Origin of the sequence: Paraburkholderia sp. Ac-20340, assembly GCF_017104965.1 — a bacterium.
Lineage (GTDB): Bacteria > Pseudomonadota > Gammaproteobacteria > Burkholderiales > Burkholderiaceae > Paraburkholderia.
Window position 1 is genome coordinate 1 of the sequence record NZ_JAAGPR010000035.1, and the last position, 90,584, is coordinate 90,584.

The 90,584-nt window shown below is 63.6% G+C and carries 77 protein-coding genes, 2 tRNA genes and 2 pseudogenes; 36 read left to right on the forward strand and 45 right to left on the reverse strand.

Annotation, left to right across the window (positions count from 1 at the left end; all coding sequences use genetic code 11):
- On the reverse strand, positions 1 to 192 hold a 192-nt coding region (locus G3N59_RS37160), incomplete at its 3' end, for a hypothetical protein (protein ID WP_241024466.1).
- Here G3N59_RS37160 and G3N59_RS30255 point away from each other — a divergent pair.
- On the forward strand, positions 179 to 832 hold the full coding sequence (locus G3N59_RS30255) for a hypothetical protein (RefSeq protein ID WP_346777965.1): 654 nt from the start codon (positions 179 to 181) through the stop codon (positions 830 to 832). The two genes, G3N59_RS37160 and G3N59_RS30255, sit on opposite strands and share 14 nt — an antisense overlap.
- Positions 829 to 2,091 (forward strand): MFS transporter, encoded by a 1,263-nt coding sequence (locus G3N59_RS30260; protein WP_205986514.1) that lies wholly within the window; start codon positions 829 to 831, stop codon positions 2,089 to 2,091. Before G3N59_RS30255 ends, G3N59_RS30260 begins: the two co-directional genes overlap by 4 nt.
- A 417-nt stretch (positions 2,092 to 2,508) precedes the next feature.
- Here G3N59_RS30260 and G3N59_RS30265 read toward each other — a convergent pair whose 3' ends face one another.
- Positions 2,509 to 2,982 (reverse strand): DUF3331 domain-containing protein, encoded by a 474-nt coding sequence (locus G3N59_RS30265; RefSeq protein ID WP_205986515.1) that lies wholly within the window; start codon positions 2,980 to 2,982, stop codon positions 2,509 to 2,511.
- Between the two features lie 804 nt (positions 2,983 to 3,786).
- Complete coding sequence (locus tag G3N59_RS30270; RefSeq protein WP_205986516.1) at positions 3,787 to 4,695, reverse strand: LysR family transcriptional regulator ArgP; 909 nt, start codon at positions 4,693 to 4,695, stop codon at positions 3,787 to 3,789.
- An 89-nt stretch (positions 4,696 to 4,784) separates the two neighbouring features.
- Between G3N59_RS30270 and G3N59_RS30275 the strand changes: the two genes are divergently transcribed.
- Positions 4,785 to 5,411, forward strand: coding sequence for a LysE/ArgO family amino acid transporter (locus G3N59_RS30275; RefSeq protein ID WP_205986517.1), 627 nt, complete (start codon positions 4,785 to 4,787; stop codon positions 5,409 to 5,411).
- 7 nt (positions 5,412 to 5,418) lie between these two features.
- On the opposite strand, the gene G3N59_RS30280 is transcribed toward G3N59_RS30275, so the two are convergent.
- From G3N59_RS30280 to G3N59_RS30295, 4 genes are all read right to left on the reverse strand, one after another.
- Positions 5,419 to 6,231, reverse strand: coding sequence for a hypothetical protein (locus G3N59_RS30280; RefSeq protein WP_241024457.1), 813 nt, complete (start codon positions 6,229 to 6,231; stop codon positions 5,419 to 5,421).
- 131 nt (positions 6,232 to 6,362) lie between these two features.
- Positions 6,363 to 7,568, reverse strand: coding sequence for a UDP-N-acetylglucosamine 2-epimerase (non-hydrolyzing) (gene wecB / locus G3N59_RS30285; RefSeq protein WP_205986578.1), 1,206 nt, complete (start codon positions 7,566 to 7,568; stop codon positions 6,363 to 6,365).
- 101 nt (positions 7,569 to 7,669) lie between these two features.
- Complete coding sequence (locus G3N59_RS30290) at positions 7,670 to 9,061, reverse strand: MFS transporter (RefSeq protein WP_205986518.1); 1,392 nt, start codon at positions 9,059 to 9,061, stop codon at positions 7,670 to 7,672.
- A gap of 53 nt (positions 9,062 to 9,114) precedes the next feature.
- Positions 9,115 to 11,457, reverse strand: a complete 2,343-nt coding sequence (locus G3N59_RS30295; RefSeq protein WP_205986519.1) for a cytochrome P450/oxidoreductase — start codon at positions 11,455 to 11,457, stop codon at positions 9,115 to 9,117.
- A gap of 124 nt (positions 11,458 to 11,581) precedes the next feature.
- On the opposite strand from G3N59_RS30295, the gene G3N59_RS30300 reads away from it, so the two are divergent.
- Positions 11,582 to 12,418, forward strand: a complete 837-nt coding sequence (locus tag G3N59_RS30300; RefSeq protein ID WP_205986520.1) for an IclR family transcriptional regulator — start codon at positions 11,582 to 11,584, stop codon at positions 12,416 to 12,418.
- Here G3N59_RS30300 and G3N59_RS30305 read toward each other — a convergent pair whose 3' ends face one another.
- Together G3N59_RS30305 and G3N59_RS30310 are read right to left on the reverse strand one after the other, a co-directional pair.
- A complete protein-coding gene (locus tag G3N59_RS30305) occupies positions 12,419 to 13,780 on the reverse strand; it encodes a cytochrome c peroxidase (RefSeq protein ID WP_205986521.1) in 1,362 nt (453 codons plus the stop codon). It abuts the gene before it with no gap.
- A 14-nt stretch (positions 13,781 to 13,794) separates the two neighbouring features.
- Positions 13,795 to 15,090, reverse strand: a complete 1,296-nt coding sequence (locus tag G3N59_RS30310; RefSeq protein ID WP_205986522.1) for an alkaline phosphatase family protein — start codon at positions 15,088 to 15,090, stop codon at positions 13,795 to 13,797.
- A 329-nt stretch (positions 15,091 to 15,419) separates the two neighbouring features.
- Here G3N59_RS30310 and G3N59_RS30315 point away from each other — a divergent pair, with 329 nt between their 5' ends.
- Positions 15,420 to 16,925 carry an NYN domain-containing protein gene (locus G3N59_RS30315; protein ID WP_205986523.1) on the forward strand — a complete coding sequence of 502 codons (1,506 nt, stop codon included), beginning with the start codon at positions 15,420 to 15,422 and terminating at the stop codon, positions 16,923 to 16,925.
- Between the two features lie 269 nt (positions 16,926 to 17,194).
- On the opposite strand, the pseudogene G3N59_RS30320 reads toward G3N59_RS30315, so the two are convergent.
- The 9 genes and pseudogenes from G3N59_RS30320 to G3N59_RS30360 form a co-directional block, all read right to left on the reverse strand.
- A pseudogene (locus G3N59_RS30320) lies at positions 17,195 to 17,434 on the reverse strand (hypothetical protein); the annotation flags it as partial.
- Positions 17,435 to 17,491: 57 nt separating this feature from the next.
- Positions 17,492 to 18,331, reverse strand: a complete 840-nt coding sequence (locus G3N59_RS30325; protein WP_205986524.1) for a hypothetical protein — start codon at positions 18,329 to 18,331, stop codon at positions 17,492 to 17,494.
- The gene (locus G3N59_RS30330) at positions 18,328 to 20,679 is read right to left on the reverse strand and encodes a cation:proton antiporter (RefSeq protein ID WP_346777966.1); all 2,352 of its coding nucleotides are present in this window, start codon (positions 20,677 to 20,679) and stop codon (positions 18,328 to 18,330) included. Before G3N59_RS30330 ends, G3N59_RS30325 begins: the two co-directional genes overlap by 4 nt.
- Positions 20,661 to 21,248 carry an LUD domain-containing protein gene (locus G3N59_RS30335; protein WP_205986525.1) on the reverse strand — a complete coding sequence of 196 codons (588 nt, stop codon included), beginning with the start codon at positions 21,246 to 21,248 and terminating at the stop codon, positions 20,661 to 20,663. The genes G3N59_RS30330 and G3N59_RS30335 overlap by 19 nt, the downstream gene beginning before the upstream one ends.
- Entirely contained in the window at positions 21,235 to 22,665 is a 1,431-nt protein-coding gene (locus G3N59_RS30340; protein WP_205986526.1) for a lactate utilization protein B, read from the reverse strand. Before G3N59_RS30340 ends, G3N59_RS30335 begins: the two co-directional genes overlap by 14 nt.
- Complete coding sequence (locus G3N59_RS30345; protein WP_205986527.1) at positions 22,662 to 23,405, reverse strand: (Fe-S)-binding protein; 744 nt, start codon at positions 23,403 to 23,405, stop codon at positions 22,662 to 22,664. The genes G3N59_RS30340 and G3N59_RS30345 overlap by 4 nt, the downstream gene beginning before the upstream one ends.
- Positions 23,406 to 23,525: 120 nt before the next feature.
- On the reverse strand, positions 23,526 to 24,746 hold the full coding sequence (locus G3N59_RS30350) for a porin (protein WP_205986528.1): 1,221 nt from the start codon (positions 24,744 to 24,746) through the stop codon (positions 23,526 to 23,528).
- 182 nt (positions 24,747 to 24,928) lie between these two features.
- The gene (locus G3N59_RS30355; RefSeq protein WP_205986529.1) at positions 24,929 to 26,386 is read right to left on the reverse strand and encodes an APC family permease; all 1,458 of its coding nucleotides are present in this window, start codon (positions 26,384 to 26,386) and stop codon (positions 24,929 to 24,931) included.
- A gap of 299 nt (positions 26,387 to 26,685) precedes the next feature.
- Positions 26,686 to 27,687 carry an AraC family transcriptional regulator gene (locus tag G3N59_RS30360; protein ID WP_205986530.1) on the reverse strand — a complete coding sequence of 334 codons (1,002 nt, stop codon included), beginning with the start codon at positions 27,685 to 27,687 and terminating at the stop codon, positions 26,686 to 26,688.
- Between the two features lie 261 nt (positions 27,688 to 27,948).
- Between G3N59_RS30360 and G3N59_RS30365 the strand changes: the two genes are divergently transcribed.
- The 5 genes from G3N59_RS30365 to crcB all read left to right on the forward strand — a co-directional run bounded on the left by G3N59_RS30365 (position 27,949) and on the right by crcB (position 33,806).
- Positions 27,949 to 29,928, forward strand: a complete 1,980-nt coding sequence (locus G3N59_RS30365) for a primary-amine oxidase (protein ID WP_205986531.1) — start codon at positions 27,949 to 27,951, stop codon at positions 29,926 to 29,928.
- A 25-nt stretch (positions 29,929 to 29,953) separates the two neighbouring features.
- A complete protein-coding gene (locus tag G3N59_RS30370) occupies positions 29,954 to 30,862 on the forward strand; it encodes a hypothetical protein (protein WP_205986532.1) in 909 nt (302 codons plus the stop codon).
- Between the two features lie 72 nt (positions 30,863 to 30,934).
- Positions 30,935 to 32,374, forward strand: coding sequence for a phenylacetaldehyde dehydrogenase StyD (gene styD / locus G3N59_RS30375; protein ID WP_277397951.1), 1,440 nt, complete (start codon positions 30,935 to 30,937; stop codon positions 32,372 to 32,374).
- Between the two features lie 155 nt (positions 32,375 to 32,529).
- A complete protein-coding gene (locus tag G3N59_RS30380) occupies positions 32,530 to 33,288 on the forward strand; it encodes an SDR family oxidoreductase (protein ID WP_205986534.1) in 759 nt (252 codons plus the stop codon).
- A 137-nt stretch (positions 33,289 to 33,425) separates the two neighbouring features.
- Entirely contained in the window at positions 33,426 to 33,806 is a 381-nt protein-coding gene (gene crcB, locus G3N59_RS30385; RefSeq protein WP_205986535.1) for a fluoride efflux transporter CrcB, read from the forward strand.
- 70 nt (positions 33,807 to 33,876) lie between these two features.
- Here crcB and cfa read toward each other — a convergent pair whose 3' ends face one another.
- A complete protein-coding gene (cfa, locus tag G3N59_RS30390) occupies positions 33,877 to 35,037 on the reverse strand; it encodes a cyclopropane fatty acyl phospholipid synthase (RefSeq protein WP_205986536.1) in 1,161 nt (386 codons plus the stop codon).
- Positions 35,038 to 35,271: 234 nt separating this feature from the next.
- On the opposite strand from cfa, the gene G3N59_RS30395 reads away from it, so the two are divergent.
- The 3 genes from G3N59_RS30395 to G3N59_RS30405 all read left to right on the forward strand — a co-directional run bounded on the left by G3N59_RS30395 (position 35,272) and on the right by G3N59_RS30405 (position 37,831).
- Positions 35,272 to 35,688 (forward strand): HIT family protein, encoded by a 417-nt coding sequence (locus tag G3N59_RS30395; protein WP_205986580.1) that lies wholly within the window; start codon positions 35,272 to 35,274, stop codon positions 35,686 to 35,688.
- 169 nt (positions 35,689 to 35,857) lie between these two features.
- Positions 35,858 to 35,948: transfer RNA gene (locus G3N59_RS30400), tRNA-Ser, on the forward strand.
- Between the two features lie 1,103 nt (positions 35,949 to 37,051).
- A complete protein-coding gene (locus G3N59_RS30405; RefSeq protein WP_205986537.1) occupies positions 37,052 to 37,831 on the forward strand; it encodes a hypothetical protein in 780 nt (259 codons plus the stop codon).
- A gap of 203 nt (positions 37,832 to 38,034) precedes the next feature.
- Here the strand turns inward: G3N59_RS30405 and G3N59_RS30410 are convergent, their stop codons facing one another.
- The 3 genes from G3N59_RS30410 to acs all read right to left on the reverse strand — a co-directional run bounded on the left by G3N59_RS30410 (position 38,035) and on the right by acs (position 42,510).
- Positions 38,035 to 40,053 carry a sodium:solute symporter family protein gene (locus G3N59_RS30410; protein WP_205986538.1) on the reverse strand — a complete coding sequence of 673 codons (2,019 nt, stop codon included), beginning with the start codon at positions 40,051 to 40,053 and terminating at the stop codon, positions 38,035 to 38,037.
- Complete coding sequence (locus tag G3N59_RS30415; RefSeq protein WP_205986539.1) at positions 40,050 to 40,415, reverse strand: DUF4212 domain-containing protein; 366 nt, start codon at positions 40,413 to 40,415, stop codon at positions 40,050 to 40,052. The genes G3N59_RS30410 and G3N59_RS30415 overlap by 4 nt, the downstream gene beginning before the upstream one ends.
- A 112-nt stretch (positions 40,416 to 40,527) precedes the next feature.
- On the reverse strand, positions 40,528 to 42,510 hold the full coding sequence (acs, locus tag G3N59_RS30420; protein WP_205986540.1) for an acetate--CoA ligase: 1,983 nt from the start codon (positions 42,508 to 42,510) through the stop codon (positions 40,528 to 40,530).
- A gap of 321 nt (positions 42,511 to 42,831) precedes the next feature.
- Between acs and G3N59_RS30425 the strand changes: the two genes are divergently transcribed.
- From G3N59_RS30425 to G3N59_RS30465, 9 genes are all read left to right on the forward strand, one after another.
- Entirely contained in the window at positions 42,832 to 43,725 is an 894-nt protein-coding gene (locus G3N59_RS30425) for a DMT family transporter (protein ID WP_205986541.1), read from the forward strand.
- Positions 43,726 to 43,945: 220 nt separating this feature from the next.
- On the forward strand, positions 43,946 to 44,569 hold the full coding sequence (locus tag G3N59_RS30430) for a TIGR00645 family protein (RefSeq protein WP_205986542.1): 624 nt from the start codon (positions 43,946 to 43,948) through the stop codon (positions 44,567 to 44,569).
- Between the two features lie 76 nt (positions 44,570 to 44,645).
- Positions 44,646 to 46,169, forward strand: coding sequence for a fumarate hydratase (locus G3N59_RS30435; protein WP_205986543.1), 1,524 nt, complete (start codon positions 44,646 to 44,648; stop codon positions 46,167 to 46,169).
- A gap of 245 nt (positions 46,170 to 46,414) precedes the next feature.
- Positions 46,415 to 46,894, forward strand: coding sequence for a bacterioferritin (gene bfr, locus G3N59_RS30440; protein WP_027817224.1), 480 nt, complete (start codon positions 46,415 to 46,417; stop codon positions 46,892 to 46,894).
- Positions 46,895 to 46,985: 91 nt separating this feature from the next.
- On the forward strand, positions 46,986 to 47,855 hold the full coding sequence (gene murI / locus G3N59_RS30445) for a glutamate racemase (RefSeq protein WP_346777967.1): 870 nt from the start codon (positions 46,986 to 46,988) through the stop codon (positions 47,853 to 47,855).
- A gap of 253 nt (positions 47,856 to 48,108) precedes the next feature.
- On the forward strand, positions 48,109 to 48,369 hold the full coding sequence (locus G3N59_RS30450) for a (2Fe-2S)-binding protein (protein ID WP_205986544.1): 261 nt from the start codon (positions 48,109 to 48,111) through the stop codon (positions 48,367 to 48,369).
- A gap of 261 nt (positions 48,370 to 48,630) precedes the next feature.
- Entirely contained in the window at positions 48,631 to 49,365 is a 735-nt protein-coding gene (locus tag G3N59_RS30455) for an energy transducer TonB (RefSeq protein WP_205986545.1), read from the forward strand.
- An 85-nt stretch (positions 49,366 to 49,450) separates the two neighbouring features.
- Complete coding sequence (locus G3N59_RS30460) at positions 49,451 to 50,191, forward strand: MotA/TolQ/ExbB proton channel family protein (protein ID WP_205986546.1); 741 nt, start codon at positions 49,451 to 49,453, stop codon at positions 50,189 to 50,191.
- Positions 50,192 to 50,209: 18 nt separating this feature from the next.
- On the forward strand, positions 50,210 to 50,629 hold the full coding sequence (locus G3N59_RS30465) for a biopolymer transporter ExbD (RefSeq protein WP_205986547.1): 420 nt from the start codon (positions 50,210 to 50,212) through the stop codon (positions 50,627 to 50,629).
- 448 nt (positions 50,630 to 51,077) lie between these two features.
- Here the strand turns inward: G3N59_RS30465 and G3N59_RS30470 are convergent, their stop codons facing one another.
- Positions 51,078 to 52,118 carry a LysR family transcriptional regulator gene (locus G3N59_RS30470; protein WP_241024451.1) on the reverse strand — a complete coding sequence of 347 codons (1,041 nt, stop codon included), beginning with the start codon at positions 52,116 to 52,118 and terminating at the stop codon, positions 51,078 to 51,080.
- A gap of 122 nt (positions 52,119 to 52,240) precedes the next feature.
- On the opposite strand from G3N59_RS30470, the gene G3N59_RS30475 reads away from it, so the two are divergent.
- From G3N59_RS30475 to G3N59_RS30490, 4 genes are all read left to right on the forward strand, one after another.
- Positions 52,241 to 53,122: a pirin family protein gene (locus G3N59_RS30475; protein WP_205986548.1), complete on the forward strand. Its 882-nt coding sequence runs from the start codon at positions 52,241 to 52,243 to the stop codon at positions 53,120 to 53,122.
- 163 nt (positions 53,123 to 53,285) lie between these two features.
- On the forward strand, positions 53,286 to 53,699 hold the full coding sequence (locus G3N59_RS30480; protein WP_205986549.1) for an OsmC family protein: 414 nt from the start codon (positions 53,286 to 53,288) through the stop codon (positions 53,697 to 53,699).
- A gap of 31 nt (positions 53,700 to 53,730) precedes the next feature.
- Positions 53,731 to 54,216: an SRPBCC family protein gene (locus G3N59_RS30485; RefSeq protein WP_205986550.1), complete on the forward strand. Its 486-nt coding sequence runs from the start codon at positions 53,731 to 53,733 to the stop codon at positions 54,214 to 54,216.
- Positions 54,217 to 54,409: 193 nt separating this feature from the next.
- Positions 54,410 to 54,664 (forward strand): hemin uptake protein HemP, encoded by a 255-nt coding sequence (locus G3N59_RS30490; protein ID WP_205986551.1) that lies wholly within the window; start codon positions 54,410 to 54,412, stop codon positions 54,662 to 54,664.
- A 394-nt stretch (positions 54,665 to 55,058) separates the two neighbouring features.
- Here G3N59_RS30490 and G3N59_RS30495 read toward each other — a convergent pair whose 3' ends face one another.
- The 6 genes from G3N59_RS30495 to uvrB form a co-directional block, all read right to left on the reverse strand.
- Positions 55,059 to 55,466, reverse strand: coding sequence for a heme-binding protein (locus G3N59_RS30495; RefSeq protein ID WP_205986552.1), 408 nt, complete (start codon positions 55,464 to 55,466; stop codon positions 55,059 to 55,061).
- A gap of 130 nt (positions 55,467 to 55,596) precedes the next feature.
- On the reverse strand, positions 55,597 to 56,991 hold the full coding sequence (locus G3N59_RS30500) for a 4Fe-4S binding protein (protein ID WP_205986582.1): 1,395 nt from the start codon (positions 56,989 to 56,991) through the stop codon (positions 55,597 to 55,599).
- 26 nt (positions 56,992 to 57,017) lie between these two features.
- Entirely contained in the window at positions 57,018 to 57,863 is an 846-nt protein-coding gene (locus G3N59_RS30505; RefSeq protein WP_205986553.1) for an FTR1 family protein, read from the reverse strand.
- A 104-nt stretch (positions 57,864 to 57,967) separates the two neighbouring features.
- A complete protein-coding gene (locus tag G3N59_RS30510) occupies positions 57,968 to 58,300 on the reverse strand; it encodes a cupredoxin domain-containing protein (protein WP_205986554.1) in 333 nt (110 codons plus the stop codon).
- 95 nt (positions 58,301 to 58,395) lie between these two features.
- A complete protein-coding gene (locus tag G3N59_RS30515) occupies positions 58,396 to 58,944 on the reverse strand; it encodes an iron transporter (protein ID WP_205986555.1) in 549 nt (182 codons plus the stop codon).
- A gap of 336 nt (positions 58,945 to 59,280) precedes the next feature.
- Positions 59,281 to 61,362, reverse strand: a complete 2,082-nt coding sequence (uvrB, locus tag G3N59_RS30520; protein ID WP_205986556.1) for an excinuclease ABC subunit UvrB — start codon at positions 61,360 to 61,362, stop codon at positions 59,281 to 59,283.
- Between the two features lie 374 nt (positions 61,363 to 61,736).
- On the opposite strand from uvrB, the gene G3N59_RS30525 reads away from it, so the two are divergent.
- Complete coding sequence (locus tag G3N59_RS30525) at positions 61,737 to 62,936, forward strand: amino acid aminotransferase (RefSeq protein WP_205986557.1); 1,200 nt, start codon at positions 61,737 to 61,739, stop codon at positions 62,934 to 62,936.
- A gap of 100 nt (positions 62,937 to 63,036) precedes the next feature.
- On the opposite strand, the gene G3N59_RS30530 is transcribed toward G3N59_RS30525, so the two are convergent.
- Positions 63,037 to 64,368: a patatin-like phospholipase family protein gene (locus G3N59_RS30530; protein WP_241024453.1), complete on the reverse strand. Its 1,332-nt coding sequence runs from the start codon at positions 64,366 to 64,368 to the stop codon at positions 63,037 to 63,039.
- Positions 64,369 to 64,382: 14 nt separating this feature from the next.
- Complete coding sequence (locus G3N59_RS30535; RefSeq protein ID WP_205986558.1) at positions 64,383 to 65,186, reverse strand: 3-hydroxybutyrate dehydrogenase; 804 nt, start codon at positions 65,184 to 65,186, stop codon at positions 64,383 to 64,385.
- Between the two features lie 276 nt (positions 65,187 to 65,462).
- Between G3N59_RS30535 and G3N59_RS30540 the strand changes: the two genes are divergently transcribed.
- Positions 65,463 to 66,434 (forward strand): aldo/keto reductase, encoded by a 972-nt coding sequence (locus G3N59_RS30540; RefSeq protein ID WP_205986559.1) that lies wholly within the window; start codon positions 65,463 to 65,465, stop codon positions 66,432 to 66,434.
- Between the two features lie 205 nt (positions 66,435 to 66,639).
- Complete coding sequence (rlmJ, locus tag G3N59_RS30545) at positions 66,640 to 67,485, forward strand: 23S rRNA (adenine(2030)-N(6))-methyltransferase RlmJ (protein ID WP_205986560.1); 846 nt, start codon at positions 66,640 to 66,642, stop codon at positions 67,483 to 67,485.
- Between the two features lie 94 nt (positions 67,486 to 67,579).
- Here rlmJ and G3N59_RS30550 read toward each other — a convergent pair whose 3' ends face one another.
- The 3 genes from G3N59_RS30550 to cueR all read right to left on the reverse strand — a co-directional run bounded on the left by G3N59_RS30550 (position 67,580) and on the right by cueR (position 69,036).
- Complete coding sequence (locus G3N59_RS30550; protein WP_205986561.1) at positions 67,580 to 67,888, reverse strand: hypothetical protein; 309 nt, start codon at positions 67,886 to 67,888, stop codon at positions 67,580 to 67,582.
- 261 nt (positions 67,889 to 68,149) lie between these two features.
- Entirely contained in the window at positions 68,150 to 68,296 is a 147-nt protein-coding gene (locus G3N59_RS30555) for a DUF3563 family protein (RefSeq protein ID WP_205986562.1), read from the reverse strand.
- Between the two features lie 323 nt (positions 68,297 to 68,619).
- Positions 68,620 to 69,036 carry a Cu(I)-responsive transcriptional regulator gene (gene cueR / locus G3N59_RS30560; protein ID WP_205986563.1) on the reverse strand — a complete coding sequence of 139 codons (417 nt, stop codon included), beginning with the start codon at positions 69,034 to 69,036 and terminating at the stop codon, positions 68,620 to 68,622.
- Positions 69,037 to 69,178: 142 nt separating this feature from the next.
- Between cueR and G3N59_RS30565 the strand changes: the two genes are divergently transcribed.
- A complete protein-coding gene (locus tag G3N59_RS30565) occupies positions 69,179 to 69,385 on the forward strand; it encodes a cation transporter (protein WP_205986564.1) in 207 nt (68 codons plus the stop codon).
- A 15-nt stretch (positions 69,386 to 69,400) separates the two neighbouring features.
- Positions 69,401 to 70,318, forward strand: coding sequence for an SDR family oxidoreductase (locus G3N59_RS30570; protein WP_205986565.1), 918 nt, complete (start codon positions 69,401 to 69,403; stop codon positions 70,316 to 70,318).
- Positions 70,319 to 70,364: 46 nt separating this feature from the next.
- On the opposite strand, the gene G3N59_RS30575 is transcribed toward G3N59_RS30570, so the two are convergent.
- From G3N59_RS30575 to imuA, 3 genes are all read right to left on the reverse strand, one after another.
- Entirely contained in the window at positions 70,365 to 73,787 is a 3,423-nt protein-coding gene (locus tag G3N59_RS30575; RefSeq protein ID WP_205986566.1) for an error-prone DNA polymerase, read from the reverse strand.
- A 65-nt stretch (positions 73,788 to 73,852) separates the two neighbouring features.
- On the reverse strand, positions 73,853 to 75,511 hold the full coding sequence (locus tag G3N59_RS30580) for a DNA polymerase Y family protein (protein WP_205986567.1): 1,659 nt from the start codon (positions 75,509 to 75,511) through the stop codon (positions 73,853 to 73,855).
- A complete protein-coding gene (gene imuA, locus G3N59_RS30585) occupies positions 75,405 to 76,256 on the reverse strand; it encodes a translesion DNA synthesis-associated protein ImuA (protein ID WP_205986568.1) in 852 nt (283 codons plus the stop codon). The genes G3N59_RS30580 and imuA overlap by 107 nt, the downstream gene beginning before the upstream one ends.
- A 315-nt stretch (positions 76,257 to 76,571) precedes the next feature.
- Here imuA and G3N59_RS30590 point away from each other — a divergent pair.
- The 4 genes from G3N59_RS30590 (at position 76,572) to G3N59_RS30605 (ending at position 80,194) form a co-directional block, all read left to right on the forward strand.
- Positions 76,572 to 76,648, forward strand: a tRNA-Pro gene (locus tag G3N59_RS30590).
- 242 nt (positions 76,649 to 76,890) lie between these two features.
- Positions 76,891 to 78,513 carry an NAD(P)/FAD-dependent oxidoreductase gene (locus G3N59_RS30595; RefSeq protein ID WP_205986569.1) on the forward strand — a complete coding sequence of 541 codons (1,623 nt, stop codon included), beginning with the start codon at positions 76,891 to 76,893 and terminating at the stop codon, positions 78,511 to 78,513.
- A gap of 115 nt (positions 78,514 to 78,628) precedes the next feature.
- Entirely contained in the window at positions 78,629 to 79,108 is a 480-nt protein-coding gene (sixA, locus tag G3N59_RS30600; RefSeq protein ID WP_205986570.1) for a phosphohistidine phosphatase SixA, read from the forward strand.
- Between the two features lie 282 nt (positions 79,109 to 79,390).
- Positions 79,391 to 80,194, forward strand: coding sequence for a GNAT family N-acyltransferase (locus tag G3N59_RS30605; RefSeq protein WP_205986571.1), 804 nt, complete (start codon positions 79,391 to 79,393; stop codon positions 80,192 to 80,194).
- Positions 80,195 to 80,314: 120 nt separating this feature from the next.
- Here G3N59_RS30605 and ppx read toward each other — a convergent pair whose 3' ends face one another.
- Positions 80,315 to 81,862, reverse strand: coding sequence for an exopolyphosphatase (gene ppx / locus G3N59_RS30610; RefSeq protein ID WP_241024455.1), 1,548 nt, complete (start codon positions 81,860 to 81,862; stop codon positions 80,315 to 80,317).
- Between the two features lie 280 nt (positions 81,863 to 82,142).
- On the opposite strand from ppx, the gene ppk1 reads away from it, so the two are divergent.
- Positions 82,143 to 84,206, forward strand: coding sequence for a polyphosphate kinase 1 (ppk1, locus tag G3N59_RS30615; protein WP_205986573.1), 2,064 nt, complete (start codon positions 82,143 to 82,145; stop codon positions 84,204 to 84,206).
- A gap of 110 nt (positions 84,207 to 84,316) precedes the next feature.
- On the opposite strand, the gene phoR is transcribed toward ppk1, so the two are convergent.
- From phoR to G3N59_RS30650, 7 genes and pseudogenes are all read right to left on the reverse strand, one after another.
- Complete coding sequence (phoR, locus tag G3N59_RS30620) at positions 84,317 to 85,630, reverse strand: phosphate regulon sensor histidine kinase PhoR (protein WP_205986574.1); 1,314 nt, start codon at positions 85,628 to 85,630, stop codon at positions 84,317 to 84,319.
- Between the two features lie 121 nt (positions 85,631 to 85,751).
- Positions 85,752 to 86,453: a phosphate regulon transcriptional regulator PhoB gene (gene phoB, locus G3N59_RS30625; RefSeq protein WP_027817258.1), complete on the reverse strand. Its 702-nt coding sequence runs from the start codon at positions 86,451 to 86,453 to the stop codon at positions 85,752 to 85,754.
- A 124-nt stretch (positions 86,454 to 86,577) separates the two neighbouring features.
- Entirely contained in the window at positions 86,578 to 87,282 is a 705-nt protein-coding gene (phoU, locus tag G3N59_RS30630) for a phosphate signaling complex protein PhoU (protein WP_027817259.1), read from the reverse strand.
- A gap of 41 nt (positions 87,283 to 87,323) precedes the next feature.
- Positions 87,324 to 88,160: a phosphate ABC transporter ATP-binding protein PstB gene (pstB, locus tag G3N59_RS30635; protein ID WP_027817260.1), complete on the reverse strand. Its 837-nt coding sequence runs from the start codon at positions 88,158 to 88,160 to the stop codon at positions 87,324 to 87,326.
- Positions 88,161 to 88,176: 16 nt separating this feature from the next.
- Entirely contained in the window at positions 88,177 to 89,073 is an 897-nt protein-coding gene (gene pstA, locus G3N59_RS30640; RefSeq protein ID WP_205986575.1) for a phosphate ABC transporter permease PstA, read from the reverse strand.
- On the reverse strand, positions 89,070 to 90,056 hold the full coding sequence (gene pstC, locus G3N59_RS30645; RefSeq protein WP_205986576.1) for a phosphate ABC transporter permease PstC: 987 nt from the start codon (positions 90,054 to 90,056) through the stop codon (positions 89,070 to 89,072). The genes pstA and pstC overlap by 4 nt, the downstream gene beginning before the upstream one ends.
- A 235-nt stretch (positions 90,057 to 90,291) precedes the next feature.
- Positions 90,292 to 90,584: pseudogene (locus tag G3N59_RS30650) on the reverse strand (phosphate ABC transporter substrate-binding protein PstS); the annotation flags it as partial.

Genomic DNA, 90,584 nt, shown 5'->3' on the forward strand with positions numbered 1-90,584 from the left:
CGATCCTCTGACCTGGAACGCGCGCGTATCGACGTGAATGGGCGCGGCATTGAGCGCCTGCACGAAAGCGCGGCAACGCGCGATGGCGTCGTCGATACTCGTGTTTTCCAGCACGCAGACGAATTCGCCGCCGCCCGCGCCGGCCAGCACGCCCGCCGCGCCGCCGCCCGCACCGCTGGTGCAGACCCGCACGATCGAGCGCGGCACTTTCCGCACGCTGCTCGACAGCGAAGTGCAAAAGCCCGACGGCAAGGTCGTGGGCCGCGCCGTCGATATGGTCGCGGGCCCCGGCGGCAAGCCGCAGGAAGTCGTGGTGAACCTGCAGGGTTTCATGGGCGTGGGCGACCGCAAGGCGAACTTCCCGTGGAGCGCCGTGCGCATCAACACGCAGGCGAAGACGCCGGCCGTCACGCTCGCGCTCACGCCACAGCAACTGCAGATACCCGACCGGCCCAAGGCCGGCGGCGCACAGGCGGGCGCACCCGAAGCCAGCCCGACGCGTCTGCCGATGCTCGACACCACCGTCGAGCGTCCGAACGGCGCCAAGGTCGGCCGCGTGGTCGACGTGCTGATCGACGGCAGCGCCTCGCCGCTCGCCGTGGTGCTCGATGTCAGCGATCTGCTGGAGAAGCGCCGCACCATCGCCGCCGACTGGTCGGCGCTGCACTTCGTCACGAAGAACAACGCGCTCGAAGCGCAGCTCGAAATGAGCGACCAGCAGGTGGATGCTTCGCCGCCCTACCTGAACGACCAGCCGGTGCGCGCCGTCAGCCCGGCAACCGCGGCGGCCACGCCGGCCGCGCCTGCAGCTTCCGCGCGCGGTGCCCAATGACGACAGGCACCACGACGCAACTCACCCCCAGCCTGCGAAGCGTGCGCGCGCTCGACTGGCTGAACTTCTTCGTGGCGAATGTGCAGACCGGCTTCGGTCCGTTCATCGCCTCGTATCTGGCTTCGCACAAATGGACCCAGGGCGAGATCGGCCTCGCGCTGTCGGTCGGCACGATCAGCGCCATGGTCAGCCAGGTGCCCGGCGGCGCGGCGGTCGACGCGCTCAAGAACAAGAAGGCCGCCGCTGCCTGGGCGATCATCGCGATCATTATTTCGGCGATGTTGCTGGCCGTCAGCCCGACCGTCGTGCCGGTGATGGCCGCCGAAGTGTTCCACGGCTTCGCCAGTTGCATGCTGGTGCCGGCGATGGCGGCGCTCGCGCTGGCGCTGGTCGGCCGCCAGAATCTGGGCGACCGGCTCGGGCGCAATGCGCGCTGGGCTTCGATCGGCAGCGCCGTCGCGGCGGGCCTGATGGGCCTGTGCGGCGAGTACGTCTCGCCGCGCGCCGTGTTCTGGCTGACCGCCGCACTCGCGCTGCCCGCGCTGGTGGCGCTCGCGATGATCGAATACGACAAGCACGCGAATGCGCCGAAGCCGCTCAAAGCCACGAAGGCGCCCGCTGCCGAAGCCGACGGCGAACGCGAAACCATCTTCGATCTGCTGCGCGACCGCCGCATGCTGACCTTCGCGGCCTGCGTGATCCTGTTCCACCTCTCGAACGCGGCGATGCTGAACCTCGCCGCCGGCGAAGTGACGGCGGGCATGGGCGACAACGTGCAGCTCGTGATTGCGGCGTGCATCATCGTGCCGCAGGCGATTGTCGCGATGATGTCGCCGTGGGTCGGGCGCACGGCCCAGCATTGGGGCCGCCGCCCGGTGCTGATCCTGGGCTTCAGCGCCCTGCCGCTGCGCGCGCTGCTGTTCGCGGCGGTCGGCAACCCGTACTTCCTCGTGCCGGTGCAGATGCTCGACGGCCTTTCGGCTGCCGTGTTCGGCGTGATGCTGCCGCTGATCGCCGCCGACGTGGCGGGCGGCAAAGGCCGCTACAACCTGTGTATCGGCCTGTTCGGGCTTTCGGCGGGGATTGGCGCGACGCTGTCGACCGCGCTCGCGGGCTTTATCGCCGATCACCTCGGCAATACGGTCAGCTTCCTCGCGCTGGCTTCCGCTGGCGCCGCTGCCGTGCTGATGGTGTGGCTCGTGATGCCCGAAACGCGCGACGCGATCGAAGAGGAAACCGCCAGCGACAAGACGGCGTAGCAACGCCTGCGCCTGCAGTTCGCACTGCACGAGACGCGCCCAACACGGGGCGCCACCGCCGCAACCCAACCGGGCGCGGCAGTGGCGCCCCGCTTCATTTGCGCAGCCGATTATTGCGCGCGACGTTTTATCGCCGATAAAGACGCAATAACGCACGCCCTTATTCAGCAGACAAAATAAACCGATAGATGTGCCAAGACGTGGCCTGCATGTGTGAGGCCAGAAGACGCGTCCTGAGGAACGCGAAAGACAATGCGAGGGCGGCTGCCCGCAGCGAAACCTGCGCCCGTCAGGCGATCGAACCGCCATGACGAACCGCTGATTTCACTACAGGAGAGGCCGGAAGCTACGGCTTTGCGACTGCAGATCCGCTTCGCGCGGACCGGACTTCACCAGCAGACCTACTCAAACTCAAGCTCAGGCAGCGAGCGCCTCGTCGAGACGCGCGGCCACCACGCCGCTGGGGAAGTTGTCGAGCTTGCTCGCGAGTATCATCGCGTCGGCATTGGCCGGACGATGACGGCGATTCGGGCTCGGACGGAACACGGCGTCGCCGCGGCGGATCTTCTCGCCGGTCAACGCACACACAGCGCTGCGACGCGCCGTGCAAACCCGCCACAACTGGTCGGAGTAGCGACCATACGTGGCGTCACTCCAGCAAACGGTGATGCTGTCCGGATCATGACGCCGGATCAAGGTAATGCCTTGCGCATCCCACGAACGCACGGTGGCGCGGCGCCGGTTGGCCGCCTCCGATGCGCTGCGCGTGATGGGTACCGGTTTGCAGCTCCTGATGATCTCGGGTTCGCCGTCCGGGCCAAGCGGCTCCGAGGCGGCGGTCAGAAGATCAATGGTTTGTTGCCATGCGCTGCCGGTATCTAATTTCGTCATAATGCACCTCGTGCACGTGGAAACGATTCAAATATGCCGGTCGAATAAGCACTCTGCCACGTCGGGATTATAGCGTGCGATTCTGGCACTCCACAGAAAAAACTGAACTTTCACACGATATATCCCGGCTACCGCCAAAAGACCAGACGCGAGGCTTTCAAGTCGCATTGCAGGATAGCAATGCTGGTTTCTTTACATTCGAACTTTTTTCCGATTTGTTGATGTTTAACATTGCATCCAGGAAAAAATAACCGGATAGGCCCTTCTTATGCAAGTGATACAAACGCATTAGCGAACCTATTGGCAGGCCTGAACATGGGCCGGACGCGCCGGCCCGACAATGCCGCAACGCCCCGTCTGGCTTGCCTGTGCGGGCGCAGCGCCCTGCCCTTCGTGGCGCACGCCCGGCACCGGCGACGCGTGCGGCATGTCGTCCGATCAATGAAACGCATTACAGGCTTATGTCAACGGCATCAGGAAAATAGGCATGGCCGGTCATGCTTTTTGGCGCGAAGAATTGTCGCACGGACTAGCGTCGCGCCGAACAGTGTCAATTGCGAGACACGACTCAATTTTCTGAAACATTAATCGAAATTGAATTGCGCATTAGCCATTTTGTCATGCGCGAATGCATCCAATCATCTCAAACGCCTTACTGTCAATACGCGGCAAAAGTCGCGACGATTCCCTGCACGGATAACAACAATTCAAATGGCGGCTAATGACTGCATGAATGGCAGGTGCCGGCAGGCATTCATCCGCAATCATGGGGCCGCCCAGGTGGAACCGCCGAGGCATGACGGCTCAGGCGCCGCGCCCCTGGTCGAGATAGTCCGCGGCGCGCTGCCGCAACATCGTGCCGAAATCGTCGAGCCAGCCGATCGACAGGCGCCAGCTCTGCCAATACAACTCGACGTCGAGCGCGCGACCCGGCGTGAGTTCGACCAGTTCGCCGCGCGCGAGATGCGGCGCGATCATGCGCTCCGGGCACATGCCCCAGCCCAGCCCGCTCGCGCAACAGCGCAGAAAACCCGCCACATGGGGAATCCAGTGCAGCGGCGCGTCCACCTGCGCACGCGTGATACGCCGCACGAAGCGCTTTTGCAGTTGGTCCTTCGGATTGAATTCGATGCACGGCGCGCGGCGCAGCGACTCGCGTCCCACTCCCGCGGAAAAATAGCGCTCGAAGAACTCAGGCGAACAGACCGCGAGATAGCGCATGCGTCCCAGACGCGTCGATCGGCACCCTTGCACGGGCTCGGCCTGCGTCGTCACCGCGCCCTGCACGCTGCCGTCGCGCATACGCTGCGCCGTGTGATCCTGATCGTCGATGACAAGGTCGAGCAGGATGCCGCGCTCGACGCAGAATGGCGCGACCGCATCGATAAACCAGGTGCCGACGCTGTCGTCGTTGACGGCCACGCGCAAGGTGGGCCGCGAGGCGTCGAGGCCGCCCGTCACCGTCGGCATGCCGCCGCCGAGTTCCGCTTCGAGCAATTGCACGCGCTCGGTATGACGGCACAGCAGCGCGCCCGCCGCCGTTGCCACGCACGGCTGGCTGCGTTTGACGAGCACCGTGCCCACGCGCTCCTCCAGCAGCTTCACGCGCTGCGAAACCGCAGACGGCGTGATATTGAGCGCGCCTGCCGCGCGGTCGAACGAGCCGTGGCGCACCACGGCGGCCAGCGCATCGAGCAGCGCATAGTCGAGCATTAGCGTTCCTTAATCCAGATTAAGAAAATCAGCTTTGCTTAAGCTGCTTCCGACGGCAGACTAGCGCCGTTCCCCCGCAATGTCCAATCATGAACTGGCTCGCTTTTTCCCATGGCGCCGCGCTGTGCGCCTCGCTCATCGTCACCATCGGCGCGCAGAACGCTTTCGTGCTGCGCCAGGGCATCCTGCGCTCGCATATCGGCAAGATCGTGCTGCTGTGCGCGCTGTCCGATTTCATCCTGATCGGCGCGGGCGTGGGCGGCGCGTCCGCCCTCGTCGAGCGTTATCCGACTTTCGTGCATCTGGTGCTGTATGCGGGCCTCGCGTGGCTCGTCTGGTTCGGCATCAATGCGCTGCGGCGCGCGGTCAAGCCCACGCACGATGTCATGGATGCCGCTTGCGCCGCCGATGCCAGAAACACGCCCGAGCAGCGCGCGTGGCCGATCATGCTGATGACGCTCGCGTTCACCTGGCTCAATCCGCATGTGTATCTCGATACTTTTCTGCTGATCGGCACGGCGGGCGCGCGCGAGCCGGAAGGTGCGCGACTGGCCTTCGCGATCGGGGCGATGGCGGTGAGCGCGGTGTGGTTCATCGGGCTGGGTTATGGCGCGCGCGCACTCGCGCCGCTCTTCAAGCGTGCGGGCGCCTGGCGTGTGCTCGATGGTGCGATCGGTTCGATGGTGCTGCTGATTGCGGTGACGCAGCTGCGCTGAACGACGCTCACTGCGCTTGCGTTTGCGCGTGACGGATCGCCAATAAACCATCGACGAGTTCGGGCGACAGATAATGCGGCCCGTCGAAAAGATAGACGCGATAGCCGCGATACGCGTCGAGTTGCGGCGCGAGTTCCGCTGGCGTGGCGGCGCGAAAGCCGCCGCCCTGCTTCGGCCGGAAGGCTTCGGCGATCACGCGCACGCGCCGTTTGCCCAGCTTCGCGGCGAGTGCATCCGCGTAACCGCGCGCGGCTGCCGGACCGCGCGCATAGACGCCGCCGCCGTCCTGCAGGAACACGCCTACGTCGCGCGGCAACCAGCTATCGAGCCACTGGGCCAGCGCCGCGCCACCGATATTGCGCGTGTCGTACACGCTGATCCACAGCGGCCGCGGCAAGCGTTCGAGCAAGGGCGCCATGCGCGCCGCGTCGGTCCAGCCAGGGTCGACTTCCACTGGAAAATACCAGCCGGCGATATGCACGGGCGGACGCGCATCGGCGAGCTTCAGCGAACGCTCGACGAGTTCTTCGAGATTCGCGCGCGCCTTCTTTTCATCGGCATAACCGGCCAGGCCGACGATCACATCGCGCGCCCACGGCTGCGCCGCGATGCGCGTCCAGTCGGGCACGCGCGGCGCGGGCAAACCGGCGCCCGGCACGAAGGCCACATCGTCGACGGCAATCCACTGGATCAGCAGATCGCGCACGCCAAGCCGTTGCCATTCGCCGCGCGGGTCAAGATGCGCGTTATCGGGCTGCCAGACGACGCCTTGTGCGAGCGCTGGGACAGAAGGCGCGTGGCGTTCGTCGGCAATAGCCAACGCGTGCTTGCCGGTCAGACCGTACGCTGCCGACGCACCGAAAGCCCCGAAAGCCCCGAAAGCCCCAAACGAAGCCAACGCGCGCAGCGTTCTGCGCTTTTGCAGGAAGCGGCTCACCGCGCGCTCCAGCGCTACGCCACGGCCCGCTGCGCAAGCGCCGGATGCCGATAACCCGGCAGCGCTTCGCTCGCGAACGGTGTCACGCGCCGCCCCATCAGCGCCGCGACGATGCGCGCCGATGCCTCGCCATCGCCATAAGGATTCACGCGGCGCGCGTAGGCTCGCCGCGCCGCTTCGCTATCGACTAGCTCCATCACCGCGCGCTCGATCGTCTCGCGATGCGTGCCGACCAGTTTGACCGTCCCGGCCGCGAGCGCTTCGGGCCGCTCGGTCACGTCGCGCATCACGAGCACCGGCTTGCCGAGTGCGGGCGCTTCCTCCTGCACGCCGCCCGAATCGGTCAGCACGATCGCGGCGCGCTGCATGAGGCGCACAAACGCCGGATAGTCGAGCGGATCGGTCAGATGGACATTGGGCGCGTCGCCGAGCGCGGCCAGCACCGGGCCACGCACATTCGGATTCAGATGGACCGGATAGACGATCTGCATCTTGCCGCTCGCAGCGAGCGCCGAGAGCGCCGCGCAGATGTGCTCGAAACCCGCGCCGAAACTCTCGCGCCGATGTCCCGTGACCAGCAGCAGCGGCCGCCCATTGCCTTCGGCTTCGGTCTCGAGAAAGGGAAAACGCGCGTCGATCTGCGCGCGCAGGTGTGCATCGCGATCGAGGCGCGCGCACATGAGGCGAAGCGCGTCGATCACGGTATTGCCAGTCACGATCACACGCCCGGTGAGCGCTTCCGCTTCGAGGTTCGCCTGCGCGCTCGCCGTTGGCGCGAACAGCAGATCGCTCACCGCATCGACCACGCGCCGGTTGGTTTCCTCGGGCCAGGGCTCGAACAGATTGCCGGTGCGCAGCCCCGCTTCCACGTGCCCCACCGGAATGCGCCGATGAAACGCGGCGAGCGCGCCCGCCATGCTGGTTGCCGTATCGCCATGGACAAGCACGCGATCCGGCTTCACATCGGCCAGCACCGCGTCGATGCCTGCGAAAAGCCGCGCGGCCAGGCCGTTGAGCGACTGGTTCGCGGTCATCGCGTCGAGCCGGTGCGCGGGCGCGATCTCGAACAGATCGAGCACCTGGTCGAGCATGCTCTGATACTGCCCGCTCACGCAGACGATGGACTCCACGCCGGGTTCGGCTTCCAGACACTTCACGAGCGGCGCCATCTTGATGGCTTCGGGCCGCGTTCCAAAAATCGACAGGATGCGCACAGGCAGGCTTCCGTTGAGAGTGACGGACCGTGCGCGTGCGCAATTCCCGTGCCTCTTTCTACCGCTTTCCTGATCGTCAATTAAATCGATGAACGCACGCCGACGCGTCAATGCGCCTGCGCGGCCGCCTCGCGTGCATCCCGCGAATCCGGGCCGCCTGCATTGGCATTCGCGCGATGAATCGCGACGATCCCCGCGAGCGAAACGCAGGCCGGCACCGCAGCGGCCGCAAAGAGCGATGCCGACGACCAGTGCAGATGCATCAGCGCGCCGCCCAGCACCGGCCCCACCACCGAGCCGATCCGCCCGACGCCAAGACTCCAGCCGATGCCCGTCGAGCGCAGCGCACTCGGATAGTAGGTGGCCGCCAGCGCATTGAGCGCGGGCTGTCCGCCGATAATCGAAAAGCCCGTGAGAAAGATCGCAAGGAACATCGCCGCCACCGACACCATCACCGCAGCATTGCCGAGCGCCGCCGTCGCCGCGATGGCGATCACGAACGTCGTGGCCAGCACGCGCGTGAAGCCCGCCATGTCGATCAGACGCCCGAGCAACAGCGTGCCGATCACCCCGCCGCCCCACAGCACCGTGCCGGCGAGCACGGCGGTCTGCGTGGAAAAACCCGCGTCGCGCACGACCGTCGGCAGCCAGTTCGAGAGGAAATACATATCGAGCAGATTCGCGAAGTTCACGATCCACAGCAGCAGCGTCACGCGCGCGCGGCCTTCCTTGAACAACTCGACAAAGGGCACGCCACGCGAGCGCGTTTCGCTGCTGGTGAACACCGCATCGGCGGGCAGCGGCACATTGGGCGCGACGCGCGCAAGCTGACGGCGCACGCGCTCGCTCGCGGCGCTTTCATGCTGCGTCGCCCGGCGGCGCAACAGCAGAAACTGGATCGATTCCGGCAGCGCGAGCCACATCAGCACGCCCATCGCCAGCGGAATCGCGCCGCCGACAAAGAACACCGCGCGCCAGCCGAAAGCCGGAATCAACGCGGCGGTGATAAGGCCGCCCACCACGCCGCCCAGCGTAAAACCGCAGGACACGATCATCATCAGCGTCACGCGGATGCGGCGCGGGCTGTATTCGCCCGCCAGCGCCATCGCGTTCGGCATGATGCAGCCCAGTCCCAGGCCCGCCACGAAGCGCCAGAACACCAGTTCGCCGATCGTGTTCGCAAAGCCCGTGGCGATCATGCACGCCGAGAAAAACAGCGTCGCGCCGACCAGCACCGGACGCCGGCCAATTCTGTCCGCCACCGTGCTGAACGTGAGCGAGCCCACCAGCATGCCGAACAGTCCCGCGCCGAACACCGGCGCGAGCGTCTCTTTCGCGATCCCCCATTCGCGGATCACGACCGGCGCGACATAGCCCATCGCCTGAACATCGAAGCCGTCCATCACGAGGCACAGCGCGCAGAGCACCACCACCAGCAACTGATACGGCCCGAAGCGGCTATCGTCGATGACGGCCGTCACTTCTACGTTTTTTTCCATGCCTCGCTCCAACCGATATGAAAATCGTCTTGATCGACGACCGGGCGTTTCCGCTACAGTTCCAGCACCAGACGCGCGCCTTTGGCACGCGAGCAGCAAGTCATCATGCGCGATTGCGTATCGCGTTCCGCGCGCGTGAGCACCACGTCGCGATGATCGATCTCGCCCGCCAGCACGCGCACTTCGCATGAGCCGCACAGACCCTCTTCGCAATCGCTTTGCACGTCGATATTGGCGCGCCGCAAGGCGTCCAGTACGGTCTGATCGGGCGCGACCTTGAGCACGAGGCCCGAATCCTTGAGCTCGACTTCGAAGGCGTGTTCATTGGCCGGATCGAGCTTGCCTTTGCTCGCAGCGAAATGCTCCACGCGCAGTGCGTCTTCGGGCCAAGCCTCGCTCGCCGCCTGCAACGCTTCGAGCATGCGTGCCGGGCCGCAGGCATAAACCCGCGTGTGTTCATCCACCTGCAGCGCGTTGAAATCGTTGCGCGTGCCTTCGTCGGAAATATGAAGCTGCAGGCGTTCGCCATGCCGTTGCGCGAGTTCGTCGATCAACGCCATCGTCGCACGCGAACGGCCGCTGTAATGCAGCACGTAGTCGATGCCGAGTTCGCGCGCGCGGCGCGCCATGGCGCTAACCGGCGTGATGCCGATGCCACCCGCGATAAAGATCGCGCGGCGCCCTGCTTCGTCGAGACGGAAATGATTGCGCGGCCCGCGAATCTTCACGCGCATGCCGGCACGCAGCGTGTCGTGCATCCACGCGGAGCCGCCACGGCCGGCCGCCTCGCGCAGCACGGCGATTTCGAACGCGCCGGTGTCGGCCGGGTCGCCGCATAGCGAGTATTGACGCGAGAGGCCCGTTTCGCCGCATTCGACATCGATATGCGCGCCCGGCGCCCAGCGCGGCAGCGTGCCGCCGGCAGGCGCCGCCAGGCGCAAACGCACGATATCCTGCGCCACCACGTCCACACGCTCGACCACCACCGGGCGGCTCAACGCATGCGAAGACGGCTCGCCAATCCTCACCGGCACCTGCACGTCACGCAGCGCCGGTTGTGCGCGCTCGGGGTTTTTCGCCGCATCCCATTCGACCCAGAGATGCTCTGGACCCCGAAACGATGTATTCGGCACATAACTGAAACGCTGCTCGGCAAGCCGCATATGCGGCAGACGACGCGTCAGCGCTTCGAGAAAAATCTGCATCTCCATGCGCGCGAGATTCTTGCCCATGCACTGATGCGAGCCGTAGCCGAAGGTCACGTGATCGCTGGCATTGTCGCGACGGATGTCGAATAGATCCGCATCGGCGAAATGACGTTCGTCGTGATTCGCGGACGACGTCACGATCAGCAGCTTTGCGCCCGCCGCAATCTCAATCCCGCCGATGCGCGTGTCTTGTGTCACGAGTCTGCGCCACGCCGCCACGGAACCGTTGTGGCGCAGGCATTCCTCCACTGCGTTCGGAATCAGGCTCGGATCTTCGCAAAGCGCCTGCCACGCCTGCGGATGCTGCAGGAGCAGCTTCAACGCATTCGCCGTGGCGTTGGCGGTGGTTTCGTGCGCAGCGACGATGCCGGCCATCATCATCGAATGCAGATAGGAATCGGTGACAACTTCAGGATGCTCTTTCTGCCGACGAATACCGTACTGCATCCAGCCAGGACCATCGGGATTCTGGCGCATCTTGTCGAGCACCTTGCCCGCGAACTGCCAGAAGTTGCCCACGGCATGCGCGACCGCCACTTGCTCGTCCGGGCGCGGACGTCCCCACGTATTGACCGTATGCGCGATCGAATACTGGCGCAGCAGATCCATATCCTCTTCGGGCACGCCGAGAAAATGCAGCGCCACCGTGAGCGGCACTTCCCAGAGCATTTGATCGACCAGATCGGCGCGGCCATCGTCGATAAAACGGTCGATGTATTCGCGCGTGAGGCGCCGCACCATCGGTTCGTGATGCTTGAGATGCTCGGGCGTGAACGGCTCCATCAGCACGCGGCGGCGCGGCATATGCGCGGGTTCGTCCTCGTTCACGAGCGTGCGGTTCATCGCATAGCCGTAGGACTCGAGCACCGCATTGGCTTCGGGGCCGGTGGGCGTGATCTTTTCGAGCGCGATAGACGGCGAGAACGTGAGGTTGTCGCGAAAGATGGCCTTGATGTCGTCATAACGCGTCACGACCCAGTAGCCCAGTTGCGGGCTGTAGAACACCGGTTCCTGCTCACGCGCCCAGCGCACGTATTCGGGCGGGTCCTGCTGATAGCCGTCGCTGAACGGGTCGAATGCTGCCGCGTTCGCGCTGACCGGACAAGCCGATGGCGATGCTGCCGGCGCGCCATGGGGAAAGGGACAACGCCCGGCCGCGACCGGCTGGGATGAGGTTTCTCGGGTCATGCCGTCTCCTGCATTACGTTTCGCTTTGCGTAACTCTAGTACGCATAGCGTAATTCCGAGATTGGGGTTAACCTCGAAACCTGCATGTATCCCGGTGGCGTGGCCGCCCTTCTACAATCGCCGTATGAAAAAAGAGATAACAGGGAGCGTTCCCGAAGCCGCAGCGCCGCGCGAGCGGCGTCAGCGTGTGCAGTCCGCGCAGACCGGCATGGCCGTCCTCAAGGGGCTGGCGCGGCTGGGCGGGCGCGCCAGCCTTTCCGGCCTCGCCGCGCATGTGGGCGAAAGCCCGGCCAAGGTGCATCGCTATCTGGTGAGCCTGATCGAGGAAGGACTGGTGGCGCAGGACAGCGCGACGCAGCAATACCGGCTCGGCACGGAAGCGATGATGATCGGCGTGGCCGCCATGCGTCAGGCCGATCCGGTGCGCGTGGCCGAACCGGCGCTGGCGCGTCTGCGCGAAACGCTGGAAGTGACGTCGTTTGTCGCGGTGATGGGCAACAAGGGGCCGACCATCGTGCGCTTCGAGGAATCGGGCCTGCCGGTGACCGTGAACGCGCGCGTGGGCTCGGTGATGTCGCTGCTGTGGTCGTCTACGGGACGCGTGTTTCTCGGCCTGCTCGACGACCGGCGCACGCTGGAGATGGCGCAGGAAGAGTTTGCGCACGCGGCGCCCGATCTGCGCGCGCTGCTGGAAGCCGTGGACATCGAGGACCCGGTTGGCGCATTGCGTCGCGAGGTTCACGCGCGCGGCTGCGCAAGTGTCAAGGATACCTATCTAAAAGGAATCAGCGCGGTCTCCGCGCCGCTGTTCGATCACAGCGGCAAGATTTGCGCGGTGCTCACGGCTCTCGGCGCGACGGGTGGATTCGATCCGTCGCCCGAGAGTGCCATCGGTCTGGCCGTGCGCAGCGAAGCGGCGGCTGCGAGCCGCCTGCTCGGTTACGTCGCGCCGGCAGTGTGATTACGGGCGCTTGAGCGGCGCGCTCACTTTCACGAGGGGCGCGCGTACCGGCGGATTGGGCTGCGGATGCGCCAGATAGCCGTCGTCGAGCGTCTTCAGGAACGCGATCACATCGTCGATATCGCGCGCATTCCAGGCGGGCTTGCCGCCCGCCTTGCGCGTGAGCGGTTCGTCCAGCACATCGACGTTATCGCGCACTGCGGCCGGCAGATCGTCGAACTTCACGACATGGCCGTGCGCGTCCTTCGAATACCACTTCTGCGGTGACGTATCGCGTTCGACGTAGAAGCGCAGCGCGTCGCGCAGCGTATGGAAGCGGCCGTTGTGGAAGAACACCTGGCGCGTGGCGACGTTGCGCAGCGTCGGGGTCTTGAAGAGGCCGCAATACGCTTTCATGCTCGACTTGTCGGTACGCACGGGACCGCACAGGCCTTCGTCGTAGTAGTTCGGATCACGGTTCGCACGCAGTTCCGCATTACGCGGCACGCCCAGCGCCTCGAACTGGAAATCCGTAAAGAGCGGATGCGCGCCGTTCGCGCCCACCTGATCGATATGGCAGGACGCGCAGTTGCCGCTGTTCGGGTCGTCGAAGAGCTTCTTGCCGCGCATTTCGCTGGCCGTGAGTTCGGTCTTGCCGTCGAGATACGCGTCGAACTTGCTGGTGTACGGATGGAACGACGGCTCTTCGAGTTCGAAACGCTCGACCGCCATCATCGCCTGACGCAGCGCGGCGTCTTTCGAATCGAAAATCGTCTCGCCGAAAAGCTGCTTGAAGCGCGCCGCGTACGGTGCGCGCGCGAGTTTCGCGGCCACATCGGCGGGATCGCGGTTGGCCATTTCGTTCGCGCTGAACAGCGGAAACAAGGCCTGATCGTGCAGGCTGTTGAAACGGCCGTCCCAGGCGAAGCCGCCTGCGGGCGGGCTATCGGCATCGGTCAGGCGCTCGAACACGCTTGCGGCCTGCACGTGGGTCCACACGGGCGTGCGATTGAGCACGTAACCGAGTGTGGGCACCGCGCGCGTGCCCTGCGTGCGCAATTCGGGGCCGCCCAGTTGCGCGGCCAGACCGTTCGGCGGCCCGTATGCGTGCGCGGGGCTATGGCAGGTCGCGCACGACATGCGGCCCGATGCGGACAGCGCAGGATCGTTGAAAATCAGCTTGCCGAGCGCGGCGGTATCGCTGAGCGGCGTGACCGCGGGTGTCGCTGCGGATGTCGCTGCGGACGTCGCTGCGGGGCCATGCGACTGCGCCTGCGCCGCACCGATACCCGGTACGACAAAAGCCGCCAGCGCGGTAGCGCCAGCGGCCAGCGCAGTCGTGACGGCGCGACGCGCCGCCAGACTTGCGTGGAAAACAGTCATCGGATTGGATCGGCTCAGAGATTCGTGAAGATGTCCTTGCCGAAGCCCGTGAGGCCAGCCTGCCCCGCGTAGCCCAGATGACCGAGGCCGAACATGTCCTCGACACTCTTGAGCATCGAGTAGTGGTTATAGGCCACCGTCGACACCGTACCCGGCTTGATGAACTTCGAGATCATCACTGCGCCGGTGCGGTCGCCGCCGTAGCTCGTCTTCGCCAGCACGAGGTTGATGTTGCCCGTCACGCCCGCCGGCACCGTCATGCCCAGCTTCGTCAGATACGCGGCCGGCACCGTGCCCATCGTCGCCGATTGCGGGAAGGTGCCCAGGTTCGGACCTTCCTGCTGGCTGCAGCAGGTGTCGCCCGAGAACGTGAAGTCCACTTCGCTCGTGCTCGGCATCGTCACCGATGCGTAGCTGCTTTCGTCGAAATTGATGATCAGCAGACCGTCCTGCTTGAACGCCGGCGATTCCGTGATGATGGGCACCCACTTCTGCAGGAAGGCGTCCGCCGATACGAGGCCGCCCGTCGCGCCGTTCGCGCACGGCGAATCGTGGCCGTCGTCGCAGGTGCTCGGCGTGATCAGGTTGAAGTTCGCCGTGGTCGCGACTTGCTGCAGGTCGGTCGTCAGGTTGTTCAGGTTGACCACGTTCGTTTCGCAATCCGGCGCATCGATGATCGAGTGGAAATACATGAACGGGTTGTGACGCGTGGCGTACGAATCGCCGAGCGGCGTGGTCGAGTTCGGCGCTTCCTGGGTGTTGGTCAGGTCGGTCGTGCCGAGCGTCGGGTGACCGCAGGTGGCGGCTTCGCGCGCCGGGTCGTTGCCCATGTCGCCTTCGTAGCCCTTCCACGTGAGATTGGCCGCCTTGAGCTGGTCGGCGATGGTCTTCACGCTGGCCGGATACACGCAGCCCGTGCCGATCGCCTGGCCGTCCGACGTCATGCCCGTGAGGCTGAAGTCCTCATAGGTCGTGCAGTCGTTGTCGGTTTGCACCGTTGGCGACTGGCCGCTGATCATCGAAATATAGTTGTCGAGGCTGACGTGCCCCGTGCCGTAATACTGCTGCACCAGCGCGCCCTGCGCGGTGAGCGTGTTGGCCAGATACGGCGCCTTGGTGGTCGAACTGAAGGTGGTGGTGTAGTTCTCGTTTTCGAGCGTGATGATGAAAACGTGCTTGATCTGCTGGGTCGTTCCCGCGGTCGTGGAGTTGACGCTGGAGCCGCACGCGCTGACGAAAAGCGCGCACAGAAGCGCAGCAAAGATCGCGGCGAACAACGCGCCGATCTTGCCGGTGAAGCGAACTGCCATGGGTGTGTCCTCTGTTGTGTCGAGTCGTTATAGGAATAATCCGGTTTAAACCGATATTTTTTTCGCCCACCCATGCACAATGATTTGCACCATGAATGGGCCGCGCAAGCTTAAGGAGCGTGTGTGACGGAACCGTGAAAACATGGGCTGCCATCGCCATATTTCCGGTATATGCGTTCAATTCCATTTGCTTGCGCACGCAACCAACCGGTCGGTATGGGATTACCCTGATAACGCTGGGCGCCGGCAGTTCATGGATGAAACGCGGACTCGCTGCGCGCAACCGGCTATCATGTGAATTCGTACCGTAGATGGAACAATCGAATCACATGGCCTCCCCTCAAGAAAACGTCAGCATGGCGGTGTTCTGCGACTTCGAGAACGTTGCGCTCGGCGTGCGCGACGCGAAGATCGACCGCTTCGATATCAAGCCCGTGCTCGAGCGCCTGCTGCTCAAGGGCAGCATCGTCGTGAAGAAAGCCTATTGCGACTGGGAGCGTTACAAGGGCTTCAAGGCGTCGATGCACGAAGCGAGTTTCGAACTCATCGAAATTCCGCACGTGCGCCAGTCCGGCAAGAATTCCGCCGATATTCGCCTTGTGGTGGACGCACTCGATCTCTGCTATACGAAGTCGCACGTCGACACCTTCGTGATCGTGAGCGGCGACTCGGACTTCTCCCCGCTCGTCTCCAAGCTGCGCGAAAACGCGAAGAAGGTGATTGGCGTGGGCGTGCGCCATTCCACGTCGGATCTGCTGGTCGCGAATTGCGACGAATTCATTTTTTACGACGATCTCGTGCGTGAGCTTTCGCGCGAGCAGCCGGCGCGCGGCAAGGGTCGCGGCGAAGCCGGCGCGCACGCCAAACGCAAGGATGGCGACGAACGCCAGCAAAAAGGCGAGAACGCCGAAGACCGCAGCGAAGAACGCAAGCTCAAGGCGATCACGCTGGTGGTCGAGACGCTCGACGCGCTCGGCTATGAGCGCGGCGATAGCGGCAAGATCTGGGCTTCGGTGCTCAAGAGCGCGATCAAGCGTCGCCGGCCGGATTTCAACGAGTCGCGTTATGGTTTCCGCGCGTTCGGCAATCTGCTGGACGAAGCGCAGGCGCGCGGGCTGCTCGAAGTGGGCCGCGACGACAAGTCAGGCACGTTTGTGACGCGCACGAGCCAGCCGGCGGCTGAGACGGTTGAGACGGCTGAAACCGTTGAAGCGGCGGTTGCCGTGGTGGAACCGGTTGCTGCTCCGGTGGCGGCTGAAGAAGCGCCCGCACCGCGCGCGGAGGAATCCCGTTCGCGCCGTAACAAGAACCGTCGCAATGGGCGCGATGGACGTGATGGTCGTGAAGGTCGTGAAGGTCGTGAAGGTCGCGAACCTCGCGGCGGCAACCGTCAGCGTCAGCCGCACGCGGGCAAATCGGAATCCGCCCAGACGGACGAGATTTTCGACATCGAAACCGTGCTTGCCGCCGAAGAAACCCCGGCGCAGCCGCATGGCGACCTCTTTGCCGAGCCGCGTTCGCACGAATCCGCCCTGCCGCTCTTCGAGCCTGCTGCACAGAAAACGGTCGAGCACGCGCCCGAAGCCGTAGAAGAAACCGAAGAAGCAGCCGCTGAAAAAGCGCCGCGCCGCGCGCGCAAGACCGCGGCACGCAAGACGACTGCGCGCAAGAAGGCGGCGAAGTCGGCCGCCGAAACCGCGGAAATTGCCGTCGATGTCGCTGTGCAAGCCGAACCGGCGCCTGAACCGGCCGCCGAGCCTGCGCCCGCGAAAAAAGCGGCGAAGAAAGCGCCGGCACGCGCACGCCGTCCGCGCAAGGCGGCTGAAGAAAGCTAAAAAGGCAATCAGTCGCCGAAAGGATTCGCCGGCCGTTTGCGCGGCGTTTCGCTTTCGGCGCTTTCTGCGCTTTCCGCGTTTTCGTTACGCTGAGCACCAAAAGGATCGCCCGCTTTTGCGGGCTTTTTTTCGCCGAATGGATTGGCTTGCGGCGCGCGCGACGTTTCGCCAAACGGGTTTTCATTCGCCTGACGATGCGTGCCGCCAAATGGGTCGAGTGGATCGACGCGCGCGGCAGTTGCGGTATCGGCTTCGTCCGCTTCATCGGCATCCACGGCGAGCTGGTATTCGGCCTGCACCTGCGCCAGCACGCCCGCGATGCTCGACTCGAAGCCCGCTGCGTTACCGAAATGACGCATCGTCCAGTTGCAGCCCGTGCGATCGGGTTCCTGCGCCTGCGGACGCGGCACGACGATCTTCACGCCGTCCTCCACCACGTCCTGCAAACGCTGCAGGCGACGCTTCACCTCTTCCTGCAGCCGCGACGCGTTGAGAGTCTTACGATGCATCGGGCACCTCCTTGTTCAAACTCGACACGATAACCAGCACGCGCGAGTCTAACGCACTCATTGCGGCGACGGCAGCGCAGGCAGAGGCGCACGCGGCTCGAGCGGCTGATTCATATGCACGAGCGCGTCGCGCATCGAATCGCTCGGCAACACGATCTGCCCGGTAAAAGGCGTATCGAGATCGACGACCACATAAACCGCCGACGATATCGACACCGCGCCCAGCGCAATCATCACCATCGCCAGTGCGTTATGCGGCGCGATCAGCCCGAAGCTCAGAAAAATCAGAATCAGCCAGAGCGTGAGCATCGCGAAAAATGGCTTCGAAATGGTGCCGTGCGCTTCTTCGATCAAACGCCAGCGCGTATCGCGCACGCGGCCGAATACTTCGTCCAGCCGCGCGGCCAGCGTCGTTTCATAACGGTCGCGCGGCGTGAAACGGTCGATCTCGCGTCCCACCGTATTGAGCATCGCGCCCAGCGGCACGCTTTCGAGCTGGCCGTCATGCGCGTCCGCCACGCGCGGATAATCGCCTTCAGGCGCGCGTTCCTGCGGCCAGGTGGAGGCAATCGCAGCCGCCGTATATCGACGCAGCGCGGCGCGTGCGGATTGCGCATTCGGGCCGTAATCGCGCAGCCGCGCATCCAGTTGAATCAGATCGGCCGAATACGCGCGCAAATCGTTGGTGGCGGTGTCGTAGCTGCTTTTCGCCGATGCGGTCAGCAGGCTCAATACCAGCGCCGCGAACGTGACCAGCATGCCCAACACCAGTTGCACGAGCTGCACGGTCTCGTGCTTGCGATGTTCCTCCGGCAGCAGCGGCCGCAACAACACGCCCAGCCCCGTGCCGCCGAGCAGCAGCACGAACACCAGCAGCGCCATGCCGATCTCCATCATGATCCGGCGCTCCCGGGCGGCTCGCCCGCTTCATCGGCGTGGACGGCTGTCTGCGGCTCCATCCTGGGCGGTCGAGGTGGCGGCAGATCCTGCATTTGCGCTTCTTCTTGCGGTCCCTCTTGCGGTCCCTCTCGTGCTTCCTCCTGCACTTTCGCCTTCGCCTTCCAGCCGCCCGTGAGCCGCACGGCCGGATGCGCACGCGGCACCGCGCGTTTCCACGCAACGTCCAGTTCCCTGCGGATCGAATCGTAGATCTCTTTCGAAATCGAGCGATCCTCGTACATCGCCACCACGCGCGCGCGCCCTTCGCGCAGCGCGTAAAGCAGCATCATGCGTTGCTCCAATACTTGCGCGCCCTGGCCGAAGCAACTGCGAACTTCGTCGAGCCCGCGCTCGGCTTTTTCGATCCGCAAACGCAGGATCGTGCCCAGCAGTTTTGCCAGCCGCTCGCCTAACAACGGCGTGAGGCTCGTATCGGCGAAAACGATCAACTCGTGCAGGACCACCCGCCGACACATCAGGAGTTCGAAACGATCGGCCAGCGCATCCGAATACGGTTGGCGGATATGCAGCCAGCGCGCCGCGAAGCGCGCCATGCGCAAACCCGGTGTATCGGCAAGAATCTTTGCCGCCGCGCGCTGATAGCCAATGCGCCCGCTCTCGCGCGCGGCTTCGATCATGGCGTCGGTGTTGCGCGTCATGGCGTCGAGATTGCGGATCGTGACAATGCCGCTGCCGTATTGCGGAATCAGATCGCGCTCTTTGCCCGCGAGCGTCACGAGGCCGATGGCCAGGCGTTCGCGCTCGGAAAGCGCCGCTTCGATATCGAAGGCCGTCGCGCTCAGGTCGATGCTGCGGCGAAACGTGGCGCAGGCTTCATTGGCAATCGCATCGGCAATGCGGAACGTGCGCGCCGCCGCATGCACCTGTTCCGATACGCTGATCGACGAAAGCCGCACGGCCTGCTGCTGGATCGCTTCTTCCTGCGGCGACAGCAGATCGAGTTTGAGCCTGCGAATCAGCAGCTTGAGCGACGTGCCGTTGACGATCAGACTCACCAGCACGAAGCCCGTTGCAAGGATCGCCACGAAGCGGCGCGTGCTTTCGGGCAGCGCCTCGTTCTGCGCGAGACCGAGTGCCAAAACGAGCGTCACCGCGCCACGCAGTCCGCCCCACGCAATCACGAGTTTGTAGGCGGCGCTCACGGGCTCGGTGAGCTTGAAGCGGCTCAGCAAGGGCAACATGCCGAACGCCACCACGAGCCGTGCGATCAGCGCCGTCACCACCACGACCGCGAGCGCAACCAGATCGAGGAGGTGCGCATCGCGCAGCGTGGCGGGAATCTGCATGGCGGCAAGCAGAAAGATCGCAGCACCGGCCATGGCCGCCACCTGCTCCCAGATCAGTTGCAGATGCAACCAGTTGACCGGCGACAGACGCGTTCTGCCCAGCCCGCTGATCACCAGTCCCGCGGCCACCACGGACACCACGCCCGACACATGCAGCACCTGATCGGCGAACAGATAAAGCGGATACGGCAAGGCGAAACTCAGCGAAATCTCGGCCTTGCCCTCGCCGCCCAATGCGGGCAGCAGATACGCGAAAATGCGGCCCGCGAGTGCGCCCACCGCGAGCCCGCCAATCAGTTCGACGCCGAGCGTGCGCAGCGCGGCGGTGCCGGTTGCCGCGGCGGCATCGCCGGTGATGGCCGCGATCAGCACGCTGGCGATGGCGATCGCCGCCGCGTCGTTGAGCAGGCTTTCACCTTCGACCAGGCGCACCAGTCGCGCGGGCGCGCCCACCTCGCGGAACACGGCGAGCACGGCGGAGGGATCGGTGGTGGCGATCATCGCGCCCAGCAGCAAGCCGTCGGTGAGCGGCCCGAGCCCGGTCAGGCGGATCGCGCCGCCGACCATTGCGGTCGCAACGAACACGGCCACCACGGCGAGCAGCAAAATGGGCGCGGCATCGCCGAGCATTTCGCGTACGTTCACGCTCAGCGCGGCCTGGAACAGCAGCAACGGCAGAAAGATCCAGAGATAGGCTTCGGGCGGCAACCGCGGCTCGAGCGCAGGCGTCACCACACTTGCCGCGAGTTGAGGCCAGGCCTCCCCGCTCACCAGATAAATGCCACCGAGCGCAAAACCCCACGCAGCCAGCAACACCGATTCGGACAGCGCGAAGCGCAGGCTCACGGCCTGGACCAAAGCAATACTTGCCAGCAGAAAGCCGCTCAAGAGAAGAATGTGGATGACCATCGTTTCCCGCGCGATGTAGCGTGTTGCGTCGTTGATGAACTGCGTGCCCGCGACGCCGCTCGCTGACGCGCTCAGCGCGCCGGCAGCCACGCCACGGTCAGCGATTTCACGCCCTGCGCGCCCTGAATCAGCACGCCTTCGATATCGGCCGTCGCCGATGGCCCCGTGACCAGCACCGCATAACGCGCAGCACGAAAATCATCGCGACGATAGGCATCCTGCAAACCCGCGACGAGCGCGCCGGCATCGAGCAATACATAAAGATGCTGCACCAGATAGCCGAGCGCATTGACGATATATTCGCGCTCGCTCAGCCACACCGAACCGGTTTCCGCCACGCCGAAGCGCGCGCGCACAACGCCCACTTCGACGTTTTCGAGCGACGCGGGCGGCGTACCCGCAGCAAGAACGCGCGTACCCGGCACTTCGGGCGCGGCCGACGCGATCGAGACATCGGGCCCGAAGCGCTCGCGGATCGCGGCCAGTACGGTTTCGCCCGATGCGGCTTCGATTTCCTTGCCGCCCATCAGCGCGAGCGCAGACGCAAAGCGTGCGCGCAAATCGCCAGGCGGAGCATCGAATAGCGGCACCTCGGGACGCTCCTGCGGCGCAGGTTGCGCCGCACGCACGCGCGCGAGAAAGGCCTCACGACTCGCCATCGCCGCCTCCTGCGGGTTTGTCGCCTTTACGGTTCTTGCGATACCACGCATGAAACGTCATGCCCGGCGCTTGCGGCAGCGTGCGCTGTTTGCCCCAGATATTGAGCGGGTTGTAGAGCACGAAATTGGGCAAGCGCCGCAACGCGCCATCGAGCGATGAAACCGCACCGCGATAAAGCTTCGGACTGGCAAGCAATCGCCCCGCCATCTTGAGCACTTCCTGCTTGACGAACGGCACCGCATTACGCGCGGCGATCACCTCGCGCCATTGATAAATCTGCTCGTGAATATTGATCTTCACGGGGCACACATTCGTGCAGCTACCGTTCAGCGTGGACGCAAAAGGCAAAGCGCTGAAACGCTTGAGATCGAAAGTCGGATTGATGATTGCGCCAATCGGCCCCGCATAGGTACTGCCATACGAAAGCCCGCCGCTGCGCCGATAAACCGGACACGTATTCATGCACGCCCCGCAGCGTATGCATTTGAGCGAATACCAGAAGTCCGGCATCGCCAGGCGCGCGCTGCGCCCGTTGTCCACCAGCACGAAATGCAGTTCCGCGCCTTCGCGTGGCGCACGAAAATGCGAGGTGTACTGCGTGATCGGCGAGCCGAGCGCGCTGCGCGAAAGCATGCGGATAAACACGCCCAGATCGGACAGGCGCGGAATCAGTTTTTCGATTCCCATCGACACGATATGCACGGGCGGCACGTTGGCGGAAAGATCGGCATTGCCTTCGTTGGTGCACACCACCACCGTGCCCGTTTCCGCCACCGCGAAATTGCAGCCCGTCATGCCGCCGGTCTTTTCGCGCACGAACCACGGGCGCGTATTCAAGCGCTGGCTTTGCGCGAGATAGTGAATGTCGTTATTGGCAGGGTCGGTGCCGATCGTGCGGCCGAACACTTCGGCCACGTCGTCGCGCAGTTTGTGCACGGCCGGCACGACGATATGGCTGGGCGGTTGATCGTCGAGTTGCTGGATGCGCTCGCCCAGATCGGTTTCCATCACGGCGATGCCGCGCTGCTCCAGATACGGGCGCAATTCGCATTCGTCGGTGAGCATCGACTTGCTTTTCACCAGCGCCGTCATGCCGCGCTCGTTGAGAATACGAAACACGGTTTCGTTGTGCTCGCCCGCCGAATCGGCCCAATGCACCTTGACGCCATTCGCTTCGGCGGCGCGCGAGAATTCGTCGAGGTAATCGGCCAGATGCGAGAGCGTATGCGCCTTGATCTGCGATGCCAGTTCGCGCAGCGTTTCCCATTCGGGAATCGCATGCGCCTGGGCGTCGCGTTTCATGCGCAGGTCCCAGAGCCGTTTGTCGTGAAAGTCTACATGCTCAGGATGCGCGAGAAAACTCCCCGCGAGTTTCGCGTGCTCGACACGCTTCGAGGGTTTCTCCGGCGTACTCATTCGCGCGCTCCATTGAGCACCTGGGCGATATGGATAAAGCGCACATCGGACTTCATGCGCTCTGCACAGCCCTGTTGATGCATGAGGCAGGACATATCGCCCGAGACGATGTATTGCGCGCCGGCGCTCACGTGATCGACGATCTTGTCCTGCCCCATGCGCACCGAAACCGCTTCTTCCGTGACGGCGAACGTGCCGCCGAATCCGCAGCATTCATCGGGGCGTTTAGGCTGGACGAACTCAATGCCTTTTACGGCGCGCAATAGAGTGAGCGGTTTTGAAAACGGCGTGCCCGCGATTTCGGAAATCGAGGCTTCGTGCAAATGACGCAGCGCGCTGCAACTATTGTGCAGGCCCACGCGCCAGGGAAATTCGGCCCAGGGAAATTCGCGCACGCCCATGACATCGTGCAGAAACTCCACGAGTTCATAGGTATTCGCGCGCACGCGGCGGACTTCGTCGGTTTGCTCGATGGCGGTGAAATGGTCGCGCACGTGGTTCACGCAACTCGCGGACGGCCCCACGATATAGTCGTAACCCGCGAAGGCGCGCGCGAACACGCGCTCCGTGCCCGCCGCCTCGGTCTGTGCGCCGCTATTGGCCATGGGCTGGCCGCAGCAGGTCTGGTCGAGCGGATACGCCACCTCGCAGCCAAGCCGCTCGAGCAATTCCAGCGTGGCGATCCCGACTTCGGGATAAAACGCGTCGATGAAACACGGAACGAACAGGGCGACTTTCATGCGGGGGCTCGCGCGGAAAGCGGACCGGACCATTCTAGCGCCGTTCCGCCCAGCAGGCGCTTAAAGCGGCACGGCCGCCCCCATGGCCGTGCCGCAGCGCAGCGAAGCCCTCCAGCGGCCTTAGAAGTTGTGGCGAATGCCCGCGACGATCGCCAGTTGCTTGTCGTTATCCGAGTTCACGAGATTCGGGATCTGCGCGAGATTACGCGTGCCACCCGAAGCGTCCAGACCCAGCCCCGCACCCGACGACTTCTGGCCGATGGCGACCGCGTAAAGCGCGGTGCGCTTCGACAGGTTGTACACCGTGCCCAGGTTGATCTGATGGACGCGCGTGGACGAACCGCCGCTCGGGTGCGCGTCGTTGAAAATATAGGCAAAGCCGAATTGCAGCGCGGGCGTGAATTGCCACATCGTATTGAGTTCGGCGATATCGAATGAGATATTCGCGCCCTGCGGTTGCGCCGTGCTGGCGAAATACTGGCTCTGCGACAGACGCGTATGCGTGTAGCTCAGCGCCACCGTGACGGTGTTGAAAACATACGAGCCGCCCGCGCCCCAGATATCGATCTTTTGCGCGTTCTGCAATTCGCAATACGAGGCGTCGGCATTCGCGCAACTGAGATCGCCGATATAACCGCTCTCACCGCCCAGCGCCGCCTGCAACGGATTATGCAATTGCAGATAGCCCGCCGAAAGCGAAAGCGGTCCGTGCGAGTAATTCGCCGCGAGCGACCAGCCGCGATTCTGCGAGAAATTGCCCGCCACGCCGCCAAGGCTGAACAAGCCGCCCAGCGTCAAGCCGCCAAAACTCGGGCTGATGTATTTCAGCGAGTTATTGAAATTGAACGCTTCGTTGAGGTTATCGACATCGCCGAAATGCGAGCCGTACAGCGTCGCCCAGTTATTGCTCGACGCGTACGCGCCCATATTGTCCGAGAACGGATCGTACTGGCGGCCGAGCGTGAGCGTGCCGTAGGTGCCGTTCGCCACACCCACCCACGCATTGCGATTGAACAGCGTGCCGCTTTGCAGCAACGCGCCGTTCTGCGTCAGGATGCTGTTTTCCAGCGTGAAATTCACCGTGGTGCCGCCGCCGATGTCCTCGCTGCCGGTCAGACCCCAGCGTGACGGCACGAGATTGCCGCCGCCCAGTTGCCAGTTCGAATGGCCGTCGGTGTGACCATCGGCGTGGGTGGTCTGCTGGTTGGTCGAATAGACGAGGCCCGCATCGACGGTGCCATACAGCGTGACGGAGGACTGGGCGTGGGCGCCCATCGTGAGAGTGGCGAGCGCGCACGAAGCCAGCGCCAGCGCCGAGCGCTTGACGAGTTGATCTGCCATATCGGTAGGTATCGTTTCGAGGTGTGGGTTCGCGGCGCGCGAAAATCACGAACGCGCGCCGCCCGCGAGGAGATTGCGGGTAAAACTATGAATAGGATTACGTATCGATTTGCGCAGAGGGCGAAACCTGCGGCCTGGGTTCTTCCCTGCCAGGCGTCCTGCTGCCCTGCCGCCCTGCTGTTTTACTGTCCGAAGCGGGCGTACACGTCCGGGCGGCTGCGCTTGAGCACATAGCCCAGTGCGATACCCGCCAATGCAACCGCCAGCACGATCCACGGGAACGAACGCACGATCGCGCTATCCGAGCCGCTGAGCGCGTCCAGATTGCCGATCAGCACGAAGCCGATCCACAGCAACCCGAAGCCGCCGAGCACCGGTGCAACCAGCGCATGCCAGAGCCGCGTGTCTTTTTTCGTCGCGCGGAAATACGCCACCACCGAAAAACTCGTGACCGCCTGCAGCATGACGATGCCGATCGTGCCCAGCGCCGAGGTGCAGCTAAAGACGATATTGAACGGATCGGCGCCTGCGACCACATAGAGCGCGACCGGCACCGCCACCGTGAGCGTCTGCAGATAGCTCGCAAGATACGGCGAGCCGTATTTCGGGTGCAGGCGGTCGAGCTTCGCGGGCAGAATGCCTTCGACCGAAAGCGCGTGGATATAGCGCACGATGGTGTTATGGAACGACAGCAGGCTCGCGAAAATGCTGGAAAGCAGCAGGAAACTCATGGTGGTCGTCATCGCGCCGCCCAGATATTTCGCGGACTGGATGAACCAGAAATCGCCCGGCTGTTTGGTGGCCACATCGGCGACATCTTTCAGGCCGTACGCGCACACGATCGCCCACGTCACGAAGGCGAAAAACACCAGGATCAGCGTGACCGACACATAGGTCGCGCGCGGCACCGTGACCTTGGGATCGCGGCATTCCTTGCCGTAAATGGCGGTGGCCTCGAAACCGATAAAGGATGCCAGCGCGAACATCACCGCAATGCCCATGTGACCGCTGAAAACGTGTTGCGGCGAGAACGGCGCGAGCGTCAGGCCGTCCGGTCCGCCGTGATGGATCACGATGGCAATCGACAGCACCAGCAGGATGCCCATTTCGAGGCACATCAGCACGCCGAGCAGACGGCTGTTGAGATCGATGCCGCGCAAGCCCGTGATCTGCACGATGACGACGCACGCTAACGAATAAACGTACCAGGGCATCGCGCTATGCAGCAGCGGCCCGAGCACGACGGTGCAAAAGAAACCGAATAGCCCGTACAGCGCGATCTGGATGCAGGTGTACGACAGCAGCGCGACAAGCGCGCCCGCCATGCCGAGCGGCCGCCCGAATCCCGCGGTGATGTACGCGTAGAACGCGCCGGCCCGCACGATATGCCGGCTCATCGATGCAAAGCCCACGCTGAACACGAGCAACACAGCGCCCGCTATCACGAAAGCGCCCGGAATGCCGGCGCCGTTGCCCAGGCTGATGGCGGGCGGCACAGCGCCCAGCATGCCGGTGAGCGGTGCGGCTGCGGAGATCACGAGAAACACGATTTGCCACAGGCCGAGCAGACTGCGCGGCGCGGCCACGCGGTCTGACTCGGCGTCGCCGACAAGGCCGGCGCTTGAATACGGTTCGTTCATCGTTGCCTCTGCTGGGGTCTGTTCTGATTGCGCCACACGACACGATGGATGAACCGTGTGCCTCAGGCGCTCGGGGACCGGATCTCGCCGATGCGTTTTCGAGATTCGATTGGAGCGCATGGTAGGCAGCTAAAAAATCGGGCGACCTGGCTGATCGCGCCAAATTTTCGATAAAGTGCGCCAATACGGCTGCGGGTTTTTACTTAACGCGATATTGGCGTGAAATTTGATTGGGATGACGAATGATTTTTTTAATCGTCGATGGCTTCGTCAAACCGACAAATTCATTACAAACGGGCCTATCCCTGCTGGCCCCAGTTTCTCGTCGCGCGCCACAGGACGGTTGCGTCCGCGTAACCCACGGCACGCGCGACAGCGGCATTGGTCATCCCGTCCTGCTCGCGCAATGTGGCGACGCTGCGCTGGCGCTCCTCGCGAATGATCTCGCGCACCGACGTGCCCGCCTCCGCCAGATGGCGCTGCAACGATCGATCCGATAAACCCAGATCGCGCGCGATATCGGCGACCACGAGCTTTTCGCGCGCGAGGCGCCGCGTCACGAGTTCGCGCACCTGATCGACGAGGTTATGCGGCACGGTATCGCGTTTGATGAGATCGGTCGCGTGGCGCTCCATCATGCGGGCCATCTGCGTATCGGCGCTCTTGAGCGGCGCGTCCAGATCGTGCGGATGCAAAACCACGCCGTTTTCAGGCTGCTGAAAACGCACCGGCACGCGAAAAATGCGTTGATAAGGCTTGAGATCGGCGGGCGCGGCGTGCTCGAAATGCACTTCCACCGGCATCCACGAAGCGCCATAAACCAGGCGAATCATGTGGCACATCGCGCTCATGCTGTATTCGGCGTCCTGACTGCGCGGCCAGATCGACGCGTGCGCAACGCGGTAACTCCACTTCGGCCAGGCGTTATCGCGCACGAGGTCCACCAGCGTGCCGCTTTGCCACGAAGCCAGCGCATCGGTGAATTTACGGATGGCGGCGCCCAGCGTAGGCGAAGACATAAAAACCAGCCCGGGCGGCCCCATTTCCGTGAGCTGCAATTCATTGCCTAAACGCAGCCCGAGCGACGGTTCGTCGAGCACCTGCGCCGCACGTTCGAAGGCGCCCACATAGCGTCCGAGCGGCACAATTTCATAAGGGTCGGAAAGCTGTCTGCGGCTCAATCCGAATTCAGCCAGTACGGCATCGCAGTCGGCGCCCGCTGCGTCCAGCGCACGCACGATGGGCCCCATCACGGCGCCGCGAATCATCGGAAAACCGTTGCTGACAGGGACTCGTTTCATGTCTCTCTCCAGTGGGCCGTCTACGCACAGGCATGCACGTCGCCTTGTTGCCGGCATGCGCGGCGGCCGCTTCTTGATGTTGGGTTCGCTCTGTCTCTGGCGCACTCTATCGCCCCTTTGGCGCGTTTTGCAAGCGCGAAAAAAATATGGCGTTTCTACGATGACGACACGACATCGCCCTTGCGGTCATGCCCTGAAACGCCACGGAGCGGCCCGCTTTTCGCCGCCGTTGCGGCCCATCGTCATCCTTACGAAACGCTTATGAACACGAATCCGAACGCGCATCCGCTCGACCCGCTGAGCCTCGCCGAAATGCAGCTCGCCTGTGACATCGTGAAGGCCGCCGAACAGTTAGACGAATACGGCCGCTTTCCCGTGACCGAATTGCACGAGCCGCCCAAGGCCGAAGTCGTGGCGTGGAAACAGGGCGATTATTTTTCGCGTTGCGCCTTTGTGATCGCCATCGATCGCACGCGCAGCCAGACCATCGAATTCGTGGTCGATCTGCGCGAAAAGAAAGTGCAGTCGCGCACGCCGCTCGCGCTGCAAAGCGCGCCGTTCGGCCAGCCGCCGGTGATGATCGAAGAGTTCATCAACGCGGAGCGCATCGTCAAGGAAGATCTCGCGTGGCGCGAGGCGATCAAGAAGCGCGGCCTGAGCGAAGCGGATCTGGTCAACGTGCAGGTCGATCCGTTTTCCGCGGGCGCCTTCGATCGTCCGGGCGAAGGGGGTCGCCGTCTGGTGCGCTGCGTGAGTTACTACCGCGAAAACGTGACGGACAACGGCTACGCGCATCCGATCGAAGGCGTGGTGGCCGTGGTCGATCTGCTCGAACAGAAAGTGATCGATCTGGTCGACGATGGCCGCATCATTCCGGTTCCCAAAGCGAAGCACAACTACGACACGCCGAGCCTGGGCGCGCCGCGCGACACCGTCAGGCCGCTGTCGATCAGCCAGCCCGAAGGCCCGAGCTTCACGATCGACGGCTGGCAGGTTGCCTGGCAGAACTGGACATTCCGCGTGGGCTTCACGCCGCGCGAAGGCCTCGTGCTGCATCAGATCACGTGGGACGACGGCAAGAGCGCGCCGCGCCCGATCGTCTATCGCGCGAGCGTGACGGAGATGTGCGTGCCCTATTCCGATCCCACCACGAACCATTACTGGAAGAGCGCGTTCGATGCGGGCGAATATGGTCTGGGCAAACTCGCCAATCAACTCGAACTGGGTTGCGATTGTCTCGGCACGATCCGCTATTTCGACATTCCTTCCGCCGACGATTTCGGCAATAGCTTCACGATGAAGAATGCCGTGTGTCTGCACGAAGAAGATTACGGCACGCTCTGGAAACACTATGAATTCCGCACCGGCGTATTCGAAATGCGCCGCTCGCGCCGCCTCGTGATTTCCTTCTTCGCCACGGTGGGCAATTACGACTACGGCTTTTACTGGTACTTCTATCAGGACGGCACGATCCAGCTCGAATGCAAACTCACCGGCATCGTGCAGACCTCGGCGGTGGCCGATGGCGGTACGTATCCGTGGGGCGGCATGATCACCGAAAACCTCGGCGGCCCCACGCATCAGCACTTCTTCAATGCGCGTCTGCATATGATGGTCGACGGCGAGAAGAACTCGGTCACGGAACACGAATTCGTGCCGCGCCCGATGGGTGGCGACAATCCCTATGGCAACGTGTTCGACACCGCGAAGCGCGTGCTCAAGACCGAACAGGAAGCGGCGCGCAATGCCAACGGTCAGACCGGTCGCTACTGGAAGGTCGTCAATCCGAATGTGAAAAATCGCGTGGGCGCGAATCCGGGCTACAAGCTCATCGTCAACGATTCGCCCTTGATGCTCGCCGATCCGGATTCGAAAGTGCGCCAGCGCGGCGGCTTCGCCACGCGCCATGTCTGGGTCACGCCATTCGACACGACGCAGCGCTACGCGAGCGGCGACTATCCGAACCAGCACGCAGGCGGCGACGGTCTGCCGCGTTATATCGAGGCGAATCGCAACATCGAAAACGAAGATATCGTGCTGTGGCACAGCTTCGGTCATACGCATGTCTGCAAGCCCGAGGACTTCCCCGTCATGCCGGTGGAGTACGCCGGTTTCATGCTCAAGCCGAATAACTTCTTCCAGGGCAATCCGGCGATGGATCTGCCGGGCGGACGCGATCCGCATAGCGTGCAGGACGGCGCGCCTGAAGCCGCGCCTTCGTGCTGCGGCAGCAAGAAGTAAGGGCAAGGCCATGTGGCGCGCAACGATGTTCTGGTGCGCAGTGACGGCGGGCGCAGCGGCGCTCGCGGCCGGCACGATGCTGGGCGCGATGCAGGCCGGCGATCGTGTCGCTGCGTTCGCCGCGAGCGCCGTTGCGCTGCTGGCGATGGCGCTTCTGCCGCCGATGTTCGCCCGCCATTCAGGTGCGCGCGCAACGATATTTACCGCGACTGCGCTCGTACTGACGATGGCGGCAATGAGCTTCGCCGCCAGCCAGGCACGCGCAGGCGCCACGCACGCCGCGTTGCCGCTTGTGCTTGCGGGCTTTGCGCTGCTGATGAGCGCTCGCAGGATCGCGCCGAAAGCACGTCAATTCGTCAGCATTGCTCGTAGAGCGGGAACGCCGAATCTGAACGGCGCGATGATCGGCGCTGCGTGGCTCGCCGGTATGTCGAGCGGCCTGCTCGCGCGCTTCCAGTTGTTTGCGCTGTGCGGTGCGGGTCCGCTTTCGCTTGCGCATCTGCTTGTGCCGCTCGGCGCCGCGATCGGTGCGGGCGCTTACCTGCAACGAATCGAGCGTCGTCACGCGCTGCTATGGCTTTTCATGCTGCGCGGCGTGCTGCTGGCATCGTTGACGCTCGATGTTTTCGCCCCCTGGGCGCCCTATGCCGCGCCTGTTTTCACGGTACTCGATGCACTGACGCTCCCCACGCTGCTTCGCAACGATCACGCCCATCATGGCGGACAAGGCCGTTGCCCCGGCATCGCCCATCACATCGGCATGGTTGCAGGCGCAACGTTCGCAACGACCACCTGGGGCTTTGGTCAGGGCTATTACGTGCTGTTTCTCGGCGCGGCCGTACTCAATCTTGTCTGTGCTTCGGCGCAGGCCACACCGCGGAAGCGGCGCGTCGCGCACTTCGACACGCGCGCCATCTCCGCCGACTTCCGCTAGCCCCACACTTCGACACATTATTCAGGAGACGCAATGGACCGCCAGGACTTCACGCATACGATCCGCACGCAGATGTTCGTCGATGGCCGCTTCTGCGCGAGCGGCAACGATCGCACCTTCGCCGTATTCAATCCGGCCACGGGCGCCGAGATCGCCCAGGTGCCCGACGCCAGCGACGCCGATATCGACGCCGCCGTGCACGCCGCGCGCCGCGCCTTTCGCGCCGACACATGGCGACGCATGCCGCCCGCCGAACGCGAGCGTCTGCTGCTCAAACTCGCCGATCTGGTGGAGCGCAACGGCGACGAACTCGCCGCGCTCGAAACGCTCAATCAGGGCAAACTGCTCGGCTTTTCGAAGCTGCTCGAAGTGGGCGGCAGCGTGCAATGGCTGCGCTATATGGCGGGCTGGGCCACCAAGATCGAAGGCAGCACCGTCGATCTCTCGCTCGCCTTTCCGCCGGGCGTGCGCTACAACGCCTCGACGCGCCGTGTGCCCGCGGGCGTGGTCGCCGCGATCGTGCCGTGGAATTTCCCCTTGCTGATGGCCGTGTGGAAGATCGCCCCGGCGCTCGCCTGCGGCTGCACCGTCGTGCTCAAACCCGCCGAGGAAACGCCGCTCACCGCCATCCGCCTGGCCGAACTCGCGCACGAAGCCGGCTTCCCGCCCGGCGTGTTCAACGTCGTCACCGGTCAGGGCGAAACGGCGGGCGCGGCGCTCGTGCGTCATCCCGGCGTCGATAAAGTCACGTTCACGGGCTCGACCGAAGTGGGCCGCATCATCGGCCGCCAGTGCGCCGACGATCTCAAGCGCGTCTCGCTCGAACTCGGCGGCAAGAGCCCGGTGATCGTGCTCGACGACTGCGATCCGCAGCGCGCGATCGCAGGCGCGGCGGGCGCGATCTTCTTCAATCACGGTCAGGTCTGCACGGCCGGCTCGCGCCTGTATGTGCCGCGCGCGCGCTTCGACGAGATCGTCGATGGCGTTGCGCAGGTCGCGCGCAACACGGTGCTCGGCTCCGGCTTCGACGCGGCGACGCAGATGGGCCCGCTCGTGTCCGCGCGCCATCGCGACAAGGTCGCCGGCATGATCGCCCAGGGCCGCGCCGAAGGCGGCGAAATCGTCGCGGGCGGCGGCAGCGCGCCACGCGCGGGCTTCTTCGTCGAGCCGACAGTGATCGCCAATGCCGCCAACAAAGCGCTCACCGTCGTGCGCGAGGAGGTTTTCGGCCCGGTGCTGGTGGCCATGCCTTACGACGACGTGGAGGAAGCCATCGCCGCCGCCAACGCTTCGGAGTACGGCCTGGGCGCGAGCGTGTGGACCAACCAGCTCGATCGCGCGCTGCGTGTGGTCGATGCCGTGGAAGCCGGCACCGTCTGGGTTAACACGCACAATATGGTCGATCCGGCCCTGCCCTTCGGCGGCTTCAAGGCGTCGGGCATCGGCCGCGAGCACGGCCGCGCGATCATCGACTCGTACACCGAGACGAAATCGGTCTGCATCGCGTACTGAAGGCGGTTTCCGCCGCATTGTTAATCGAAATGGAATGATGAAACCCGTCCCCGGGCAATGATCCGGGGCGGGATTTCCAGCATGATCGAGCCCGTTCCCGCTTTACAAGCTTCCCCAAGCGTCCCGAAGCATCCCGAACCGAACGGAGCCAGATCATGAGCACATCGACGCAATCTCTTTCCACGACGCGCGGCGTCGTCATCGTCACGGGCGCATCGCGCGGCATCGGCGCGGCGCTCGCGCTGCGGCTCGCGCGCGACGGCCACGCGGTCGTCGTCAATTACGCTTCCAGTGCGCGCGAGGCCGAAGCATTGGTCGCGCAGATCGCCAGCGAAGGCGGCCGCGCCATCGCCGTGAAGGCCAACATCGCGAAGTCCGAAGAAGTGCGCCATCTGTTCGACACCACGGTCGAAAAGCTCGGCCAACCCACGGTGCTAGTCAACAACGCGGGCGTGATGAAGCTGGCGACGATCGCCGATTCCACCGACGCGGTCTACGACGAAATGTTCGACATCAACGTGCGCGGCACGCTCAACACGATGCGCGAGGCCGCCGCAAAGCTCGCCGATGGCGGACGCGTGATCAACTTCTCGACCACGGCGCTGGCGCTCAATCTGCCGGGCTACGGCATCTATAACGCCACCAAAGGCGCGGTCGAAGCGCTCACGCGCGTGTTCGCGAAGGAATTGCGCGGGCGCAGCATCACGGTGAACGCGGTGGCGCCGGGACCGGTTGCGACCGCGTTGTTCCTCGAAGGCAAAACCGAAGAACAGATCCGCCATTTCGCGAGCCTGCCGCCGCTGGAGCGCCTCGGTCAGCCCGACGATATCGCCGCCGTGGTCTCGTTCCTGGCAGGCCCGGATAGCGGCTGGGTCGATGGCCAAACGCTGCGCGCCAACGGCGGACTCGCCTGACGCCGCCCACGTCGCTCACGCGGCGCGGCGGGAAATACGCGGTGCTACACTCCGAGGTCGAATCCCGGCTGTCTGGACGTGCGCGCAATGGCATCCAGGCGGTCCGGCTTTCATTGCACATCCAACGACCTCCGACCATGTACCTGTCCATTCTCGCCGTCGGCATTGGCGGCGCGCTCGGCTCGCTGCTGCGCTGGGTGCTCAGCCTGCGGCTGAACGCGCTGTTTCCGACGCTGCCGCTCGGCACGCTCGTATCGAACATCATCGCGGGCTATGTCATCGGCGTCGCGCTCGCGGCCTTCGCGCGCCTGCCCGATGTTTCGCCGCAGTGGCGTCTGTTCGTGATTACCGGCTGCATGGGCGGCTTGTCGACGTTCTCGACTTTTTCCGCCGAAGTCGTCGCGCATCTGCAAAACGGCCGCTTTGGCTGGGCCGCGGGCGAAATCGCGATTCACGTCTGCGCCTCGGTATTGATGACGATTCTGGGGATCGCGACCGTCGCGGCCGTGATGCGCTAATTCATCCGCGCAAATAGAAAAAGGCTGCGGCGTGTATCGCTCGCAGCCTTTTTTATGGGCTAAAACTCATTCACGGACGACGATAACCACCCGGCACGCCGTTCTTCGACAGCACGAACTGCCACAACTGGATATCGCGCGCCCGGAAAGCGCCCGCGCACGACAGCAGGTAATAACGCCACATGCGATAGAAGCGGCGCCCCATTTCCGCTTCGAAGCGCGGCCAGGCCGCTTCGAAATTCGCGTGCCAGGCCATCAGCGTGCGATCGTAATCGGCGCCGAAATTATGCAGATCTTCGGTCACGAAAAGGCCGCCGGATGCATCGGCTACCTGACCGATCGTCGGCAATTCGCCGTTGGGGAAAATGTATTTGTCGACCCACGGATCGGGCGTCGTATCGCGGCGATTCTTGCCGATCGTGTGCAGCAGGAACAGGCCTTCGTCGTCGAGACAACGATGCGCCACTTCCATATAGGTGCGGTAATTCTTGGGCCCGACGTGCTCGAACATGCCGACGCTGGCGACGCGATCGAATTTTTCGTCGAGCAGCCGGTAGTCCTGCAGACGAAATTCCACCGGCAGACCTTCGCAACGCGCGGCGCCCAGCGCGGCCTGCTCCTTCGAAATCGTCACGCCCACGCACGACACGCCGTAATGCTCCGCGGCGAATTTCATCAAGCTGCCCCAGCCGCAGCCGATATCGAGCAGACGCATGCCGGGCTTGAGCCCCAGCTTTCTGCAGATCATATCGAGCTTGGCTTCCTGCGCCTCGTCCAGCGTCTTTGCACCGCCCGCCCAGTAGCCGCACGTGTAGGTCATGCGCTTGTCGAGCATCGCTTCGTAAAACGCATTGCCGATGTCGTAGTGCTGCTGACCGACTTTCCACGCGCGGCGCGCCGTCTGCCGGTTCATCAACCGGGCCTTGAGCGAATGAAAAACGAGCCGGGCAGGATCGATCTGATCGTCGAGATGAGCGCGCAGGACGTGGGAGAAGAATTCGTCGAGTTGCTCGCAGTCCCACTGCTCGTCCATATAGGCCTCGCCGAGGCCCAGATTGCCGAGCGCCAGCACGCGTTCGGGCACGTGCGGATCGTGGATCGCCATGTCCCAAGGTCGCGGACCGTTGACGATCACATCGGCGCGTGCCAGCAGTTGGGATATGAATCGCCACGCCCCTGAGCCAGTGGCTTCGCGGGCGGATTGGGCTGCTTCGAGATCGGTCGTTGCCATACGTGGTGCTCCGTATCAGACATTCGTCGTCGCGCGCGCTGCGAGAAACACTATGATGCACCCGCTTCAAAAAACGTGCAGGAACACGGACAGCCGCCTGCATGTCTCGGCGATAATCGGGCGCTGCGGTTGCAGGGCTTGCCCAACACTTCCCTTTCAGCGCGGCCCCGATGCGTTCCGGTGCATATGCACCGGTCATGCAGAAGGATCGTCCAACAAGACCCCGAGGACTCCATGGCCTACGACGACAACAACATCTTCGCCAAGCTGCTGCGCGGCGAGATTCCCTCCATCAAACTCTGCGAAAACGACGCGGCCGTCGCGATCATGGACGTGATGCCCCAGTCCGAAGGTCACGTGCTGGTGCTGCCGAAAGAAGGCGCCGAGGAAATTTACGAGCTGTCGCCCGAAGCGCTGACTGCCGCGATGGCGATGGTGCAGAAGATGGCCGACGCGCTGCGCAGCGCGCTCAAGCCCGATGGCCTGATGATCGCGCAGTTCAACGGCGCGGCCGCCGGGCAGACCGTCCCGCACGTGCATTTCCATCTGATTCCCCGCCGCAAGGGCGAAGAACTGCGCATGCACGCGCGCGACATGGCGGACAAGGCCGAACTGGAGGCGGTCGCGGCAAGGATTCGTGCGGTGCTGTGAAGGGTTCGTGGCTGTAAAACCCGCTGTATGGCCGCTTGAAACAGGCGTGCTAACTGTCTTGCGCGCTTTTTTGGCTGACGCGTGAGCGGGCTGCAAGGCCGGCTAATCGCTTGCCCTGGCATCGACATTTCCAATCCCGCCAGGAGTCTGCTATAATGCGCGTCCCGCAGGAGAGATGGATGAGCGGTTTAAGTCGCACGCCTGGAAAGCGTGTATAGGTTAATAACCTATCCGGGGTTCGAATCCCCGTCTCTCCGCCAGAACACTGTCAAAGGCCCTGTAAATCGCCAGATTTACAGGGCCTTTGCTTTTCTAGCTCATCAGCTGTCCATCAAATCGCCCTTCTGTCGTTCGCGTCCGTCGCAAGCCGATAAATCCCACCGGCGTTCCACGCAAGCGCCAGCTATCGCAAGCGAACGGCGACGCCAAACAAAGATCGATGAGGTCCGCTCTGCGAGCGTCGCTCGCAGCATATCGCCGGAATAGCCGGTCGAACGTTGTCCGCAATCTCGCTGGAGTCGAAGCTGGTACGAGCGGGATGTCTACGCTGCGCAGAGGATACGTTCATCGACAGCCTGAACTGTCGAAGTCGAATTCACAATCGCCTTCAGTCCTTTCCATACGACCTTCCTGCCTGACCTTATTCAAGGTCTGCCGCGTCGCACGCTCACTACGCCGAAAGCAACGCGCAGCAGTTCTCAAATCGTTTTTGATATCAACCGAAAAGACTGCAGCTGCAACTGACTCGGACGACATCGAAAAATTTCAGATTTGTCTTATAAAAAAAGTGGGCATACAGATTGAATATTAATAGCGACAGATCAAACGTGCCGAGTACTGCGGACTTCGGCCTTTGAAATCTGCTCACTCAGAACCGCTACGGTCGCAATGCGTATCGGCGTAGTACTGGCAGGTGGATCAAATAGCGTCGCGATCAGGGGCGACAGCAACACAGTTTCGGGTTCAAATTCCAGCAACGTGAACGTTTGGATGAACGGGTCCGGTAACGTCGTCTCTCTGGGAACGAACACGTCGTTGACTGACTTCGGTTCAGGCGACACGACTACTGTGGTCACGGGTAGCTATGTTCAAACCTATGGCCAGAACCTGATGAGTTGGTCTAGCACCGACAACACCACGCAGATCGCGGCGATGGCGTCCTACGCCCCTGGTTCTACTGGAGGCACTTTGGCGCAAGCAACGCAAGCGGCAGGCGAGCCAATGCTGCTTACTTCGTTGCACCACTAATTTAAGTCAATTATTTTTATAAGTTTTAAATTTAAATAAAAACGGGCCGCCGAAATATTTTAAAGCACCACTTTTCGGCGGCTCATTTAACAAAAGATCACTTAAATTAAATAAAATGAATACAGGTCTCGAACGGATTTTTGTTGCAACACCAATCTACAATGATCAATGCTATGGATCGTACACATGCTCGCTTCTTGATTTACAGGCAGCGATCCTGAACTCTGGACGAGAGTTTACTTTTCAATATGTAAAAAACAACAGCATGATTTCAAGAGGAAGAAACATGTTGTTTTCCCGCTTTCTGCAGGATGAAAGGGCAACCCATCTTCTATTTGTCGATTCCGACATTGCCTTTGACGCCGCCGATGTCATGCGAATGCTCGACTTTGACCATGACATCATGGCGGCAATCTATTCGCAGAAATATATCAACTGGGACAGGGTGGCAGACGCTGCGCGAAAATATCCGGATTTGCCATCACGATTGTTGCCCTCCGTTGCGGGGGTCTATGGAACATTTCACCCACTCCCAGGCGGCGGACACGTCTCGCTCGATGAGCCCTTCCAGATCGCCTCCGCAGGTATGGGATTGATGTTGATCCGTCGAGATGTCTTTATTCAAATGATCGATGCTTACCCAGAGTTGATGGTGAGACTCTCGAGCGGTGAGGCAAATTTCTTCCAAAGCAATCCGTGCATGCCTGGAATTTTCAACGAGATGGTATCGCCAGACGGTTTCTTTCTGGGTGAGGATTTATCGTTTTGCGAGAGATGGCGTGCTATTGGAGGGAAGGTGCATGGTTGCGGCTGGTTCAAAATCCGGCATCTCGGAACGCATGAATATGCATCCGATCTCCGACAGATCGGCCAGCTCGACTTGACAGTCCTGTGAGCATTCCTGTCGCTGGATAGCGGTCTCGTGGACCAACGCAAACCATCGTACTCGTTACTTTGCCCTACAAATACAGCATCGGATAACCCAAGCGGTCCGCGACACCCGCATTCTCGCGCGTCGCGCCCTACCCACCTTGTTCCATTCAGAAAGGCCAACCCGATAACACCGCAGGTATCGTTTATCGATACCGCAATAAAACACTAAGGATGCCGAATATAATCCACTAGCGCCACGGTATATTGATCCGGCTTGCGGTCCACCAGACTCACCAGAATCGCCACCAGAAACCCGGCTGGCACGCCAAACACGCCTGAACTGATCGGCTCGATGCCAAACCATCGCGCGCCTTCAAAACCCGTAAGCTGGGTAAAGAACGGATAAGTCGAAACGATGTAATACACGCACACGGCAAGCCCCGCCACCATGCCCGCGACCGCGCCCAGCCGCGTCGTGCGCTTCCAGAACACGCCCAGCACCAGCACCGGAAATAAACTCGAAGCGGCCAGCGAAAACGCCGCGCCCACCAGAAACAGGATATTCCCGGCATTGAGCGAAGCCACCCACGAAGCGAACAAGGCCACGCCCAGCAGCAGAATCTTCGACATCGTCACGCGCCGCTGACTCGACGCATTCGGATCGACCATGTGGTAATAGACATCGTGCGAAAGCACATTCGATATCGTCAGCAGCAAGCCATCGGCGGTTGAAAGCGCGGCGGCCAGCGCACCCGACGCAATCAAGCCCGACATCACATACGGCAAGCCCGCAATTTCCGGTGCGGCCAGCACCACCATATCGGGCTGCATCTGGATATCGCTCCAATGCACGATGCCATCGCCATTCACATCGGCGACGCCAATCATATAAGGCTCGATACGCCGCCACTGCATGACCCAATGCGGCAAATCGTCGAAATGCTGCCCGACCAGGTGCGAAAGAATCTCGAACTTGATCAGCACCGCCAGCACCGGCACCGTCAAATAAAACAGCGCGACGAAAAACAGCGTCCAGCCGACCGAGCGCCGCGCCGACGCCACCGAAGTCGTCGTGTTGTAGCGCGTGAGAATATGCGGCAGGCTCGCCGTGCCCAGCGACAGACACAGCAGCAGCGACAGAAAATTGCGCTCGTGAATCTGCCGCGCTTCGTCGCTTTCGGCGGGAAAGGGTTCGTGCATCGGCACCGGCGGCGTGGCGCGCGCGAGCAGGTCGTCGCGCTGCTGCGTCCAGGCTGCACGCGCGGCTTCCGGGTCACGCGGGAAACGCGCGATCTCGTGTTCGAGCGAATCGATATCGCGCAGCGGGCCATTATGTCGACGCAGACTCACCAGCGAATCGACCAGGCGTGTCTTCTCTTCGACATACGATTGCGGCAACGCGTCGAGCCGCGATTGCCAGAGCGCCGCGCGATGACGATATTCTTCGCGCACGTTCGCTTCGGCGCCGGCATCGCGCACGTCGCGTTCGAGCGTTTCCACGCGCTGCATCACGCGGCCGTAATCGAGTTGCGGCACCCAGCCCAAACCATCTCGATGCGCAATCAACGAAACCGGAATCAGAATCGCCGCGATCAGGATGATGTATTGCGCCACCTGCGTCCACGTCACGGCGCGCATGCCGCCCAGAAACGAGCACACGAGAATGCCCGCCAGCCCGCAGAAAATGCCAATGGCGAAATCCACGCCGATAAAGCGCACGGCGATCAGCCCTACGCCCTGAATCTGCGCGACCAGATAGATGAACGAGCAGAGAATCGTCGCGAGTACGGCCAGTGCGCGCACGAGGTTGCTCGAGAAGCGCGTGCCGAGAAAATCCGCGATGGTGTAGCGCGCGAGTTTGCGCACATAAGGCGCGAGCAGAAAGGCCACGAGGCAGTAGCCGCCGGTCCAGCCCATCAGATACGCCAGGCCGTCGTAGCCGCTCGCGTAGAGCGAACCGGCGAGGCCAATGAACGAAGCCGCCGAGAGCCAGTCGGCGGCCGTCGCCATGCCGTTGAACACCGATGGCACGCGCCGCCCCGCCACGTAGTATTCGACCAGGTCCGACGTGCGCGAAAGCAGGCCGATCACGGCATACACGGCGATCGGCACGAACAGGAACACGTAGCCGATCCACATGCCCGGGCCCGTGACGCGTTCGATGCGCCACATCACGAAAACGAAGCCGAGAAAACCGAGCGTATAAAGCGCGTAGGAACGGATAAGCCGATGCGCGAGCTTCATCGTGGCGGCGCCTCGCGGGCGTCGCGGATCGCGGCTTCGGCTTCGCGCGCGGCCTGCAATTCGCGGTCGGCGCGCTGCATCAGCACGATATAGATCACCACCAGCGCCACGTAGACCAGGATCGCGCCTTGTGCGCCGAGGTAGAACGGCAGGCTGAAGCCGGCAAAGCGCACGCCGTCGAGCGCGCGCGCGAGCAGCGGCGCGACGAACGAGACCGTGAAGCCGATCGTCATCAGCACGGCGATCAGCGCGACGTTAAAGCGCCAGTAACGCCGATGCGCGAGCGCCATCGCCCGGCTGACCGGCGGCGGCTCGGGCAAGGGATTGGGATTGTTCGGCGGTTGGGTGCGTGGCGCGGCCATGCGCCTGTTTAGCAAAAAGGCGCAGACGCGGCAATTGGGAAGAGTGCGAAGGACGCCGCGAGCCTGTCGCGGCGTCCAGCTTGGACGTGAATCGTCGACTTGAAGCGTCGACTTACAGCGATTCGCCGAGCTGATCGAGAATCGCCGGGTTTTCCAGCGTGGAGACGTCCTGCGTGATCGCCTCGCCCTTCGCGAGCGAGCGCAGCAGACGGCGCATGATCTTGCCCGAACGCGTCTTCGGCAGGTTCTCGCCGAAGCGGATGTCCTTCGGCTTGGCGATCGGCCCGATCTCCTTGCCCACCCAGGCACGCAGTTCGTTGGCGAGCTTCACGGCGTCGTCGCCATGCGGGCGCGTGGCCTTGAGCACCACGAAGGCCACCACGGCTTCGCCGGTCGTATCGTCGGGACGGCCCACCACGGCGGCTTCGGCCACGAGCGGATTCGCCACCAGCGCCGACTCGATTTCCATCGTGCCCAGGCGGTGACCCGAGACGTTCAGCACGTCGTCGATACGGCCCATGATCGTGAAGTAGCCGCTTTCCTTGTCGCGCACGCTGCCGTCACCGGCCAGATACAGCTTGCCGCCGAGTTCTTCGGGGAAGTAGCCCGACTTGTAGCGCTCCGGCTGACCCCAGACATTGCGGATCATCGCGGGCCACGGACGCTTGACGACCAGAATGCCGCCCTGCCCGTTCGGCACGTCCTGGCCGGTTTCGTCGACGATCGCGGCCATGATGCCCGGCAGCGGCAGCGTGCACGAACCCGGCACGAGCGGCGTCGCGCCCGGCAGCGGCGTGATCATGTGGCCGCCGGTTTCCGTCTGCCACCAGGTATCGACGATCGGGCAACGCTTGCCGCCCACGTTTTCGTAGTACCAGATCCACGCTTCGGGATTGATCGGCTCGCCGACCGTGCCCAGAATGCGCAGCGAAGACAGGTCATAGCTCTTCGGGTGCACCTTCGCATCGGCTTCCGATGCCTTGATGAGCGAGCGGATGGCCGTAGGCGCCGTGTAGAACAGCGTGACCTTGTGCTTCTGGATCATCTCCCAGAAGCGGCCCGCGTTCGGGTACGTGGGCACGCCTTCGAACACCACCTGGGTCGCGCCGATCGTCAGCGGTCCGTAGGCGATGTAGCTATGGCCCGTGATCCAGCCGATGTCGGCCGTGCACCAGAAGACGTCGTCGGGCTTGTAGTCGAAGGTCCACTTCATGCTCTGCGCGGCCCACAGCAGATAGCCGCCCGTGCTGTGCTGCACGCCCTTCGGTTTGCCCGTCGAACCCGAGGTATACAGGATAAAGAGCGGATGCTCCGCGCCCACCGGTTCCGGCGCGCAGGTGTCGCTTTCGGCCGCCGAGACGTCGTGCATCCACAGATCGCGGCCTTCCTTCCACGCGACCTTGCCGCCCGTGCGCTGGTAGACGAACACGGTCTGCACGGCGTCGCAGCCGCCCATGGCGAGGGCTTCGTCGGCGATATTCTTCAGCGGCAGCGCCTTGCCGCCGCGCATCTGTTCGTCGGCGGTCACGAGCGCGACCGCGCCCACGTCCACCATGCGTTCGTTGAGCGACTTCGACGAGAAGCCGCCGAACACCACCGAATGCGTCGCGCCAATGCGCGCGCAGGCCTGCATCGCCACCACGCCTTCCACCGACATCGGCATATAGATGACGACGCGGTCGCCCTTCTTCACGCCGCGCTTCTTGAGCGCGTTGGCGAAGCGCGAGACGCGCGCGAGCAGGTCCTGGTAGGTAACGTTGGTGACGGTGCCGTCGTCGGCTTCGAAGACGATCGCGACGCGCTCGCCGTTACCGGCTTCGACGTGACGGTCGAGGCTGTTGTACGAAGCGTTGAGTTCGCCGTCTTCGAACCACGTGTAGAACGGTGCCTTCGACTCGTCGAGCACCTTGGTGAAGGGCTTTTGCCAGGTCAGCGTTTCGCGCGCGAGGCGCGCCCAGAAACCTTCGTAATCGCGTTCGGCTTCGGCGGCGAGCGCCTTGTAAGCCTCCATGCCGGACACCGTTGCGTTGGCCACCGTTTGCGCGGACGGCGCAAACACACGATGTTCCTGAAGAACCGATTCAATCGCAGACATCGACAACCCCTTGGTGAAGATGAAACGTCAAACTCGTGGACACGCGCAGCATCTGCGATGCCTGCGCGCGCCGTCTCCTGTGTGCCGCCGCGCCCTCTGTGGCCTGAGCGCGGGCGGCGAGCTTTCCTGTGATCTTTAGCGACGCGTTCGCGAGCGGCTGCGTTGGCGCGTTGCGTCCAGGCGCTTGTCTCGAACGCATCCTCGAACGCATCTTTCGAAGATTAAGCGCTGCAACTTACCCGCTACTTACGCAGGCGCGCGATAGCGACCTCTTAAACGGCCATTTAGAATGCTAACTGATCTGAGCGCCAGGATTCCAGCTTGAACCGTCATTCACTTTTTCTCGTCGCCGCCATGCTGCTCGTGGGCAGCAATGTCGGCATCGGCAAAACGATCGTTGCGTTTTTACCCGTTGATCTGTTTGCGTTGCTGCGCTTCGTGATCGCGCTCGCGGTGCTCTGGCCCCTGCTGCGCGTCGCCCGCATGCGCCGCGTGAAGCGCGGGGAATGGCTCAATCTGTTCCTGCAGGCGCTCTTCGGTACATTCGGGTTTACGCTGCTGATGCTCGGCGGCGTGCATCGCACCAGCGCCGTGGCCGCAGGCGTCATCACCAGCACGATTCCGGCCATCGTCGCGCTGTTCTCGTGGCTGTTTCTGCGCGAGCGGCCCGATGCCCGTGCGTTCGCATCGATCGCGCTCGCCATTGCGGGCATCGCCGTGATCAATCTGGCGCATGTCGATGCGAGCGCCGCCAATCCCGGCTCGTTCGCGGGCAACCTGATGGTGCTGGGCGCCGTGTGCTGCGAATCGCTTTACGTGATCCTCTCGCGCCGTCTCACGCAGACGCTGGCGCCGCTCGAAATCTGCGCGTACACGCATCTGTTCGGCTTTCTGCTGATGCTGCCGGTGGGTCTGCACGCCGCGTTCTCGTTCGACTATGCGAGCGTGCCCGCCGGCATCTGGGGCCTCGTGCTCTGGTACGGGCTGTCGGCCAGTGTGTTCTCTTTCGTGTTGTGGATGATGGGCATCCGTCACGTGCCGGGCAGTATCGCGGGGGTCTTCACGGCTGTGCTGCCGGTGGCGGCCGCGCTCTACGGCATGGTGTTCCTGGGCGAGCGCCCCACGCCCGCGCACGGCATCGCGCTCGCCTGCGTGATTGCCGGCATCGCACTGGCGAGTTTCAAGACCCGACGCGTGCCGCCCGTCGCCTCCTGACAAGGCTCGCGCGGCATCGGCGCCACGCGTGTAATGACCCTGAAAGATTCGCTGCCCTCATCGCGGCGAAGTGTCGCGCCGACGCGTTACAATAGCGCCCGCCCGGCCCCAGAGGCGCGGCGGCGCGATCGGCGAGAGCCTGCATCAAGACAGCAGACTCGGCGCGGCGCGCGCGGCGCCCCGTGGACCCCGCCCGATTTCCGCCCTACGTGAAACGCCCATGTCCGCCGCACGCCCCAAGTCGTCCGCCGCGAAGTCTGCTGCCCTGTCCCGCCGCCGTATGGGTCTGCTGCCCAGCGTCATCTTCATGAGCCGCTGGCTCCAGGTGCCGCTCTACCTGGGGCTGATCGTCGGCCAGACGGTCTATTGCGTGCTGTTCATCAAGGAAGTCTGGCATCTCGTCAGCCACGCGATGTCGCTCGACGAAACCAGCATCATGCTGGCCGTGCTCGGTCTGATCGACGTGGTGATGATTTCCAACCTGCTCATCATGGTCATTGTGGGCGGCTACGAGACCTTCGTTTCGCGCATGGGCCTCGAAGGCCATCCCGACGAGCCCGAATGGCTCGACCACGTGAACGCCGGCGTGCTGAAGGTCAAGCTCGCGATGGCGCTGATCAGCATTTCGTCGATTCATCTGCTGAAAACCTTCATCAACCCGGACGCCGTTTCCGAGCGCACCGTGATCTGGCAAGTGGCCATTCACATCGCGTTCCTGCTCTCCGCGCTGGTGATGGCCTGGATCGACCGCATCACCACGCATACGCATCCCGAGCATTATCACGATCTCGCCGCGCGTCATCCGGCGCCCGCGCCAGTGCGCGAGGTCGCGGAAACCGAATAAAGCCGATGCAAACCGGCGTCTGGTCAAAATAAAAAATTCCACAATTCGAATCACCCCGTCCCCATAGAAGCTAGCCATGACCGTCATCAAGCAGGAAGACCTGATCCAGAGCATTGCGGATTCGCTCCAGTACATCAGCTACTACCATCCGCAGGACTACATCGAGGCGCTGGGTCGCGCCTATGAGCTCGAGGAAAGCCCGGCCGCGAAGGACGCGATCGCGCAGATCCTCACCAACAGCCGCATGTGCGCCGAAGGTAAGCGCCCGATCTGCCAGGACACCGGCATCGTCACGATCTTCGTGAAGGTCGGCATGGATGTGCGTTGGGACGGCGCGACGATGGGCGTCACCGACATGATCAACGAAGGCGTGCGCCGCGGTTATCTGAACCCGGACAACGTCCTGCGCGCATCGATCGTGTCGCCGCCCGAAGGCGCTCGCAAGAACACGAAAGACAACACGCCGGCCGTGATCCACTACGAGATCGTGCCGGGCGACAAGGTCGATGTTCAGGTTGCAGCCAAGGGCGGCGGCTCGGAAAACAAGTCGAAGTTCGTCATGCTCAACCCGTCCGACTCGATCGTCGACTGGGTGCTCAAGACCGTGCCGACGATGGGCGCAGGCTGGTGCCCGCCGGGCATGCTCGGCATCGGCATCGGCGGCACCGCTGAAAAGGCGATGCTGATGGCGAAGGAATCGCTGATGGAGTCCATCGACATTCAGGACATCATCAAGCGCGGCCCGCAGGACTGGATCGAAGAACTGCGCGTCGAACTGCACGAGAAGGTCAACGCGCTCGGTATCGGCGCGCAAGGTCTGGGCGGTCTCGCCACGGTGCTCGACGTCAAGATCATGGCGACGGCCACGCACGCCGCCTCGAAGCCGGTCGCGATGATCCCGAACTGCGCCGCCACGCGCCACGCGCACTTCGTGCTCGACGGCTCGGGCCCGGCGAAGCTGGAAGCACCGTCGCTCGACGCATGGCCGAAGGTCAACTGGGAACCGAACACGGAAACCAGCAAGCGCGTCGACCTGAACACGCTCACGCCGGAAGAAGTCGCTTCGTGGACGCCGGGCCAGACGCTGCTGCTCTCGGGCAAGATGCTCACGGGCCGCGACGCCGCGCACAAGCGTATCGCCGACATGCTGGCGAAGGGCGAAAAGCTGCCGGTGGACTTCAAGAACCGCGTGATCTATTACGTCGGCCCGGTCGATCCGGTGCGCGACGAAGTGGTCGGCCCGGCAGGCCCCACCACCGCGACCCGCATGGACAAGTTCACCGAACTGATGCTCTCGCAAACGGGCCTCATTTCGATGGTGGGCAAGGCCGAGCGCGGCCCGGTCGCCATCGAAGCCATCCAGAAGCACAAGGCGGCTTACCTGATGGCCGTGGGCGGCGCGGCTTACCTCGTGTCGAAGGCGATCCGCGGCTCGAAGGTCGTGGCGTTCGAAGACCTCGGCATGGAAGCCATCTACGAGTTCGACGTTCAGGACATGCCGGTGACGGTGGCCGTCGATTCGTCGGGTACGTCGGTGCACAAGACGGGCCCCGCCGAATGGCAGGCAAAGATCGGCAAGATTCCGGTCGCGACGGCTTGATCGCTTGATTCGCAATCTGCGAGATAATCGGCGCTCAATAGAAACGCCGAAATAGAAAAACCGGGGCCCAGCGCCCCGGTTTTTTTTGGGTAACACGAAACGTACTGAGACTAATTCTCAGCACGCTGCAAATAATCGCATTTGGCTGCAATTTGACGCAGATTGCACCTTGGCTTTTGTGTATTGAGCGTTTATTGTTCCACCCAGTGTTAAAACCTGCACGCCCCCACAAGGAAGGAAAAACTATGCAAGGCGACAAGAAAGTCATCGAATATCTGAACGCGCAGCTCAAGAACGAACTGACCGCGATTAACCAGTACTTCCTGCACGCCCGTATGTACAAGCATTGGGGCCTCGAAAAACTCGGCAAGCACGAATATGACGAGTCGATCGGCGAAATGCGTCACGCCGACTGGCTCATCGAACGTATTTTCATGCTCGACGGTCTGCCTAATCTGCAAGACCTGCACAAGCTGCTGATCGGCGAAGAAACCCAGGAAGTGCTCGAATGCGATCTGAAGCTCGAGTACATTTCCCAGGGCACCTGCAAGGAAGCCATCGCTTATTGCGAATCGGTGCGCGATTTCGTTTCGCGTGAAATCTTCACGAAGATTCTCGACGACACCGAAGAGCACATCGACTGGCTCGAAACGCAGATCGACCTGATCGGCAAGGTCGGCATCCAGAATTACCAGCAGACCATGATGGGTTCGGTAGAATCCTGATTCTGATTGCGCTACGGCCGCATCCGCGCGCTTGCGGATGCGGCCTGCGGCGCAAGCGCTTCCCCGTATTTTTTCCCGCTTCCCGACTCACGTGAATCATCCGGCTCCTGTCAGCGCTGCGCCTGGCGCCCCCATCGGCATCTTCGATTCCGGTCTGGGCGGCCTGTCGGTGCTGCGCGCCGTGCGTGCGCATCTGGGTCAGGAACCGGTGATCTACGTGGCCGATTCGCGCTATGCGCCCTACGGCCAGCGCGACGACGATTTCATCGCCGACCGCACGCTCGCGATCGGCGAATGGCTCGTGGCGCAGGGCGCGAAGGCGCTGGTGGTGGCCTGCAACACGGCCACGGCGCAGTCGATCGAATTCGTGCGCGCGCGCCTGCCGATCCCGCTCGTGGGCGTGGAGCCCGGCGTGAAGCCGGCGGCGGCGCTGTCGAAATCGCGCGTAGCGGGCGTGCTCGCCACTCAGGTGACGCTGCGCAGCGCGCGCTTCCAGGCGCTGGTCGAGCGCCACGCCAACGACCTGCGCGTGCTGAGCCAGCCGGGCCACGGTCTGGTTGAAGCGGTCGAGCGTTGCGATATCGGCTCGCCTGAACTGGTCGCGCTGCTGCGCGGCTACGTCCAGCCGATGCTCGATGCCGGCGCGGACACTCTCGTGCTCGGCTGCACGCACTACCCGTTTCTGGATGCGGCGATCCGCTCGATCGTCGGCGAACGCATGACGCTGGTGGATACGAGCGTGGCCATCGCGCGCCAGCTCGAACGCGTGCTCGACCAGCACGGTTTGCGCTCGGCCACGGCTTCCAGCGAAAGCGGCGGCGCCAGCGTGCGCCTGTGTTCGACCAGCGACGGCGCACATCTGCGCGCGCTCGCATCGGCGTTGCTTGCCATCGAAGCGCCCGTGGAGTGCGTCCAGATCCCCTCGCGCCGCACCCGCGAACTGGAAGCCAACGCGGCCTGAGCGGGCAACTGAGCGGAGCAAAATCGCGCGCATCGATGCGTGCGTTCTGACCCCACGCTTACATCCATCTTTCGGCATCTGGCCCTCTTCCTGCGGCCATCCGGCACTTTCTTCGCCAAGCTCGCCGCGCTCTGATCCAGAGCAAAATCCCTGCTAAGCATCCGGTTTTGTTACAAAAATTCTGTCTGCATGCTTGCCAAACGGGACAAACATAATGATAATAATTCGCATTAACTCACTCTCGCGCTCCATCATGATTGTCTGCGTGTGCAAGTCCGTCTCCGACCGTACGATTCGTGCTTCCATTGCGGAAGGCATGGACTCTTTCGACGAGCTTCAATTCGAGCTCGGCGTCGCGACCTGCTGCGGCAAGTGCGAGGAGTCCGTGCGCGACGTGCTGGCGCAAAGCGGCGTGTGCGCCAGCCGCTGCGGCGTGACGCATCACCACAGCCTGCCGGTCGTGGCCGTGCCGCATGTCGTGCCGATGACGTTTTACGAGCGCAAGGCCGCCTGATTTTCGTGATGCGCGTTTCCAGCCTGCAAAAACGCGCATCGCCCAAACGCTCAAGGCATCGAGCGCTTTATCGCCGACAGCAAGCCAGTTTCACGACCAGCCAGCTAGCCCTCGCACCTTTCTCTGGAGGATGGGATGGAATTGCTGATCGGATTTGTGACCACCGTGTGCATCTCGCTGTTGATCTTTCGCCCATAAAGCTGCCCGTAGCGACGCGTTGCCTGCCTTTTGCGCCGTCGTCTGCAGGGCGGCCACGCTAACATGCAGGCTTCTCAAACCACCGCCCAAGCGCTGACGTTCCCCGCCTTGCGCACGAACCGCCGAGTCGTGACCGCGACGGCGATCGTGCTCGCGCTGCACGCCGCGCTCATCGCCGTCGTGCTCACGCACCACGACGACGCCAAGCCCATCGCGCTCGAATCGCAATCGATCACGGCCGAACTGCTCAAGCCCGAGCCGGTCGCCGCGCCCGCCGCGATTCAGTCCACGCCGACTCCGCCGCCGCCCAAGCCGGTGCCGGTCAAGCGCGAAAAGCCCAAGGCCCAGCCGAAGCAGAAACCGACGCCCACGCCGCCGTTGCCCGTCGCCGCTGCGCCTTCGCAGCACGCGATCGAAACGCCCGCGCCCGCCGATCCGTCGCCGCCCACGCCCGCCGCGCCCCCGCCGCCACAAGCCGCCGCTCCGGCGCCGGCCAAGCCGGTGATGGCGCTGTCCGCACCGAAGAACGTTTCGCACCTCGACTGCCGTATCGTCGAGCCGGATTACCCGACGCTCTCGAAGCGCCGCGGCGAAACCGGCACCGCGCTCGTGCACTTCGTGGTGGGCCTGACCGGCAAGATCGAGAACATCGAACTGCGCAAGTCCAGCGGCTACAGCCGTCTCGACGACGCGGCGATGGACGCGATGCGCAACAGCTCCTGCAAGCCATACCTGGAGGATGGCCAGCCGGTGCGCGCGGCTTACTCGCAACCGTTCGATTTCAGCCTGCACGATTGATCGCGCGGGTTTCGGGCACGCTGCCGGCGCGGCGCGTCTGAATGAGAATCACACTGTTTTGATGAATTGAATTAAAGGAAAAAACATGCAGAACTACGGTATCGCTCACGTCTGGGCGCAAGGGGATTTCGTGACGCGCGGCATCGCGCTGGCACTGTTCATCATGTCGGTGCTGTCGTGGTGCGTGATCGTCGTGAAAGGTTGGAACGTCGCGCGCCTCAAGCGCCAGACCAAGAACGCCGAACAGCAGTTCTGGCACTCGGACGATCTCGCCGATGGCGTTAAGAAGCTCGGCAGCGGCACGCGCGAAGACAACCCGTTCCTCGCGCTCGCGCTGTCAGGCCAGGAAGCCGCCGATCACCATCACCAGACGCAACCGCATCTGCATGACCGCATGGACGTGTCCGACTGGGTCACGCGCTGCCTGAAGGACACGATGGACGAATCCGTCGCGAAGATGCAATCGGGTCTCGCGATCCTCGCCTCGATCGGCAGCACGGCGCCGTTCGTCGGCCTGTTCGGTACGGTGTGGGGCATCTATCACGCCCTGCTCTCGATCGGCGCATCGGGCCAGACCTCGATCGACGCAGTGGCGGGTCCGGTCGGCGAAGCGCTGATCATGACGGCCTTCGGTCTGTTCGTGGCGATTCCGGCAGTGCTCGGCTACAACGCCCTGACGCGCGCCAACAAGGCCATCGTCACGAAGCTCAACCGCTTCGCGCACGGCCTGCACGCTTTCTTCGTGACGGGCGCACGCCTGTCGTCGACGGCCAAGGGCAGCAACGCGGGCAACGGCAACCTGCGCGTCGCCGCACGCAACCATTAATCGGCGGAGGCAAGCAACATGGCGATGAGCCCTTTTGCCAGCGATGACGACGATGGCCTGATGAACGAAATCAACATGACGCCGCTCGTCGACGTCATGCTGGTGCTCCTGATCGTTTTCATGGTGACGATCCCCGTGATCCGTCATGCCGTGAAGATCGACCTGCCGCACGCGAGCAGCCAGAAGGAAGACACCAAGCCCGCGCAGATCAATGTGTCGATCGAAGCGGACGGCACGGTGCTGTGGGACGGCAATGCCGTCAGCGACGACCAGCTCACCGCGAAAATCGCGGCAGCGGCGCAGCAGGAACCGCAGCCCGAACTGCACCTGAACGCGGATCGCAAGGTCCAGTACGAGAAGGTGGCGCAGGTGATGTCGGCGGCGCAAAGCGGCGGTCTGACGAAGCTCGGCTTCGTGACCGATCCGGCGCACAAGTAACACACCGCTTGCTTTCGCAGGCACCGAACGCGCGGCTCACCGGCCGCGCGTTTTCTTTTGCGGCAAATTATTTCGGATACCGAATAATCAGAGCGCAAAGTAAAAGGCCTTCATCGTCGGATGAAGGCCTTTTTTCGAGCGCACGCGGCGCATTCGGGCGGTGGCGACACTCCCCGACAATCGCTCGGTTCACGTCGGCACATGCGACTGCCGTGATCGACACGGACTGCGCGTTCAGCCCTGAAGGCTCGCTATGATAGCGGCCATCTGTTCCCGCACAAGACCGGTGCTTGGCGAGAGGACTTCAATATATGCCTCTCGCTCGCCCGCTTCAAGACTTTGCCCATTGAAAGTAACGATTGCCGGCGACGCTTAAATGCCTAAACGCAAATGCACGATGTTCGCAAAGCTCTCAAACATGGCGATGACGTAACAAAAAGCCTTGTTTTCAGGCCGTTTCGATGTTGCTCGTGGACTTGGTGCGAGGCAAACCCGACGTCACAGGCGGCTGCGTCTGAACACCATTCTTCGCCATCAAGGCTGCAACATCGCTTCTGAGCGGACATTCCTGCTGCAGGCTTTTGTCGGCATCGAGCACTTCGACGAGGTAATCGACAAACGCGCGCACGGCCGGAACCATGCCCTGACGCGAGAGGAATACCGCATACAGTTGCGGCACCGGCAGCGTCCATCCCGGCATGACCGGCGAGAGCTTGCCGGTGCGCAGCGCGGCGCCATACATCATCTCCGGCATTGCGGCGATACCCAGACCTTGCAGCGCGGCTTCGCGGATCGTCGTGAGATCGGCGCTGATGAGACGCGGCTCGTGTTCGTGCGAATGGCGCGTGCCGTCCGGCGCGATCAGATGAAAGACATGACGGCCGTCGCCAGTGGGCGTATCGAGTGTTTCGAAGCGGGAGAGATCGTCCGGCGTGAGCGGCGGCGCGTTCTGCGCCAGCAGGCTGGGCGCACCCACCAGCATCTGCTCGGTGCGCCACAGCGGACGCACGACGATGTTGGCGTTCTGCGGCGGCTCCGAGCGCACCCGCAGGGCGATATCTACCGAATCCTCGAACAGATCGATCACACGATTGGTCACGCGCATCACCACCCGTACCTCCGGGAAGCGATGCATGAATTCGGGAATGATCTGCGAAAAGATGGTCTGCGACAGCGTGACCGGCACGCTCACGCGCACCGTGCCGCGCGGCGACGAACGCAGCGACTGCACCACGTTCACGGCGGCCTGCGCCTCCGCGAGCATCGCGCGGCAGTGCTGGTAGAACAGCTCGCCCGCTTCGGTGAGCGCGAGCTTGCGCGTGGAGCGCTGCAGCAGACGCACGCCCAGCGACGCCTCCAGCTCGCTCACGCGGCGCGACAGCCGCGACTTGGAAATGCCGAGCACCCGCTCGGCCGCCGAGAATCCGCCGTGTTCGACCACCTGCGAAAAGTACATCAGGTCGTTCAGGTTGTGCGAATCGATTTTCATGTCGTCGTTCCAGCGATGGGACAATCCATTGCGATCAGGCGGTCAAACAGGCCAAATCGGCTACCTATAATAGCGGTTTGTTTCGCATATCGCGCAATTCCCATTTTTTCGAGGTGATATCCATGTCGGCCGTCCGCTCGATCGCCCACGTTTTTCCCGCGGTTCGTACAACCGAGGGCGGTGGGTTCGTCGTCCATCGTCCCTTCCCTACCCGTCAGCTGATGGATTTCGATCCGTTCCTGCTGCTCGACGAGATGGGCCCCACCGACTACGCGCCCGGCGCGGCCAAGGGCGCGCCCGACCATCCGCATCGCGGCTTCGAAACCGTCACGTATATGCTCGCGGGCCGCTTCGGCCATAAGGATTCGGTCGGCCATTCGGGCACGCTCAATCCCGGCGATGTGCAGTGGATGACGGCCGGCGCCGGCGTGATTCACAGCGAGATGCCCGACCCCGAATTCACGCGCACGGGCGGCCGCATGCACGGCCTGCAACTGTGGGTGAACCTGCCGGCATCGGACAAGATGATCGCGCCGCGCTATCAGGAAATGCCGCACGCGGGCATTCCGCAAGGGCGCTCGGCCGACGGCAAGGCCACGGTGAAGGTGATCGCGGGCGAATCGCTGGGCGCGAAGGCGGCCATCGAAACGCGCACGCCCATCCTTTATCTGCATTTCACGCTGGCGCCCGGCGCGCGCGTGGAGCAGCCGGTGCCGCATGCGTGGAATGTGTTCGCCTACGGGATTTCGGGCACGGCGCAGTATGGCGCCGAAGGCGAAGCGATCGCCGCGCAGCAGATGGTGGCCTTTGCCGGCGACGGCGAAACCGTCACGATCGCCGCGCCCGCCGATGCGAGCGAAGCGGTGGAAGTGCTGCTGATCGGCGGTCTGCCGCTCAACGAGCCGGTGGTGCGCTACGGCCCGTTCGTGATGAATACCGAGCAGGAAATCCGCCAGGCGGTGCTCGATTACCAGGCCGGACGCATGGGGCGGATTGCGCATTGAGCGATGCGAGCTGACATCGAGCGGCCCCGGCACGCCCTATGCGCGCCGAGGCTAAGCCACAGCCCGCGTCGCTTTTTGTCACAATAAGGTTTTGCTGGCCGCGCGCCGGACTCCGGTCTGGGCGCGGCCGTCTCCATTCAACCGTTCCGTCCGCGAGGAGCGCATGGCCGACACCGCAGTCACCGCACACGCAGTTACAGCCCATATCGGCTCGACCAACTATCAGGTCCAGTTCGACGACGGTACTCACACGTGGATCGCCGATGAACCGGCGACGCTCGGCGGCGGCGACCGCGGGCCCACGCCCTTCTCCCTGCTGCTGTCGAGCCTGGGCGCGTGCACGACCATCACGCTGAAGATGTACGCGCAGCGCAAGGAGTGGCCGCTCGAAGGCGTGCGCGTGAAGCTGTCGATGGAAACCGGCAGCGAAGGCACCACGATCGACCGGCAGATTGCCCTCGAAGGCCCGCTCTCGGACGAGCAGCGCGAGCGTCTGTTGCAGATCGCGAACGCCTGCCCGGTCCACAAGATCCTCACGAACACGATTCACATCCGCTCGGGCCTCGTGGCCGCGTAAGCGCGGACGGACATCACAGGAAGCCGTCGCCTTGAATTTCGAACACCTTATCCAGATCAACGATCCGACCAACCCGCTCGTGCTGCCCATGACGCGCGAGCAGTTGTGGGAAGGCCTCGTGCTGCGCGCCGAACAGCCGCAGCTCTTCGTGCTCGGCCTCGACAGCTGCACGATTCTCTCGCGCGAAGGCGATGTGCTCGAGCGCGAACTGCACTACGGTCAGGCCACGGTGCGCGATCGCGTCACGTTCACCCCTCACGCGAGCGTGCGCTACGACATCCTCGCGACCGCCGACTACGTGGGCGGCTCGCTGACGATGACGATCGAGGAACCCGACGCGCAGCAGCTTTTTCTGCGCTTCGAATACAGCACGACGCTGCCGACCGCCGATTCGGGCGAGCAGCATGAGACATCGGAGATCGTGAAGTCGGCCTACCGCGAGTCGGATATCGACACCGTGCGGCTGATCCGCCAATACGTGCAGGGTCCGGGCGAGCCGGAAGCGCCGCTGCACTAAAAGTTTTGCCCGCTGGCAACCCATCCCGCACGCCCGGCCTCGCGCCGGGCGTTGTTTTTTCAGGGATAAACGCGCGCATCGGGCATAAAGCTATCGCTACCCGATTTCGATCAATTTATCGCAATTGAAAATAAGAACAATTATCATTTAGAATTCATTCATCGAATCGAGACACAGACAGACCGTCACGTTCATGACTGAATTCAACCGCTCATCGACTCTTAGCCTGCGCCGTTCGGGTTCCGCGTTGACCACCACGCGAGCACCCAAGGCAGCCGCACCGGCCAGCGTCACGCGCAACACGGAAGCCGCCAGCGCGCCCAGCAACGAACGCTCGCTGGACAGCACGGCCCTTTTGCAAGGCCGCAGCCATGTGAGCATCCTGCACAACGGCGAGACCTATCAGCTGCGCGCCACGCGTCTGGGCAAGCTGATTCTCACCAAGTGAGGTGGTAGTTTTTTAGTACCGGGTATTGTGGGGACCGCCTCCATCGAGAGGCGTTGGGCAGTAGCCAGCAACGACGGCTTGCACGCGAGATCTAGACCCCTTCGTGCACACATCCTTCAAGCCGGCCGTCACAGCAAGCCAAGCCATTTTTTTGTTCTCACCTTTGACTACGGGAGCGGCGCGTGAAGCGTAGCCGCCCTGGGCGAGAGCCGCGGCAGAGTCCGCGGCTTTTGTTTTTGCCGTCGAGGCATGCTGCATGGGGAAGGCAGCGGCGGTTCGCGTTTTATCAGCAGCGATACCGAGCCGCGATTATAACCGCGACCTCCCCCTACTCGTAAACCCTTTCGTTGATCTGAATTTCATCGGCGGCGGTGCGACGCCTGCCCGACCGCGCTCAATCGATGTTCAGCGCCGCGATGCCCGCCTGCGCAATCGCCGCATCCTGATCGGATTTCACGCCCGACACGCCCACCGCGCCGATCACATCGCCCTTCACGACGATGGGCACGCCGCCTTCGAGCATCGCCGGCAGCGGCGCGCTCAGAAACGCCGTGCGGCCCTGGCGGATCACATCTTCGTACACCTTGCTTTCCTTGCGCCCCAGCGCGGAGGTGCGCGCCTTGCCGTGGGCGATTTCGGCGCTGATGGGCGGTGCGCCGTCGAGGCGGCGCAGGTACAGCAGATGGCCGCCATCGTCGACGATCGAGATCGTCACGTTCCATTCATTCGCGCGGGCGTGCGCGACGGCTGCGTCGGCTACCCGGATCACATCTTCGTCGGTCAATACTGCTCGCGTTCGCATGCGTGTCTCCGAAAAGTCAAAAACCGGGTGACGGAACGTCGACCCGGTTTTTTGAGAGTAGCACCCACACTTGCGCTGCGACGCCCCGATGCGGCGTATACCGCCTATATCAGCAGCACCGGAAAAATGCTCAACGCGTCCAGCCCCAGAACATCAGCCACCAGGCGCTATCGACCACCGCGAGTGCGAGCGCGAAGCCCAGCATGGCGAGGCCGCGCTGCCAGAAGCGCGTGCTGTAGCGGCCCGTCACGCGCCAGGCGAGCCACGCGCTCCACAGATTCGTGATGACGAGAATCGCAATGCGCACTTCGGTCGCCCAGTCGAGCGGCACGTGTTCGGCGCGCAGCAGCGACAGCGTCGTCGCCGACAAACCGAGGAACACGCCCGCGCCCGCCAGCGGAATCAGCGACTGCGCGAAGTGATGCAGACGGCGCATTTCGAAGCGGCCGAGCGTTGCCGTCGACGCCGCGAGAATCGCGAACAGCGCGGTGCCGTAGACCAGCCCCGTGGCGACGATATAACCGACGATCATCGTGCCGTCGAGCCACGAGAACACATCGTTCTGCTCGGGGTAATGCGTGAGCAGGAACCAGGGCGCGTTGGTCTCGAGCGGCCAAGTGATATCGCGATCGATCAGCCAGCCCGCGAGCCACTGCTTCATGGCGATAAACCACGGCGAGCCGGTCCAGTGAAATGCACCGATGGCAATACCAAGCAGTCCGTACAGAATCAGCGCGGTATCCCAGCCATCGGCCTGGCTGTCGCCGAGTTCGACGACTTCTTCGGCCGGCGAGCGCCACGTCAGCGCAATCGCATCGCGGTGACCGCTGCAACGGCCGCACATATGGCATTGCGCGGCGCCCTTCATATTGCGCAGCGGCACCAGCGGCGCGCAGTTGACGGGAATCACACGATGCCCGCCGTGCTCGCCGTGCGTGTACGAGTTGCGCCACGCGTCTTCATCGACCTTGAAGCGGAACGGAGCGAGGCGCGCCAGAAGCGCAAAAACCCCGTTCACGGGGCAGAGATATTTACACCAGACGCGCTTCTCGCGTCCGTACAGAAAGCCGATCACCATCGCACCGAGCGTCGATCCGCCCAGCACCAGCAACACCGCCTTCGGATACTGGTAGACGCTCACCATCTGTCCGTAGATGGTGGTCAGGCCGAAGGCCACGAAGGGCCAGCCGCCCCAGCGCATCCAGCGTGGAATCGCGCGGCCGCGGCCGAACTTGCTGGCGAATTCGGTGAGCGCGCCTTCGGGGCAGAGCACGCCGCACCACACGCGTCCGAGCATCACCATCGAGAGCAGCACGAACGGCCACCAGATGCCCCAGAACACGAACTGCGCGGCGAGCGTCAGATTGTTCCAGAGGTGCGAGGTATCGTCGGGCAGCGGCAGCACCGCGGGTACGAGAATCAGGAACGCGTAGACGGCGACCACGACCCACTGCACGCCGCGAATGATCGCGCCGTGCCGTTGCATCCATTGGCCCGCCTGGGCCAGCCTGCCCTGCCGCCGCATCCCGGGCGGCTGGGCCGATGCACAACTCATGCTGCTTTCCTTTTGCTCACTGCGGCGTTACGGCCGCTGGCGCGGCGCGCCAGGAACCACACCACGAGCCAGTACACCGCGTAAGCGATCAGGTTCATCAACGCCGGATGGGCGCGGTAACCGGTCAGCGTCGCGACCAGCGAACCGAAGGTGCTCGAATCGTCGAGGATCATCGACGAATTCCAGACCTGGTCGACGATGGTCGGCAAGACTTCCTTGTCGATCAGCTTGTCCACGCCGGTCTGGAACAGGCCCGCGCCGAGGAACAGCAGCATGATTTCCGTGACGCGGAAAAAGAGACGCCACGAGAACACCTTGCCGCCCAGTTGCAGGAGATAGAACGTCAGGAACGCGAGGCCCAGACCGAGCAGCACGGCCACATACTGGCTCGCATCCACATGGCCCGACTGGCCGAAACCGAGGCCGTACAGGAAGATCACCGTTTCGCTGCCTTCACGGGCGATGGCCAGCGCGACGAGCACCGTAATGCCCCACCAGTTGGCATCGCGCGTGGTCTTTTGCAGCGACTCTTCCATCTCGCGCTTGAGCGTGCGGCCGTGCTGCTTCATCCACAGCACCATCTGCACGATCAGCACGCAGGCCACCAGCACCATGCCGGTCTGGAAGTAATCCTGGGCGTCGCCCGACAGCACTTCCGTGAAGCCGACCAGCGCCGCGCCCAGCGCAACCGCCGCCAGAATGCCCGCACCGACGCCTGCCCACAGATACGGCAGGCCGCGACGCGCATCGGCGTCGCCGTTCTTCAGCCACGCATACAGAATGCCGACGACGAGCAGCGCTTCCACGCTCTCACGCCAGACGATGAACAATACCTGACCCATTCAACACCTCCTGCCGCCGGCTTTCGCGCCGGCCGCGTACTGACTTTGCAACGCCGATTTCATGTCGTCGCGCCTGTCACGGCGCAACACGCATCTGGCAACGCTTATTTGGCAACAATCACGCCCTGCGCCTGCTGATGAAAATCGTCGAAAAACTTGTACTCGCCCGGATCGAGCGGCGCGATCACCACGAACGAATCCGCACCCGGCGCCAGCACCTTCTCTTTACGCAACTGGACACTTTCGAACTCGGCCGCGCCCTTACCCACATTGCGCACCTCGATCTTGATGCGCTTGCCCGCCGGCACTTCGATGCGCGCGGGGTTGAGCTTGCCGTCGTTCATGTCGAGCTTGAAAGTCGGCAGATCTTCGGCGTGCGCGAGCGACGCCACAGAAGCCAGTGCAAACAGCGCCGCAAACTTACGCAATCCAGTCATCAGTGTTACCTGTTCCTTGATGTCCGCGATGGACTTCACGCTCGCCGCGCACTAAACAATACCTGCGCATGCGCGGCGAACCTGGTCGGGCGTGCTTAGTAGCCGCCCTTCTTGCCGATGCCCGCGAACGGGAAATCGTACTCGACCGTGATGGGCTTGAACCACGGACCCACGCCGGTTTCCTTGTCGACGTGACGGCCGAAAGCCATGTGGCCCATCTGCATCGGCGCTTCGACGATCATCTTGAGGTGGTACTTGCCGGGACCTGCCAGCTTGACGTTGTCGCCGTAATGCGGACCGTCGTTAGCGACCATCGGCATCAGGTCGCCCTTTTGCACGTAGCTCGAACCCGGCTTGGTCAACTCGTAGTGCACCTGCAGGTACGGCATCCAGTCGCCTTCGGCGAAACCGGTCGGGTTGTTCTTGACCGCGTGAATGTCCGTTTCCAGGTGGATGTCGGAATCCGACGCCTTGCGCATCATGCCTTCCGGTTCCATCGTGATCGGCTGCAGATAGACCGCGCCGATCTCCATACCGCCCTGAATCACCTGCTTGCCGATCGGGTACTCAGCCGCTTGAGCCGAGAACGCTGCAGCCGCAGCCGCGATGACGGCAGTGCCGCGCACGAAAGAATGGATCCGCATCGAAACTCCTGATTTTTTTATGAGAGGTACCACCGAATCATCGAGTGCATCTACGTAAAAACGTTAATGCGAACAATTCTCAATAATGGCGAAGTTTAACACCGAAGCCGATGGGGAACAAATTGATGCGTGAGGAAAACCCCTTCGCAGCAGGGTTTTAGCAGCGTTGCGTTAACGCATGCTTACGGCAAGCTGGCATTTTAATTTCAGCGTGCGTTTAAGAGCGGGCGGCGCTTGCTTCATGCGCGCGCAAGACGATAAAAAGGGCGCTGACGGTCGGTGACCGCGCGCCCTGCTCTCTCTACCTTGCCGCAGACAATCCCGTCGGCCCGGACTTCAAGCCGGATGATCGCCCACGTTCGCCCCGAACACGCGCTGGCGCAGCACCGCCAGCTGGTCGCGCGCCTGCGCGGCCTTCTCGAATTCGAGATTCTTCGCGTGGTCCATCATCTGCTTTTCGAGCTTCTTGATTTCCTTGGCGATCTGCTTCTCGGACATATCCTCGAACTTCGCGCGCTCCTGCTCCTCGCGCAGTTCGGCGCGCGCATCGTCCACGTTATAGACACCGTCGATGATGTCCTTGATGCGCTTGACCACGCCGCGCGGCACGATGCCGTGTTCTTCGTTGAAGGCCATCTGCTTGGCGCGGCGGCGCTCGGTTTCGTCGATGGCTTTGCGCATCGAATCGGTGATGCGGTCGCCGTAGAGAATCGCCTTGCCGTTCACGTTACGCGCGGCGCGGCCGATCGTCTGGATCAGCGAGCGTTCGGCGCGCAGGAAGCCTTCCTTGTCGGAATCGAGAATCGCCACCAGCGAGACTTCGGGAATATCCAGACCTTCGCGCAGCAGATTGATCCCGACCAGCACGTCGAAGGTGCCCAGGCGCAGATCGCGGATGATTTCCACGCGCTCGACCGTGTCGATGTCGCTATGCAGATAGCGCACCTTGACGCCGTGATCGGCGAGGAATTCGGTCAGCTGTTCGGCCATGCGCTTGGTGAGCGTGGTGACCAGCACGCGCTCGCCCACGGCCACGCGTTCGTTGATCTCGCCCAGCACATCGTCCACCTGCGTGGAAGCCGGACGCACCTCGATCACCGGATCGACCAGCCCGGTCGGCCGCACCACCTGCTCGGCGATCTGGCCCGTGACCCGCTTCTCGTAATCGGCGGGCGTGGCGGAGACGAACACCACCTGGCGCATCTTGTGCTCGAACTCGTTGAACTTGAGCGGCCGGTTATCGAGCGCCGAAGGCAGCCGGAAACCGTAATCGACCAGATTTTCCTTGCGCGCGCGGTCGCCGTTATACATGCCGTTGAACTGGCCGATCAGCACGTGCGATTCGTCGAGGAACATCATCGCGTCGGGCGGCAAATAGTCGACGAGCGTGGGCGGCGGCTCGCCGGGCATCGCGCCCGAAAAGTGCCGCGAGTAGTTCTCGATGCCCTTGCAGAAGCCCAGTTCCTGGAGCATTTCCAGGTCGAAACGCGTGCGCTGTTCCAGCCGCTGCGCTTCCACGAGCTTGCCTTCGGCGTAGAAAAATTCCAGCCGGTCGCGCAATTCGGTCTTGATGGTTTCGACGGCGCGCAGCACGGTTTCGCGCGGCGTCACATAGTGCGACGACGGATAGACCGTGAAGCGCGGAATCTTCTGGCGCACGCGGCCCGTGAGCGGATCGAACAGTTGCAGCGTTTCCACTTCGTCGTCGAACAGTTCGACGCGCACGGCCATTTCGGCGTGCTCGGCCGGAAAAATGTCGATGGTGTCGCCGCGCACGCGGAACGTGCCGCGCTGGAAATCCTGCTCGTTGCGCGAATACTGCATCGCGATCAGGCGCGCGATCACCTCGCGCTGGCCCAGCTTGTCGCCCTGACGCAGCGTCAGAATCATCTTGTGATATTCGGACGGATTGCCGATACCGTAGATCGCCGACACCGTCGCCACGATCACCACGTCGCGGCGCTCCATCAGGCTCTTGGTCGCGGAAAGCCGCATCTGCTCGATGTGCTCGTTGATCGACGAATCCTTCTCGATGAAGAGATCGCGCTGCGGCACATAGGCTTCCGGCTGGTAGTAGTCGTAGTACGAAACGAAGTACTCGACGGCATTGCGCGGGAAGAATTCGCGGAATTCGGAGTAAAGCTGCGCGGCCAGCGTCTTGTTCGGCGCGAACACGATCGCCGGGCGACCCAGGCGCGCGATGGTGTTGGCCATCGTGAAGGTCTTGCCCGAGCCCGTCACGCCCAGCAGGGTCTGGAACGACAGGCCATCGCCCACGCCTTCGACGAGCGTTTCGATCGCCGTCGGCTGGTCGCCGGCCGGCAGATACGGCTGGTAAAGCTGGAACGGCGAGTCCTCGTACTGGACGAATTTCGACTCGTCGAGCGCGGGGGCGTCGGCGACGGTGTGGTCGGACATGGGGGACATCCTGTGCGCGGAGCAAACAAACATTCTAGCGTTTCGCCACCTGGCGGGCGCGAGACGCTTTCTGGCGTGGGCGGAGCGGACAACTTCGTGCAGATGGGGCTGCCAGCGCGGTGCTGCAAGAGGCGAAGCGCGCATTTCCGGCACCAGGCGGGGATGAGATCGCACGACCGTGCGGGCATAAAGGCCACGCTGGCGTCACAGTCGGCGAAAAACCGGCTTGAGGATTCGTTACAATAGCGCGTTGCGTGGCCGGCCGCCTCGCGCTCCTTCGCTGCACGGGGCGCACCAGAAGTCATACGAGACGATCAGAAACACCCGCGGCGCGCGGACCACCGAGCTTCTTCCTTCACTTTTGCCGAACCATCATGTCCCTCTTTTCCGCTGTCGAACTCGCCCCCCGCGACCCGATCCTGGGTCTGAACGAAGCCTATAACGCCGATGCGCGCGCGACCAAGGTGAACCTCGGCGTGGGCGTGTACACCAACGAAGAAGGCAAGATTCCGCTGCTGCGCGCCGTGCGCGAAGCGGAAAAGGCCCGCGTGGAAGCCGGCCTGCCGCGCGGCTACCTGCCGATCGAAGGCATCGCCGCCTATGACGCCGCTGTGCAGAAGCTGCTGCTCGGCGACGACTCGCCGCTGATCGCAGCCGGCCGCGTCGTCACGGCGCAGGCAATCGGCGGCACGGGCGCGCTGAAGATCGGCGCCGACTTCCTCAAGCGCGTGAACCCGGCCGCCAAGGTCGCGATCAGCGATCCGAGCTGGGAAAACCACCGCGCCCTGTTCGAAAGCGCAGGCTTCGAAGTGGTCGCCTACCCGTACTACGACGCGCAGACCAACGGCGTGAACTTCGAAGGCATGCTCTCGGCGCTGAACGGCTACGCCGCCGGCACGGTGGTCGTGCTGCACGCGTGCTGCCACAACCCGACCGGCGTCGACCTCACGATCGACCAGTGGAAGCAGGTCATCGAAGCCGTCAAGTCGCGTGGTCTGGTGCCGTTCCTCGACATCGCCTATCAAGGTTTCGGTGACGGCATCGCCGAAGACGGCGAAGTCGTGCGCCTGTTCGCCGCGTCGGACCTGAACGCGTTCGTGTCGTCGTCGTTCTCGAAGTCGTTCTCGCTGTACGGCGAGCGCGTCGGCGCGCTGTCGATCCTCACGTCGAGCAAGGAAGAATCGTCGCGCGTGCTCTCGCAGCTCAAGCGCGTGATTCGCACGAACTACTCGAACCCGCCGACGCACGGTGGCTCGGTGGTCGCAGCCGTGCTCGGCTCGGTTGAGCTGCGCGCGATGTGGGAAGCAGAACTTGGCGAAATGCGCAACCGCATCCGCGCGATGCGTACGGGCCTGGTCGAGCGTCTGGCTGCCGCCGGCGTCGACCGCGACTTCAACTTCATCAACGTGCAACGCGGCATGTTCTCGTACTCGGGCCTGACGGCTGCGCAAGTCGACCGCCTGCGCGAAGAGTTCGGCATCTACGCCGTCAGCACGGGCCGCATCTGCGTGGCTGCGCTGAACACGCGTAACCTCGATGCAGTCGCCAGCGCTGTTTCGGCTGTGCTGAAGTAAGCCACATGCTTTAACGCCAGATCAGGCGAAAGCGCGATAAAAAAGGCGTCCGTTCGAAAGAACGGGCGCCTTTTGTTTTGCTGCCGGGCGTCTTGCGGTGTTACCTGGGGCCAGTGCCCGGCCCGCGTCGGTCACGATGGATATCGTGCGTGACGAAGCCCGAGTCGTTATCCGGCTTGTCGAGCCAGCCCGGTTGTTCGAGCGTCGCGCGAATATCCTGCAAACCGCTCGACCAGTGCTCGCGCATCGTCGTGGTGCCGAACTGGAAGTCCTTGAAGTGCCCTTCGTATTCCTTCTGCCGATAAATCAGATGGAGCACGTTGTACTTCTTCGAGCACGAGAGTTCGTCCGCCAGTTCGACCCACGCATCGTGCCGATGCTCCGGCGCCACGCGATCGAGCACTTCGCGCAGCACATGACGGAAACGCTGCGAGCGTTGCAGCATGTCGGTCACGAGACGCGTGCGGCTCGAATACTGGATGTCCTTCATGCGGCCTTGCACGTCGGTGATGTTGTCGGGCACCGGCCCACGCGCGCTCCAGAGGTCGACCTGAAACGCGAGCGTGTCGCGCCGCGGCGTGGTCTGGATCACTTCGTAGAGCGGCGTATTCGACATCAGCCCGCCATCCCAGTAATACTCGCCGTCGATCTCCACGGCCGCGAAACCCGGCGGCAGCGCACCCGAAGCGATGAAATGCTCGGGACGCAGCTTCGTGTCGGTGTTATCGAAGTACACGAAGTTGCCCGTGCCCACGTTCACCGCGCCCAGCGACACGCGCACCTCGCCCGAGTTGATGCGATCGAAATCGCATAGCCGCTCGAGCGTGGCCTTCAGCGGCGTGGTGTCGTAGTAGCTGGCCTTGCCCGGATGACCGGAAGCCGTCGGCAGCGGCGGCGGAAAGCGCGGCGTGAAGAAACCCTTCTGCCCTTCCACCACTGCGCCTGCCGCCTGGAATGCCGTGAACGTCTTGCGCACGGCATCGCCCGCGTTGAAGAGCGCGTGCTCCACAAAAGCCGGCAACGGCGGACTCCAGGCCGGCTGGCAGATCGTTTCCCAGAACTCGCGCAACCGCGCCACGCGATGCTCGGGCGCGTTGCCCGCGATCAACGCCGTATTGAGCGCGCCGATCGAAATGCCCGCGATCCAGTTGGGCGCGATGCCGGCCTCGAACAGGCCTTCATAGACGCCCGCCTGGTACGCGCCGAGCGCGCCGCCGCCTTGCAGCGTGAGCGCGACGGTTTCCCATTGCGCAGAGTCGCTGCTACAGCGCGACGTGCGCGCCTGGTCGTGCGTCTGATCGTGCGGCTCGTGGTGTGCTTCGTGGTGAATCGAGGCGTCGCCGGGCTGCGGCTGCGTGCCCGCCCCGGTAAGCGCGACGGCCTCGTCACCGACCGCGCTCGACTGGACCTGTCCTTTCTTGCGCTGCGCCATAGCCGGCCCCCGCGTTACTGCATGAACCAGCCGTGGCTGACGACGAACGACTGTCCCGTGAACGCCGCGCTCGGGAACGCCGAAAGGAACAGCACCGTTTGCGCCACGTCTTCGACGGTCGTGAACACACCGTCCACCGTGCCGCCGAGCATCACTTTCTTGACCACTTCCTCTTCGGAAATGCCCAGTTCCTTGGCCTGTTCGGGGATCTGCTTGTCGACCAGCGGCGTGCGCACGAAGCCCGGACACACGACGTGCGAGCGCACGTTGCGCTTGCCGCCTTCCTTGGCCAGCACGCGCGCGAGGCCGAGCAGACCGTGCTTGGCCGTCACATAGGCCGACTTCAGCGGCGACGCCTCATGCGAGTGCACCGAGCCCATGTAGATCACCACGCCGCCGCGATCGTCCTTGTACATGTACTTGAGCGCGGCCTTGGTGGTGAGGAAAGCGCCGTCGACGTGAATCGCCTGCATCTTCTTCCAGTCGGCGAACGAGTAGTTTTCGATCGGATTGACGATCTGGATACCCGCGTTCGACACCAGGATGTCGATCGAGCCGAAGGTAGCGGCGACTTTGTCGATGCCTTCGTTGACGGCCTCTTCGCTCGTCACGTCCATGGCGACGCCGATGGCCTTGCCGCCCGCGCCCTTGATCTCTTCCGCGACGGCGTCTGCGCCGCTCTGGTTGAGGTCGGCGATGGCGACGGCCGCGCCGGCCTGGGCCAGCGTAAGCGCGATCTGCTTGCCGATGCCGCTGGCCGCGCCGGTAACGACTGCGACCTTGCCATCGAGCTTCGAATTCAGGGTGAGAGACGACATCGAGTACCTCCAGGTAGTGGACAAGATGAGACCTCGACACACACGCCGTCAAATCGGCCGAATGGCATAGGCCATTCGCCGGAATGTTGCGCCGCGGCCAATCGCGCTATTGTGCATGAAGGCGCTTGTCACGCGCGTGAAGCTGGCAAGGGCTTTCGGCAGACTTCCGGCTGACTTGCCTTTTACTTGCAGCGCACTTGATGCAGCGCGGCGCAGGCCTTCTGCGCCCTTGCGCAGATCGTGCTAATTTGCCTGCTCTACGCAAAGGAGACGTTCATGAACTACCGGCGACTGGGCCGCTCCGGCCTGCAAGTCAGCGAACTATCTATCGGCTCGTGGGTCACGTACGGCAACCAGGTCGACCGCAATCTCGCGCGCGAATCGCTCGCCGCGGCGCGCGACGCGGGCGTCAACTTCTTCGACAACGCCGAAGTCTACGCAGGCGGCCAATCCGAAGAAATCATGGGCCAGGCGCTGAAAGAGCTCGCCTGGCCGCGCGTGAGCTACGTGGTCTCCACCAAGTTCTTCTGGGGCTTGAACGAAGCGCCCAACCAGTACCACACGCTCAACCGCAAATATCTGCTGGACGCCATCGACAATTCGCTCAAGCGCCTGCAGCTCGATTACGTCGATCTGGTGTTCTGCCATCGGCCCGATCCGAACACGCCGGTCGAGGAAACCGTCTGGGCAATGAGCGACATGATCACGCGCGGCAAGGCGCTCTACTGGGGCACCTCGGAATGGAGCGCGGACGAAATCCGCGCCGCGTGGGAAATCGCCGAACGCCATCATCTGCACAAGCCCGTCATGGAGCAGCCGCAGTACAACCTGTTCCACCGCCGCCGCGTGGAAGACGAGTATCGGCGCCTGTATGAAGACATCGGCCTGGGTCTGACCACGTGGAGCCCGCTGGCTTCAGGTCTGCTGACCGGCAAATATCGCGGCGGCGTGCCCGCCGACAGCCGCGCGCAATTGCAAGGCTACGACTGGCTGCGCAAGCAGGTCACGGACGCGGATAAAAACGCCATCGTCGGCAAGCTTGCGGATTTCGCGAAGGAACTGCGCTGCACGGTCGGGCAACTGGCGCTCGCGTGGATTCTCAAGAACCCGAACGTGAGCACGGTCATTACGGGCGCGTCGCGGGTCGAGCAGATCGGCGAAAACATGAAGGCGCGCGAAGTCGCGGACAAGATCACGCCCGAAGTGAAGGAGAAGATCGAGGCGATCGTCGGCGAAGCTTACGAGTAAGGCGCGCGCCCGAAGATCCGCGTTCAGGGCCTGCCCGCAGCTTGTGCGGCTGCGCTGCAGAGGCCCTGTACAATACGCGGCCTTTCTCCGGCGACGCGCACGATGCGCCGCCGGTCCGTCTCACCCGCCATCGGGCCGCGCGCCTCGGTTAATCGCTCGATAAGCACAGAGCGCCGCGCCACCCGAACTTGCCTTTGGCCCCATCATGCTGAGTTACCGTCACGCCTTTCACGCCGGCAATCACGCCGATGTCCTCAAGCACGCCGTCGCCGTGCAATTGCTGAACCATCTCGGCAAGAAGGACAAGGCGTACTGGTACATCGACACCCATGCGGGCGCGGGCGCCTACGCGCTGCGCGAAGGTTACGCGACCAAAAACGCGGAATTCGACACCGGCATCGGCAAGCTCTGGGGCCGCACGGATCTGCCGGCGATGCTCTCGGAATACGTCGACGAAGTGGCGGCGCTCAATCCGGACGGCGATCTGCGCTTCTATCCGGGCTCGCCGTATCTGGCCTGGCGCATGATGCGCGAGCAGGATCGCATGCGCCTGTTCGAGCTTCACACCACGGAAATCGACGTGCTGCGCCATCGTTTCCGCGACGCGGGTCGCCGCGTGATGATCTATCCGGGCGACGGTTTCGACGGCATCAAGGCGCTGCTGCCGCCGCCGCCGCGCCGCGCGCTCGTGCTGATCGACCCGTCGTTCGAGGACAAGCGCGACTACTCGCGCACCATCAAATGTGTGGAAGAAAGTCTCGAGCGCTTCGCGACCGGTACGTATGCGGTCTGGTATCCGCAGGTGACGCGCCCTGAATCCCAGCGCTTCCCGGAACAGCTCAAGCGCCTGCAGGAAAAGAACTGGCTGCACGTGTCGCTGTCGGTGAGCCGCCCGCCGCAGGATGGTTTTGGACTGTTCGGCAGCGGCATGTTCATCCTGAACCCGCCCTACACACTCGCGGCGTCGCTCAAGGAAACCATGCCGTTCCTCGTGAAGACGCTCGGCATCGACGATGGTGCGCAGTTCAAGATCGAATCGCGCGGCGATTGAGCCTGAATTGAGCCCGGTTCGAGCCCGGTTCGAGTCAGCCAGCGGCCTGTCGATAGACGGGCCGTTTTCTTTTGTGCGGCGGATTTTTACGGCGCTATTGCTGCGGCGCGTACTGCTGCGTCCGCGGACGCGGTGGACGCCCGCCTCCTCCCGGCACTTCCACATAAGGCGCGACGATGATCGGCTGCGAGCCGCTCGTGCCGTTCCCATCGAGCGTGGGCAACTGCTGCATCTGCACCATCGGCTGATGCGAGAGCGGCGCGGTTTGCAGCACCGTGCCCGATTGCCCGTCGTTGATCCCCGTTTGCGTATCGAGAATCAGCGGTTTGCCCGCCGCATGCGCGCCGGTGCTCGCCAGCGTCACGACCGCCGCCATCAGCGCGACAGCCAGCGATCGGCTCAACGCTTTGCCCAACGCATTCCCAGAAAACCGTTCTGACGCCATAAAAGCCCCCGGATGAAAAGCCACGCCGACCGCGCCTCGCGAAGTCTGCCTTACCTATGTGTTGTCGGCTAATCGCAAAAAGGACTTTACCTTACCGTGGTGGCAAGGTTCAGACTGCACACATCGACACATTGAAAAGCGGCCCAGAAATGACAAAGCCCCGCCAGATGCGGGGCTTGCGGCGAGTCGCTGGGCCTGATGCCCGAGCCAGCGGACTGCTTACAGCGAGTAGCCGTTCGATTCGAGCGAGCGGATGCGCTGTTCGAGCTGCACGATGTCCGACGACGAGGCGAGATACGCTTCGCGGCGACGACGTTCTGCAGTTTCAAACCAGGTGCTCAGCTTTTCGAGGAAGTACGCAAACATGATGATGTTCTCCAAGGATCGGTATGTATCCCCGGTGGATTTGCATCAGGGATTACCCTCGTAAGGGATAACCCGCATTATAGCGGTTGCACCTGACTTTTCCAGTGAATTGCTCGCATACAGTGCATTCCAATCTGGAATGGTGCACTGCAAATGTTTGGCAACGATTGAGCAACACCATGATTTATCGGCAGATTTTTCGGGAAATGCAGGACTTCGCCGCTGGCATCGCCAAAAATTGCACCACGATTGTGCAAGAAAGCGGAAAAGTTGCGATCGGCAATCCGTTCGGGTTGCACCTTTTGCCGATCACTTGCGCGACGTCAAATATCCGCGGGTTGCGCCACGGGTTCCGGGTCGGCGAGACGTTCGATGATCGGGCAGTCCGGGCGGTCGTCGCCGTGACAATGAGCCGCAAGGTGGCGCAAGGTGTCGCGCATCTGCGTGAGTTCGGCGATCCGCACGTCGAGTTCGGCCACGTGTTCGAGCGCGATGGCCTTGACCTCGGCGCTGGCGCGCGAGCGGTCGTGCCACAGCGCCAGCAGCCGGCGGATATCGTCGACGAGAAAGCCCAGCCGGCGCGCCTGGCGGATAAAGCGCAGCGCGTGCACCTCCTCCATGCCGTAGACGCGGTAGCCCGCTTCCGTGCGCGTTTTGGGCGCGATCAGGTCCACGCTTTCGTAATAGCGGATCATTTTCGCCGTGACGCCCGAGGCGCGCGCCGCTTCGCCGATATTCATGCTGCTCTCCTGCAATTTGCCAATTTCTTGATCCTACACCTTCCCATAGTGGGAAGGTCCAGCCGCCTCGCCCGATCCGCCCAGACTCCGCTGGCATAATCGGGCGACGCTTTTCTCTAGCTCCACTTAAAAGGAATTCACCATGATCCAGTTCAACGTCGAAGGCATGAGCTGCCAGCACTGCGTCGGCGCCGTCACGCGCGCCATCCACGAGCAGGACGCCGCCGCCCAGGTCCAGATCGATCTGGCCGCCGGTCGCGTGAGCGTCGAATCGAGCCAGAGCGCCGACGTGCTCAAGGCCGCCATCGACGAAGCCGGTTACACCGTCACGGCCACGGCCGCGGCCTGACGCGAGGCGCGCGCCATGTTCAAGGTCGCCATCGTCGGGGCATCGGGACTGCTGGGCCGCGCGCTCGTGCGCGAGCTGGCCACGCAGACCGGTTGGCAGGTCGTGCAGACGGCGTTCAGCCGCGTCGGTGCGCAGCAGCTTGCGCTCGACGTGCGCGACGCGGCTGCGGTCGAAGCCTTCGTCGCGCGCGAGGCGCCCGACGCCATCGTGATCGCGGCCGCCGAACGTCGTCCCGATGTCTGCGAACACGATCCGGACGCGGCGCGCGCGCTCAATGTCGATGCCGTGCGCCACATTGCGGCGGCGGCCCGCGCGCGCGGCGCGTGGGTGCTGTCGATTTCCACCGATTACGTGTTCGACGGCAGCGCGCCGCCCTATCTGCCCGAGTCCACGCCGAATCCGCTCAACGCCTATGGGCACAGCAAGCTCGAGGGCGAGCGCGCGCTGCTCGACGCCACCGATAACGCGCTGGTGCTACGTCTGCCGCTGCTCTACGGTCCGATCGTCGGCTGGCACGAGTCGGCGGTCACGAGCCTCGTGCCGGCGATCCGCGCCTCCGCGCAGCCAGGCAGCACGCCGGCCGTGATGGACGCGTGGGCCACGCGCTATCCCACGTTCACGCCCGATGTGGCGTTCGTGATCCGCGAACTGCTGACCCGTTGCACCGATAAAAACGCCGTGTGCGGCATCGCCCAATGGTCCGGCGATGAGCCGATGACCAAGTACGAGATCGCGCAACGCATCGCGCGCGCACGCGGTATCGACGCGCAATTGATCGCGCAGACCGAACCCGCCGACGCCACGCCGCGCCCGCGCGACTGCCACCTCGATTCGGGGCGGCTGGAAGCGCTGGGCATCGGGCGCCGCACGCCGTTCGATGCGGGCATTCTTGCGGTGCTCGACGCCTTCGAACGCGAGCACGCGAAGGCATAAGCAGCGAGTCCCGTGCGGGATTCGCACGGGATTCGCGTTTCCCGCTTCAATGAAAATCGCGACTCTGCGTCGCGAGCCGCCCGAGCAGGCGGCTATGGTCCTCCAGCCGGTTCGCGACCAGATGCACGACCTCGCCCTGGCGCTGCACCACGCCCGCCACCGCCAGCAGCGACGCGCCCAGCAATGCCTTGCGCTGCGTCTCCACCAGCGCCGCATGCACGATCACATTGACCGAACCGGTCTCGTCCTCGAGCGACACGAAGATCGTCCCCTTCGCCGTGCCCGGCCGCTGCCGCACCGTGACGATGCCGCACGCGCGCGCGAGCTTGCCGTGGCTGCACTGCGCCAGTTGCGCCGCGCTGAGAAAACGCTGTTTCGCCAGCCCTTCGCGCAGCAATTCGAGCGGATGCCGATTGAGCGTGAGGCGCAGGCTCGCGTAATCGGCGACGATTTCCGCGCCTTCGGACGCCTGCGGCAAATCGATACGCGCCTCGGCCACCGGCGCATCGCGCAATAACTCCGGCACCGCGTGCTGCGCAGTCACGGCCCACCACGCCTCGCGCCGGTGTCCCGCGATGCTTTCGAGCGCGTTGGACGCCGCCAGCGCTTCCAGTTCGCGGCGCGACAGCGCGGCGCGGCGCGCGAGGTCATCGACATCGGTGAACGGCGCCTGCAGGCGCGCGGCCATCACGCGCAGCGCGGCCGCTTCCGGAAAACCCTTGATCAGGCTAAAGCCCAGCCGCACCGCCGGGCCGCCGCTGCCGTACTGCTGCGGCGCCTGAGCCGCCCGCACGCGCGCAATCCGCCGATGCCGCTCCATCAGCGCCTGCAGGCCCGGCACAGCGCCGCGCGCCACCGCCGCCTGCAGGCGCGCGTGATAATGCGCCGCGCGGCGGCGGCGCACGCGCGCGGTATCGTCGTCGAGCCGCACGCCGGGTTTGCCGCGCGCCTCCAGCACGGTTTCCCAGTCGCTCAGCGCGATATCGGGCGCGCGCACCAGCACGCCATGCCGCTTCGCATCCTGCACGAGCTGCGACGGCGAATAGAAACCGAGCGGCTGGCTGTTCAGCAGCCCCGCCAGAAACGCCGCCGGCTCATAGCGCTTGAGCCACGAACTCGTGTACACGAGCAGCGCGAAACTGGCCGCATGGCTTTCCGGAAAACCGTAATCGCCGAAACCTTCGATCTGCGCGCAGATGCGATCGGCGAATTCCTGCGTGTATCCCTTGGCCATCATGCGATCCGTCAGGTCCTGCTGATACGGCTTCAGATTGCCGTCGCGCCGCCACGCGGCCATCGCGCGGCGTAGTTTGTCGGCTTCCTCGCCGGAATAATCGGCGGCGACCATCGCCAGATGCATCACCTGCTCCTGGAAAATCGGCACGCCGAGCGTGCGCTGCAGCACCGGACGCAATTCGTCCTTCGCGTATTCGACGCGCTCCTCGCCGTGCCGGCGCTTGAGATACGGATGCACCATATCGCCCTGGATCGGGCCGGGCCGCACGATCGCCACCTGAATCACGAGGTCGTAGTAAGTGCGCGGACGCAGCCGCGGCAACATGCTCTGCTGCGCGCGCGACTCGATCTGGAACACGCCGACCGTATCCGCGTGGCTGCACATCGCGTAGACGGCCGGGTCTTCGATCGGAATATCCTTCACGCCGAACTGCGGCAGCCCGCGCCGCAGCGCCACGAATTCGAGCGAGCGCCGGATCGCCGACAGCATGCCGAGCGCGAGCACATCGACTTTCAGCAGGCGCAGCGCGTCGATATCGTCCTTGTCCCACTCGATCACGTAGCGGTCCTTCATGGCCGCGTTTTCGATCGGCACGAGCCGCGAGAGCTTGTCGCGCGCGATCACGAAACCGCCCACGTGCTGCGAGAGATGGCGCGGAAAACCGCGCAACTCGCGCGTGAGGCGGATCAATTGCTGCGTGACGTGCGAATCGGACGAAAAACCGGCTTCCGCCAGGTGATGCGCGATCGAATCCGGGCCGTCCCACCACTGATGCGCGCCCGAGAGTTTTTCGACCAGCGTGTTGTCGAGCCCGAGCGCCTTGCCCACATCGCGCAACGCGCTGCGCGAGCGATAGGTGATGAGCGTGGCCGCGAGCGCGGCGCGCCGCGTGCCGTACTTGCCATAGATGTACTGAATGACTTCTTCGCGGCGCTGATGTTCGAAATCGACGTCGATATCGGGCGGCTCGTTGCGCGCGCGGGACAGAAAACGCGCGACCAGCATGTTCATGCGTACTGGGTCGATTTCGGTGATTTTCAGGCAGAAACACACGACCGAATTGGCCGCCGACCCACGGCCCTGACACAGGATTTTCTGCTCGCGCGCGAAGCGCACGATGTCGTGCACGGTGAGGAAATACTTTTCGTACTGCAGTTCGGTGATCAGCGAGAGTTCCTGCTCGATCTGGCTGACGCGCTTCTCGTTCATGCCGTCGGGCCAGCGCTCGGCAGCGCCCTGCATGACGAGCTTGCGCAGCCAGGTCGTGGGCGTCTCGCCTGCGGGCACCAGTTCCTCGGGATATTCGTAGGCCAGTTCGCCCAGCGAAAACGTGCAGCGCCGCGCGACATCCAGCGTCGCCGCCAGCGCCTCGTGCGGATACAGCGCGCTCAGGCGCACGCGCGAGCGCAGATGGCGCTCCGCGTTCGGCTCCAGCGCGCGCCCGCACGATGCCAGCGGCTTGCCGATGCGCACGGCGCTCAGCGTGTCCTGCAAGGGCTTGCGCGAGCGCGCATGCATCAGCACGCCGCCCGCCGCGACGAGCGGCAAACCGCTTTCCTGAGAGACATGGCGCAACACTTCGATCTGCGTATCGTCGCCGCCGGTCTGCCAGAGTTCGAGCGCGAGCCACGCGCGCCCGCTCGCGAAACCCGCCAGCCAGTGCGCGGCGCGCAGCGTTTGCGCAAGCGTCGCCGTGCGCTGCGGCACCAGCAGCAGCACGCAGTCGCGCAGATGACGCAGATGCGTGAAATCCGGCTCGGGATCGGTGAAATCGGCCGGGTTCACGCGGTACTCGCCTTTGTTCGCGCGCGAACGCGCGAGCGTGATCAGCTCGCAGAGATTGCCGTAACCCTCGCGGTTCATCGCCAATGCGACGAGCGTGCAGAACGGCGCGCCGTCTTCATCGACGAGATTCAGTTCGCTGCCGATCAGCAGTTGCAGCGCAGGCACGAAGGGCGTGGCGCGCGTGGCGGCTTCGTGGGCCTTGCGGCGCGCTTCGTCGAAATCGTTGAGCGCGCTCCAGGCGCGCACGACGCCCGCGAGCGAGCATTCGTCGGTGATGGCGAGCGCGCTGTAGCCGTGGCGGATCGCCTGCTCGACCAGCTCGTTCGGGCGCGACGCGCCGCGCAGGAACGTGAAGTTGGTCAGGCAGTGCAGTTCCGCGTACTCGGGCAACTGCGCCGGCGGCGAAGGTTGTGCGGGCAACGATGCGCCCGCTCCGTGGATCGACATGATGCGTTAAAAAATGCGGCGGCCGATATGAGCCAAACCATCGGCCACGTGGTCAGCCGACGTGGTCAGCCAAACAGCCCTTGCAGATACCACTGCCCGCCGATGCGTTCGCGGTAAAGCCAGAACATGCGCCCCTGATCGTCGGCGGCCACGTAGTAGTCGCGCCCGACGCCCTCGCCGTCCCACCAGCCCGCTTCGATGCGCTCGGTGCGCGTGAGCGTCTTGAGCGGCCGCCGATACACCGGCCGGTCGTCGCGCGTGGCCAGCTTGAGCGGCTTTTCGAGCAGCCATGCCGGGCGCGGCTGGGCAGGCAGCGGCACCTCGGGCAGATCGAAGGCGCTCTGCACCGGCGCGCTTTCTTCCTGCGCTTCCTGCGCCGCAGCGCGCCCATTCGGCTTATGCGACTTGCCCGGCTTGCGCGACGCCTGGCGGCGCGTAGGCGCGCGATACGTGCGCGCCGACATCGCGTGCTCGGGCCGATGATCGTCCTCGACGAACAGCTGCAACACGTTCTGCTCGCCGATGCGCGCGCCGATGCGCTCGAACAGCTGCGCGAGCGACGCATCCGAGGCCTCGGGCGACGGGAACAGCGTGTCGGTCGGCGGCGCGTACTCGCTCACCTGATCGGCGACCAGCGCAAGGCCGATCACCGGCGCGATCAGCTCGGTCTGGTTGAGCTTTTCGCGCAGCAGCCACAGCAGATGCGCGGCGTCGCGCGAAGGCGCCGCCCACGTGAGCCGCAGACTCGAGGTGCGCGACGCGTGACGCGACGCCAGTTCGTGCTCCAGACGCAGCTCGAAACCGGACAGCGCGCCATGCTGCGCGGCGAGCCAGCCCGCCAGTTGCATCACGAGGCGGCGTGCGGCGAACAGGAGCGCTTCGGCGCTTTCCACGCGCGCCTGCAATTCGAGCGCGGCCTGAAACGACGGCGGCGCGACGAACCACGCGCGCGGATCGGGCGCCTCGCCACGCGCCTGCGCCAGCCAGGCGAGCACGCCATCGCCGAAACGCCGCACGATGCCGTCGCGCGGCAAACGCCGCAGATCGCCGAGCGTGGCGCAGCCGATCTGCGTGAGCGCGTGTTCGTGCTGCGCGGCGAACGGCGCGAGCGTGACCGGCAGCGCGTCGAGCGCGTGGGCGAGCGTGCTGTCCTTGAGCACGTGGAAGCGCCGCGCGGCGTGCGCACCGGCACACGCATGCGCCTGCGCGAGCGTCCAGGCGCCCCACGCGGTGGGCGCGCAGGCCATGCGCGCGGCGTGGCCGCAATCGGCCACGGTGGCCGCGACTCTCGCCAGCAGCGCGCGCACGCCACCGAACAGCCGCAGCCCGGAGCCGACTTCGAGCAACACCGTATGCGGCTGCCCCACCGCCTGCGCGAGCGACACCTTCGGCGTATAGGCGAGCAACGCGAGCGCCAGCGCCTCGAACGTGCGCGTCTCGCGCGCCGCATCGGGTTCCAGCAGCACGAGGCCGGGCGCGAGCGCCAGCGCATGCGCGCGCGTGCTGCCGGGCTGCACGCCGAGGCGGAACGCATCGCGATCGGCGATCAGGATGCGCGCGTGATCGGCGAGCGCGTAGCAGCGTTCGGGCTGGGCTGCTTCGCTGTGCGCTGCGCTTTCAGACGACGCGATCGACGCGATCGACGCGATCGCCCCGGTCGGCGGAAGCGGCGGCCGCACGGCCTCCAGCGGCAACAACGGCAAGGTGACGGCGATCCACAGCATGATTGACCCCGGGCCATGGCATGGCCGGCGCGGCGCCCGGTTGGGGCAGCACCGACTCCTGCAACGGCAAAGTGACGACGAGTGGCTGGGCGGGCGGCGGCCCGCGACGCTTGAAAATTTCGACGCTGACGCCGGTGAACTGCATCCACTCCCGGCGATTCAGGCGCGTGTCCGCTTCGGGCGGCGGCACCGGCGTGCAGACCATGCGCAGCGGCGCCGGCGACGACTGGTTGCGCGCCGCGGGCGGACGCATCAGAAAAGCCAGCGCCTGCGAATCCTGCGCGGCGACCTGCAGACGACGCAGGGCGTCGGCGCGCGCCTTGGGCTGCCACAGCAGCACCGCGCCGATGCCGTCCTGCTTGAGCGCCTGCTCGGCGGCCCACGGCGCTTCGTCCTCGCTCGCGCGAATCCAGACCAGACGTTCGAGCGCGATGCCCCACGCCTTGAGCGCGCACGCATAGGGCCGCCACGGCGGCGCGACCAGCAGCACGTGGCGCCCGGCCCGCGCCGTGAGCGCGCGCAGCGCGGGCGCCACCAGACGCATTTCGCCGATCCCGCCCTGCTCGACCAGCAACTCGGTCAGACTGCCTGCGGGCCAGCCCGCGCCGGGCAGCAGCGCATCGAGCGCGGCATGGCCGCTGGACACCGTGCGCCCGCTCGCGCAGGCGACCTGGTTGCCCTGCCAGATCCGGCTTTGCAGCCGGGGCGGCAGGTGTGTCGCCGCTAGCTGGAGTGCTGCTGCCATGATCGCGCTCTGGAAAAAGAAAATAGGACGCCCTGCCCGACGCTGGATGGGGCATGACGAGGACGTTTCCGGGACGCATGAGTGAGCGCCGTTATCCTGTATATTTATACAGTATTTGTGACGCTTCCTGGAAGGAGGTTTTTTAGGGACGGTGCAGAGGAAAATCCGCCTTGCCAGCGGTATGCGCAGTGGCATACGCACGGCATATACGCGGCACATGCACGCCACACCAGCCCGGCCCGCACAAAAATATCGCCTTGCGATACAAACCCATTTGACGCCGCGGCAATAGTGACGCTACAATCCACGATTCGTCGGAGCGTAGCGCAGCCTGGTAGCGCATCTGATTTGGGATCAGAGGGTCGTAGGTTCGAATCCTATCGCTCCGACCAGCAATACCGAGGGGTTACACGCCATTGGCCTGTAGCCCCTTTCTTTTTCCTGCCCCCCAGGGAAAACAAACCCAACATCAACTGCGGTCGCTCGACCGGGTTCGCCAGCGCTCACCCCGCACGCCGGCTCCGTCAAACAAGCGCTCGCGTTTCGTCCTGCGGCTCCTTTGCATTGGCAAAGCCGCCGAACTTATAAAATACAGATCGGCCACGAATCCCGTGGCGACCGCACCCTGGCACCCATGTTACGTCTATCCGAAGTCAAACTCCCTCTCGACCACGCCGAAAGCGAACTTGAAGCCGCGATTCGGGAGCGCCTCGCGGATCTCGGCGTTCCGGCGGACGGCCTCGTCAGCTTCACCGTGTTCCGCCGCGCGCACGATGCGCGCAAGCGTTCGGACATCAAGCTGACCTACATCGTCGATATCGAGATCAAGGACGAAGCGAAGGTGCTCAAGCGGGTCGCCGGCAAGCCGCATGTCGGCCCGACGCCGGACATGACCTACCGCTTCGTGGCGAAGGCGCCCGAGCATTCGACGCGTGAGCGTCCGGTGGTGATCGGCATGGGGCCGTGCGGTCTGTTCGCCGGGCTGATCCTCGCGCAGATGGGCTTTCGGCCGATCATCCTCGAACGCGGCAAGGCCGTGCGCGAGCGCACCAAGGACACCTTCGGCCTATGGCGCAAGTCGGTGCTGAACCCGGAGTCGAACGTGCAGTTCGGCGAAGGCGGCGCCGGCACGTTCTCCGACGGCAAGCTGTACAGCCAGATCAAGGACCCGCACCACTACGGCCGCAAGGTGCTGGAGGAGTTCGTCAAGGCGGGCGCGCCGGAAGACATCCTGTACCTGAGCCGTCCACACATCGGCACGTTCCGCCTCGTCAGCATGGTGGAAAAGATGCGCGCGACCATCCACGAACTGGGCGGCGAAGTGCGTTTCGAAACCCGTGTCGAAGACATCGATATCGAAAACGGCAAGGTGCGCGCGCTCAAGCTCTCGAATGGCGAGACGCTGCCGTGCGACCACGTCGTACTGGCCGTCGGCCACAGCGCGCGCGACACCTTCCAGATGCTGCACGATCGCGGCGTCTTCATGGAAGCCAAGCCGTTCTCGCTGGGTTTCCGTATCGAGCATCCGCAGGGCGTGATCGATCGCAGCCGCTTCGGCAAGTTTGCGGGCCACAAGGAACTGGGCGCGGCCGACTACAAGGTCGTCCATCACGCCAATAACGGCCGCGCGGTCTACAGCTTCTGCATGTGCCCGGGCGGCACGGTGGTGGCGGCGACGTCCGAACCGGGCCGCGTGGTCACCAACGGCATGAGCCAGTATTCGCGCGCCGAGCGTAACGCCAACGCGGGCATCGTCGTCGGTATCACGCCGGAGGATTATCCGGGCGGTCCGCTCGCGGGCATCGCGTTCCAGCGCAAGTGGGAAGAGCGCGCGTTCGAGCTCGGCGGCAGCAATTACCAGGCGCCGGGCCAGCTGGTGGGCGACTTCATCGCCGGGCGGCCGTCGACTTCGCTGGGTTCGGTGGTGCCGTCGTACAAGCCGGGCGTGACGCCGACCGATCTGAGCACGGCGCTGCCCGACTACGTGATCGAAGCGATCCGCGAAGCGCTGCCGCAGCTCGATCGCAAGATCGCCGGCTTCGCGATGCACGATGCCGTGCTCACGGGCGTGGAAACGCGTACTTCGTCGCCGCTGCGCATTCGCCGCAAGGACGACTATCAGAGCATGAACGTCGAAGGTCTGTATCCGGCCGGCGAAGGCGCGGGCTACGCGGGCGGCATCTATTCGGCGGCCATCGACGGCATCGAAGTGGCGCAGGCCGTCGCGCTCAGCATGACGGCGGGCAACGCGTCCTGATCCGGGTCGTGCGCTCAGGCGCGAGCGCGGCCAGACCGTGCGCGCCTGACGTCATCCTGCCCTGGCCTCGCCACTACAATGGCGGCATTCCGCCATCCCCCCAGGAGAGCCGCCCATGAACCTCATCCTCTGGCGCCACGCCGAAGCCGAAGAAATCGCCGCCAGCGACCTCGCCCGCCCGCTCACCACGCGTGGGCGCAAGCAGGCGCAGAGCGTCGCGCGCTGGCTGCGCACGCGCCTGCCCGAGGACGCTTTGATCCTCGCGAGTCCGGCCGCGCGCACGATGCAGACCGCCGAGGCGCTCACCGACCAGTACCGCGTAGTGCGCGAACTTGCCCCCAATGCCAGCGTGGAAGCCGTGCTGGAGGCCGCTGGCTGGCCTGAGGGCCTCGCCTCGACCGTCGTGGTGGTCGGCCATCAGCCGACGCTTGGCGAGGTGCTGGCGCGCCTGCTCGGCAACGAAGTCAGCGAAAGCGGCGCCATCCGCCGCAGCTGGGCCGTGAAGAAGTCCGGCGTCTACTGGGTCAAGAGCCGCGAGCGCAACGGCGACGGCGAAGCGGTCCTGCTCGCCGCCATCACGCCCGATCTGGTCTGAAGCGCATCTGCCGCGCTCCGGCGCCTTGCAACACCCGGCGTCGCGCCGATCCAACAACCTACCCATCCCGCATCCCGCGCGCCGTCTTCCTGCGGCGCCCTGACCTTTCCCCTCAAAGCCGTGTACGGCCCCGCACAAACGGCTCCGCGCGGGCTTGCGCCACCGCTGCATTGCCTTCGGCTTACAGCCCGTCATCGAATCGTCATTGCGTTTTCATGGAACCGTAACCGCGTCTTACTACATTGCCGGGAAAGTTCTCTTACTTCCCGAACAGGACGCCCCATGCGAGATCTGCCGACGCCCTCCCTGCCGTTTGCCTCGAGCCTCTTCGAGTCGAATCGGAGCCTGCCGCGTGCCGAAGAGACGGTCACCGCGCAGCACCGCTTGCAGGTAGCCTGGGCGCGCACGGACGAAGAACTGCGCGAGGCCCAGCGCCTGCGCTACCGCGTGTTCGCCGAAGAAATGGGCGCACGTCTGTCCGGCCCGGCTGGCCTTGATGTCGATACCTTCGACAATTACTGCGATCACCTGCTCGTCCGCGACCTCGACACGCTCAAGGTCGTCGGAACCTATCGCGTACTGCCGCCGCACCAGGCCACGCGTATCGGCCGCCTGTACGCCGAAAGCGAATTCGACGTCTCGCGTCTCGCGCACCTGCGCCCGAAGATGGTCGAAGTGGGCCGCTCGTGCGTACACCCCGACTACCGCAGCGGCTCGGTCATCATGTCGCTGTGGGGCGGTCTGGGCTCGTACATGAAGCACAACGGCTACGAGACGATGCTCGGCTGCGCGAGCGTCGCGATGGTCGACGGCGGTCACTATGCGGCGAATCTGTACGTTTCGATGGGCGCGGAAGCGCTGACGGACCCGGAATACCGCGCCTTCCCGCACACGCCGCTGCCGGTCGAAGAACTGCGCACCGGCGCGTCGGCCGTGCCGCCGCCGCTGATCAAGGGTTATCTGCGCCTGGGCGCGAAGATCTGCGGCGCACCGGCCTGGGACCCCGACTTCAATACCGCCGACTTCCTCACGCTGTTCCGCCTGTCGGACATCAACGAGCGCTACGCGCGCCACTTCCTCGGTTAAGCGCAGCGCGCCGAAACCGCGCCTAGAAACACAAAGCCCGGCTTGAAGCCGGGCTTTGTCGTTTTCAGCGATCTGCGCAAGAAACCCGGCGCGCGGCCGGGCTCGTCGATTCGAACACGATCACTCGTCCGTATACACCACGCGATACGGAATGCCGATCTTGCCCCACTCCGCCGCTTCCTGAACGAGGTTGTAATCGGTGAGCGGATTGTTCTGCACCCACGCGTTCGGCAACATCACTTCGTAGCCGTTGTGCTCCTGCACCAGGGTGATCTTCGGCAAACCGACATCGGCGCGACGGCGGCTCAGCAGCGCCGCCAGACGCAGACAGAACAGCAGCGGCCATTCGACGTCGCGCGTCTGCGAGAGCTTGCCGAGCTTGCCTACGTGGCCGAGCACCAGCGCCGCCAGACGCGCCTGATCGGTGCGCGAGAAGCCCGGCATATCGGCATTGCTGGCGATATAGGCCGAATGCTTGTGATACGCGCTATGCGAAATCGACAAACCGATCTCGTGCAGCGACGCCGCCCAGTTCAGGAACATGCGGTTTTCTTCGCGGCGCTCTTCGTCGGCTTCCTCGAACTGGTCGTAGAAACTCGTCGCCAGTTCGCCGATACGGCTCGCCTGCGCGCGATCCACGCCGTAGCGGCGCATGAAGCCTTCCACCGTGACCGTGCGCATGTCTTCGTGCTGCGAGCGGCCCAGCAGGTCGTACAGCACGCCCAGACGCAGCGCGCCGTCGGTGGTATCGACGTAATCGATACCCAGTTCCTCGAACACCGCGATCATGATCGACAGCCCGCCCGCCAGCACCGGAATGCGGTCGGGCTTGAGCGCGACGAGCTTCAGGCGGTTGACGTTCTCGGCCTTGATGAGCGCGCGCTTGAGGCGCTCGAGGCCGCCGCGCGAAATACCGTGCGTAATGCCCGGATCGTTGAAACCGTTCGCTTCGACCAGTTCGGCCAGCGCCCGCGCCGTACCCGACGAGCCGATCGCCTGATCCCAGCCGGTCTTGCGGTAATCGGCCGAGATGATCTGGATTTCGCGCGAAGCGGCCAGTTCGGCCTGGCGCATGGTGTATTCGTCGACGTTGCCGGCCGGGAAGAACTGCCGGCTATGGCTCACGCAGCCGATATACAGGCTTTCCATGCGGATCGGCGTGTAGTGCGAACCGATGATGAATTCCGTCGAGCCGCCGCCGATGTCCACCACGAAGCGCTTGCCTGCGCTCGCCGGGACCGAGTGCGCGGCGCCCGCGTAGATCAGGCGCGCTTCTTCGCGCCCGGCGATCACTTCGATCGGGAAGCCGAGCGCCTTTTCGGCTTCGACAAGGAATTCGCGCGCGTTCTTGGCGACGCGCAGCGTGTTGGTGGCGACGGCGCGCACGTGATCCGGGTGGAAGTCGCGCAGGCGTTCGCCAAAGCGTTTGAGCGCGTCCCAGCCGCGCACCTGCGAGGCGCGGTCGAGCATCTTGTCCTTCGACAGACCCGCGGCGAGCCGCACGGGCTCGCGCAAGGCATCGACGGGATAGATCTGGCTGCCGGCGTCGGTTTCCTCGACCCGGCCGACGATCAGACGAAAGCTGTTCGAACCGAGATCGACGGCGGCAAGCAGTTGCGGATTGGTGACCATCGAGGGGGCGGGCTCCATGCGTGCGAACGCAGCCATTCTCGCTCGCTGAGCGGCGGCCGCATTGTCCAAATATGCCATTTTAAGCGTACCCGACTTCCCCATGGCGCTCCTCGCTCAGGTAATCGTCAGCAGACGGCAAGGAACGCCCTTTTTGGACGCCTTGACCCACTGTGCATCATTACTTTCCAGAGTGTCGGGAGCGTGATTTTGCAGCGTAAAATTTATGACACACCCAATGTCACAATAAAGTCACATTACTGTGAGAATTTCCGAGCGTCCGTTCGAATCATCCCCTGAAATTCCGCTTTCAATACCAATGTCCATCCGCTATCCACTCCTTAACCGCGAACTGGGCATTCTGGGATTCAACGAGCGTGTGCTCGCACAGGCCGCCGACCCATCCGTTCCCTTGCTGGAGCGCTTGCGCTTCATCTGTATCACCAGCAGCAACCTCGACGAATTCTTCGAAGTCCGCATGGCCGGGCTTCAGGAACAGATGCGCGACAACCCCGGCGCGCTCTCGCCCGACGGCATGTCGCTGCAACACGTGTACGACCTCGTGGTCGAGCGCGCGCAGCGTCTCGTGCATCGCCAGTACCGCATGCTGCACGACACCGTGCTGCCGGCGCTCGAACTCGAAGGCATCTACTTTCACGGCACCGACGCCTGGAACGAAGCGCAGACCGCCTGGGCGCGCAAGTACTTCCTCGACGAACTGCTGCCCGTGCTCACGCCGATCGGCCTCGATCCCGCCCACCCGTTCCCGCGCGTGCTCAACAAGAGCCTGAACTTCGTGGTCGAACTCGAAGGCAAGGATGCCTTCGGGCGTCAGGCCGTGATGGGCATCGTGCAGGCGCCGCGCGCGCTGCCGCGCCTCGTGCGCATGCCGCAGGAACTGTCGGGTTTCCAGCATGGCTTCGTGCTGCTCGGCTCGCTGCTGCAGCGCTTCGTGGGCGAACTGTTCCCGAGCCTCGTGGTGCGTAGCTGCAACCAGTTCCGCATCACGCGTAACAGCGAGCTGTTCGTCGACGAAGACGAAATCACCAATCTGCGCGTGGCGCTGCAGGGCGAATTGCCCGCGCGCCATCTGGGCAATGCGGTGCGTCTGGAAGTGTCGGCGGAAACGCCGGTGCATCTGGTGCGCCGTCTGCTCGACGAAAGCGGACTCGACGAAAAGGACTGCTATTACGTCGATGGCCCCGTCAATCTCGTGCGCCTGATGCAGTTGCCCGAGATGGTCGATCGTCCCGACCTGAAGTTCGTGCCGCACGTGCCGGCGATTCCGCAGCGTATCGCCGCAAGCGGCAATATGTTCGACGTGATCGATCAGGGCGATGTGCTGCTCCATCATCCGTACGAGAGCTTCCAGCCGGTGCTGGAACTGCTGCTGCAGGCCGCCAACGATCCGAACGTGGTCGCCATCAAGCAGACCATCTACCGCACCGGCACCGACTCGCCGCTGATGGACGCGCTCATGCAGGCCGCGCGCAACGGCAAGGAAGTCACGGTGGTGGTCGAACTGCTCGCGCGCTTCGACGAAGAAACCAACATCAACTGGGCATCGCAGCTCGAAGCCGTGGGCGCGCATGTGGTCTATGGCGTGGTCGGCCACAAGTGCCACGCCAAGATGATGCTGATCGTGCGCCGCACGCCCGTGAACGGCCGCATGCAGTTGCGCCGCTATGTTCACCTGGGCACCGGCAACTACCATCCGCGCACCGCGCGTCTGTACACCGATTTCGGCCTGATGACGTCCGAACCCAAGACCTGCGAAGACGTGCATCACGTGTTCCAGCAGCTTACGGGCATCGGCGGCGAACTGCAGTTGCACGAACTGTGGCAGTCGCCGTTCACGCTGCATCCGAAGCTCGTCGAGGCGATTCGCGCCGAAGCTCAGGCCGCGCGCGAAGGCAAGAAAGCGCGCATCGTCGCGAAGATGAATGCGCTGCTCGAACCGACGGTGATTGACGAGTTGTACGAAGCATCGCAGGCCGGCGTGAAGATCGATCTGATCATCCGCGGCGTGTGCTCGCTGCAGCCGGGCGTGCCGGGGCTCTCGGAGAACATCACGGTGCGCTCGATCGTCGGGCGTTTTCTCGAGCACCATCGCATCTATTACTTCTATGCGGGCGGCGCGGAAAACGTCTATCTGTCGAGCGCCGACTGGATGGATCGCAATCTGTTCCGTCGCGTCGAAGTCGCGTTCCCGATTCACGATCGACGTCTGAAGCGCCGCGTGATCGCCGAAGGTCTGTCGTGTTTCCTCGGCGACAATCAATCGGCGTGGCTCATGCAAAGCGACGGCCATTACAAGCGCCGCCGCGCGGGCAAAGCCATCCGCAATGCACAGATGAGCCTGCTGGCGAAGTTCTGTCCGTAACGCTGTCTTGCGCCGGTTTTTAAGGCGCAAGATGCAAAAAAGCCGCTTCGGTCTCGATGACGAAGCGGCTTTTTCTTCTTCTGCTATCCGGCGGAATTCAGCGATTCACCTCAAACCGGCGCAGGCTGACGCCGCGTCGTGCGCGCGGCCGGAAAGCGCACGGTGAAGGTACTGCCCCGCCCTTCCTCGCTCTTCACTTCGAGCGCGGCATCGTGGCGTTGCAGCACGTGCTTGACGATCGCAAGCCCCAGCCCCGTGCCGCCGGTATCGCGCGAACGGCTGCGATCGACGCGATAGAAACGCTCGGTGAGACGCGGAATATCGCTCGCGGGAATGCCGTAGCCGCTGTCCGTCACCGAGAACACCGCGTTGCCGCCTTCGAGACGCCACGACAGTTGCACCGTGCCGCCTTCCGGCGTGTAGCGCACCGCATTGGTGGCCAGATTGCCCAGCGCGCTGAGCACTTCGGTTTCCGAACCGGTCACGCTCAAGCCATCGTCGAAATCGGCATTGATACGGTGATGGCCGCCCGAGAGACTTTCCGCGTCCTCGCGCACGTGGCCGAGCACCGCACGCATGTCGATGATCTGATCGCCCGGCAGGCGCGCTTCGCCTTCGAGTTTGGCGAGCACCAGCAGATCGGTCACGATATGGCGCATGCGCGACGCCTGCTGCTCCATCAGATCGAAGTAGCGCATGCGCTCTTCTTCGGATAGCGGCAACTCGCGCATCGTCTCCAGGAAGCCAGACAGCACCGTGAGCGGCGTCTTCAGTTCGTGCGAGACATTGGCGACGAAGTCGCGCCGCATGGCGTCCGTGCGCTCGAGTTCGGTGATGTCCTGCGAAAGCACCAGCTTGCGGTTATCGCCGTACGGAAACACCTGCACCGACAGCACGTTCTGCCGCTTGGTCCCCATGCCGCGCATGATCAGCATGTCCTTGTAGTCGTGCGAATTCAGATAGCGCACGAAGTCGGGCTGGCGTACGAGATGGGTGATGTGCTGGCGCAGATCGCGTTTGGCGTCGAGGCCGAAGTGGACTTCGGAGATGGCGTTGCACCACTCGATCTGATCGTGATCGTCGAGCATGGCCACGCCGTTGGGCGACGCCTGGATCGCCTGGATGAAACGCGAATGCTGCTGCTCGACCTGGCGGACCTGGGCGTGCCAGCGCTTCGCGAGCTTGTGCAGGCGGTAGTAGATTTCCCCCCACACGCCCGGCGCGCTCGGCACTTCGCCGTACACGGGGGCATCGAGCAGACGCCAGAGGCGCTGCTTGTGGAAGGTGCTGAAAACCATTTGGCCGACCAGCGCCACCACGGCGAGGGCCAGTCCGTACTTGACGCCGACAATCGCGCCAACGCCCGTGCAGACGAGCGCAAGCAGCACGATCGATACGAGGGCGCGCGCCCAGATGATGTTCATGTTCCTGCGATCGAAGAGAGTGACTGTCCGTACCGGGGCGCTGCGGATTCGGAGCACCGGCGCCGCACGCAATGCGACGCCGGTGTGTGACTGCGGCTGATCAGCCTGGCGCAGAAGCGCGTTATGCGCTCTTCGCGAGACGGTAGCCGCTGCCGCGCACCGTTTCGATCATAGCATCGCACCCTGCCGGCTTGAGCGCGGCGCGCAGACGCTTGATATGCACGTCCACGGTGCGTTCTTCCACGAACACGTGATCGCCCCAGACCTGATCGAGCAGTTGCGTGCGGCTGTGCACGCGCTCCGGGTGCGTCATGAAGAAGTGCAGCAGGCGGAACTCGGTCGGGCCGAGATCGAGCTTGATCTCCGAGCCTTCCGCGTGAGCCGCCACGCGATGCGTCGCCGGATCGAGCTTCAGGCCGTTGATCGCCACCACGTCTTCCGTGAGCTGCGGTGCGCGGCGGCGCAGGACCGCCTTGATGCGCGCCATCAGTTCCTTCGGCGAGAACGGCTTGGTGACGTAGTCGTCGGCGCCGATTTCGAGGCCGAGCACCTTGTCCTGTTCGTCGCCGCGCGCGGTCAACATGATGATCGGAATATGCTTCGTGCGCTCGTTGTTGCGCAGGTCGCGCGCGAAATTCACGCCCGACTTGCCCGGCAGCATCCAGTCGAGCAGGATGAGATCGGGCAGCACGTCGCTGATCAGATTCTGCGCCTGCTCCGCGTTGTAGGCGCGGATCGGGCAATGACCTGCGTGCTGCAGGTTCACCGAAATCAGCTCGGAAATAGCGGGCTCATCTTCGATGACGAGAATGCTGCTAGGCATCGGCACCTCTTGACCTTAAGACCAGTTGATACGAATAACGAAAGTGACATGGGCGGTATCGATTTCAGAACTCGACGTTTGAAATGCGCCCTCAAGGCGCATTCCGGACCGCCCGCTGGACAACTTAGCTCAGCGCTTCGCGTTCGAGCGCGTCGCGCGACTTGTGCCGCACGTCGGTGCCCTTGACGATGTAGATGATGAATTCGGCGATGTTCTTCGCGTGGTCGCCGATGCGCTCGATCGCCTTGGCGATGAACAGATAGTCGAGGCCCGCCGAAATCGTGCGCGGATCTTCCATCATGTAGCTCACCAGCTTGCGCACGAAGGCGCGGAATTCCTCGTCGATGGCCTTGTCGTCGCGCACGATCTGCGCGGCGGCCACCGTGTCCAGACGCGCGAACGCGTCCAGTGCACGGCGCAGGATCGACACGGCCATTTCGCCCGAGACCTTGATCTCGGCGATGTTGACCGCGCGCGAGTTGCCGTCTTCCATCAGGCGTTTGGTGCGCTTGGCGATCTTTTCGGCTTCGTCGCCGGCGCGTTCCAGATTCGTGATGGTCTTCGAGATCGCGAGCACGAGGCGCAGGTCGCGTGCCGCCGGCTGGCGACGCGCGATGATGTTGCTGCACTCTTCGTCGATCTCGACTTCCATCGTGTTCAGACGCTCTTCGGCGGCGATCACGCGCTCGGCGGCTTCGCCGTCGAATTCGTTCAGGGCCTGCATCGCCGTGATGATCTGCGATTCCACGAGGCCGCCCATTTCCAGAACCTTCGACGAAACGAGGTTCAGGTCGGCGTCGAACTGGCTGGACAGATGCTTGTCGGACATGTGTTTTCTCCCTTCTTCCGCTTGATGTGCTACCAGACGGATCAGCCGAAGCGGCCCGTGATGTAGTCTTCCGTTTCCTTGCGGACCGGCTTGATGAAGATCTTCTCGGTATCGCCGAATTCAATCAGCTCGCCGAGATACATGTACGCAGTGTAGTCCGAGCAACGCGCGGCCTGTTGCATGTTGTGGGTGACGATCACCACCGTGTAATCGCTCTTGAGTTCGGCGATCAGCTCTTCGATACGGCCCGTCGAAATCGGGTCGAGCGCCGAGCACGGTTCGTCGAGCAGCAGCACTTCCGGACGGATCGCGATACCGCGTGCGATACACAGACGCTGTTGCTGACCGCCCGAGAGGCCGTAGCCGCTCTGGCCGAGCTTGTCCTTCACTTCGTTCCACAGCGCGGCCTTGGTGAGCGCCCATTCGACGCGATCGTCCATTTCCGGGCGCGACAGCTTTTCGAACATCTTCACGCCGAACGCGATGTTGTCGTAGATCGACATCGGGAACGGGGTCGGCTTCTGGAACACCATGCCGATGCGCGCGCGCAAGAGCGAGATGTCACGCTTCGTCGTGAGCAGGTTCTCGCCTTCCATCAGGATCTCGCCTTCGGCGCGTTGTTCCGGATAGAGCGCGTACATCTTGTTGAACGTGCGCAGCAGCGTGGACTTGCCGCAGCCCGACGGGCCGATGAACGCCGTCACCTTGCCTTCGGGAATCTGCAGGTTGATGTTCTTGAGCGCGTGGTACTTGCCGTAGAAGAAGTTGAGATCCTTGACCTCGATCTTCGGACGCGACGACATCGCACCACGGTTGCCCTGGGCGGGGTCGAAGCCGGACGGCGCGGTAGTGTTGAGGTGACTCTCTGCCATATTCATCGGATGGACTCCGCCCTTACTTTTTCGAAAAGATGGTACGTGCAAGGATATTCAGACCCAGCACGCCCAACGTGATCAGGAAAACACCGGCCCACGCAAGCGATTGCCACTGCGAGAACGGGCTCATCGCAAACTTGTAGATCGTGACCGGAAGGTTCGCCATCGGCTGATTCATGTCGGCCGAGAAGAACTGGTTCGACAGCGCCGTGAACAGCAGCGGCGCGGTTTCGCCGGCGATACGGGCGATCGCGAGCAGCACGCCCGTCACGATGCCCGCGATCGACGCCTTCAGCGTGATCGACAGCACCATCTTCCACTTCGGCGTGCCCAGTGCGAAGGCCGCTTCGCGCAGCGCGTTCGGCACCAGCTTGAGCATGTTCTCGGTCGTGCGGATCACGATGGGAATCTGCAGCAGCGCCAGCGAAATCGCACCGGCCCAGCCGCTGAAGTGACCCATCTTGGCCACCACGAGCGCGTAGACGAACAGACCCACGACGATCGACGGCGCCGACAGCAGAATGTCGTTGATGAAGCGCGTCACGCTCGCGAGCCAGCCCTTCTGGCCGTACTCGGCGAGATACACGCCCGCCAGAATGCCGATCGGCGTGCCGACGGCCGTGGCGATACCCACCAGCAGCAGGCTGCCGACGATCGCGTTGGCCAGACCGCCGCCATCGGTGTTCGGCGGCGGCGTCGACTGCGTGAAGAGCTCGACCGACAGACCGCCAAGGCCCAGCGAGAGCGTCGTGTAGAGAATCCACACGAGCCACAGCAGGCCGAAAGCCATCGCAGCGAGCGACATCGTCAGCGCAATCGCGTTGGTCACGCGGCGGCGGCTTTGCAGCTTGCCGCGCATCTTGTCCAGCTCGGAGCCGTAGATCGCTCCGGGAATTTTCAGCATCGGCTCGCTCATCGCGCACCCTCCGACTTTTCAAGGCGCAGCAGCATGATCTTGGAGATGGCCAGCACGATGAAGGTAATCACGAACAGGATCAGGCCGAGCTCCATGAGCGCCGACGTGTGCAGGCCCGGGCCCGCTTCGGCGAACTCGTTGGCAAGCGCCGACGTAATGCTGTTGCCCGGCGAGAACAGCGAGACGTTGTCCAGCAGGTTCGTATTGCCGATCACGAACGTCACGGCCATCGTTTCGCCGAGCGCGCGGCCAAGGCCGAGCATCACGCCGCCGATCACACCGGTCTTGGTGAAGGGCAGCACGATCTTCCACATCACTTCCCAAGTCGTGCAGCCGATGCCATAAGCCGATTCCTTCAGCAGTACCGGCGTGACTTCGAACACGTCGCGCATGACCGAGGCGATGTACGGAATGATCATGATCGCGAGGATGACGCCCGCGCACAGGATGCCGATACCGATCGGCGGGCCCTGGAACAGCGGTCCGATCAGCCACACGTCGCCGAGCAGATGGCCAAGCGGACGCTGGAAGTATTGCGCGAAGATCGGCGCGAACACGAGCAGGCCCCACATGCCGTAGACGATCGACGGGATCGCGGCCAGCAGTTCGATGGCGATACCCAGCGGGCGGCGCAGCCACGCGGGCGAGAGTTCAGTCAGGAACAGCGCGATGCCGAAGCTCACCGGCACAGCGATAACGAGCGCGATGATCGACGTGGCGATGGTGCCGTAGATGGGCACGAGCGCGCCGAACTGGTCGCTGGGAGGATCCCATTCGGCCGTCCACAGGAACGAGAGGCCGAACTTCTGGATCGTCGGCATCGAAGCGACGATCAGCGACACGATGATGCCGCCGAGCAGCAGCAACGTGACGATGGCGGCGCCGCGCGCGAGGCCGCCGAAAATGATGTCCCCTGCCGGGCTGGGCGCCTGTTGTTGCGCGTTGCCGCCGGGCGGGTTCGAGACGAGCGGGACGTCGGACATGATGACCTGTATCCAGTTGCCGCGAGCAAGGCTCACGACGTTGATGCGGTTCTGAAACCGCCTGCCGCCCCGGCGCGGTCATGCGACCGGCTGAAGGCCCGAGGGCGGTACATCGTAGCGGGTGATTTACGACTGTTTTGCAACCTGATTACGGATGCATAACGCATAAGCAGGAAGCAGTACGGGCCGCACGCGGATTTCGCGGCGGCCCGTTGCGCTACACGGTCAAACCGCCTTATTCGGCGATAGCCTTGCCGCTAGCGTCCTTGACCTTTTCCTTCCACTGCGTCTTGATTTCGCTCACAACCGATTGCGGCAGCGAGATGTAATCGAGGCTGTCAGCAGCCGGCGTGCCGTTCTTGAAGGCCCAGTCGAAGAACTTGAGCGTTTCCTTGCCTTGGTCCGGCTTGTCCTGTGCCGTGTGCAGCAGCACGAACGTGGCGCCAACGACCGGCCATGCTTCCTTGCCCGGCTCGTTCGTCAGGATCTGGTAGAACGACTTCTTCCAGTCCGCGCCAGCAGCCGCTG

Bases quoted from the DNA above. Each gene is read 5' to 3' on its own strand.
- phoR (WP_205986574.1), bottom strand. From the start codon at position 85,630: ATGAACATCATCTGGGCGCGCGCCCTCGTATCGATCGTGCTGCTTGCG.
- G3N59_RS30260 (WP_205986514.1), top strand. From the start codon at position 829: ATGACGACAGGCACCACGACGCAACTCACCCCCAGCCTGCGAAGCGTG.
- G3N59_RS30430 (WP_205986542.1), top strand. From the start codon at position 43,946: ATGTCCGCCGCACGCCCCAAGTCGTCCGCCGCGAAGTCTGCTGCCCTG.
- G3N59_RS30460 (WP_205986546.1), top strand. From the start codon at position 49,451: ATGCAGAACTACGGTATCGCTCACGTCTGGGCGCAAGGGGATTTCGTG.
- G3N59_RS30475 (WP_205986548.1), top strand. From the start codon at position 52,241: ATGTCGGCCGTCCGCTCGATCGCCCACGTTTTTCCCGCGGTTCGTACA.
- G3N59_RS30410 (WP_205986538.1), bottom strand. From the start codon at position 40,053: ATGAAGCTCGCGCATCGGCTTATCCGTTCCTACGCGCTTTATACGCTC.
- G3N59_RS30470 (WP_241024451.1), bottom strand. From the start codon at position 52,118: ATGAAAATCGATTCGCACAACCTGAACGACCTGATGTACTTTTCGCAG.
- G3N59_RS30325 (WP_205986524.1), bottom strand. From the start codon at position 18,331: ATGATGGAGATCGGCATGGCGCTGCTGGTGTTCGTGCTGCTGCTCGGC.
- G3N59_RS30365 (WP_205986531.1), top strand. From the start codon at position 27,949: ATGAACACGAATCCGAACGCGCATCCGCTCGACCCGCTGAGCCTCGCC.
- G3N59_RS30565 (WP_205986564.1), top strand. From the start codon at position 69,179: ATGATCCAGTTCAACGTCGAAGGCATGAGCTGCCAGCACTGCGTCGGC.
- G3N59_RS30595 (WP_205986569.1), top strand. From the start codon at position 76,891: ATGTTACGTCTATCCGAAGTCAAACTCCCTCTCGACCACGCCGAAAGC.
- G3N59_RS30370 (WP_205986532.1), top strand. From the start codon at position 29,954: ATGTTCTGGTGCGCAGTGACGGCGGGCGCAGCGGCGCTCGCGGCCGGC.
- G3N59_RS30380 (WP_205986534.1), top strand. From the start codon at position 32,530: ATGAGCACATCGACGCAATCTCTTTCCACGACGCGCGGCGTCGTCATC.
- bfr (WP_027817224.1), top strand. From the start codon at position 46,415: ATGCAAGGCGACAAGAAAGTCATCGAATATCTGAACGCGCAGCTCAAG.
- G3N59_RS30500 (WP_205986582.1), bottom strand. From the start codon at position 56,991: ATGCGGCGGCAGGGCAGGCTGGCCCAGGCGGGCCAATGGATGCAACGG.
- G3N59_RS30530 (WP_241024453.1), bottom strand. From the start codon at position 64,368: ATGGCGCAGCGCAAGAAAGGACAGGTCCAGTCGAGCGCGGTCGGTGAC.
- G3N59_RS30295 (WP_205986519.1), bottom strand. From the start codon at position 11,457: ATGACCCGAGAAACCTCATCCCAGCCGGTCGCGGCCGGGCGTTGTCCC.
- phoU (WP_027817259.1), bottom strand. From the start codon at position 87,282: ATGTCCGACAAGCATCTGTCCAGCCAGTTCGACGCCGACCTGAACCTC.
- G3N59_RS30345 (WP_205986527.1), bottom strand. From the start codon at position 23,405: ATGAAAGTCGCCCTGTTCGTTCCGTGTTTCATCGACGCGTTTTATCCC.
- G3N59_RS30305 (WP_205986521.1), bottom strand. From the start codon at position 13,780: ATGACTGTTTTCCACGCAAGTCTGGCGGCGCGTCGCGCCGTCACGACT.
- G3N59_RS30360 (WP_205986530.1), bottom strand. From the start codon at position 27,687: ATGAAACGAGTCCCTGTCAGCAACGGTTTTCCGATGATTCGCGGCGCC.
- pstB (WP_027817260.1), bottom strand. From the start codon at position 88,160: ATGAATATGGCAGAGAGTCACCTCAACACTACCGCGCCGTCCGGCTTC.
- G3N59_RS30605 (WP_205986571.1), top strand. From the start codon at position 79,391: ATGCGAGATCTGCCGACGCCCTCCCTGCCGTTTGCCTCGAGCCTCTTC.
- imuA (WP_205986568.1), bottom strand. From the start codon at position 76,256: ATGGCAGCAGCACTCCAGCTAGCGGCGACACACCTGCCGCCCCGGCTG.
- G3N59_RS30535 (WP_205986558.1), bottom strand. From the start codon at position 65,186: ATGTCGTCTCTCACCCTGAATTCGAAGCTCGATGGCAAGGTCGCAGTC.
- G3N59_RS30510 (WP_205986554.1), bottom strand. From the start codon at position 58,300: ATGACTGGATTGCGTAAGTTTGCGGCGCTGTTTGCACTGGCTTCTGTG.
- cfa (WP_205986536.1), bottom strand. From the start codon at position 35,037: ATGGCAACGACCGATCTCGAAGCAGCCCAATCCGCCCGCGAAGCCACT.
- G3N59_RS30300 (WP_205986520.1), top strand. From the start codon at position 11,582: ATGAAAAAAGAGATAACAGGGAGCGTTCCCGAAGCCGCAGCGCCGCGC.
- pstC (WP_205986576.1), bottom strand. From the start codon at position 90,056: ATGTCCGACGTCCCGCTCGTCTCGAACCCGCCCGGCGGCAACGCGCAA.
- G3N59_RS30540 (WP_205986559.1), top strand. From the start codon at position 65,463: ATGAACTACCGGCGACTGGGCCGCTCCGGCCTGCAAGTCAGCGAACTA.
- G3N59_RS30290 (WP_205986518.1), bottom strand. From the start codon at position 9,061: ATGGAAAAAAACGTAGAAGTGACGGCCGTCATCGACGATAGCCGCTTC.
- G3N59_RS30395 (WP_205986580.1), top strand. From the start codon at position 35,272: ATGGCCTACGACGACAACAACATCTTCGCCAAGCTGCTGCGCGGCGAG.
- uvrB (WP_205986556.1), bottom strand. From the start codon at position 61,362: ATGTCCGACCACACCGTCGCCGACGCCCCCGCGCTCGACGAGTCGAAA.
- cueR (WP_205986563.1), bottom strand. From the start codon at position 69,036: ATGAATATCGGCGAAGCGGCGCGCGCCTCGGGCGTCACGGCGAAAATG.
- G3N59_RS30505 (WP_205986553.1), bottom strand. From the start codon at position 57,863: ATGGGTCAGGTATTGTTCATCGTCTGGCGTGAGAGCGTGGAAGCGCTG.
- sixA (WP_205986570.1), top strand. From the start codon at position 78,629: ATGAACCTCATCCTCTGGCGCCACGCCGAAGCCGAAGAAATCGCCGCC.
- styD (WP_277397951.1), top strand. From the start codon at position 30,935: ATGTTCGTCGATGGCCGCTTCTGCGCGAGCGGCAACGATCGCACCTTC.
- G3N59_RS30435 (WP_205986543.1), top strand. From the start codon at position 44,646: ATGACCGTCATCAAGCAGGAAGACCTGATCCAGAGCATTGCGGATTCG.
- G3N59_RS30405 (WP_205986537.1), top strand. From the start codon at position 37,052: ATGAATACAGGTCTCGAACGGATTTTTGTTGCAACACCAATCTACAAT.
- G3N59_RS30415 (WP_205986539.1), bottom strand. From the start codon at position 40,415: ATGGCCGCGCCACGCACCCAACCGCCGAACAATCCCAATCCCTTGCCC.
- G3N59_RS30340 (WP_205986526.1), bottom strand. From the start codon at position 22,665: ATGAGTACGCCGGAGAAACCCTCGAAGCGTGTCGAGCACGCGAAACTC.
- G3N59_RS30310 (WP_205986522.1), bottom strand. From the start codon at position 15,090: ATGGCAGTTCGCTTCACCGGCAAGATCGGCGCGTTGTTCGCCGCGATC.
- G3N59_RS30455 (WP_205986545.1), top strand. From the start codon at position 48,631: ATGCAGGCTTCTCAAACCACCGCCCAAGCGCTGACGTTCCCCGCCTTG.
- G3N59_RS30490 (WP_205986551.1), top strand. From the start codon at position 54,410: ATGACTGAATTCAACCGCTCATCGACTCTTAGCCTGCGCCGTTCGGGT.
- G3N59_RS30465 (WP_205986547.1), top strand. From the start codon at position 50,210: ATGGCGATGAGCCCTTTTGCCAGCGATGACGACGATGGCCTGATGAAC.
- acs (WP_205986540.1), bottom strand. From the start codon at position 42,510: ATGTCTGCGATTGAATCGGTTCTTCAGGAACATCGTGTGTTTGCGCCG.
- G3N59_RS30515 (WP_205986555.1), bottom strand. From the start codon at position 58,944: ATGCGGATCCATTCTTTCGTGCGCGGCACTGCCGTCATCGCGGCTGCG.
- G3N59_RS30265 (WP_205986515.1), bottom strand. From the start codon at position 2,982: ATGACGAAATTAGATACCGGCAGCGCATGGCAACAAACCATTGATCTT.
- G3N59_RS30480 (WP_205986549.1), top strand. From the start codon at position 53,286: ATGGCCGACACCGCAGTCACCGCACACGCAGTTACAGCCCATATCGGC.
- G3N59_RS30555 (WP_205986562.1), bottom strand. From the start codon at position 68,296: ATGTTTGCGTACTTCCTCGAAAAGCTGAGCACCTGGTTTGAAACTGCA.
- G3N59_RS30570 (WP_205986565.1), top strand. From the start codon at position 69,401: ATGTTCAAGGTCGCCATCGTCGGGGCATCGGGACTGCTGGGCCGCGCG.
- crcB (WP_205986535.1), top strand. From the start codon at position 33,426: ATGTACCTGTCCATTCTCGCCGTCGGCATTGGCGGCGCGCTCGGCTCG.
- G3N59_RS30355 (WP_205986529.1), bottom strand. From the start codon at position 26,386: ATGAACGAACCGTATTCAAGCGCCGGCCTTGTCGGCGACGCCGAGTCA.
- G3N59_RS30275 (WP_205986517.1), top strand. From the start codon at position 4,785: ATGAACTGGCTCGCTTTTTCCCATGGCGCCGCGCTGTGCGCCTCGCTC.
- G3N59_RS30450 (WP_205986544.1), top strand. From the start codon at position 48,109: ATGATTGTCTGCGTGTGCAAGTCCGTCTCCGACCGTACGATTCGTGCT.
- rlmJ (WP_205986560.1), top strand. From the start codon at position 66,640: ATGCTGAGTTACCGTCACGCCTTTCACGCCGGCAATCACGCCGATGTC.
- ppx (WP_241024455.1), bottom strand. From the start codon at position 81,862: ATGGCTGCGTTCGCACGCATGGAGCCCGCCCCCTCGATGGTCACCAAT.
- G3N59_RS30315 (WP_205986523.1), top strand. From the start codon at position 15,420: ATGGCCTCCCCTCAAGAAAACGTCAGCATGGCGGTGTTCTGCGACTTC.
- phoB (WP_027817258.1), bottom strand. From the start codon at position 86,453: ATGCCTAGCAGCATTCTCGTCATCGAAGATGAGCCCGCTATTTCCGAG.
- G3N59_RS30335 (WP_205986525.1), bottom strand. From the start codon at position 21,248: ATGGCGAGTCGTGAGGCCTTTCTCGCGCGCGTGCGTGCGGCGCAACCT.
- G3N59_RS30580 (WP_205986567.1), bottom strand. From the start codon at position 75,511: ATGCTGTGGATCGCCGTCACCTTGCCGTTGTTGCCGCTGGAGGCCGTG.
- ppk1 (WP_205986573.1), top strand. From the start codon at position 82,143: ATGTCCATCCGCTATCCACTCCTTAACCGCGAACTGGGCATTCTGGGA.
- G3N59_RS30575 (WP_205986566.1), bottom strand. From the start codon at position 73,787: ATGTCGATCCACGGAGCGGGCGCATCGTTGCCCGCACAACCTTCGCCG.
- G3N59_RS30350 (WP_205986528.1), bottom strand. From the start codon at position 24,746: ATGGCAGATCAACTCGTCAAGCGCTCGGCGCTGGCGCTGGCTTCGTGC.
- G3N59_RS30525 (WP_205986557.1), top strand. From the start codon at position 61,737: ATGTCCCTCTTTTCCGCTGTCGAACTCGCCCCCCGCGACCCGATCCTG.
- G3N59_RS30495 (WP_205986552.1), bottom strand. From the start codon at position 55,466: ATGCGAACGCGAGCAGTATTGACCGACGAAGATGTGATCCGGGTAGCC.
- pstA (WP_205986575.1), bottom strand. From the start codon at position 89,073: ATGAGCGAGCCGATGCTGAAAATTCCCGGAGCGATCTACGGCTCCGAG.
- G3N59_RS30270 (WP_205986516.1), bottom strand. From the start codon at position 4,695: ATGCTCGACTATGCGCTGCTCGATGCGCTGGCCGCCGTGGTGCGCCAC.